Genomic DNA, 115343 nt, shown 5'->3' on the forward strand with positions numbered 1-115343 from the left:
GAGGTGACCGTTGCAACCGGACAATTCTGTCTCGCCTTTCATTGTGTTGATCGATGACGATGAGCATTCCGCGCATCTGCTGACCCGCATGCTCGTCGCCCATGGCGCGCCTTCTATCCGCCATTTCGCCGACGCCGGGGCAGGTGAAGCCGCATTGGCGACGATCCTGGCGAATCCGCAGGGTGCCTGGCCGGGTCTCGTCGTCGTCGACCTCAAGGCCCATAGCGGTGCCAATGCCGAATTTGCGGCACGCAATCAGGTGGCTCTGCACCAGAAGGGCATTCCTCTGGTCATCATGACGGCACCGACGGACAGCGGCGGGCGGCGCATCTTGCATGATGCCGGCGCGGCGGCAGTATTTTTCCGGCAGGCCGAACTCGACGCCTATCGGCGCGAAGCGGCCGCCATAGTCAGTTTCTGGGCCCGCAGTCAGAGCCTGGATGCGATTGGCATGTAGCTCCTGCGTCCACAGGTTGCATGTCTTCGGCGGAAAGAGTAGCCGCGGCCCAGCTTTGGCTGGCCGCATTCCCAGGCGTCTCTTTCCGCCATCTCACAGGATCGGCGGCCTGCACCACCGTCGATCCAGCAGCGCGGGATAAATTCAAAGCCCGCGCAGGGAAACGGATGCGACACCTCCCGGTCGCGTCCGTACGGGGGGAGAAGTCTATTGCCGGTCGCCTGTGTCCCTCGGGCGGCAGGGCGCTTATCAGGACTTCTCCCCGCGACCCGTCGCCGTTGCCGGGTCCGGCTTGCCGCCCACGACGCGGTGCGCCACCACCCTGAGGGCCGCCAGAACCAGAATGGCGAACAGCGCCACCATGCCGGCAATGATGTAATAACCAAGAGCCGTCGCCACGCCCACGGCGCCGGCCAGCCACATGCCCGCGCCCGTAGTCAGCCCCTGCACATTGCGCCCGCTGCGAAAAATCGCACCCGCGCCCAGAAAGGCGATCCCGGCCGTCACGGCCTCGACCGCGCGGATCGGGTCCGCCTTCGGGCCTTCCGGCCCCGCCTCGATAGTGTGAAAGATTTCAAAGGTCAGGATGGTGAACAGAGCCGCTGCCACCGAGACCAGGATATGGGTGCGCAATCCCGCTTCGGCCGTATTGATTTCACGCTCGAAGCCGATCATCGCTCCGAAAATCGCCGCTATCAGCAGCCGCAGGGCGATGATGTGCTGGGGCAGATATGTATCCACCAGCCCGAAAGAATTGCCGACATCCATGGGAACACCCGAAAGCGTGACGCTGTTCTCACAACACCGCCGATGCCCACAGGTTCCCTGAGCCGTCTCCCGCAAGCCGTTCCTATTCGGCCACGCGGATTTGCAGCTTCACGTCGCCGGGACGCGCCTCGGCCGCGCGCTCAAAGGCCTTGATCGCGTCTTCGAAGGGAAAGGTTTCTGAAATCAGCGGCTTGAGATCGACCTTGCCCGAGGCGATCAGCGCGATGGCGCGATCATATTGGTGAGCATAGCGGAACACATTCTCGATCCGCACTTCCTTGACCGAGGCTCCGGCGATATCCACGGCCACCGGCTCAACCGGCAAGCCCACCACCACTATGCAGCCGCCCGGCCTCGGCAGATCCATGATGCCCTGCCAGGCCCGGGGCGATCCGGAACATTCGAACACCAGATCGGCGCCCCAGCCATCGGTCAGTCCGGCAACCGCTTCGGCGAGGTTCTGCTCGCTTATATTGACGGTGGTGATGCCCGCATATCGGGCCGCGATGTCGAGCTTGGGCTGGGCCAGATCGGCCAGGATCACCCTTGCGCAACCGCCGGCCAAAGCTGCCAGCGCCACCATGGTGCCGATGGGCCCGGCGCCGAGCACGACGGCGGTATCACCCGGCTGGATACGCGCCTTGCTCGCCGCCTGCATACCCACGGCGAATGGCTCCACCATTGCGCCTTCAGCAAAACTAACATGATCGGGCAATCTGAAAGTATAATTGGCATTGTGCACCACTTCGGGCGTCAACACCCCATGCACCGGCGGCGTCGCCCAGAAGGTCACGCCCGGATCAATATTATACATGCCCAGCCGGCTGGCGCGTGAATTCGGATCGGGGACGCCCGGCTCCATGCAGACCCGGTCGCCCACGGCCAGATGGGTCACGCCCTCTCCCACTTCCACTACCGTTCCAGCGGCCTCATGCCCCAGCACCATGGGCTCACGCACCACGAAGGGGCCAATCCGTCCATGGGTATAATAATGCACGTCCGACCCGCAAATTCCGACGGTGTGGATGGCAATGCGCACCATGCCCGGCCCGACCGCCAGCGGCAGGTCTATATCGCGCAGGGCCAGTTCATGCTGGCGCTCAAGCACCAGCGCTCGCATCTTTGCCATCTCATCCTCCGCGAAAGCACAATGAGCATTAGCGCATGAACTGGGCAAATGCCATATCGATACATCAAGGCGGCGAAGATTTCGGCGCTTATGTTCGCCGGCAGGCGATCAGCCCGGCGCGTGCTGCATCACCGAAAAAACCGCGAAGATGACGGCGAAAGCAATGACGATCGCCACCAGCGAAATGGTCAATACCCGCAAGTTCATCCGGCGCGGACTGGCCTGGCGGACATCGGTCGTGCTCCTGTTCGGATCATAGATTTCCATTTGATACACTCCAAGCAAAGACCATAGGCGAACGCCTGCCACAGGTGCCGGTTCCCTGCGGCGCGCTCACGGGGGGCTTGACGCCGCCCCAACGCCGATCAAGGCTCCGGCATGACCAAGCACGAACCCGCCACCTCCCCCGAATTGCTCACACGCATGATCATGGCCGGCCGGAGCAAGACTCCCGCCGACCTCGTGATCCGCGACATCGGCCTGCTCGACGTCATCACCGGCGCGGTGACCATCACCGACATCGCCATCGTCGCCGACCGCATCGTGGGCATTCACGGCCGCTATGACGGCCAAACCATTGTCGATGGCACCGGCCGCTTCGCCGTCCCCGGCTTCATCGATACCCATCTCCACATCGAATCCTCGCTGGTCACCCCGCTCGAATTCGATCGCTGCGTGCTGCCCCACGGCGTCACCACCGTGCTCTGCGATCCGCACGAGATCGCCAATGTGCTGGGCGCGGAAGGCATTCGCTATTTTCTCGACAGCGCCAGCCGCACCATCATGGATGTGCGCGTCAATCTCTCCTCCTGCGTTCCCGCCACCCCGTTCGAAACCGCCGGCGCCCAGCTCGAAATCGACGACCTGCTGCCGTTCCGCGACCATCCCAAAGTGGTCGGCCTCGCTGAAATGATGAATTTCCCCGGCGTGCTCAGTGCCGATCCGGGCATCATCGCCAAGCTCGTCGCCTTTCAGGATAGCCATATCGATGGTCATGCGCCGCTTCTGCGCGGCATGGCGCTCAACGGCTATCTTGCCGCCGGCATCCGCACCGACCACGAGGCCACCAGCGCCGCCGAGGCACGCGAGAAACTCGCCAAGGGCATGGCCATCCTCATTCGCGAAGGCTCGGTGTCCAAGGACTTGAACGCCCTCGCCGAAATCCTCGACGAAAACACGTCCAGCTTCGTCGCCCTGTGCACTGATGACCGCAATCCGCTCGACATCGCCGAGGAAGGGCATCTGGATTCATCCATTCGCCGTCTCATCGCCATGGGCCGGCCGCTGCATCATGTCTATCGCGCCGCCAGTCATTCCGCCGCCCGGATTTTCGGGCTGCGCGACCGTGGCCTTCTCGCCCCCGGCTGGCGCGCCGACATAGCCATTCTCGATAGTCTTGAAGATTGCCGCGTCTCGGACGTCATCGCCGCCGGCCGTCTGGTCACGCCCGCACTGTTCGACACGCGCCAGGATATCCCCCCGGTCGGCCTCGCCTCCATGAAGGCCAAGCCGGTTGAGGCCGCCTCTTTCATCACCGAACCGAAGCCGGGGCAGAACCGTGTTCCCGTCATCGGAGTAAAACCCGGCCTCATCCTCACCTTCCGCGAGGAAGCGACGCTCGCCGGCACCGAAAAGGGCCTGCAACCCGATCTCGACCTCGATGTCATCAAGGTCGCGGTCATCGAGCGTCATGGCAAGAACGGCAATATCGGGCGCGCCTTCGTCACCGGCTTTGGCCTCAAGCGCGGCGCCATCGCCTCATCGGTCGGTCACGACAGCCACAATATCACCGTGGTGGGCGCCGATGACCTAGACATGGCGGTCGCAGTCAATCGGTTGATCGAACTGGGCGGCGGCTTCGCCGTCGCCGAAGGGGGCAAGGTCACGGCCGAGCTGGCGCTGCCCATTGCCGGGCTCATGAGCCTCAACAGCTTCGAACAGGTCGCCCAAGATCTGCACGATCTGCGTGACGCCGCCAAGGCGCTTGGCTGCGTCCTGCCCGAACCATTCCTGCAAGTCGCCTTCCTCGCCCTACCGGTCATCCCTCATCTCAAGATGACCGACAGGGGCCTGTTCGACGTCGATAAGTTCGATTTTGTGGCCTGAACCATGAGCCTGACATCGCTCTATCTTGCCTGGGTCGAGGATTTGCCGCCCCGCCTCAATGGCGTGCGCAAAAGGCGCGGCATCGCTCTGGCCATGGACGATGGTGTGGTGCTCAAGACCGACCATTACGCCCCCGACACGCCGGGCGCTCATCCCACCATTCTCATGCGCCTGCCCTATGGGCGGCGGGGTTTCAGCCCCATCGCCGAAGCCTATGCCGAGCGCGGCTTTCACGTCATCGTCCAGGCCTGCCGGGGCACCGAGCGCTCTGGCGGCACTTTCGATCCCTTCACCAATGAACGCGCCGACGGGCTACGGACGCTGGAATGGATCAAGGCCCAGCCCTGGTATGACGGACGGATCGGGCTGACCGGCCCCTCCTATCTCGGCTATGCCCAATGGGCGATCAGCGACGCCCTGCCCCCCATCGCCGCCATGGCCACCAAGGTCACCACCTCAAATTTTCGTCCCGTGGTCTTTCCCTCCGGGGCCTTCCATCTCGGTCTCTGGCTGGGATGGGTGCAGGTCATCGAAGGCCTGCGCAACAGACCGCTGGCCACCGCCGCGCGCATGTTTTCCGGCGACATCGAACGCCGCACCGAAAAGGCCGCCGCCACTTTGCCGCTGCTCGAAGCCGACAAGGCGGTCGTCGGTCACAAGATTCCGTTCTGGCGCCATTGGTTCGCCAATGCCATCGGCAATGATGCGTTCTGGACCGATCTCGACCATTCCCACCGCCTCACCGAACTTACGCCCCCGGTGCATTTCATTTCCGGCTGGTATGATTTCATGCTCGATCCTCTGCTGGCCGATTACCAGCACCTGGTCGAGCTGGGCCACCGCCCCTATCTCACCATCGGCACCTGGTTTCACGTCGCCGAAGAACTCCAGCGCGACAATCTGCGCGAGACGCTGAGCTGGATGCGCGCCAGGCTCCTCGGCGACCAATCCGGTCTGCGCCAGAACCCGGTCCGCATCCACATTTCGGGGTGTGACGAATGGCATGAATTCGACCGCTACCCGCCCGGCCCGGCCCAGCCTTCACTCTGGCATATCGGGCCGGCCGGCGAACTGGCCAATACCGGTGCCAGAGGCACGGGCATTGCCCGCTATCGCTACGATCCGGCCGACCCCACGCCCAGCCTGGGCGGAGCCATCTTTGCCTTTACTGGCGCGGGAGCGGTGGACAATGCCAGCCTCGAAGCTCGTCCCGACGTACTGGCCTATACCGGCCCGGTGCTCACCGCACCTCTGACGCTGATCGGCCAATGCCAGGTCCATGTTCACGCCCGCGCGGCGCTGCCTCATGCCGATTTCTTCGTGCGGCTCAACCAGGTCGGCCCGAACGGGGTTTCCACCAATATCTGCGACGGATTTATCCGGGTCACGCCGGAAACGGCCCGCGAGTCGGACGGGTCGTGGCGGCTGACAATCCCCCTCCACGCCACCGCCCATTGCTTCCGCCCCGGCTACCGCCTGCGTCTGTTGATCGCCTCCGGCGCCCATCCGCGCTATGCGCGCAATCTGGGCACGGGCGAGCCGATCAACACCGCGACAAGCATGCTTGCCAACGACATCGAAATCTTTCACGCCGGCACGGCGATCACCCTGCCGACCTATATATTGGATTGAAAAACTCACCCAGGCCCGCGCGTCACTCTCGGGTTCGACCCGAAAGTGACGATGATGCGATAGGCTTTAAGCCAGCTACTTCTTGTCCCGCGCCTTGACCTTGCGCCGTGCCGCATGCAGCAGCGGCTCGGTATAGCCGCTTGGCTGATCGGCGCCATGCAATGCCAGATCGAGCGCCGCCTGGAAGGCCACGGACTGGAAGTTCTCGCTCATCGGCCGATAGATCGGGTCGCCGGCATTCTGCTGGTCGACAATAGCGGCCATGCGCTCGAAAACGGATGTCACCTCATCGCGGCTGACCAGGCCATGACGCAGCCAATTGGCAACGGCCTGGCTGGAAATCCGGCAGGTGGCGCGGTCTTCCATCAATCCGACATTGTTGATGTCGGGCACCTTGGAACAGCCGACGCCCTGCTGCACCCAGCGCACCACATAGCCAAGAATACCCTGCGCATTATTCTCAAGCTCGCGGATGATCTCTTCGCGGTTGAGCGAATAAGGCACTTGCACCGGCATCGAGAAGAGATCCGCCAGCGGCGGCAAGGATTGATTGTGCCGGCGTTTTTGCGCTTCGAACACATCGACCTGATGATAATGCAGCGCATGCAGGATCGCCGCCGTCGGCGAGGGCACCCAGGCGGTATTGGCGCCGGCATTGGGATGGCCGATCTTGGCGTCCATCATCGCCGCCATATCGTCGGGTCTTGCCCACATGCCCTTGCCGATCTGCGCCTTGCCGGAGAACCCGGTTTCGAGCCCGATCAGCACATTGCGATCCTCGTAGGAGGCGATCCACTTCTCCGCCTTGATCTCGTCCTTGCGCAGCACCGCGCCGGCTTCCATCGAGGTGTGGATTTCGTCGCCGGTCCGGTCGAGAAAGCCGGTATTGATGAAGAACACCCGGGCGCGCGCTTCATAGATGGCGGCCTTGAGGTTGGCCGAGGTCCGGCGCTCCTCGTCCATGATGCCGATCTTGATCGAATTTGGCTTGAGGCCGAGGAATTTCTCCACCGACGCGAAGATCGCGCAGGCAAAGGCTACTTCCTCGGGTCCGTGCATCTTGGGCTTGACCACATAGATCGCGCCATTGCGGGCATTGCCGCCCTTGTCGTGCAGGGCACAGAGCGCAGTGATGGCCGCATCCATCAGCCCCTCGCCCACCGGCTTGCCATCGAGCAGCACGGCGTCACTAATCATCAGATGCCCGACATTGCGCACCAGCAAGAGCGAGCGGCCCCTCAGCACCAATTCCTTGCCGGTGACGTCCTTGTAGACGCGATCGGCCTTGAGCTTGCGGGTGATCTGCTTGCCGCCCTTTTCGAACGTGTCTTCGAGCACGCCATTCATCAGGCCCAGCCAGTTGCGATAGACTCCAACCTTGTCCTCGGCATCCACGGCCGCGACCGAATCCTCGCAATCCTGGATGGTGGTCATCGCCGCCTCGACGATCACGTCGCTGAGACCTGCCTGGTGTGCCGAGCCGATCAGCGTATCAGGAGCGATCACCAGAACCACATGCAGGCCATTGTGCCGAAGCACGATTTCCCCGGCCTTTTCCGTGCCGCCATAGCCGACAAAGGCGTCGGGATCGCGCAGGCCGGTTCGGCCGATTTCGGTATCGACCACCAGAATGCGCGTCTCGCCATCCTTGATGATGTGATAGCCGCTCGCGTCCTTGTGGCTCCCACCGGCCAGCGGGAATGTCGCATCGAGAAAGTCGGCGGCCTTGGCCACCACCGCCGCGCCGCGCGCCGCGTTGTAATCCTTGCCCGGCGCCAGATCGCCGTCGCGGCTGATCGCATCGGTGCCGTAAAGCGCGTCATAGAGCGAGCCCCAGCGCGCATTGGCGGCATTGAGCGCATAGCGGGCATTGGAAACCGGCACCACCAATTGCGGCCCGCAAATGCTGGCAATTTCGGGGTCCAGCCCCTCGGTCTCGATGCTGAAATCACCCGGCTCATCGACGAGATAGCCGATATCGCGCAGGAATTTCTCATAGCCGGCCGGATCATTGGCCACCGGGCCGTGCTGGCGATGCCAGTCGTCGATCTGGCCCTGCAAGTCGTCGCGCCGAGCCAGAAGCCGCGCATTGGTCGGCACATGTTCGGCCAGCATGGCCGCAAAGCCGTCCCAGAACTGCTCCGCCGACACCGAGGTGCCGGGCAACGCCTCTTTCTCTACGAAATCCACCAGAAGCGGGTGCACGGAAAGGCCGGATTTCGTCAGATAGGTGCTCATACCAGATGTCCTTGGGCAAACAGCTCGGCGACAGCTTTAGGCCATAGAAGCGGGGCTCACAAGTCGGCTAGGGCCGACTTCGTCCTGACGCCGGCCACATAGACTTCCGCCACCGCGCGGTCGTCTCCCAATGTCTGGAGCAGGAACAATTCCTCCGCCAGCGTTTCGACATTGCCCATCCGCATACGCATGGTCGGCGTGGCCCGCGCGTCGAGCACAACCAGGTCCGCCGCGCGTCCCGGCGCGATGGAGCCGATTGTTTCAGCCAGTCCCAGCGCCTCGGCATTGCCGCACGTGGCCATGTGGAACGAGGCGAAGGGGTTGAGCCGCTGCCCGCGCAATTGCAGCACCTTGTAGCCTTCGTCTAGCGTGCGCAGCATGGAGACGCTGGTGCCCCCGCCAATATCGGTGGCAACACCGATCCGCACGCCTTGCTTGACCAGCCGCTCGCGGTCGAACAGGCCCGAGCCGAGGAACAGGTTCGAAGTGGGGCAGAACACCGCCACCGCACCCGTTTCGGCCAGGACGCCGGTTTCGCGGGTGTTGAGATGGATGCAATGGCCCAGCAGCGTCTTGCGGCCCAAAAGGCCATAATCCTCATAGATCCCGGTATAGTCCTGACTGTCGGGATAAAGCTCCATGGAATAGGCAATCTCGGCGTCGTTCTCGCTGAGATGGGTCTGCACGTAGCATTCGGGATGCTCGGCCACCAGCGCCTGTGCCGCCGCCATCTGTTCGGGCGTCGAGGTGATGGCGAAGCGCGGCGAGATCGCATAGAGCGCCCGCCCCCGCCCATGCCAGCGCGCGATCAGCGCCTTGGTGTCGTCATAGCCCGATTGCGCCGTGTCGCAGAGCGCTTCGGGGGCATTGCGATCCATCATCACCTTGCCGCCGACCATCAGCATGTTGCGCCGCTGCGCCTCGGCAAAAAAGGCGTCCACCGACCGCGGATGGCTGGAACAATAGGCCACGGCGCTCGTCGTCCCGTGCCGGATCAGCGCATCGTAAAAATCCGAAGCCACCGCTTCGGCATGGCCCTGGCGGGAGAATTTCTGCTCCTCGATAAACGTATAGGTATTGAGCCATTCGAGCAGTGATCCCGCATAGGCCGCCATCATCTGGCTCTGCACATAGTGCAGATGCAGGTCGATGAAGCCAGGCAGGATCAGGTTGGGTCGATGATCGATGATCTCGGCGCCGGCGACATCGGCTTCGGCGAAATCCTCTACCGCGACGACGAGGCCATCCTCGATGCACACCGCCCCGTCCTCGAGATAGAGGTAGCTCTCCGCGTCATCCAGCGCCTGTGGCGTGCGATGAAAGCTCAGCACCCGTCCCCGCAGAATAGTCCGGGTCACGAGCCTGAACCTTCGCGGAACCATTCCACCAGCAGCGCCCGTTCCGCAGGCGTCATCTCCGAGACATTGCCCGGCGGCATGGCATGGCTCCAGCCCGCTTGAATCACCACCTCACGCGCCCGGTTGGCGATGGCCACGTCATTGTCGAGAATGACGTTCTTGGGCGGCTGATAGAGCCCTTCCCAGGCTGGCTCCGCCGTGTGGCACATGGCGCAGCGGGTCTGCACCGCCAGGCTTGCAGCGGCGAAATGCTCGGTCGCCATGAACCGCTCGCCGCTCGCCGTCGCCAAGGTTTCGCTGTCGGCGCCCGGCAGTCTGGGCGCGGTGGACAGCCAGGCGATCACCAGCATCAGAATCACGGCCACGGCCCAGGTCCAGTGCGGATTGCCCTTTCGGGCGTGGCGGGTGTTGAAATAATGCCGGATGACGACGCCGACGAGGAAGATCAGCGAGGCGATGATCCAGTTCCACTGGGTCGCGAAGGCCAGCGGATAATGGCTGGACAGCATGAAGAAGATCACCGGCAGGGTTAGATAATTATTGTGCAGGCTTCGCTGCTTGGCGATCTTGCCATATTTCGCGTCCGGCACGCGCCCGGCCTTGAGATCGGCGACGACGATCCTCTGGTTGGGAATGATGATCATCGCCACATTGGCGGTCATGATGGTCGCGGTGAACGAACCCATATGCAGCAGTGCGGCGCGGCCGGTGAAAACCTGCGTATAGCCCCAGCTCATCGCCACCAGAATGGCGAACAGCACCAGCATCAGCCCGGTCGTGGACTGCCCGATCGGCGATTTGCACAGGGTATCATAGAGCAGCCAGCCCAGAACGATCGAGCCCGCCGACAGAAGGATTGCCACCCAGTTCGGCACATCGAACACATTGCGGTCGACGAGATAAAGATCGGCGCCCACGTAATAGAGCAGTGCCAGCAGCATCGCGCCGCTGAGCCAGGTCGCGTAGCTTTCCCATTTGAACCAGGTCAGGTGCTCGGGCAGGAATTCGGGCGCCACGAGATATTTCTGGATGTGATAGAAACCACCGCCATGCACCTGCCATTCCTCGCCATGAGCAAGCGGCGGCAGGCTGGGCGTCTGGCGCAGGCCGAGATCGAGCGCGATGAAATAGAAAGACGAGCCGATCCAGGCGATGGCGGTCACCACATGCAGCCAGCGCACGGCAAACATCGCCCATTCATAAAAGATTGCGTAATCGGGCATCGTCTTCTCCCCCCAGCCACTGAGCCCTTCGTCGTCCCGTGGGAGAGGAAGGATCGCGCGCAGCGCGAGACGGGTGAGCAATTCCACCCGTTGAACGGCCCGAATTCCCTACCCCGCCTTCGGGCATCCTTTCCCGCAAGCGGTGAAGGTCGCCGCCTCAGCCCTGGCGGCACAATCGGAAAGGGCTGGCGATTGCTCGCCAGCCCCTGAAGTTGATCGCTTAGCTGTTCACGCCGGCGACGAACCAATCCATGGCCCACAGGCCCGCATCGTCGATGATCTCGCCCGCTGCCGCGCGTTCAGTGCCGGCATTGTCGATGATCGGACCGCTGAACGGGTTGACCGTCCCGTCGATGATGCCGTTCTTGACGGCTTCGGCGGCGGCCACGACATCGGCCGGGATCTTCTCGTTATACTTGCCAATGACCACTTCGCCGGCGGCGATGCCGGGCCAGCTGTCATCGGAGACCCAGGTACCGGCCTGCACGTCCTTGACCACCTGGATGTAGTGGGGAGCCCAGACGTCGATGATGGCGCTGAGATGCGACTTGGGCGCAAAGGCGCTCATGTCGGCACCCTGGCCGAAACCGCCGACAATGCCGCGCTCCTCGGCAACCTGCAGGGCTGCAGGGCCGTCCGAGTGCTGGGCGATGATGTCGGCGCCCTGATCGATAAGGGCACGGGTAGCGTCCGATTCCTTGGCCGGATCGTGCCAGCTCGACAGCCACACGACATTGACCTTGATATCGGGATTGACCTTCTGGGCCGCCAGCGTGAAGGCATTGATGCCCATCACCACTTCGGGGATCGGGAAGGTACCGATATAGCCGATGGTGTTGGTCTTGGAGAGATGCCCGGCCAGCGTACCCATGACGGCGCGACCTTCATGGAAGCGCGCATTATAGGTGCCCACATTGTCCGAACGCTGGTAGCCGGTGGCGTGCTCGAACACGACATCGGGGAACTCGCGCGCAACCTTGATCACATAGTCGCCGAAGCCGAAGCTGGTGGCGAAGATGATCTTGTTGCCCTGCTGGGCCAGTTCGCGCAGCACGCGCTCGCAGTCCGGGCCTTCGGCGACGCTTTCCACGAAAGTGATTTCGACCTGGTCGCCGAACTCGGCCTTGATCGCTTCCGCGCCGACCCAGTGACCATAAGTCCAGCCATTGTCGTCCTTGGGACCGACATTGACGAAGCCGATCTTGAGCGGGCCATCCTGGCCGAAGGCCATGGAACCGAGCAGCGGCAGGGTGAGGCCCGCTGCGCCGATGCGGAGGACATTACGCCGGGTAATCAATGTCATTGGGTTTCTCCTTGAATGACGGTTTCTTGTTATACTTACTGGCTGGGTAGGAAAGGCTTGCCGAGGCATGCGGGCGCCGCCGAATTGCCCGAACGGCGCAGCGAGATGAGGACCAGGACCATGATCGTCGCCAGATAGGGCAAGGCCGCCCAGAACTCGGACGGGAAAAATCCCATATTGCCCGAAGCCTTGGTGTAGAGCTCGATGGTCATGACCAGTCCAAACAGATAGGCGCCTGCCAGCAGGCGGAATGGCCGCCAGGCGGCGAAGACAACTAGCGCCAGCGCGATCCAGCCGCGTCCGGCCGTCAGCCGCTCGGCCCATTGCGGGGTCAGCAACAGCGGAAAGCAACTGCCGGCAATGCCCGCCATGGCGCCGCCGAACGCTACCGCCGCATAGCGCACGCCAATCACCGAATAGCCGATGGAATGGGCGGAAAAATCGTTCTCGCCCACCGCCCGCAGGATGAGGCCGGCCCGTGTCCTGTTGAGAAAGAACCACACCGCGACGACCAGGATCAGCGAGAAATAAACCAGCGGACTATGCCCGAAGACCAGCCGCCAGATCGGATGGAGCGCCAGTTCGGCAGGGAAGACAGAGCGGAACAATTCGATCGGCCGGCCGGTATAGCCCTGCCCGAACAGGGCCGAAAACCCGGTGCCAAAAATGGTCAGCGCCAGCCCGGTTGCCACCTGATTGGCCGACAGGGTCAGGGTCAGGAAAGCGAAGATCATCGAGGCCGCGGCGCTCGCAAAGGCGGCGCAGGCAATGGCGAGCCAGGGATTGCCGCTCGTATAGGTGACGGCGAAGGCCACGACCGCCCCGATCAGCATCATGCCCTCGACGCCCAGGTTCAACACCCCGCTCTTTTCGACGACCAGTTCGCCCAGCGCCGCGATCAGGATCGGCGTCGATGCGCCGATCAGGGTGAAGATGATAGGGATCAGCAGGTCCATATTCATCGGGCCACCTCCATCTCACGGCGCACCATACGGACGCGATAGCGCACCAGAATATCGCTGGCCAGCAGGAAAAACAGCATCATTGCCTGGAAAATGCCGACCGCCGCCACCGGCAGTCCGATCGTGGTCTGCGCCACCTCCCCGCCCACCACGCTGATGGCGAGGGCGAGGCCGGCAAGGATGATGCCCACCGGATGCAGGCGCCCCAAAAAGGCGACGATAATTGCGGTAAAGCCATAATTGGTCGGGAACGAAGGCACCATGCGCCCGAACGGCCCGGCCGCTTCCAGCACCCCGGCCAGTCCGGCCAGCGCCCCGCTGGTCAACAGCGCGATCCAGATGGTCCGGTTGACCGAGAAGCCGCCATAGCGCGCAGCATGGGGGGCTGTGCCCACCACCTTGATCTGATAGCCCAACACCGAGCGGCTCATGAAGAACCAGGCGGCGAGCGCCACGATTATGGCAATCGGCACCCCCAGATGCACGATGGTGCCCGGAACCACCCTGGGCAGCATCTGGTCGGCGGTGAACATGCGGGTCTGCGGGAAGCCAAAGCCCATCGGGTCTTTCCACGGCCCGATGACCAGGTAATTCAGCAGATGGATGGCCACATAGGTCAGCATCAGGCTGGTGAGGATTTCATTGACCTGCAGCCTGGTCTTGAGAAAGGCCGGCAGCAACGCCCAGGCCATGCCCCCGACCATGCCCGCCGCGATCATCAGCGGCAAGATCCATGGCCCGCTCATGTCGCGTGTCATGAGCGCAATCCCGGTGGCGGCCAGGCCGCCCAGCACATATTGCCCTTCGGCCCCGATATTCCACACATTGGCGCGATAGCCGATGGAAAGTCCGACGGCGATGATGATCAACGGCGCCGACTTGACCGCGAGATCCTGCCATTTCAGCGGATTGAGCAGCGGCGTCAGGAAGATTTCCCGCACCGCGCCAATGCCGTTATAGCCGATCAGCGAGAAGACGATGGCGCCCACCAGCGCCGTGACCAGCACGGCGGCGATGGGGGTCATATAGAGCATGGCCCTGGAGGGTTCGAGGCGCTTTTCCAGACGCAATTGCATCATGCCGCCTCCGTCCCGCCATGTACGCCGCCCATCAGCAAACCGATCTCCTCCACGCTGAAATCCTTCACTGGCCGCGCCTCGCTCAGCCTGCCCATATTGATGACGGCCAGCGTGTCGGTCAGCGAGCGCAATTCGTCGAGATCCTGGCTGATGACCACGATGGCCGATCCGGCCGTCGCCAGATCGATCAGCGCCTGATGGATCGCCGCCGCCGCACCGGCATCGACGCCCCAGGTCGGCTGGCTGACAACCAGCACGCTGGGCTTTTGCAGGATTTCCCGGCCCATGATGTACTTTTGCAGATTGCCGCCCGACAGCGAGCCCGCTGTGGAGGCCGGCCCCAGCGCCTTCACCGCGAAATTGGCAATGACCTGCCCGGTATAGGTCTTGGCGGCGCCGGAATTGATCAGCCCCATCATCACCATGCCCAGCCGGTCGCGCGCCGTCAGCACGGAATTGTCCGAAAGGGTGAAATCGCCCACCGCCGCATGACCGTTGCGCTCTTCCGGCACGGCACAGAGGCCATGCCGCCGCCGCTCGGTCGTGCTCATCGTGCCGATGTCGAGCCCGTCGATTTTGATCACGTCGCGCTCGTGGCCGTGGACCTCGCCCGACAGCGCATCGAGCAGCGCGTTCTGTCCATTGCCCGCCACCCCGGCTATGCCCAGGATTTCCCCCGCATGCACCGTGAAGCTGACATGATCAATGGGAACGTCGAAATGGCCGATCTTTGACGTTGACAATCCGTTAACCACAAGCTTCGGAGCGCCAAAGCTGCGAGCGCCATCCTTGACGATGTCCTTGAGCCCGGTGCCGATCATTTTCTCGGCCATGGAGCGGCTGGTCTCCGCCTTGGGATCACAAATATCCACCAGCTTACCGCCGCGCAGGATCGTGGCCGTGTCGCACAAGGCTTTGATTTCATGAAGCTTATGCGAGATGTAAAGGATCGAGCACCCTTCCGCCGCCAATTGGCGCAGGACGGTGAATAGCTGCTCCACTTCCTGCGGCGTCAGCACCGAAGTGGGTTCGTCCATGATCAGCAATTGCGGATTGAGCAGCAAAGCCCGAACGATTTCAATGCGTTGACGTTCGCCCACCGACAACGTCGCCACGGTTCGATACGGGTCCAGCGCCAGCCCATAGGTCGCCATGACCTCGCGGATGCGCGCTTCCAGTTCCCGCGGCGGGATTTTGGCGTCCATGCCCAATGCGATGTTTTCGAGCACCGTCATGGCCTCGAACAGCGAAAAATGCTGGAATACCATGCCGATACCCAGCCGGCGCGCCGCCTTGGGATTGGCGATGACCACGGGCTGTCCATTCCAGCGGATTTCGCCGGCATCGGGCTGCATGATCCCATAGATCATCTTCACCAGCGTCGATTTGCCGGCGCCATTCTCGCCCAGAAGCGCATGGATTTCGCCCGGCCTGACTGCGAACGACACATTGTCGTTGGCCAGAACCCCTGGAAATTGCTTGGTAATTCCGCTCAGTTCGAGCCTGCTGGGTATATCAGAACCCACTCGCCACCCCCACTTGTCTGGGGGTGCGCGCGTGCCCGGCAGATGCGCCCCCTTCCCCGATTCGAACCATAATCTCGGCAGCGGCCAATGCCGCAATCACCGATGGACGTTTATCCCCAAGCCCTTGCGCCCCGATGGGCAAGATCAGCTGTTCAAGCTGGGCGGCATCGCCGCCCTGTTGCACGAACCAGCTGGAAAATTTCGCGCGCTTGGTCTTCGAGCCCACCATGCCGACATAGGTAGCGTCCTGCCGCGCCAGGGCTTCATTGGCGATCAGGAAGTCCAACGCGTGGTCATGGGTGACGATCACGAAGGCACTGCCATTGGGCGCTGACCGCACCACGGCCTCGGGCAAAGCCACCAGGCGATGGGCAATATCGGGCGCCAGCAGCGCGATTTCCTCCCGCCGCGTGTCGATCACCTCGACCCGCACCGGCAATAGCGCAAGAATCTGGGCCAGCACACGCCCCACATGGCCGGCGCCGAAAACATAGACGTGGGGCATGCTCTGGTCTTCCGCCGCCACACGTCTCGTCAGCGCCTGCCGCAGCGTCTCATCCACGAAGTGCAGCGACACCGCGACCCTGCCACCGCAGCATTGGCCGATTTCCGGGCCCAGCGGCACATCCATCGCCGCCTCCGCCCGCCCTTCGGCAATCAGCCGGCGCGCATGGTCGATGACCATATATTCGAGCGCCCCGCCGCCGATCGTGCCGAAAATGGCCGTCGGGCCCACCAGCATGAACGTGCCCTGCTCACGCGGAGAAGAGCCCCGCACCGCAGTCAGCTCGCACGCAATCGCGTTGGGATTGGCGACGAAAAAACTGTCCAGGGCTGCGGATTGGGTCATCTACAGCGCCCGCGCCTCCCGCTTCATCCGCTCCACCCCCATCAGCACCCGCTCGGGCGTAACCGGGGTGTCCAATTGCGGAGCGACACGGTAGTCGGCCACGCTGGCCACCGCCATGCCCAGCGCCTCGACGACGCTCATTGCCAGCATGAAGGGCGGTTCGCCAACCGCCTTGGAGCGGCCTATTGTCGGCTCGCGATTAACCGACCATTCCGCCAGTTCGACGTTGAAAACCGGGGGAATGTCTGAGGCCAGCGGAATTTTATAGGTGGAAGGCGCATGGGTGCGAAGCTGCCCCTTGCCGTCCCAGACCAGTTCTTCCGTGGTCAGCCAGCCCATGCCCTGAATGAAGCCGCCTTCCACCTGGCCGATATCGATGGCCGGGTTCAGCGATTTGCCCACATCGTGCAGAATATCGACGCGATCGACGCTATATTCGCCGGTCAGTGTGTCGATGCTCACTTCGCTGACCGAAGCGCCATAGGCGAAATAATAGAACGGATGGCCGCGCCCGGTGGCCCGGTCCCAGTGGATTTTCGGCGTCTTGTAGAACCCCGCCGCCGAAAGCTGCACGCGGTTGAGATAGGCAGAAGCGCAAAGCTCGGCAAACGGCACGAATTTGCGCCCGACCTGCATGCCGCCCTGCACCCATTGGCAATCCGCCGCATCCGCCTCGTAGAGCTTCGCGGCGTGGCTCTCCAGCCGGCGCTTGATCTGCTCGCAGGCATCCCAGGCGGCCATGCCGTTGAGATCGGACCCCGACGAGGCCGCCGTGGCCGAGGTGTTGGGCACCTTGCCGGTCGAAGTAGCCATGATCTTGACCGTATCGAGGTTGACCCCGAAGGCGTCGGCCACCACCTGCGCCACTTTGATATAGAGCCCCTGCCCCATTTCGGTGCCGCCATGGGACAGATGGATCGAGCCATCCTTATAGACATGCACCAGAGCGCCAGCCTGATTGTACCAGGTGGCGGTGAATGAAATGCCGAACTTGACCGGGGTCAGCGCGATGCCTTTTCGGATCACGGCACTGGTCTTGTTGAAATCGAGGATGGCCCTGCGGCGGGCCTGGTAATCGGAGGACGCTTCCAGCTCGTCCACCACGCGGTCGATGATATTGTCCTCCACCCTCTGGTGGTAGGGCGTCACATTATCCGTGTCCTTGCCGTAGAAATTGGCCCTGCGGATATCCAGCGGGTCCTTGCCCAGCGCATAGGCGATGTCCTCGATCCAGCGCTCCGCCCCCATCATCCCCTGCGGGCCGCCAAAGCCGCGAAAGGCGGTGTTGGAGACGGTATTGGTATAGAGCGGCTCGGAGCGCGCCCGCACTGCCGGATAAAAATAGGCATTGTCGCAATGGAACAGCGCCCTGTCGCTGACCGGCCCGGACAGATCGGATGAAAAGCCTGCTCTCGTGGCAAAAACCGCATCCACCGCCAGGATCTTGCCGCTCTCATCATAGCCGACATCGTAATCAACGACGAAATCGTGCCGCTTGCCCGTCGCCTGCATGTCGTCGTCGCGGTCGGGGCGGATCTTGCAGGCCCGGTTCCATTTCTTGGCCGCAACAGCGGCCACCGCCGCGAACAGATTCCCCTGGGTTTCCTTGCCGCCGAAGCCGCCGCCCATGCGGCGCACATTGACAGTCACCGCATTGTGGCGAATGCCCAAGACCTGCGCCACCATCAATTGCACTTCGCTCGGATGCTGGGTCGAGGAATAGACAGTGACGTCTTCGTCTTCCCCCGGCACGGCCATGGCGATCTGGCCTTCGAGATAGAAATGGTCCTGCCCGCCAATGCTGATGGCGCCCTTGGCGCGGCGCGGCGCACCGGCGAGCCCGGCCTCTACGTCGCCGCGTTCCAGTTTCAGCGGCTCCGTCACCAATTGCCCGCCCGCCGCCTGCGCCGACCGAACATCGGGAATCCAGTCGAGATCGCGATAGTCGATCCTGGCCAATTGCGCTGCCCGTCGCGCCGCATCGCGCGTTTCGGCGATTACCGCAAAGACCGGCTGGCCCCAGAACTGCACCTTTCCTATGGCAAAGATCGGTTCGTCGTGTTTGTGGCTGGGCGACACGTCATTCTCGCCCGGAATATCGTCGGCCAGCAGCACCCCGATGACGCCCGGCGCCGCCTTCACCGCCGAAAAATCCATCGACACGATCTCGGCATGCGCCTTGGTGGAAAGACCGAGATAGGCATGCATGGTGCCGACCGGCTCGATCATGTCGTCGATATATTCGGCCGTACCGGTCACATGTTTGGGGCCGCTGTCATGCCGGCTATTGGTGTGCAATACGGCAAGACTGATCTGGGCTTCATGCTTGTTCATCACGCCACCTCCCGCTTCAGCCGCTGGCCCTGCCCCTGCGTTTCAAGGAAAAACCGCCGGAGCAGATTCTGTGCGGCCAAAAGCCTGTATTCCGCCGAGGCGCGCATATCCGACAGCGGCTGATAATCTTCGCCAAAGGCGGCGATGGCGGCGTCGATATTATCCTCGGTCCAGGGCTTGCCGATCAGTGCCGTTTCTACAGCCTTGGCGCGCTTCGGCGTCGCCGCCATGCCGCCAAAGGCGATGCGCGCCGCCTCGACCATTCCGTCGGCCCCAAGCTTCACGCGGAAAGCGCCGCACAGGGCCGAAATATCCTCGTCCCGCCGCTTGGACACCTTGTAGGTGGCGAAATGCTCGCCTGCCGGGAGCCGCGGCAGCGTCACGCTTTCGACAAACTCGCCGGGCTGCCGGTCCTGCTTGCCATAAGCGATAAAATAATCCTCGAGGGCGATTTCGCGCCGCTCGCCGCCCCGTCGCAGCGTCAGCCTCGCGCCAAGGGCGATAAAGGGCGGCGGCGTGTCGCCGATGGGCGAGCCATTGGCGATATTACCGCCGATCGTGCCCATATTACGAACCTGTTCACCGGCAAAACGGTTCCACAAATCCTTGAGCTGCGGGAACGCGCCGGTGACCTCTGGCAGCGCCTCCGAATAGGTGACGCCCGCGCCGATCCGCACCGCGCCGTCATCCGCAGCGACATGCTTCAAGTCCTGCAAATGCCCGATGAAAATCGCCGGACCGATGCGCCGCATGAATTTGGTGACCCACAGGCCCACATCAGTAGAGCCGGCAACGATCCGCGCCTCAGGCCGCGTCGCATAAATCTCGGCGAAGTCATCGAGGCTCGCCGGAATGATGATCTGGGCCTCGCCCGCGCCGATCTCGACGCGGCGTCCATCTTGGATGGCCCTGATCTTCTCCTTGACGGCAATGCGCTCGGCCCAGAGCGGGTCACCCTGCGGCTGCCCGTAATTGGAAATGGCCTGCCCTGCGCGAATGATCGGCGCATAGCCGGTGCAACGGCAGAGATTACCCTGCAAGGCCTTTTCGATCGCCGGGCGCGACGGATTGGGATCGCGCATCCACAGCCCGTAAAGGCTCATCACGAAGCCGGGTGTGCAGAAGCCGCATTGCGATCCGTGATGATCCACCATGGCCTGCTGCACCGGATGGAGCACGCCATTCTCGCCGCGCAGATGTTCGATGGTCACCACATGGGTGCCGTGCAGACTGCCCATGAACCGGATACAGGCCGTAACCGAATCATAGATGATCTCGTCGCCCAGGAGCTTGCCCACCAACACGGTGCAGGCCCCGCAATCGCCCTCGGCGCAACCTTCCTTGGAGCCGCGCAAGCGGCGCTCCAGCCGCAGCCAGTCGAGAAGGGTTAGGTCGGGCGCCACATCGGTGAGAGTGATTTCCTCCCCGTTGAGCAGAAAGCGGATGGCATTGACGATCTCGACCATGATCAGCTCCCCCGATACGTCGAATAGGCGAAGGGGCTGACCAGCAGCGGCACATGATAATGCCGATCTTCGGCGATGATGAACCGGATCGGCACCACATCGAGGAACGGCGTTTCGATCTCGACGCCGAGCCGCTCGAAATATTGCCCGACATGAAAGCGGATTTCGTATTCGCCGTGCTGGAATTCTTCCTCCAGCAGCGGCTGGTCCACGCGGCCGTCGCCATTGGTATAGCTGTCGAGCAGATGATGGGTGTGATCGCCATGCACGAAATGCAGCTCCAGCCGCATGCCGCGCGCCGGTTTGCCATGCATCGTGTCAAGCACGTGCGTCGTCAGGCGCCCGCCTGCCATCTTGCTGCTCCCTTTTCGTTCCCCTTGAGAACAAGACTACCGCAACAGCGCCATTGCGCAATGCAGATTTTTTACCAGATGGTCCACTTTTGTGCATCTTGTGCGCCGACGTGTCCCGGATACACTTGCACCGATACCGTCCCGAGAGGCAATGAGATGAACCGCTACCCCCGCGATATGCACGGCTATGGCCCAACTCCGCCTCATGCGAACTGGCCCGGCGGCGCCCACGTGGCGGTGCAATTCGTGCTGAATTACGAGGAAGGCGGCGAAAACAATATCCTGCATGGCGATGGCGCTTCCGAGGCCTTCCTCGTGGACGTGCTCGGTGCCCAGCCCTGGCCCGGCCAGCGCCATGCCAATGTCGAATCCATGTATGAATATGGCGCCCGCGCCGGGTTCTGGCGGCTCCATCGCCTCTTCACCCAGGCCGGTCTGCCGGTCACGGTCTATGGCGTTGCCACCGCCCTGATGCGCGCGCCCGCGCAGGTTGCCGCCATGCAGGAGGCGGGCTGGGAAATTGCCAGCCACGGCCTCAAATGGGTGCAGCACAAGGATATGCCCGCCGCCGAAGAAAGCGCCCAGATTGCTGAGGCGGTGCACCTGCATGCCATCGCCACCGGCGCCCGCCCCCGGGGCTGGTACACAGGCCGCTCCAGCCTCAACACCGTCGATCTGGTCGCCGACCATGGCGGCTTCGCCTATATCTCGGACACCTATGACGACGACCTGCCCTATTGGCGGCTCATCGGTGGCCGGCCCCAGCTCATCATCCCCTATTCGCTTTCCACCAATGACATGCGCTTCGTCACCGCGCCCGGCTTCGACAATGGCGAGGAATATTTCACCTTCCTCAAGGACAGCTTCGATTGCCTATACGCCGAGGGTCAGGCCGGCGCGCCCAAGATGATGTCCATCGGCCTGCATTGCCGGCTCGTCGGCCAGCCCGGCCGTTATCTGGGGCTGAAGAAGTTCATCGACTATATCGGCTCTTTCGATCGGGTCTGGGTGCCGACCCGCCTCGCCATTGCGGAGCATTGGGCCAGCGAACACCCCTATGTCGCGCCCGAAGTGATCCCGAGCCAATTGGGCCTTGAGGACTTCGTGGCCCGCTACGGCTCGATCTTCGAACACTCCCCCTGGATCGCCGAACGCGCCTGGGAAGCCGAAATGGGACCTGCCCATGACAATGCCATCGGCCTCCATTTCGCCCTGCGCAGCCAGTTCCGCATGGCCAGCGACGCCGAGCGCCTCGCCGTTCTGCGCGCCCATCCAGATCTTGCCGGCAAGCTCGCCGCCGCCCGGCGCCTCACCGTCGAATCCACCGCCGAACAGGCGTCCGCCGGGCTCGACGCACTGACCGACGAAGAGCGCAATAAGTTCACCGCCCTCAACAATGCCTATGTCGAAAAGTTCGGCTTCCCCTTCATCATCGCCGTGCGCGATCACACCAAGGCGTCGATCCTCGACAATTTCGAGCGACGCCTGGCCAATTCGGCGCAGGAGGAATTCGCGACGGCCTGCGCACAGGTCGAGCGCATCGCGCTGCTCAGGCTGAAGGCAATCCTGCCCTAGCCACGATCGGGGGCGGCTTGGCCCGGCGGTCTGGTTTCGAGCGTTTCCAGCCTGAACAGCAGTGAGAAAAATGCTAGCCAGGGCAGGTTATGCCGCATCCAGACGGCCGATGGCAGGTCTATTTTCCAGAACGCATTACTCATGCTGAGCACTGTGCGCGCCAAAGCTGAATATTCGGTAACCCTAACGAAAGCCTACTTGCAGCAGCCGTCCCGCCGCCTGATTCCATAGCCGAACGGGAAAATGCGACGGAGGTGCCACGGCGCGCAATCTGCGTTATCAAGTGAGACAAGACTGGCCCATTCCGAGACCGACATGGCTTCCACCTACGCTTCCCCGCCCGCCGGCCTGCCCGGACAGATGGCCCTGCACACAAGCCGGGCCGTGTTCACCGAGGCCTATGCGCTCATCCCTTCCGGCGTTATGCGCGACATCGTCACGTCCGGCCTGCCCCATTGGCGCGACAGCCGCGCCTGGATCATCGCCCGCCCCATGTCCGGCTTTGCCGAGACCTTTTCACAATATATCGTGGAAGTCCTTCCCGGCGGCGGCAGCGAACGGCCCGAGCCGAATGTGGAAGCTGAAGGTGTCCTTTTCGTCGTTGAAGGCCAGACGACCCTGACCATCGAGGGCAAGACCCATCTGCTCAAGGAGGGAGGCTATGCCTTCCTGCCGCCGGGCAGCAACTGGAGCCTGGTCAACAAGTCCACTGCTCCAGTGCGCTTCCACTGGATACGCAAACGCTATGAGCAAGTGGACGGCATTGCTCTGCCGGAAGCATTCGTTTCCAGCGACAAGGACGAACCCATCCGCTGGATGCCGGATACCCGCGACACCTGGGGCACCACCCGCTTCGTCGATCCCGCCGACCTACGCCATGACATGCACGTCAATATCGTCACCCTCGAACCGGGCGCCGTCATTCCCTTCGAGGAAACCCATGTCATGGAACACGGGCTCTATGTGCTGGAGGGCAAGGCGGTCTATCGGCTCAACCGCGACTGGGTGGAGGTCGAGGCCGGCGATTTCATGTGGCTGCGCGCCTTCTGTCCCCAGGCCTGTTATGCCGGACCGGAGCGCTTCCGCTACCTGCTCTACAAGGACGTCAACCGCCATGCCAAGCTGCCGTTCTGAACCATGAGCGATCCAACCATCAAAATCGAGCCGCTGTCAGCGGAGGCCTTCGCAGCCTACGGCCAGGTCATCCAGACCGAGGGCGCGCAGCATTATCCGATCAATAATGGCATGACCGAGCGCTATCACGATCTGGCGCGGGTCGAACTGGGCGGGGTCCATGCACGCCCCCTGATCTCCATCTTTCGTGGCCAGCCCTATACATTGCCGCTGGACATCAAGCTGGTCGAGCGGCACCCGCTGGGCAGTCAGGCTTTCTACCCGCTCTCGGCCAATCCCTGGCTGGTGATCGTCGCCGAGGACGAGGCCGGTCGCCCGGTGCGCCTGCGCGCCTTCCGTCCGTCCCCGGGTCAGGGCGTCAACATCGCCATGAATACCTGGCATGGCGTGCTGACCCCGCTGGATCACAGCGGCGACTTTCTCGTCGTCGATCGTGGCGGCGAGGGCAACAATCTCGAAGAGCACCATTTTGAAACGCCTGTGCGCATCGCGCTCTGACCGTCGGCTCCTAACCCTGATTCTGCTCGCCGCTCGCAACCGTCTCATTCCTGCGGTAGTTTTGTTGCCATTGCAGGGAGGAAGCCATGTCGTTCCTTAGGCTGGTTGGGATCATCTTCGCGTGCCTTTTTGTGACCGCCCCGGCGCTGGCCCAAGGCATCACGCTATCGGGCACCGTGACCTATCGCGAACGCATCGCGCTGCCGCCAGACGCGCAATTGCGCATCTCGCTGGTCTCGCTGCCCGGCGGTGCGCCTGTTGCTGGCGCTTCAGCCGACATTCCAGCGAAAGGTCAGATTCCGCTGGCCTTTTCGCTCAATGTGCACCGCCAGCCAGCCGCTGGCGCCTATGGCCTCGTCGCCGAAATCCGCAGTGGGGAGAACCTGCTGTTCCGCAATGCCCAGCCCGTGCCGCTGCAACCGGATTTGACCCATCGGGTCGAGATAATGGTCCAGAAGATGCCCCGATCACCCACGCCAGTGCCGCCGCCTTTGCCTGCCCTCACCGACATTGTCTGGAACGTCACCAGTATTGGCGGCAGGCCCGCCATCGGCCCCCGCCCGCCCACGCTCTCCATCGCCGCCGATCTGCGGGCCAGCGGCCATGGCGGCTGCAATAATTATTTCGCCGAAACCAGTCTGTCCGAAACGGAGCTTACCTTCGGCCCCGCCGCCGCAACCCGCATGGCCTGCGAACCGGACCTCATGGCCCAGGAAAGCGCCTATTTCGCCGCGCTCGCCGCCGTCACCGGTTTCGAACTGGAGGGCAGGAGCCTGCGCCTGCTCGACGCCGCCGGCATTCCGCTGATCGGATTGGTGCGCAGCGCCGACTAAAATACTTCCAAGAAAAATGGATACCGGTTTTCCGGTTCGGACACGCGATAAAACAAACACTTGGATCATTTCAGCGTTTCTATTAAGCCCTGAAATGATCCAAGCGAAGCCAGCCCTATTCGCTGTCGACCATCACCGGCACATCGCTGCTGTCCGGAGCCTCCGTGAAGGACGCGGCAAAGGTCAGCACGCTGATCGACAGCACGAACAATGCGGTAAGCAAAAGCTGGGGCACGGCTTTCCTCCTGAAATCAGCACGTCTTCGCTGGCATCGGCCAGCCCTGCCTGACTTGGCTTTTCTCGTCTGAACGCCGCTGGAATAGGGCATTTACCTCTCGTTCATAAATCCCTCATCGCGCATGCCTGCCATGCCGCCCGAACCTTTTGGGGGCGCTTGCGTTGCTTTCATTGCCAATGATCGCAATTGAGGAAACCGCCATGCCCGACCCGATCGCTCATAGCGGCGCTGCTGTTCCGCTGCTCGCCATCTTCACCGATTTCGATGGCACGCTGGTCGAAATCGCCGAAACGCCTGACGCCGTCGACGTTCCGGCCGACCTGATGCAGCGCCTCGACCGGGCCCGGCAGGATTTCGACAATGCCTTTGCCGTCCTTACCGGGCGCGAAATCGCCGACATCGACCGCTATCTGTCGCCGCTGCAATTGCCGGTGGCTGGTACCCATGGCGCCCAGCGCCGCCGCGCCGACGGCACGCTCGAAGATGTGGACGCCGCCCTCTCGGCGGATGCTGAATCCATAGCCCGGGCGCTTCAGCCCTTGGCCATCGCCAATCCCGGCCTCCTGGTCGAAGCCAAGGACGGAGCCGTGGCTTTGCATTTCCGCCAGGCTCCCGAAATGGAGGATGCCGTGCAACTGGCCATGCAGGAAGCGCTGCTCGACTATCCCCGCTTCACCCTCATGCGCGGCAAGAAGGTGCTGGAGGCGCGCCCGGTCGGCATCGACAAGGGCGTGGCCCTGCGCGCCTTCATGCAGGAGGAGCCCTTTTCCGGGCGCACCCCGATATTTATCGGCGACGATCGCACCGATGAAGACGCTTTCCGCGCCGCGCAGGATCTGGGCGGCATCGGCATCAAGCTCGGTTCCGGCGAGACCTCCGCCCGCATGCGCATCGCCGACATCGCCTCGGTCCATGCCCTGTTGCAGGGCCTAGGCGACCTCGCCCATCGCCCGTCCGCCGAGGCGCAGCCGGAGGTGGTCATTCCCCACTGAACCCCCACCCGCTATTTAAACCATCAAGGAGCCGAAAACCCATGAGCCGCATCGTCATCGTATCCAATCGCACCCCCGGCAAGGGCCCCGCCGCCGGCGGGCTCGCCGTGGCCTTGCGCAAGGTGCTGGGCGAGCGCGAAGGCTTCTGGTTTGGCTGGTCGGGCAAGCTCGCCGAAGCCCCGCCACCGGAGGCGAGGATCGAACATATCGACGGCCTGAGCATCGCCCAGATCGATCTCACCCGCGACGATCACCATGCCTATTATGCCGGTTTTTCCAATTCCATCCTCTGGCCCAGCTTCCACCTCCGGCTCGATCTCGCCACCATTGAAGGCCATTGGTACGAGGGCTATCGCAGCGTGAACCGGCAATTTGCCCGTAGCCTTTTGCCCCTGCTGCGGCCCGACGACATCGTCTGGGTGCACGATTATCACCTCATCCCGCTGGCCGCCGAATTGCGTCACCTGGGCGCGCGCAACCGCATCGGCTTTTACCTCCACATCCCCTTCCCCACCGCCGATGCGCTCTATGCCATTCCCCATCATGAGGAATTGATGCGCGACCTCTCGCGCTACGACCTGATCGGCATGCAGGCCAAGCGCGACGTCGCCGCCTTCACCGAATTTGCCGAGCACCAGATGCCATCGACCTTTGGCGGCCATCGCAGCCGGATCATCGATTTCAGCCGTACCGAAGTGGATGCCTTCCCCATCGGCTCGGATCCCGACGCCTTTGCGCGGCTTGCCGTCAGTCCGGCCGGGACTAAGATGATCAACCGCATGAAGCGCTCATTGGGCGACCAGCGCCTGATCCTTGGTGTGGACCGCCTGGATTATTCCAAGGGCCTGCCACAGCGCGTCGAAGCCTATGAAAAATTGCTGGCCAACAATGCCCGCCTGCGCCGCTCGGTGCATCTGTTGCAGGTCGCACCGCCCTCGCGCGACGGCATCAAGGAATATCAGGAAACCAGCGACGCGCTCGACGCCATCTGCGGCCGGGTCATGGGCCATTTCGCCGAACCCGACTGGCAACCGCTCACCTATGTGAAGCGCGCCTATGGCCAGCCCAGCCTTGCCGGGCTTTATCGCCTCGCCCGTGTCGGACTGGTCACGCCCCTGCGCGACGGCATGAATCTGGTGGCCCATGAATATGTCGGCGCGCAGAACCCTGACGATCCAGGCGTCCTGGTGCTGTCGCGCTTTGCCGGAGCCGCCGAGATTTTCCCCGAGGCGCTATTGGTCAATCCCTTCGACACCGACGAAACCGCCGAGGCCCTGCGCCTCGCGCTCGACATGCCGCTGGAAGAACGCAAGCAGCGCTGGCAGGCCCTGATGCAGGCGGCCCGCCGTCACAATGTCGATGATTGGGCAATGGGCTTTCTCGACCGTCTCGCCCCCGGCGCCAACGCCAGGACGAGCACCACCCGCGACATCCTCTACCTGGCCTCGGTCGCCTGAGCGGCTGGAGCTGTTCGAGCCCTTCCTCGCGCTCCCACCCCATCGTCATTGCCCGGCATGCTCGTGCTTGACCCGAGCACCGCGCAATCCAGCTCACGCAATAGCCGCCTAATAAAAAAGGGCGACCCGAAGGCCGCCCCTGTTCATCAGGCGTTTGCCGAAGCGCGGCGCGCGCGGCCCGCATCTCGTGGCGCCTTGTTCGTGCGCGGCTTGCCGGCCCCGGGCCGTGCGCCCATGACCTTGCCGGTTTCGGAATCGCGCCGCACCGCCTTGACCGGGGCATTGGCGGCCGGACCTGCCTTGGTCCGCTCGCCGCCGGGGCGAGGCGTGTTGAACTTGCGCGGCTTGGCGGCCTTGGGGTTGCGCGCCGTGCGTGCGCCTGAGGGAGCCCCCGCCGCATTGCGCATCTGGCGCGGCTCGGGAGCCACTTCCACCAGGTTCACGTCGCCCGAGACCGGCAATGTGCGGCGGATCAGCCGCTCCACATCGCGCAGCTTGCTCTTTTCGGTGCCGTCACACAGCGTGATGGCAATGCCCGACGCGCCGTTTCGCCCGGTGCGGCCGATGCGGTGCACATAATTTTCGGGGTCGTCGGGCAGTTCGTAATTCACCACATGAGTGATGCCCTGCACGTCGATGCCGCGCGCCGCGATATCGGTGGCGACCAGGATGCGCACCGAACCGCTGGCAAAGCCCTTGAGCGCCGCCTGGCGGGCATTCTGGCTCTTATTGCCATGGATGGCGGCGGCTTCATGCCCGTCGATGACCAGGTTCTTGGCCACGCGGTCGGCGCCATGCTTGGTGCGCGAGAAGATGATGACGCGCTCCATGCCTTCCTTTTCGTCGGCGAGAAGCTCGTTGAGCACCCCGCGCTTGGCCTTGGAGCCGGACATGATCACCCGCTGATCGATCTTGACCACGGTGGAGCCCTGCGGCGCCGCCTCGACCTTGACCGGCTCTTTCAGCAGCGTCTTGGCCAGGTCTTCGACCTCGGCGGCCATGGTGGCGGAAAACAGCATGGTCTGGCGGCGCAGGCCGATGGCCTTGGCAATGGCGCGCACCGGGGCGATGAAGCCCATGTCCAGCATGCGGTCGGCCTCGTCCAGCACCAGCCAGCGCGTTTCATTGAGCCGGATCTTGTTATCGTCCAGCAGATCCTTGAGCCGCCCCGGCGTGGCCACGACCACGTCGACGCCCTTGGCGATCTTCTGCACCTGATGGTAGCGCGACACCCCGCCCAGCACGAGCACGGTATCCAGCTTCATCTTGGAGCCGGCGAATTTGCGGATATTTTCCTCGATCTGCACTGCCAGTTCCCGCGTCGGCGCCAGGATCAGGGCGCGCGTGGTCATCGGGCGCGGACGTCCAGTCAGGCCGAGAATACCGGCCAGGATCGGCAGGCCGAAAGCCGCCGTCTTGCCAGAGCCGGTCTGGGCAATGCCCATCATGTCCCGGCCTTCGAGCAGTTTCGGAATGGCCTGGGTCTGGATTTTCGTGGGCTCGGTGAAGCCGCCGGCAGTCAGGCTGTCGGTGATCAGGGTCGGCAGGCCGAGCGAAATAAAGTCGTTCAAATGTCTGTCTTTCATAGGCGCTCAAAAGCGCATGCGCCCGGCTGCAGAGCAGCGAGCGCGTCTTCAAATATGCAATCGGGCGATGGGATTATCGCGCGGGTGCTGGCTCAAACCCGGACCGCTTTCAGGTCTCCGGGCTGACTTCGCCGCTCACCGCATGAGTAAGAAGAGAAGTCCATCGACGGCCTTTTCCGCCGCGACGTAGGGCACATATGGGGGAGATGGCGGAAAAACGCAAGCGATGCGAGAACAGGGTGGCCATGCACGACGTTCAACACACCCGGCGTTGGCACTGGCAAGAGAGGACGTCAAATCCCCCCATACCAGTCATAGCCATTGTCCTCCCAATAGCCGCCCTTGCCGCGGCCGAAACCAGCCAGATCGTCCACCAGCTCGATCGTATGCAGATATTTCGGCTGCTTGTAGCCCAGTGCCCGCTCGATCCTGAGGCGGATTGGAGCGCCATTGCTCACCGGCAGGCTGGCATCGTTCAACCCATAGGCGAGGATCGATTGCGGGTGATAGGCGTCCACCAGGTCCGAACTGGTATAATAGAGAATATCGCCGCTCATCGTGCGCTGGATATTGTCGAAGCAATGATAGATGGCAAAACGCGCCCCCGGCTTCACTCCCGCCTGATCGAGCACCGGCCCGAGCGGCGTGCCGGTCCATTTGGCGATGCAACTCCAGCCCTCGACGCAATCATGCCTTGTGATCTGGGTGCGGCTGGGCATATTGCGCAATTCGGCCAGCGAAAAGCTCACTTCCCGCTCCACCATGCCCTTGATGGTGAGCCGATAGGGCTCGAAATTCATCTGCCGCAGGAACAGATATTCCGGCGTTGTCGGCTCGGTCGAACCATTGGGCCGCATGCCCTGGCGGATTTCGCTCTCCCCATATTCGCGCGCCAGCACCTGATCCCCGACCAGCGCCCTTTGCGCCGAATAGGTCAGCACATTGGCCTGTTCCATGACCTCGCGCACGGGATTGCCGCGCTGGGCGAGAAAATCGAACTGATCGCAGCCCGAAAGCACCAGTCCCGAACCCGCCGTCGCTGAGCCGAGCAGGAAACGCCGCCGATTGATGATCAGCCTTTTCATGATCGATCTCCCTCCTGGCGCGGCGTGGCGGGGCCGGTGCGATACCAGCCGGTGATCATCGAGCGCAATCCGTTGAGCGGCCCCGCCAGCAATACCATGACGATATGGATGATGAAGAACAGCACCAGCAGCACCATCACCGCGAAGTGGATACTGCGCGCCGTCTGCCGCCCGCCAAAAATATCGAGAAGCCAGGGCCAGGCCGCATCCATGCCCGGGCTCATGGTCAGCCCGGTCAGGACGATCAGCGGAAACAGCACGAAGAAGACGATGAAATAGCTCAGCTTCTGTAGTGGTGAATAGCGGCGGCCCCGATGCAGCCGGAACCGCGCATGGTCCAGCACGTCGCGCGGCAAACCGCTCAGATCGGCGCCCTTGGGCACGATGTCGCGTCGCAAATGCCCATTGATGAAACTGGCGAGAAACCAGACGAACAGCGCCCCGACGAAAATCCAGCCGAAGAAGAAATGCACCACCCGTCCGCTCGCCAGATCGCGGAAGGAGGGAATGGTCACCGCGCCGGGAAAGGCGGTGTAGCTCGGATTGGCTTCCGGCCCGCTCATTCCCAATAGACCGGTGGTGTCGAATGTCTGCCCGAAGACGATCGTGCGCCCACGCGGCCCGTCCGGCGTGTTCACAGCGCCGATCCGCAGCACGGCATTGTCATATTCGAACCCGCTCTCCTGCCCGATATAGAGCGCGGGATGGGCGTTGAAGATTTGCAGGCCGGAGAGCAAAAGGAAAAACAGGCAGATCGCCCAGACCCAATGGGTCAGGCGCGTCCATATCGACTGCCGATAGATCAGCGGCCCCTTGGCCACTGGCAGACTCGGCTTGGCGTCCTGGCTCATGATCGCGCCTCCCGGAAGCGATACGATGCCAAAACGCTTCCGGTTTCAATATTTCCTGCCGCGCGGCAGAAAATTCAGGCGCACCGGGGTCGAAACGGCGAGGCGCGTATCGGCCTATTCCTCGGCGCGCGCTGCCCAGTTCATGCCGCGACGCAGGATCGTGGCCATATTGGAATTGTCGAATTCCTTGGCCTGGTGGCCCAGGGTCATATGGAAGACACGGCCCTTGCCGTGGTGGCGTTTCCAGGCCACCGGCATCACCACGCCGTCGATCCAGGACGCATGCTCGCCGCTGAAAGTCGTCGTCGCCAGAACCTCGATGGAGGGGTCGACATGCATGTAATATTGCTCGGACGTATAGGGGAAGGACTTGATCCCGGCCATGATCGGGTCTTCAGGCTTGGCGACATCGACCTGGTAATCGATGATATTGCCCGGATGGGCCACCCATTGCCCGCCCACCATGAACTGATATTCGACCGAGTCGCGGAACGCATCGCTCATGCCGCCATGATGGCCGGCCAACCCCACGCCGCCCTCGACCGCCTTGGTGAGATTATCGACCTCTTCCTTGGCGATCTTGCTCATCGTATAGATGGGAATGATCAGCGACAGATCATGAATTGAGGGATCCGCAAAAGCGCTGGTTTCGGTGGCGGTGCGCACCGAATAGCCATCCTCGTGCAGCCAGCGCCGATAGATTGCCGCACATTCCTCCGGGTCGTGACCTTCCCAGCCGCCATAGACGATCAAAGCACTGCGCATCTGCTTCACCCCGCAAATCAAACGGCGCGGAGAATACCCGACTGAGCCGGTATTGAAAGCCCGTCAGATGCGAATGAAGCCCTCCAGCCGGTTCACAAAGTGCAGCCGCGTCTACAAATGGCGCCATAAACCCGCCTGACCGGACAAGGCGGCGAATTTGACCAACAGGTCCACTTTCCACTGTCACAATTAGCTGATTAACTCCTTGTCGACGTGAGGCATGCCGGTCTCCCGGCATTTGCGGCGTCGCACGCGATAGCAAAGGGAAAACAGGGATGAAGAAACTTCTGCTGGGCGCCACCGCGCTCACACTCTGCGCCGGCTTCTCCAGCGCGGCCTATGCTGAGTTCACGCTCAACATCCTGCATATCAACGATTTCCACTCACGGTTTGATCCGATCACCAACAGCGATTCCAATTGCGGCGCCGATCAGGACGCCGCCGGCGAATGCTTTGGCGGCATTGCGCGCCTCAAGACCATTATCGACGATACCCGCGCCACTCATGCCGATGGCAATTCGATCCTGCTGTCGGCAGGCGATAATTTCCAGGGCTCGCTCTATTACACCACCTATAAGTCCAAGGTCGTCTCCGACTTCTTCAACCAATTGGGTTTCGACGTGGTCGCCACCGGCAATCACGAATTCGACGACGGTCCCGAGGAATTCCTGAAATTCATCGAAGCCGCCGAATTTCCCATCATCGGCGGTAATTTCGATGTCAGCCGTGACGCCAATCTCGCCGGCAAGATCAAGGGCTCCATCGTCGTGGAAATCGGCGGTGAGAAGATCGGCATCATCGGCGCCACCGCCGAAGATACGCCGGAAATCGCCGAAGTGGGCGATGTCGAATTCCACGAAGTCACCCAATATGTGCGCGGCGCAGCCGAAGCGCTCGACGCCGCCGGGGTGAACAAGATCATCCTGCTCTCCCATATCGGCTATGGCGTCGATCTCGAAGTCGCCGCCTCCGTGCCGTTGATCGACGTCATCGTCGGCGGTCACAGCCATTCGCTGCTGGGCTCGATGGATGGCGCGGCGGGCCCCTACCCGACCATGGTCACCAATCCGGACGGCATCGAAGTGCCGGTGGTGCAGGCCAATCAATACGGCAAATATCTGGGTGACATCGCCATTACCTGGGACGATGACGGCAAGGTCGTCAGCGCCGAAGGCGCCCCCTACCTGATCGACGCCTCGGTCACCGGCAACGAGGACTTCAAGGCCCAGCTCGCCGATCTGGCCGGTCCCATCGAGGAACTGGCCGCCACCGTCATCGGCGCCTCCACGGCCCCGCTCGAAGGCAATCGCGAAGTCTGCCGGGTCAAGGAATGCTCGATGGGCAATCTGCTGGCCGACGCCATTCTCGACCGCACCGCCTCCCAGGGCGCCACCATCGCCTTCCAGAATGGCGGCGGCATCCGCGCCTCCATCGACGAGGGCGAGATCACCATGGGCGAAGTGCTGACCGTTCTGCCCTTCTCCAACACCCTGGCAACGGTATCGATCAGCGGCGCCGATGTCATCGAGGCTCTTGAAAACGGCGTCAGCGACATCGAGAACGGCGCTGGCCGCTTCGCTCAGGTCGCCGGCGTCAAATACAGCTACACCCTCGCCAATCCGGCGGGCGAACGGATCAGCGACGTGCTGGTCAAGGGCGATGGCGACAGCTGGGTGCCGATCGACGAGGAGGCCACCTATATCGTGGTCACCAATAATTTCGTCCGCGGCGGCGGCGACGGTTACGAAACCTTCGCCAATGGCGACAATCCCTACGATTTCGGCCCGCCGCTGGAACAAGTCGTGGCCGATTACATCGCCAGTCAGGGCGGCACCTACACCCCCTATACCGATGGCCGCATCACCATTCTCGAATAGGCGTGACGCCGTTTCCTATGAAAGGGGCGCCTCAGGGCGTCCCTTTTTTTTGCGAGTTGGCGCGTATCCGGCAAAAACAAGCAATTGCCGCAACTTCGACACGATTGAGGACCACTCGATCACCGTCTCGTGATGAGATTCCTCCCTCCCCTGACGAACAGAGTGCCACAATGAAGCCTTTCGCCATCGCCGCGACCCTTGCCGCCACCCTGACCCTTGCCGCTTGCGGCAATGCCCCCGAGCAGCCCGCCGAGACCACTGCCCCTGCCGCACAGACCGAAACTGCGCCCGCGCCGGCCCCCTCTGCCGATCCGGCGCCTTCCGAAACGCCTGCCGTAACCCTTGAAGTGCCGGCCAATACCATGGTGCCGGGCACCGACATGACCATCGAGCAAGCCGTTGAACAGGTGCAGCAGCAGGTCGAGGACGCCCAGCTGACCGATGCCGAAAAGCTCCAGGCTGTGGCCGACGCCCGCAAGGCCGCCGAAGACGCCGCCCGCCAGGCCGGTCTCAACAGCGATCAGGTCAAGCAGGCCGGCGACGCCGCCGAGCAGGCCGCCAAGACCATGTTCGGCATTCAGTAAGCGCCCAAAAGGCTCCTGCAATGAACAAGGCCCCGCCGTTTGCCGGCGGGGCCTTTCGTCATAGAGCGCTTCCAGGAATAGTGGATACGGGTTTTACGGTTCGGAAACGCGATAAAACAAACACTTAGATCATTTCAGCGTTCCTATTAAACGCAGAAATGAACTAGGCTTCCCCTCTCAGGCGCGGCGGGCCAATTGCCCCCAGATCAACAGGATGATCACCGCGCCCACGATCGAGGCCAGAAAACCGGCGCCATCGCCCGCATTGTACCAGCCGATCTGCTGCCCGAGCCAGCCGGCCAGAACCGAACCGACAATGCCCAGAACCGTGGTGAGGATGAAGCCGGAGGGCTTGTTGTCGCCCGGCGTGATCCACTTGGCGACAAGGCCGGCGAGAAAGCCGATGATGATGGCCCAAACGATAGACATGCTGACGCTCCACATTTCGTTGCGATGATTAAGTCCGCATCTCCGCAAACGGTTGCAGGCGCGATCACAAATTCCGCTTTCCGTCCGATTGTGAATGAACTGACCGCAACTCCTGCGCGCCGATCCCGTTGCTGAGCTCCGGGGGCAACACCAATGGAGTATGACCAATGAAAAAGATCCTGACCGCCCTTGCCGTGGCCGCCCTGCTCGGTTCCGGTTCGTTTGCCATGGCACAAGATGCCGGCGTGAGCGTCGAAACACCTGCCGTCGATGCTGCGGTTGGCGTTGATGCCAGCTATGACAGCCTGACCTCGGCCCTCTCGGGCAGCACCAGTGTCGACCTCGCCAAAGTGACCGAGCAATCCCAGGTCACGATCGTGCTCCTGTCCTCGCTGACCGGCGAGGCTGGTGCGTTCGACAAGGCCTTCGCCGCCAATGCCGAGGGCAATACCACTCTGCATGGCAATGTGTCTGGCAATGCCGCGATCAAGGCCAAGCTGGAAGCCGAAGGCCACACAGCCGACGATGTCGTCGCGGTCAAATCCAATGCCGATGGCTCGGTAATGGTCTATGTGGACGACCGCGGCTAAAGCATCGGCCCCAAAAGTGCCCACCGTTTTCGCACCATTCGACGCGCAAACGCTCTGAGCCAGCGCTCTGAACCTGCGGCGCGGCTTTCATCCCTGCCCCTGAAAGAAAAGCCCCGCATGCCGGGGCTTTTCTTCGTCGGTCCTACAGCGTTTCCAGGAGAAACGGATATCAGCTTTCCGGTTCGGAACACGCCAAAACAGATACTGAGATCATTTCAGCCTTTCGGCTGGACCATGAAATGATCAGAGGACCGAATGCTCGGTCCGGTCCCGCTCGGTGATCGTTCCCAGGTCCAGCACCTTCTGGATATTGGTGGCGTGGCGGAAGCTGGGCTCGAGATTTTTGCCCGACAGTACCGCCTCCACGAAGCGCTGGTAATTGGTCGGCACCGGGTCCACCGCCACTTCGCTCCAGGTGCTGGTTTCCACGTCCTCGCCCAGGCAGGTATAGAGCTTAGACCAATCGTGCCGGTGCTGCACTTCCACCGAGCCCAGATCCCCATAGACGCGCAGACGCAATTCATTGACATGCCCGGTGGCCCAGCGCGTGGCATGGATCACACCCAGCGCTCCGTTTTCGAGCTGCGCCGTCATGGCGAAGCTGTCATTGGCGTCGAGGTCATATTCGCCGATCCGGTTGCCGGGAGCCTTGTCGAAGGTTTCCAGCCGGCAGAACACCTTGGAGAAATCGCTGCCCGCGCCATAGGCGGCAAAATCGAGAATATGCACACCAATATCGCCCAGAACGCCATTGGAGCCGTGCTTCTTGCTCAGGCGCCACAGCCACTGGCTTTCGGTGCGCCAATCGCCCCAGGCTTTCGAGACCAGCCAGCTTTGCAGATAGCTGGCTTCGAAATGCTTGACTTTACCCAGCGCGCCCGACGTCACGATCTCGCGGGCCTTCTGCAATTGCGCGACATTGCGATAGGTGAGGTTGACCATGTTGACCAGGCCCAGCCGCTCTGCGGTCTCGGTCATTTCCATGGCCTTGGCGTGGTCGGTGGCCAGCGGCTTCTCGCAGAAGACGTGCTTGCCTGCGGCCAAGGCCGCCATGGTTGTCGGGTGATGGATAGAATCGGGGGTGACATTGGCCACCGCGTCGAACTCGCCCCAGGCCAGGGCCGCATCGAGCGAGCCGAAGCCGCGCTCAATGCCATGCACCTCGTTGAAGGCTTCCACGCGCGCCGGATCGACGTCAACGCCACCCGCCAGGGTCACGCCGTCGATGGCGGCAAAATGCCTTGCATGCTGATTGGCCATGCCGCCGGTTCCCAGAATGAGGATCCGCATCGTCTTCTTCCTTGGGCCGCAGCCCGCTTGCAACGTCCAACGGCCCATTCCTTCGAGGAAAATGAACCGCGTTCTCAACTATCGTCATCACCCGGCTGTTCGGGTGATCCACCTTTCTATGGCGCTCTCGGCCAGATGGATTGCCCGGACGAGCCGGGCAATGACGCTTGGCAGGGGGCAGCCTAAGCCTTCACTTCCCCGGCATGCATGTCGGCGGTCAGCTTGGGGCCGCGCTCCTCGATCTTTTCGATCGCCTCGCCCACCGGCGTATTCGGCGCCTTCATCAGATGCGCGTGGCGCGTCCCGTCATAGGCCCAGTTGACCGCATTGCGCAGCACCTGGCCGACATTGGCGTCGTGATAGGTCGGATAGGTTTCGTGTCCGGGACGGAAATAGAAGATATTGCCCGCGCCACGGCGATAGGTGAGGCCGCTTCGGAACACTTCGCCGCCCTGGAACCAGGACACGAACACCGTTTCCAGCGGCTCCGGCACACTGAAGGGCTCGCCGTACATTTCTTCGTATTCAAGCTCGAAATAGGGCGGCAGGCCCTTGGCGATGGGATGGCCGGGATTGACCACCCACAGCCGCTCGCGCTCGCCTGCCTCGCGCCAGTGCAGGTTGGCCGGCGAACCCATCAGGCCCTTGAACACCTTGGAATGGTGGCCCGAATGCAGCACGATCAGTCCCATGCCCTGCCAGACATGCTCCATCACGCGCTTGACCGCCGCGTCATCGACCTGGTCATGGGCGGCGTGGCCCCACCAGATCAGCACGTCGGTATTGCGGAGCGCTTCCTCGGTGCAGCCGTGCTCTGGCTCCTGCAAGGTCGTGGTCTTCACCGAAATATTCGGATCGGACGCCAGCAGCGAGGCGATCTGGTTGTGCATGCCTTTGGGATAATTTTCCGCGACTTGCTTGTTCTTCTGTTCGTGAACGTTTTCGCCCCAGACCAGGGTACGGATGGTCATGATAGTCTCCTAGTGCCATGCCGGCGGGGAGGCGCCGGAAATGTCCTGATTGTCTCTGATCGTCCCGTTCTCACGGGGATTGGATATTGGTCAACGGGATGTCGATACTCTGCACCGCCACCCCCACCTGCAATCGCCTAGCGGATCGGCTTGCCCGCGGCGTCGAACCGATGGATCTTGTCCTCCATCGGCGACACGCGCAGCACATCGCCGCTTTTGTGTTCGGCAGCGCCGTCCAGCCGCACCACCACGGGCTCTTCGGCGCCCATCTCCAGATAGACATAGCTGTCCGCACCCAGATTTTCAGTGTGGATCACGCTGCCTTCCCAGATGCCGTCCGGCTGGACGCTCATGTGCTCGCCGCGAATGCCCAGCGTCGTGCAGCCGAATTTCTCCGCCTTTTCGCCGGTGAGGAAATTCATCTTCGGCGAGCCGATGAACCCGGCGACGAAAATGCTGTCCGGCCGCTCATAAAGCTCCATCGGCGTGCCGACCTGCTCGACGATGCCGTCGCGCAGCACGCAGATGCGGTCGGCCAGCGTCATGGCCTCCACCTGGTCATGGGTCACATAGATCATCGTGACCTCCTGCATGCCCTCATGCAGCTTGGCGATCTCGATGCGCGTGGCGACGCGCAATGCCGCGTCGAGATTGGAAAGCGGTTCGTCGAACAGGAACACTTTCGGATCGCGGGTGATCGCCCGGCCGATGGCCACGCGCTGCCGCTGCCCGCCCGACAATTGCTTGGGCAGCCGGTCGAGATATTGCCGGATTTGCAGCATGTCGGCGGCCTTTTCGACCCGGCGCCGGATTTCATCCTTGTCGTGGCCTTTTTCCAGCGTCAGCCCGAACGCCATGTTCTCATAGACCGTCATATGCGGGTAAAGCGCATAAGACTGGAACACCATGGCGATGCCGCGCCGTGACGGCGCCAAGGCATTGACCCGCTGCCCATCGAACAGCATGTCGCCCGAAGTGATGTCCTCCAGCCCCGAGATCAGGCGCAGCAGCGTGGATTTCCCGCAGCCCGAAGGGCCGACGAAAACCATGAACTCGCCCTTCTTGATGGAGAGATCGACCCCCTTGATGACCTCGATCGCGCCGAAGGACTTGCGGACATTGCGCAGCTCTATGCTTGCCATTTTTCTTACCCTTTGACGCCGCCGGCGGTGAGGCCGGACACAATCTTGCGCTGGAAGATGAGCACCAGCACCACCAGCGGCACGGTGACCACCACCGATGCGGCCATGATGATGCCCCACGGAATTTCATATTGAGACCCGCCCGAGAGCAGCGCGATGGCCACCGGCACGGTGCGCGTCATGTTGGACGAGGTGAAAGTGAGCGCAAACAGGAATTCGTTCCAGGCTCCGATAAAGGCCAGCAATCCGGTGGTCACCAGCGCCGGCCACATCAGCGGCATGAACACCCGCGTGATGATCACCCAGGGCGTCGCCCCGTCGACAATCGCCGCTTCCTCGATCTCGACCGGCAATTCGCGCATGAACGTGGTCAGCACCCAGACGGTGAAGGGCAGCGTGAAGATCGTATAGGAGAAGATCAGCGCCCAGGGCGTATTGTAGATGCCCAGCATGCGGATCACCTCGAACAGCCCCGCCAGCACCGCGATCTGCGGGAACATGGAGACCGCAAGGATCGTCATCAGCAACAGGCCCCGTCCCGCAAAGCGCACTCGGGACAGTGCGAAGGCCGCCGTGACCGCCATGAACAGCGCCAGGAGCACCGTCACCGTCGCGACGAATACCGAGTTCAGCAGGTTCTGCACGAAGCTGCCCTGGGTGAACACCTGCACGTAATTGGCAAAACTGATATTAGTCGGCCAATAGGTGACGCGGAACAGATCGGTTCCGGATTTGAAGCTGGTCAGCACCGCGTAATAGAACGGGAATACCGACACCACGACTATGAACACGACCAGCGCATAGAACAGGACGGTCTTGGTGATTTTCCAGAGATCGAATGTCGCGCCCATTAGCGGTCTCCCCCGTCGAAGCGCACCTGGCCCAGCCAGATATAGAGAACGGTCATCAGCGCGATGATCAGGAACAACAGCGTCGACATCGCCGAGCCATAGGCGAAATTGTCAAAGTCGAAGAGGTTTTCCCGCGCCAGCACGCTCATGGTCTTGGTGGCGACGCTATTGGGCGTCAGCACATAGATCAGGTCGAAAATACGCAAGGCATCGAGCAGGCGGAAAATGATGGCCACCATCAGCGCCGGGCGCACCAGCGGCAGCGTGATCCTGAAAAATTGCTTGATCGGATGCACGCCGTCGATTTCGGCGGCCTCGTAGATATCCTTGGGGATCATCTGCAAGCCGGCCAGGATCAGCAGCGCCATGAACGGCGTGGTCTTCCAGATATCCACGATCAAAACCGCAGTCATCGCCGTGTCAGGGCTCGCCGTCCAGGCAATTTTCTGGCTGATCAGGCCCAGATTGATCATGATGTCGTTGATGATGCCGAACTGGTCGTTCAGCATCCAGCCCCACATGCGGGCCGACACGATGGTCGGAATGGCCCAGGGGATGAGAATGGCGGCGCGCACGATGCCGCGCCCCTTGAATTCGGCATTGAGAACCAGCGCCACCACCATGCCAAGCACGGCTTCGAGGCTGACTGAAATGACCGCAAAGCGCAGCGTGTTCCACACCGCATTCCACCAGGCCGGATCGACCAGCAGGCCCCGATAGCGCACCGCGCCTGTGCTTTCGAGCACCGTCCAGCGCAGGTAATTGCCGAAGCCGACGAATTCGGACCCGTAAAGATCGGTCAGCGACGCATCGGTGAATGAAAACCAGATGGATCGCAGCAATGGCCAGCCGGCCACCACCGCCAGCGCCGCCATCATCGGCAGAAGAAACCAGCGGGCTGCGGCCAGGCGCTGCTTCATCAGTTCGGAGCGCTCGGGCCGTCCCGGCCTCGCTGTCGCGCTCGACATGGCTTCTGTCGTCATTTTCTCCCCCTGCCGGGTCAGTCGGCGCCCCTGGCACCGGCCGCCGGATCATCCGGGCCAGAACCACAGGCTTGATCACAAACCCCTCCCGGCGCGAACCGGGAGGGGCTTTTGGGCGACTGGCGAGGACTTACCAGCCGCTGCCCTTGAGATCTTCGAGATCGGCTTCGAGCAGTTCGAGATTTTCGGCTGCCGAACCGTTGCCCGAAAGGGTGTTGTGGACCGCGCTCCAGAACATCGAGGAAACCTCGTTGTAATCGGTCTTGGTCGGAGCGGACGGACGCGGCACAGCGTTCTGGAAGATTTCCTTCCAATTGGCCATGAACGGCGAAGCGGCCAGCACATCGGCGTCATCATAGAGCGCCTCAATGGTCGGCAGGTTCGACTGCTGGATGGCACGCTCCTTCTGCACGTCGGCCGAAGCCAGGAACTTGGCCAGCTCGATAGCCGCTTCCGGATCTGGCGAATACTTGGAAACGGCAACGTTCCAGCCGCCCAGTGTTGCGGCAGAACGCGAACCTTCCGCGTCACCGGCGGGGAGCGGCGCCACGTCAAACTTGCCCTTCACGGCCGAGTCGTCGCCATTGCCCAGCGCATAGGCATAGGGCCAGTTGCGCATGAACACCGAATTGCCAAGCTGCCAGACACCGCGGCTTTCTTCTTCCTGATAGGCCAGGTTGCCTTCCGGCGAGATGGTGCCGATCCAGGTGGCGGCGCGATCGATCGCGGCGGCGGCATTCGCATTGTTGATCGAGATGGTGCCGTCCGCTTCCACGATCTGGCCACCGCCGTTGGACATCACCCATTCAAGGGCATTGCAGGTCAGGCCTTCATAGGCATTGCCCTGGAAGACGAAGCCCCACATGTCCTGGTTGCCCCCGGAACGCTCGCCATCCATGACTTCCTTGGCGGTGGCTTCGAGTTCTGCCCAGGTGGTCGGCACGGACTTGCCATACTTTTCCAGCAGATCCTTGCGATAGAACAGCGCCGGAGCGTCGGTAAAGGCCGGCAGCGCGACGAGCTTGCCGTCCACGGTCTGCGACTCGATGATGGAGGGAAAGTGCTGGCTGGCAATATCGGCAGCCGCTTCGGTCAGGTCGAGGAATTGATCGGCAAGCTGCGGCGCCCAGATCACGTCGGTCTGATAGACGTCGATATCGGTATTGCCGGCGGCGAGCCACAGGCGGTACTGGCCGAACTGGTCGGAGGTCGATGACGGCATGGGCACGACATTGACCGTGTGGCCGGTTTCCGCCTCGAAACGGTCCAGCTGGCTGCGCAGGAAGGCCAGCCCGGTCCCGGTATCGCCGGAAACGATGGAAAGCTCGGCGGCCTGCACAGCGCCGCCCACCAGGGTCACGCTCGCCAGCATTGAGACGAGCAGTTTCTTCAGTGTCATTTGGAAATCCTCCCGAAAGAATCGCATTCCGGAAGGGCACACCGATAGGGCCGCGCGCTGTCCTGCGCTTGGCCGATGCCCCCTCCCTAAAAGCGCCTGGCCGATCTGGATGTGCCGATCAATTTAAAGCGCTTTGAATGAAAAAGAACCAGAGAGCCCACACGCTGTCAAGCGGCACCTGTCTTGGATTTTAGGAATTTTTCGAACTATCATCAAAATACATATATAATTCAAGAGATTAGATAATATCGCGTTGTGAACATATTAACTTTTTCACGCCGCCGCATGATGTACGCACCTCAGAAAATTGCCGCGCCTTATCCCTCTTGTCATCCGATTTGAAATCGCTTTGAATAATCCTCGGAGGAGATGGCGGCTAGTGCTGTTCAAAGGACGCTGCCTGCCCTAATGGCAAGGAAACCCGGTTTTGTGCGGCCAGTTCTCTGGCGATACGCGCCGGAGCAATTCGCCATTCCGGGCCAGATTTCGCCATGAGACTGAAAGACCTCGCCGAGCATCTCGGCCTGTCGCAGACCACAGTGAGCCGCGCGCTCAACAATTATCCCGAGGTCAACGAGGTGACCCGCCGCCGCGTGGCCGAGGCCGCCGACAGTCTGGGCTATCGACCCAATGCCTCGGCGCTGCGTCTCGCCACCGGGCGGGCCGGCGCCATCGGCCTGGTTTTGCGCGGGGCCGACGAGCTTGGCCCCCATATGTCGGAATTCCTCTCCGGCTTCGGCTCCTATATGGCCAATCGCGAGATTGACGTCCTCGTCACCACCGTGGCCAGCCAGCAGGAGGAATTGGCGGCCTATCGGCGTCTCGCCGCCAGCCAGAAGGTCGATGCCGTGGTGCTGCATTCCCCGACCCTGCGCGACGAGCGGGCCGAATTGCTGCTCGATCTCAAGATGCCTTTCGTCCTGCATGGCCGCACCGATATCGGCCGCCCCCTCGCCTGGCTCGACATCGACAATACCGGCGCGCTCGAACGCGCCACCAGTCATCTGCTCGATCTCGGCCACAAGCGCATCGCCCTGTTCAACGGTCACAAGGGCCAGACCTTCTCCGAGCATCGCGAATTGGGCTATCTGGCCGCGCTCTCCTCGCGCGGCGTTGCTTTTGACCGCAAATTGATCGTCAATTCGGCCTTCACCGACGAAATTGCCTTCCGCATGGCCCAGTCCATGCTGGAATTGCGCGCCCGCCCCACCGCCTTCCTCGCCGGTTCGATGATGACGGCGCTGGGCATTTTCCGCGCCATTCGCCAGGCAGGGCTCGAGCTGGGCAGCGACATCTCCATGATCGCTCATGACGACGTCTTCCCCTATCTCAACGCCGACAACATGTATCCAACCATGTCCACGACGCGCTCCTCGATGCGTCATGCCGGCACCCGCATCGCCGAACTGGTCATTCAGGTGCTTAGCGGCAAGCCGGTGGGCGACGTGCACGAGCTCTGGCCGGTCGAACTGGTCCTGCGCCAAAGCTCGGGCCCGGCTCCGGGCTGATCAAGACATCCCCTCTTGCTGCAATAGCGCTTGCCGTACCCTTGGCGGGAGCGCTACCAAGACGAGGATCGGATCGAAGCCTGCGCCCCTCTTCCGGGACGGAACGGTGCGGCGAACTGGCCGCAGCCATGGAGCCTATTCATGACCTCTCCCTTCGTCACTTCCGCTTGGCTTGCTGAGCGCCTGTCCGATCCCAATATCGTGGTCGTGGACGGCTCCTGGCACATGCCCAATTCCGCCCGCAACGCCCAGGCCGAATATCTGGACGGGCACATTCCCGGCGCCGTCTTTTTCGACATCGACGCCATCGCCGACACCGATACCAACCTGCCCCATATGCTGCCATCGCCAGCCGATTTTGCCCGCGCGGTCGGCGCGCTCGGCATTTCCCAGGACATGACCATAGTGGTCTATGACGAGGTCGGCCTGTTCAGCGCGCCCCGCGTCTGGTGGACCTTCCGTGCCTTCGGCGCGCGCGACGTGCGCATTCTCGAAGGCGGCGGCCCGCAATGGCGCGCCGAGCGTCGCCCCATCGAAACCGGACTGGTCACGCGCCGCCCCGCTGAATTCCGTGCGCATCTCAACCCTGCGGCTGCCGCCGCGTTCGAAACCGTCGCCGCCCGCTCCCGCGATTCCGCCAGCCAGATCATCGATGCCCGCCCTGCGCCCCGCTTCCATGCCGAAGCGCCCGAGCCGCGCGCCGGCCTGCGCCCCGGCCATATCCCGGGCAGCCTCAATGTGCCCGTGAGCCTGCTGACCGAACACGGCATGCTGAAAAGTCCTGAAGCGCTGCGCAATCTCTTTGCCGAGCGCGGCGTCGATCTCGCCCGCCCCATCATCACCTCCTGCGGCTCCGGCATTACCGCGGTCACCCTGGCCCTGGCGCTCGAACAGGCGGGAGCCGAAAATGTCGCCGTCTATGACGGCTCCTGGGCCGAATGGGGCGCGCGTCCCGATGCCGAGGTGGAAAGCTGATCCCAAGGGCGCGAAAGCCCCGGCTTTCAGCAGGCAATGGAAAGGGTTCCGAATGCTCGACCACACCGGCATCGTCGTTACCGATCTGGCCAGGGCGCGCCGCTTTTATGACGCCATAGCCACGGCGCTCGAACTACAAACGGCCGATAACGGCCCAGAATCCTTCGTTTTCGGCAAAAGCGCCGAGGAGCGGATTCCCTATCTCTGGATCGGCGTCACGCGGCCATCCTATTGGGTGGATGGCTCCCGCGCCGGCCTCAACCAGATGCATGTCGCCTTTCAGGCGCGCAGCAAGGCGATGGTCGATACGTTTCACCTGGCCGCCATCGCAGGTGGCGGCACCGACAATGGCGCGCCGGGTCCACGGCCGGGCGCGGGCGATTATTACGGGGCTTTCGTGCTCGATCCCGACGGAAACAATATCGAGGCCTGCTGGCGGGGCGATGTTCCCAATTACCGCGAATAGGCCACCCAGCCGCGAAAACTCAACGCCGCATAAAACAGGCTGACATCCTCGAACCCCGCTTCCGCCAGCAGCGCCTCCTCCTCCTCGGGCGGCAGAATCGTTAGCTTGCTGCCCATGGCCCGCAGGGCATTGTCCAATTGCGCCCCGCTTGCCGTCACGCCTTCGGAATAGCCCGCATGGCGCGCGATCCATTGCGAACGCGCAGGCTCGTCCTGTGGAAAGCTGATATGCGCCAACAGGAGCGGCGCGCCGGGCCGCAGCCGCCGCCGCAATTGCCGCAGGGTTTCCAGCCGCTCGTCCCGGGGGATGAAGTGAAAGGTCAGAAGGCTCACCGCCCCGTCAAACGGGCCTTCGGGCGCAGCGTCGATATAGCCTTCATGCATTGCCATCCGCTCCGCCAGCGGCCCGACGATTTGCCTCGCCAGCGCCAGCATCTCCGCCGAAGGATCGATGCCATCGAAGCGCCAGCCTGCATGCGCCTCGGCCAGGGCCTTGAGCTCCAGCCCGCCGCCGGCCCCTAGCACCAGCACCCGCCCGTCCTCCGGCACCTGCTCGCCGAGCAGCATCGAGATCATGCGGTGCAGGCTCTCCAAGCCCGGCACCTGCCGCTTTGGCCGTTCTGCATATCCGTGCGCCGCCTGCGCATCGAAGAAATTCCTTGTCATTGCCAGCTCCCAGCCATGATGAAACCTACATACTTGCCCCAAAAAAGCGCCGTCAATCCGGGCTCGCGGCGGCCGCTCCCGCATTGGCCGGTAAATATCCTTGCGATACGGCGCACGATCCGAATAATCGCGCGCAAGGACAGGGGATGCTCATGGCGGCGCGACAGGACAATGGCACCACACGGCTCGACGATGCCGCGCGCGCCGGCTGGCTCTACTATGTCGCCGGCAATACCCAGGAGGAAATTGCCGCCAAAATGGGCATTTCCCGCCAATCGGCGCAGCGGCTGGTCTCGCTCTCGGTCAGCGAGGGCCTGATCAAGGTCCGGCTCGATCACCCCATCGGCCATTGCCTCGATCTGGCCGAACGGCTGCGCACCAGATTCGCGCTCGACCATTGCGAAATCGTGCCCTCCGATCCGAGCAATGCCTCCACCACGATCGGCATTGCCGAGGCCGGCGCCGCCGAAATCGAGCGCAGCCTGCGCCTGGTTGAGCCGCAGGTCATCGCCATCGGCACCGGGCGCACGCTCAAGGCGGCGGTCGAGCAGCTCCAGCCCATGGATTGCCCTCATCACAAGGTGGTTTCGCTCACCGGCAATATTTCTCCCGATGGTTCGGCCGCCTTCTACAACGTCATTTTCAACGTCGCCGACACGGTCAAGGCGCGCTCGTTTCCCATGCCGCTGCCGGTTTTTGCCTCCTCGGCCAGCGAGCGCGAAATGCTCCATTCGCAACCCATGATCCGCTCGACCCTGGCCTTGGCGGCCAGCGCCAATATCAGCTTTGTCGGCGTCAGCCATCTCGATCCCGACGCGCCGCTCCTGCTCGACGGCTTTCTCAGCGAGGCCGAGCAGAAGGCCCTGCAAAAGGCCGGGGCCGTGGGCGAGATCTGCGGCTGGTGCTTCGACGCCGAGGGCCGCATCCTCGAAACCAGCATCAACGAGCGCGTCGCCTCGGCCCCCATTCCCTCGCGCGAAACCGGCCGCGTCATCGTCATCGCCATGGGCAGCCGCAAGGCCGAAGCCATCCGCGCCGCTCTCAAGCGTCGCCTCGCCAATGGCCTGATCACCGACGAGCGCACCGCCGAACTGCTTTTGGCCTGAGCCGCTTTTATCGCCCCATCCGCCTTGCCGCCCCGGCTCCTGCGCGTGACCGCACGGGCCGCGCGCGCCGGCGCATCCAAAACCCTGAGCAATCGCCACGCCGATCGGCAATAGCGCGCCCGACTCACGCCCCCAATGCACAAAATTCCCTTCCATCCCGCTTGACTCTCTCAGTCCGTTAGTGAACATCTGCTCACCATCAAAGCAAATGCTCGCTTTGATCCTTGGGAGGATAATGATGAAACTGACACCCCTTTTCGTGGGCGCCACCATGCTTGCCCTGACCGCTTCGGCCTCGGCGCAGACGCTCACCATCGCCACCGTGAACAATGGCGACATGATCCGCATGCAGGGCCTGTCCAGCGCCTTCACCGACGAAACCGGCATCGGCCTCAACTGGGTTGTGCTCGAGGAAAACACCCTGCGCCAGAACGTCACCACCGACATCGCCACCAATGGCGGCCAATATGACATCATGACCATCGGCACCTATGAGGCGCCGATCTGGGCCAAGCAGAACTGGCTGAAGCCGCTCGACGGCCTCGCCGCCGACCCTGATTACGACATCGACGACCTCCTGCCCCCGATCCGCGGTGGCCTCTCGGTCGATGGCAAGCTCTATGCCGCACCCTTTTATGGCGAGAGCTCCTTCATCATGTATCGCACCGACCTGATGGAAAAAGCAGGGCTCTCCATGCCGGAAGCCCCCACCTGGGACTTTATCGGCGAGGCGGCCCGCGCCATGACTGACCGCGCCAATGACATCAACGGCATCTGCCTGCGCGGCAAGGCCGGCTGGGGCGAGAACATGGCCTTCCTCACCGCCATGTCCAATTCCTTCGGCGCGCGCTGGTTCGACGAAAACTGGATACCCCAGTTCGACCAGCCCGAATGGAAGGCCACGCTCGACACCTATCTGTCGCTGATGGCCGATGCCGGCCCTCCGGGCGCTTCCTCCAACGGCTTCAACGAAAACCTGACCCTGTTCCAGCAGGGCAAGTGCGGCATGTGGATCGACGCCACCGTCGCCGCCTCCTTCGTCACCAATCCCGCCGATTCCACCGTCGCCGACAAGGTCGGCTTCGCCCTCGCCCCCGACAATGGCCTGGGCAAGCGCGGCAATTGGCTCTGGGCCTGGTCGCTGGCCATTCCCGCATCTTCGCAGAATGCCGAGGCCGCCGAAGCCTTCATCAACTGGGCGACCAGCAAGGATTACCTGGCCCTGGTGGCCGAGAAGGATGGCTGGGCCAATGTGCCTCCGGGCACCCGCATCTCGCTCTATGAGAACCCCGAATACAAGGCCGCCGCGCCCTTCGCCGAGATGACGCTGGGCTCCATCTACGCCGCCGATCCCAACCACCCCTCGGTCAAGCCGGTGCCCTATGTGGGCGTGCAATTCGTGGCCATCCCCGAATTTGCCGGCACGGCCACCAATGTCGGTCAGCTGTTCTCGGCGGCTCTGGCCGGGCAAATGTCTGCTGACGACGCCCTGGCCCAGGCCCAGGACGCCGCCACCCGCGACATGACCCGCGCCGGTTACATCAAGTAACTTCGAGCCGCGCCGCACCTAAATTCGCTCCGGTGGAGCGAATTTAGGTGAGAAGGCCTTGAGCGCTATGCGCGAATGGCCCGACGACTGCCGCCCGGCCGGGTGCCCTTCAGCCGGCCGGGCGGAATTTCCGACGAATGCACGCATACCCACAACGCTGCCCTCGGGCCTGACCCGAGGGCCACTATCAACCCGGCAGGTGTGGCGACTGGTCCTCGGATCAAGTCCGAAGACAGCCCGGAGTTTTTGATCGGCCCTTTGGTCATCAGGAGATCACGCAAAAATGGCCACGAGACAAACCCGCCTCCTCGCCCGCACCATGATGGCCCCCGCCGTCATCGTGCTGCTGGTCTGGATGGCCGTGCCGCTGGTCATGACCCTGTGGTTCAGTTTCCAGAATTACAGCCTCATCAATCCGATGATGACGGGCTTTGCCGGCTGGGGAAATTATATCTACGTCATCGGCGATCCCAGCTTCACCCAGGCCCTGCTCAATACGCTTTTCCTGGTCGGCGGCGTGTTGCTGATCACCGTGGTCGGGGGCACGTTCCTGGCGCTGCTGCTCGATCAGCCCATCTGGGGCCAGGGCATATTGCGCATCCTCGTCATCTCGCCGTTTTTCGTCATGCCGCCCGTTGCGGCGCTGATCTGGAAGAACGGCTTCATGCATCCCGGCTATGGCATGCTCGGCCATCTGTGGAAGGCGTTCGGCCTCCAGCCGGTGGATTGGTTTTCGCAATATCCGCTATTTTCGGTCATCGTCATCGTCGCCTGGCAATGGCTGCCCTTTGCGACATTGATCCTGCTGACCGCCCTGCAATCGCTGTCCGAGGAACAGCGCGAGGCCGCCGAAATGGACGGCGCCAATGCGCTGAACCGCTTCCGCTACATCATCCTGCCGCACATGGCCCGGGCGATCACCATCGTCATTCTCATCCAGACCATTTTCCTGCTGGGCATCTTCGCCGAAATCCGCGTCACCACTGGCGGCGGCCCCGGCTATGCCTCGACCAATATCGCCTTCCTCGTCTTCCGCACCGGCATCTTGTCCAATGACATCGGCGCCGGTTCCGCCGGTGGCGTCGTCGCCGTCATCATCGCCAATATCGTCGCCATCTTCCTGATGCGCGCTGTGGGGAAGAACCTCGATGCGTAAGAGACAGTCCCTAGCTTCATCGAGCACCATTCCCTCCAATCTATCGTCACCACCGGGCTTGTCCCGGTGGTCCATGCGGCGCCCCGGCAAATGGATTGCCGGGACAAGCCCGGCAATGACGACGACTGATAAAACCGCTTTCGCGGGGGAGATCATCTAAAATGGCCCGCCGCGTCCCCACTTCCACCCGTATCGGCTTCACCGTCCTCGCCTGGGCCATCGCCCTGGCTTTGTTCTCGCCGATCCTGTGGACCATCCTCACCGCCTTCAAGACCGAAGCCGAGGCCATCGCCACTCCGCCCACTTTCCTGCCGCAAACCTTCACGCTGGAAAATTTCGGCGCCGTGCAGGATCGCTCCGACTATATCAAGCACGCGATCAATTCGATCATCGTCTCCTTCGGCTCCACCCTGCTCGGCCTTCTCATCGCCATTCCGGCGGCCTGGTCCATGGCCTTTGCGCCCAGCAAGCGGACCAAGGACATCCTGATGTGGATGCTCTCCACCAAGATGATGCCGGCCGTGGGCGTGCTGATCCCGATCTACCTGATTTTCCGCGACCTGCGCCTGCTCGACACGCTGCACGGCCTCACCATCATCATGACGCTGATCAACCTGCCGATCATCATCTGGATGCTCTATACCTATTTCAAGGAAATCCCGGTCGACATCCTCGAAGCCGCCCGCATGGACGGGGCCGAACTCTGGAACGAGATCGTCCACGTCCTCGTGCCCATGGCCGTGCCCGGCATCGCCTCGACCTTGCTGCTCAACGTCATCCTGGCCTGGAACGAGGCCTTCTGGACCATCACCCTGACCTCGGGCCGCGCCGGCACGCTCACCGCCTTCATTTCCTCCTTCTCCTCGCCCCAAGGCCTCTTCCTCGCCAAACTTTCCGCCGCTTCGCTGCTGGCCATCGCCCCCATCCTGCTGCTCGGCTGGTTCAGCCAGAAGCAACTCGTACGCGGCCTCACATTCGGAGCGGTGAAATGAGGGGCACCGGAACATCGGTTCTTTCTAGCCCCTCCCCCTTGAGGGGAGGGGTTGGGGTGGGGGTGCTACGGTCGCCACACATACCGAGCTCATGGCGAGCTCAACACCCCCACCCTCATTCCCTCCCCTCAGGGGGGAGGGAGGCGCTGGCCTCACTATCCGCGCGCAACCATTCGCCTTCGGAGGACTAAAACATGGGCTCCATCACCCTCGAACACGTCAACAAGTCCTTCGGTGAAGTCCAGGTCATCCCGGACATCTCCCTCGACATCAAGGACGGCGAATTCGTCGTTTTTGTCGGCCCCTCGGGCTGCGGCAAGTCCACCCTTTTGCGCCTCATCGCGGGGCTCGAAGACACCAGTTCAGGCCATATCCGGCTCGATGGAGAGGACGTCACCGACGCGCCTCCGGCCCGGCGGGGCCTCGCCATGGTGTTCCAGTCCTATGCGCTTTATCCGCATATGAGCGTGCGCGACAACATCGCCTTTCCGCTCAAGATGGCGCGACTCCCCCAGGCCGAAATCGACAAAAAAGTCGATTACGCGGCCCGCACTCTCAACCTCACATCCTATCTCGATCGTCGTCCGCGCGCCCTGTCCGGCGGCCAGCGCCAGCGCGTCGCCATTGGCCGGGCCATCGTGCGCGAACCCAAGGCGTTCCTGTTCGATGAGCCTTTGTCCAATCTCGACGCTGCCCTGCGCGTCAATATGCGGCTCGAAATCACCGAACTGCACCAGCAATTGAAGACCACCATGATCTATGTGACCCACGATCAGGTGGAAGCCATGACCATGGCCGATCGCATCGTGGTGCTCAATGCCGGCAATGTGGAGCAATTCGGCTCCCCGCTCGAACTCTACAACAAGCCCGCCAACCGCTTCGTCGCCGGTTTCATCGGCAGCCCGAAGATGAATTTCATCGATGGCGCGGAAGCAGCCAAGCACGATGCCCATGCCATCGGCGTGCGGCCCGAGCATTTCGCCCTCTCGACCACACAGGGCGCCGGGCAATGGCAGGGCAAGGTCAATGTCGCCGAACTGCTCGGAAGCGACACCTTTCTCCACGTCCAGTCCGATTTCGGCCTGCTCACCGTCCGCACCGATGGCGACCGCACCTTCACCCACGGCGAAACCATCTGGCTCACCCCCGATCCCAACCGCATCTACAAATTCGATGCAGCGGGCAAGGCGATCTGACCATGCACCACTCCCGCCCCTCCTTCGTCATCACCGGGCCTGTCCCGGTGATCCATTCCGCCGCAGGCTGGATTGCCCGGACAAGCCGGGCAATGACGACGAATGGAAAGATCTCGTTTCCCTCTCAATGTCATTTCCACGAAAGCGGGAACCTCCATTCCCCCTTCCACTGGGGTCAAGATTGAAATGACCACCAAACTCTCCCTCGCCGCCCTGCCCGCCATCGACAGCGCCGCCATTCCGAATTACAGCCGCGCCGGCCTCACGCCCGGCATAATCCATTTCGGCGTCGGCAATTTTCACCGCGCCCATCAGGCGGTCTATCTCGACGCCCTGTTCAACAAGGGCGAGGGCCATGACTGGGCCATTATCGGCGCCGGCACCCGCGCCTCGGACGCCGCCATGCGCGACGCCCTGGCCCGGCAGGACTGGCTGACCGCCGTCGTCGAACAGGAAGCCGACAGCAGCGCTGCCCGCATTACCGGCGTCATGGTCGATTATCTCGAACCCGGCGACAGCCAGGCCATCATCGCCGCCCTGATCGATCCCGCCATCCGCATCGTCTCGCTGACCATTACCGAGGGCGGCTATTACATCGATCCGGCATCGCAGAAATTCGATCCCGCCCATCCCGACATTGCCTGGGACGCCGCCCATTTCGATACGCCCAAAACCGCCTTTGGCCTCATCCTCGCAGCCCTAGCTAAACGCCGCGACGCGGGCATCGTCCCGTTCACCGTGATGAGCTGCGACAACATTCCCGGCAATGGCCACGTCACCGAAAACGCCGTGGCAGGGCTCGCCGCCCTGATCGATCCCGCCCTGGCCGACTGGGTCAAATCATCCGTCGCCTTTCCCAATGGCATGGTCGACCGCATCACCCCCGCCACCTCCGCGCGGGAGAAAAAGCTCCTCGCCGATCAATTCGGCATCGAGGATGAATGGCCGGTCTTCTGCGAGCAGTTCAGCCAATGGGTTCTGGAGGACAATTTTCCCGCTGGCCGCCCGGCGCTTGAAAAGGTCGGCGTGCAATTCGTCGCCGACGTTGCTCCCTACGAGCATATGAAAATCCGCATTCTCAATGGCGGCCACGCCACCATCGCCTATCCGGCCGGTCTGCTCGACATTCATTTCGTCCATGAGGCGATGAACCATCCCCTCGTCTCCGCCTTCCTCAAAAAAGTCGAGGCCGAGGAGATCATCCCCATCGTGCCGCCCGTGCCCGATACCGGCCTCGCTGCCTATTTCGCTCTCTGCGAAAAACGCTTCGCCAATCCCAAGATCGGCGACACGATCCGTCGTCTCGCGCTCGATGGTTCCAACCGCCAGCCCAAGTTCATCGTGCCCTCGGCCCTCGACCGCGCAAATGCTGACAGTCCGTTAACGGGACTGGCTTTGGTGTCGGCTTTCTGGTGCCGTTATTGCTATGGCGAGACGGAAAGCGGCACGAAAATCGAGCCAAATGACCCCAATTGGGGAAAGCTGCAGGCGCATGCCATCAAGGCCCGCGACAATTCCGCTGCCTGGCTGGAAATGGGCGACATCTATGGCGAACTCGCGGCCAGCGCCGCCTTCTCCTCTGCCTTTGCCAAGTGCCTGAACTTTATATGGAAAAACGGCACGATTGCGACACTGGAAGCCTATCTTGCCGACCGCCTCTAGAGCATCGTGCAGAAAGTGGAATCCGGTTTTCTGCAAAAAACGATGCGATTACAAAAAGCTAGAGCGGCACTCTGCGTTCGATAGAACGCCCGCCGCTCTAGCCCCTCCCGATAGGTTCGGCTAAGGTCCGCGCCGGACCGAACAAGAGAGGCCAGCGTGTCGCAAGACCTCCTGGTGGGAGTGGATGTCGGAACGGGCAGCGCCCGCGCCGGAGTTTTTACACGTGACGGTAAACTCCTGTCACGTCACGAAAATCCTATTGAAATGCGGCGCCGGGACGCCAATTTCGCTGAGCATGACAGCACCCAGATCTGGTCGGCGGTCTGCCAGGCCGTCCGTGGCGCCATGGCTTCGGCCGGAGCCGCGCCGGCGGACGTGGTCGGCATTGGTTTCGACGCCACCTGTTCCCTGGTCGTGCGCGATGCGGCAGGCGCGCCCGTCACTGTCTCGCTCGATGGAAATGATCGTTGGGATACAATAGTTTGGCTCGATCATCGCGCCCTCTCCGAAGCCGAGGAATGCACCCGAACCGGCCATGAAGTGCTCGATTATATCGGCGGCGTCATGTCCCCGGAAATGGAAGTGCCCAAGCTGATATGGCTCAAGCGCCACCTGCCGGAGAGCTGGTCCCGCGCCGGGATGATGTTCGACCTCGCCGATTTCCTGTCCTGGAAAGCCACCGGTTCGCTGGCCCGCTCGCAATGCACCCTGGCGACAAAATGGACCTATCTTCCGCACCAAGCCATTGGCTGGAAAGCCGATTTCCTGGCTCAGGTCGGTCTTGAAGACCTGCTCGAAAAGGCCGCTTTGCCCGAAAAAGCCTCGCCTGTCGGGTCCGATCTGGGGCCCTTGACTGCCGAAGCCGCCGCCCAGCTTGGCCTCGATATCAGGTGCCGCGTCGGGGCCGGCGTCGTCGACGCCTATGCTGGCGCACTGGCCGAGCTTGGGGCGCTTTCTGACACGCCGGAACAGCTCCACCGCCATTGCGCGCTCATTGCCGGAACCTCAAGCTGCGTCATGGCCATGTCGGCGGAAAATGCAGCAATCAGAGGCATTTGGGGGCCGCATCTCGGCACGATCCTCGACAATTTTTGGCAATTGGAAGGCGGACAATCCGCCTCCGGCGCGTTGCTCGACCATATCGTGCGCTGGCATGCCGCCGGCGGCGAGCCCAGCCCCGACCGCCACCGTGCGATTGTCGAACGGGTCCAGAAACTCCGCGCCATTGAAGGACTTTCCCTCGCGGACCGCCTGCATGTCCTGCCCGATTTTCACGGCAATCGCTCGCCGCTCGCCGATCCCAATGCCTTGGGCGTGATTTCCGGCCTGACGCTCGACAGCGATTTCGACAGCCTGTGCCGGCTCTACTGGCGCACTTGCGTCGGCATCGCGCTTGGCATCCGGCACATCATCGACGCCATGCGTCAGGCCAATTACACCGTCGACCATCTTCACATCATCGGCGGGCACACCAAAAACCCTTTGCTGATGGAGCTTTATGCCAACGCCATTGGCTGCACGGTCATCGAACCCAATACGCCCGACGCGACACTTCTGGGCATGGCCATGATCGCCGCCAATGCCGCCGGCCTTTATCCGAGCCTCGACCATGCCTGCCGCGCCATGCATCAGGGCGGCAAGCGTCATGCGCCCGATCCCGCGGCAAGGAGCCAGTTCGACCGCGATTACCGCATCTTCCTGACCATGCTGGCGCAACGCCAGGCAATCGACGCCATGGCTTAGGGCCACGTCGCCACCGGCGCTTCACTCATCGCCGGGCAAGCTTCACTCATCGTCCCCAGGGAACCAAATTTCCCCTTTCTCGTTTCTTCTCCCATGCGAGCCATTGGCCGCGCAGGAGACGAAGATGAACGAGTTTCAGATCAGAACCCTTGAAGATGCAGGTCGCTCCACCTCGGTGTGGGCATCGGACGGTTTCGATCACCAGCCCCGTTTTGCGGAGGTCGCCATGGCGCTGCTGCCGGCTGCACTCATCCTCGTGGCCGCCACAGCGCTGCTCGTGTCGCTGCTTTAGAGCAAGAGCCGCCCAGGCGGTTTGCTGCAATTACCGGAGGGTTACATGACGCTTGGCACCATTCTCATCATTATTCTCATTCTCCTGCTCATCGGCGCCCTGCCGAGCTGGGGATATTCACGCGGCTTCGGCTATTTCCCGTCTGGCATCCTGGGCGTGGTGCTGATCGTCGTGCTGATCCTTGTGCTTATGGGTCGCATCTAGCCCTTGCGTCGGCGCGGCATTCGCCTCGCCAAACAGATTTCCAACATCGCGGATTGGGCAAGTCGCCCCCCCGTTCAATCCGCTGTCAGCGTCCCGACAGGTGAAAGCCTGTCGGGACATGTCTTGAACTGAAAATGCAACCCGCCTTGAGCCCCATGCATTTTCATCCAGATTACCAAAAAGGAGCCTCCTATGGCGACCACGACCGATATGGCACCCAATCGTCGCAAAGCCGGCACTGCCGATGCCAGCAAGTCCCGCGAACAGGAACTGGAAGCGCAGGTTTCCCAGCTGCAGGACGATCTGAAATCGATTACCGAAACCCTGAGCAAGCTCACCGGCGAGAAGGTGGGTGAGGCCAAGGCCATCGCCAAGAGCGAACTCAAGCAGATCAAGCGCAAGGGCGAGGAAATGCTGAGCGATGCGCAGGATCAGGCCGAGCAGGTGGAAAAGCAGCTCAAGGACACGATCCGCGATAAACCACTGACCGCCGTCGCCACCGCCGCCGGCATTGGTTTTGTCCTTGCCCTTTTGACCCGGCATTGACCATGGGGCTGATCGCGCCTCTGGCGGCGTTGTTCGGCCTGGAACTGGAAAGCGTCGCAGCCCGAGCCCGGGCTGCCGCCGTCCTTTACGGATTGATGGCGCTCTTCCTCTTGGCCGCAGCCATATTTCTCACCATCGCGGGTTATCTGGCCTTGGCGGATTTGTTCAGCCCGATCATTGCCGCCCTGATCCTGGGCGGGGTATTTCTCCTCGTTGCCCTGGCGCTTTATCTCGGCACCCTGCTGGGCAAGGGGCACAAGAGACGCGATTTGGCCGAACGCCGGAAGTCCAGTGAATCCGCCGCATTTCTGACCACAGCGGCGCTGACTGCGCTGCCGGTCTTCCTCAAGTCGCCGCTGATCGTCAAGTTGGGTCTGCCCGCTGCCGCCATCACCGCGATTGCCCTGATCCGGGAAAATCGCGGCGACGACTGAGCGTTGCTCCCCGGTCAGGCGGCCTCTCCGCCTGGCCGAACCACTGCCAGGGCGCGCGGATGAATCTTGAGCGTCACGCTCGGTTCGAGCCGGATCAATTCCCCATCCACCACAGCATGATTGCCCCGCTTCTTCTTGGGAAATCGCAGCACCAGTTCGGGCACTTCCGCTTCGCTGACCAATGCATTGTCCCGCCAACGTCCGATAAAGACATCGAGGCCAAGCGCAAACAGGTCGCGGCTCGAAGTTCCGGCCGCCACATAGACGCCGAGCAGACCGCTATCGAGCCGCCCAGCCACCGGGATAGGCCCGTCTCCGAGTGGATTATTGGATACGGCAATGCCGGAAACGGTCTGTTTTCTGGCGCCGTCGGGGCTCACCATTTCCACCTCGAAGCGCGGCGGGTCGATGGCAGCGGCGATAATGGCCCTGAGATTGGCGAGCATTTTGCCCGCGCGGTCGCGATAGGTCATTTCATTGCGGATCTTCACCAGCCTGGCATGGATGCCCACCCCGAACTGATGCACGAAAGGCCGCCCATTGGCGGTGGCGATATCGATCGTCTCGATCGTTCCGCGCGCGATTGATGCCAGCGCCTGGTCGAGCTCAAGCGGCATGTCCAGGGCTCGCGCGAAAAGGTTCATCGTGCCCGCCGGCAGGACCGCCAGCGGCTTGCCGCTCCTATAGGCAGCGGCCGCCGCCGCGGAGATCGTGCCGTCGCCGCCGCCGGCCAGCATCACATCGACCTCCGGATCATTGGCGACTTCGTCCAGCGCCGCCTCCACCGCATCGGCGCCGACCTTGCGGCATACGAGGTGGTGGCCCTCCTCGGCAAACAGCGCCTCGGCCTGACGACAGAACGCATCGAGATCCATGGATCGGAGCGTTCCTCCATCCTTGTTCAAAATGGCAAGGAACCGCATGTCGTCACTCCAGCGCGTTTCAGGAAGGGCGCGCCGCCATCGGCAGCGTCAAATGGAACTGAATTTCCGATAATTCCCTATTGTGTGGCGGCAATGACCAGATTGCGGCGGCCATGGCTCAGATTAAGGGGCGTTTGCGTTCGCTCAGCCCCTCCCAGCCGGCGACCTTCATCAAGCCATCCAGGTCCAGCACCTCGCAGGCCCGGCCAAGCCAGCGCACGAGGCCAAGGCCGGCCAGCTTGCGCAGCGTCTTGTTGGTGTGAACAATCGAAAGGCCGAGTGTGTCGGCGACATGCTGCTGGGTCAGCGGGATTTCGATCCGCTCGCGCCTTATATTGAGCGCCAGAGACCGCTGATGTAGGAAGGACAATAGATAGGCGGCCCGCTCCAGCGCCGTGCGGCGCCCCAGGCTCAAGAGGTGATCGTCCAGCATCCGCTCCTGCTGCGCCGCCAGCCAGGTGACATCGAAGCCGAGGCCGGGATAGCCGCCGAACAATTCATCCAGCCGGTCCCGCTGAAATACGCACAGCACCAGCGGAGACAACGCCTCGACCGAATGCTCCATTTCGCCGATCACCGAACCCTGCAATCCGACCAGATCGCCGGGCAGGATATAATTGAGGATTTGCCGGCGTCCGTCCGCCAGCGTCTTGAACCGAAAGGCCCAGCCGGACAGGAGCGTATAAAGATGCGCGCTATGCGTGCCTTCCGAAAGGATCACCGCACCCTGTTCCGCCACCATCTCGCCGGTCTTGAAACTGGAGACGAAGCGCAATTCTTCAGGCATGAAATCTCGGAAAAGCTGCAGGGCGCGCAACGGACATTGCTCGCATGGCACACGCCGGCTGGCGGAGGGAAGAATGAGGCTCAAGACATAACCTGACGCTATTTTGTCCAACCCCAAACGCGCCGGCCCCAGTAGCGTTCCGCATGTCAAAGTTAAATGACAATTTCGCCGCTATGGGTGCAATGACGGCCTAATCGGCGAAAGGGCGCCCCTCATGCTGGCCGGAAAAACCGTTCTCGTCATCGAGACGGAAATGATCATCGCATTGAGCATCGAGACCGTCTTGCAGGGCCTCGGCGCAACAGACATCGTCCTGCTGAAAAGCCCCGATCACGGCCTCGGTGCAGACGGTTCATGGAGCGGCGTAGCTTTGATCGTCATCGAGATCGAGGCTGGCTGGCCCGATCGGCTCGAGCTTGTCATATCGGCGCGGGAGGCAGGAATACCCGTTATCGCGCTGACCGCCGACGGACAACTCGCCAGCAACATGGCCGGCCTGCCGAACATGCCAATCCTGGTAAAGCCGGTGCTTGACGACCAGCTGGCCGACGCGGTGCGCGCGCTGTTGGAGTGTTCCGAAAATCAGAACGAATGATTGCCAGACGTCACCTGGGCCGACACGGCATCGGGACCGTAATCAGCTTCGCCGCTGATCTGCAACAATTCGGTGAGCCGCGAGCGGGCGCGGCTGACGCGGCTTTTCATCGTGCCCACGGCGCATTCACAGATCGCCGCGGCTTCCTCATAGGAAAAGCCGGAGGCTCCAATCAGGATGATCGCCTCGCGCTGGTCGTCCGGCAGTTTGGACAGGGCTTGTTTGAAGTCTTCCAGGTCCATCGAGCCATATTGCGACGGGTGCACCGACAGCCGCTCGGTAAAGATGCCGTCGCTATCCTGCACTTCGCGGCCACGCTTGCGCATCTGGCTGTAAAATTCATTGCGCAAAATGGTGAAGAGCCAGGCCTTGATATTGGTGCCCATCTGAAAGCTCGACTGTTTGGCCCAGGCTTTCATCACCGTGTCCTGCACCAGATCGTCAGCCTTGTCGTGCTTGCCGGTCAGGGACACGGCAAAGGCCCGCAAGCTGGGTAAGGTTGCCAGCATTTCGCGCTTGAACGAAGTTCCTTCCGCGCTCATGCCATCACTCCCCGTCCTGTTTCACGGGTTCGGCGCTTTGCGCTCTCTCGGCATTGTCCAGTTTTTCCAGCAGGTCGAGCAATTGATGGGGCACCCCCTCCTCCTGCACCGCGCCATAAAGCGCACGCAGGCGCGAGCCGATATCCGAGTTCGGCCCGAGCCCACCATCATCCCGCCCTGGCTGCGTGCCCACGCGCTGCTGGCTTGCCCAATTTTGTTTTTTCATATTCCGTCTGACCGATCAGTCTTGCCATCCCTGAAGCTCCAAATGGCCCAGCTCCAAAAAAGTTCCACCCTCGCGGAACTTTTATCCGTTCTACTCGTTTGAAATCGCTGTGAGGTAAATCACAAGCGTCACCTGGGAGAATGCGTCTATGTCTTTGTCCACGCGGATTGCTCCGCACCTGCCATATCTGCGCCGGTTTTCACGAGCTGTCACGGGATCGCAGACTTCCGGCGATGCCTATGTGGCAGCCACGCTCGAAACCCTGATCGCCGATATCTCGCTTTTTCCCGACGCCTCCAGCGATCGTATCGCTCTGTACAAACTGTTCTCCGCCCTGTTTTCCAATTCTGCGGTGAATGTACCTCAGCCCGCTTCGAACTTCGTCTGGGAACAGCGCGCCGCTGCCAATCTGGCCAATCTGGCGCCGCGCCCGCGTCAGGCCTTCCTGCTCGTCGCCGTCGAAGGTTTTACCCATGAGCAGGCGGCCGAAATTCTCTCCGTCTCGGACGATGAATTCTCCGGATTGCTGGATCAGGCGTCGCACGAGATTTCTCGCCAGGTGGCGACTGAGATCATGATCATCGAGGATGAGCCGCTGATCGCCATGGACATCGAGCAGATGGTCCAGAGCCTCGGCCATAAGGTGGTGAGCATTGCCCGCACCCACAAGGAAGCCGTGTCTCTGTTCAATCAGACCCAGCCCCGCATGATCCTTGCCGACATCCAGCTTGCCGATGGCAGTTCCGGTATTGACGCGGTCAACGACATTCTCAACACCCATTCGGTGCCGGTCATCTTCATCACCGCCTTCCCCGAACGCCTCTTGACCGGGGAACGGCCGGAGCCGACTTTTCTCGTCACCAAGCCGTTCAATCCCGACATGGTCAAGGCGCTGATCAGCCAGGCCCTGTTCTTCGATGACGGATCGCGCGCAGCGGCCTAAATATCGGAAATTGCAGGGAAAAAGGTCGGCCATGAGCCGGCCTTTTTTCTTGGGCGAAGGAACCCCGACCTGCCCTGAACGTTTATCCGGCAGACAAATTCGCGGAGCTTCCCATGTTGTATTATGCACTCGTTTTTCTCGTGATCGCGCTGATCGCCGGCGTTCTGGGCTTCGGCGGCATTGCTGGTGCCTCGACCGGAATCGCGCAGATTTTGTTCTTCCTCTTCCTCGCCTTCCTCGTGATTTCGGTTGTTATCGGCCTGTTCCGCAGAACCTAGAACCAGACCGCCACAGAACCTAGAACCAGACCGCCGCGTCAAGACGTCCAGCGCCTAAGGCGAGGGGAACAGATCACCGATCTGCCCGGTCGCGAAATAGGCAAGCAAGCCGATCCATTCTCTGATCGCCGTCGTGGCGGTGTCCAGATTTTGGTTCGGATTTGCAAGGTCCAGCGCCAGTCCCTGCATGCCGGTGCTGCGATAATCGGTTGGCCAGGGCACCACATCCACGCCGGCGGCGCGATATAGCCCCACCGAGCGCGGCATGTGGAAGGCCGAGGTCACCAAAACGATTGCACCATCGGCATCGGCCAGCGCCGCCTTGGTAAAGGCGGCGTTCTCCGCCGTATTGCGCGAGTCTTGCTCCAGCACCAACCTGTCCTCGCTTATCCCGAACCCCACCATAAACCGGCGCACGGTCTCAGCCTCGCTTTCGGTGTCCCCGCTGAACAACCCGCCCCCGCCGCTCAGCACGATCCGCGCTTGTGGATAGCGTTGCGCCAGCCAGAGGGTCGTGGTCAGCCTGTCGCCGCCCTGGTTGAGTTCGGCAATCTGCCGGGCAGTGCTTGGTCGCGCCATGGTCGCCCCGCCCAGCATGACGATCGTGCCGACCTCCCCGGCCAGCGTCTCCGGGGCGGCGAACCGGTCCTCCAGCGGCTGGATCAGCACATAGCCAAAGCTGGTAAATCCGAGCAGTCCCTGCACCAATGCTGCCACCGCTATCAGCACGATGGCGCTTTTGCGCCGCTGCAAAAGCACCGACGCCAGTCCCGCCAGAATCAGCAGAAGCACCACGCTGATTGGCTGCATCAACAGCCAGAACGCCTTCGACGCGACAAAAAACATTAGGCAAACATCTCCAACCGTTTCGAACAGGCAGCTTTTTCGCTTGCTATCCCACGGGCTTGTGGCTTTTCTACCAGACGGTCAAGATTGCCAGCAGCACAATAAGGCAATCGCCGGTCAGGAAGGCCCCGTCCAGCGGGTCCAAGGTGAGCATGACGCAAACTGAACCCGCCGTCGCGGGAGCATCTCCTGTTGTCGAACTGCGCAATCTGCACAAGTCTTTCGGCAATCTGGACGTTCTCAAGGGCATTTCATTTACCGCGCGCGAAGGTCAGGTCGTTTCGCTCATCGGCTCGTCCGGCTCGGGCAAGTCAACGCTCTTGCGTTGCATCAACATGCTCGAAATTCCCGATGACGGCGATGTGCTGATCGATGGCGAGATCATCGCGCTCGACGGCAAGGGCGTCACGCGCCGGATCGGCGATGAGAACCAGATCCGCCGCATCCGCTCCGAACTCGGCATGGTGTTCCAGTCCTTCAATCTGTGGGCACACATGACCATTCTGGAAAATGTCATGGAAGCGCCCCTGATCGTGCAGAAGCGCCGGCGCGCAGAAGTCGAGGCGGAAGCGCGCGCCATGCTCGACAAGGTAGGGATTGGCGCCAAGGCCGACGCCTATCCGGCCCAATTGTCCGGCGGCCAGCAGCAGCGCGCCGCCATTGCCCGCGCCCTCTGCATCAATCCGCGCGTCATGCTGTTCGACGAGCCCACATCGGCGCTCGATCCCGAGCTGGAAGTGGAAGTGCTGCGCGTCATCAAGCTGCTCGCCGATGAAGGCCGCACCATGGTCCTCGTCACCCATGACATGGATTTCGCCCGCTCGGTCTCCGACCGGGTGATCTTCCTGCATCAGGGCCTGGTCGAGGAAGAAGGCAGTCCAGACGAGGTTTTCGGCGCCACCAAATCGGCGCGCCTCAGGCAATTCCTCAATGCCGCAAGCCATTCCTGACGCATTGGGAACCGACCCGGAAAACCGGGCGTAAATCACACTAAAAACCGAACGGAGAGACATTGATGAAAAAGATGATGCTGGCGGCCACGGCCGTTCTCGCCCTCGCCACTCCGGCTTTCGCGCAGCAAACTGTGCGCATCGCCACCGAGGGCGCCTATGCACCCTGGAACTTCCTCAACGATGCCGGCGAGCCTGCTGGTTTCGAGATCGATCTGGGCAACGCCATCTGCGAAACCGCCGGTCTGTCCTGCGAGTGGATCCTCAACGACTGGGATTCTATCATTCCCAACCTGCTCGCCGGCAATTACGACCTGATCATGGCCGGCATGTCGATCACCGAGGAACGCCTCGCCACCATCGATTTCACGCAGAATTATTTCCCGCCCGATCCGTCCAAATTCGTTGCCGCGCCCGGCACCAATCTCGATTTCTCGGCCTTGACCGGCGTGCGCATCGGCGTCCAGAGCGGCACGATCCAGGCCGCCTATGCCGAAGAAAATCTGGCTGACGGCAATACCATCGTCTCCTTCGCCACGGCGGACCAGAACATGGCCGATCTCATGGCCGGCAATCTCGACACTATCCTGGCCGACGGCTCCTATCTCGAACAGGTCGTGACCGCTGCCAACGGCGCCATCGAATTCGTCGGCGAAGACATTCTGGTCGGCGGCGGCGTCGGCGCGGGCCTGCGCAAGGACGAGGCCGATCTCAAGGCCAAGATCGACGATGCCATCACCGCCCTCAAGGCCGATGGGACCGTGGACAAGCTGATCGCCCAGTGGTTCGACGGCCAGGGCCCCTATTTCGCCGAATAATCCGGCTTCTTGATTCTCGCTCCTCCCGTTCGCGGGAGGGGCCACCCCATATGAGACAGCATGTTTGAAGACATCGCCTTCTGGGTCGGCTACCTCACCAATGGCAAGCACCTGACCTGGTATGCCAGCTTCCAGTTCACGATTTTCGCTGCCCTTTTGGGCGGTGCGCTGGCCGTCGTCTTCGGCCTCACTGGGGCCACGCTGAAAAATTCGCGCTTCCTGCCCTTCCGTCTGGCCGGCTCCTTCTATTCGGCCATCGTGCGCGGTGTGCCGGACGTGCTGTTCTTCCTGTTCTTCCCCCTTGCCTTCGAGCAGGCGGTGGAATGGTTCGTCGCCACCCAGGTCTGCACGGTGGAAACCATTGCCGCGCAATCCGCGCCCTGGCCACCCTGCCGGGAGGCCAACTGGTTCCTGGGCACCTGGGAATATCTGCTTCTGGCCAGCGTATCGCTCGGCCTCGTCTATGGCGCCTTCGCCACCAATGTCATTCACGGCGCCATGCGCTCGGTGCCCCATGGCCAGCTCGAAGCGGCGCGTGCCTATGGCATGAGCGCGAGGCAGGTGCTCTGGCGCGTCCATATCCGCCAGATGTGGGTCTATGCGCTGCCGGGCCTCTCCAATGTCTGGATGCTGATCATCAAGGCCACCTCGCTCTTGTCCCTGCTCCAGATCGCCGACATCGTACTCTGGGCCGACCGGCTCGGTGCGCCCAATTACCTGCCCACGGTGGGCCTCGTCCACGATGACTGGCGCTGGCGCTATTATCTCGTGCTCTTCGTCTTCTATATCCTCGTCACCTGGCTGTCCGAGCGCGCATTCGAAGCGATCATGCGCCGCGCCGGTCGCGGCATTCTGAGCGAGGCGAACGGCTGATGCAGGGACTTTTCGACGATCTTTCCATCATGGCTCCGGCGGTTCTCTATAATATCTATTTCGCCGCCGCCTCCATCCCCATCGGCTTCGTGCTGGCGGTGTTCCTGGCTCTGGGCAAGGCTTCATCCAATCCACTGATCAACAGGCTGTCGCGCGGCTATATCTATGCCTTTCGGGGCTCGCCGCTCTTCATCCAGTTCTTCATGTTCTATTCGCTCGCCCTTTCGCTCAATATGAGCCTGTGGCGGCCGCTGGGCATTTCCGGCTTCGTGCTGCATCCGTTGTTCATCGGCCCGCTGGTGCTGATCTTCAATACCGGTGCCTATACCGCCGAGATCTTCTACGGCGCCCTGCGCGCCGTGCCGCGCGGGGCTATCGAGGCAGCGCGCGCCTATGGCATGAGCCGCAGCCAGCAATTCCGCCGCATCGTCTGGCCCAGCCTCATCCGCCTCGCCTGGCCGGCCTATACCAATGAAGTGGTCTTCCTGTTCCACGCCACGGCCATCGTCTATTTCGCCCTGCCGGTGGTTGGAGCCCAGCGCGACCTCATGAGCACGGCCAAGAACCTGTTCGAGCGCGATTTCAACGCCTTCCTGCATTTCTCCGTGGCGGCGCTCTATTTCCTGCTCGTGTCGCTGGTGATCTTCTTTATTTTCGGCCTCATCTATCAGCGCCTCATGCGCCACCTGCCGGCCACGCCCGGCATGCGCTTCGCCCCCAAATGGTTCCGCTGAAGCGTTTCCACGCAAGGATATTGCCATGACGTTCCAACAGCATACGCTGACCCTGCCGGGCGACGCTCCCGGCCATTCGACGACGCTTTATTCCTATTCCATCGGCCCCGACACGGCGGACACCAAGGTTCACCTGCAGGCCGCGCTCCATGCCGACGAACAGCCGGGCACAATGGTGCTGCACCACCTCCTGCCCATGCTGCGCGACGCCGATGCGGCTGGCCGGCTCAAGGCCCGTTTCGTCGTCTTTCCATCGGTCAATCCGCTGGGACTCGCCACCCGGGTGCTGCGCCGCCATATCGGCCGCTACGATCTCGAGACCGGCATCAATTTCAATCGCCGCTGGCCCGATCTTTACCCGCAGATCGCCAAAACGCTGGCCGGAAATCTGACCGCTGACCCCAAGGCCAATATCGCCGCCATCCGCAAGGCAGTCGGCGACTGGCTCGACAGCCAGCAACCGGCGACCGCCGCGCAGAAATTGCGGCTCGCGGTGCTGAAATCAGCCCATGACGCCGACATCGTGCTGGACCTGCATTGCGACGATGAAAGCCTCATCCACATCTTCACCTCGCCCGAATTCCTGCCCGGCCTGCAAGCACTGGCCGACCGCATGGGCGCGGCGGCGACCCTCACCGCCGAGGACAGTGGCGGCGGCTCCTTCGATGAAGTGCTGCCCGGCCTATATCGCAAGGCGCAGCAGGCCAATCCGGGCTTTCCCATTCCCATGGGCGCTGAAACCGCCACGCTGGAATATCGCGGCCAGGCCGACACCCATGACCAGACGGGCATTGCCGACGCGCAGGGCCTGTTTGATTTCTTCGCCGATCGGGGCCTCATCGAGGCCAGCGCCGCCCCCGCCAGCCCGGCGCCGGGTCCAACGCCTTTCGAAGCCACTGAAGTCTTGCGCGCCAACCGTCCCGGCCTGCTCGCCTATCGCGTCAGCCTGGGCGATCGCGTCAAGAAGGGCGACATCGTCGCCGACCTGATCGCCATGGATGGCCCCGATGCCTTCCTCGCCCGCACCCCGATCTGCGCCGGCACCGACGGCTTCATCCTCTCCCGCGCCAGCGCCAAATATGCGGCAACGGGCTCCTCGGTCGCCAAGATCGTTGGCACCGACATCCTCCCTACTCGCGCCGGCGGCTATCTGCTGGAAGATTAGCCGCCCCTGCTTCGCCAAAATCCCCCATCCATCCACTCCTGCGCCTCCCTCCCCCCTGAGGGGAGGGAACGAGAATGGGGGTTCCGCAGCTTCCGCAAACACAAAGTCCATCGGGATGCGGATAGCCGCCTCCCCGACTTATCCCCTCTATCCCCCTCCCCCGAAACCTCAGGCACATTATCCGTACTCCTGCACAGGCTGCGCGGTCGCGACGAACAATCGGTGGGGGGGACCGGATGGAGAAGGGGTCGCCTTTCTTCCGTTCGCGCCTATGGACGGACCCCCGGTACTCTCCCCGGGGAACCATGTCGGGCCCTTCCGGCTGCACCGGATCGGCAGCTGCCACGTCGCCAGCAGGGCGAAGACGAAGCAGTCCCTCATGGATCGGAGCGGACGTATTTCCGCCGGACCCAGCGCGTTGAACGAGCCGCCGGTGCGTGGGGCGAGGTTTTCCTCAACCTATACCTTTGCCGGACCACCGGCACCGAGGCGAATTTCGCCCCACGCCGCAGCTTCGAGGCGGCGGCACACCAGCATACCCGGAGGCCCATGGCCGTCCGGCGCTTCTTCACGCACGGATGTCCTCAGCGCCCCGCCAGCCCCCAATGGGCATGTTCGAGTGCCGTCATCACCCCGCGCAATTCCGCCAGTCCCTTCATCCGCCCGATGGTCGGATAGCCCGGCTGCGAGCGCCGGCTCAGATCGTCCAGGATGTCCTGCCCATGATCGGGACGCATGGGGATTTGCCAATCCCGGCGGCCTTCGGCCTTGCGGCGGCGCTCCTCACCGATGATGGCGGCGATCACCGCCACCATGTCGGTATCGCCGGCCAGGTGCTCGGCCTCATAGAACGAGCCGGCAATGGCCTCGCTGTCCCGCTTCACATTGCGCAGGTGGAGGAAGTGAATTTTCGGCCCGAAGCGCGAAACGATCCCCGGGAGGTCATTGTCGGGCCGCGCCCCCAGCGAGCCGGTGCAGAAGGTCATGCCATTGGCCGGGCTATCGACGGCATCGAGGATATATTTGTAATCCGCCTCGGTGGACATGATGCGCGGCAGGCCCAACAGGGCAAAGGGCGGATCGTCGGGATGGCAGCAAAGACGCAGGCCCAGATTCTCGGCCACCGGCACCACCTCTTCGAGGAAATCGACAAAATGGGCGCGCAATTGCTCGCGGCTGATCGCACCATATTCGTCCAGATGCGCCTGCACATCGCCAAGGGTCATGGATTCGGTCGAACCCGGCAGGCCCATGGTCACATTGCGGGCCAGCTGCTTCTTGTCGTCCTCCTCCATCGCTTCGAACCGCCGTCCGGCCTCGTCGGCGATGGCATTGGTGAAATCCGCCGCGGCGCCGGGGCGCTGGAGAATGTGGATGTCAAAGGCGGCAAAGTCATTGATGTCGAACCGCATGCACGAGCCGCCATGGGCGACGCTCCAGCGCAGATCGGTCCGCGTCCAGTCGAGCACCGGCATGAAATTGTAGCAGATGGTCTCGATGCCGCTCTCCGCCAGATGCCGCATCGACACCTTGTAATTGGCGATATGCTCGCGCCAATCGCCCTTCTGCTTCTTGACGTCCTCGCTGACCGGCAGGCTTTCCACCACATCCCATGTCAGCCCCGAGGCCGAGCCGTCCTTGCGGGTGCCGATCTCCTGGTGACGCTTGGCGATCTCCTCCGGCGTCCACACCGCCCCATTGGGCACGTGATGCAGGGCGCTGACCACGCCGACGGCGCCCGCCTGGGTAATATCGTCAATGCTGGTGAGGTCGTTGGGGCCGAACCACCGCCACGTCTGTCGCACCTTAAAACTCCTACTGCTGAAAAAATGCCTTGGCCAATCCGGCCTTGGCGTTGAAATCACTCACTTGCGCATGTCCCGGTCATAGACGAATTTCGGCATCTCCCAGTGGAAGGCCAGCGCCATGACCCGCAGGGCAAAGCCGAGCGCGGCGGATGCGATGATCATCAGATCGATTGGCAGTCCCGCGCCCAGCCCGGCGAAATAGATGATCCCGGTGATCATCGAGACCGTCGCATAAAGCTCGCCCTGGAAGATCAGTGGAATATCGTTGCACAAAACATCGCGCAGGATGCCGCCAGCCGTCCCCGTGACCATGCCGGCCACGATGACGATGATGGGATGCACTCCCGCATCGATACCGATATTGCAGCCGATAACCGTGAAGACCACGAGGCCCAGCGCGTCGAGCAGCAGAAAGGGCCATTTCAGCCGGTCGATCAGCCGCGCCAGCGGAATGGTCAGCAGCGCCGCGCCGCAGACCAGGACCAGCACATAGGGATTCTCCACCCAATAGAGCGGATAATGATCGAGCAGAATGTCGCGGATCGTTCCGCCGCCAAGCGCCGTCACACAGGCAATGAGGCAAACCCCGAACCAATCGATATTCCTGCGTCCCGCCGCCAGCGCCGCGCTCATCGCCTCGGCGGTTATCGCGATATAAAAAGCAATGAGCAGCATGGTCGTCCTCAAACAATGATGCGCTCACATACCAGCCAATGCGCGGCTAAAGAAAGTCGGCACGGTGGGGCGTGAACACGTCCACCAGCCGCCCCTTCTCCAGCGCCACGACACCGTGGACGAGGCCGGAGGGAACGATGAAACTGCCGCCCTGCCCGACCACTTCGGTGACGCCATCGATGGTCACTTCGAACCGGCCCTCGGCCACATAGCTCACCTGGATATGCGGATGAGTATGGGGAGCGCCGATCGCACCCTGCTCGAAGCCGAACTCCACCTGCATCAATTCGGGCGTATGGATCAGCACCCGCCGCGTATTGCCCGGCCCCAATTCGGTCCAGGCACTGGCCTCGGCTTGGGCGAAAAATCTCTGTTCGGTCATGATCTACCTCGCAAGCCAGCCGCCATCGACCGGGATGACGGCGCCGTGCATGTAATTGGAAGCCGGTGCCAACAGGAACACCGCCGCGTCGCCGATATCGGAAGGAACGCCCCAGCGCCCCGCCGGAATGCGGCCCAGGATCGCTGCCGACCGATCGGGATCATTGCGCAGCGCCTCGGTATTGTTGGTCTCGATATAGCCGGGCGCGATGGCGTTCACATTGATGCCTCTCGCCGCCCATTCATTGGCCAATAGCCTGGTAATGCCCAGGACGCCGCTCTTGGACGCGGTATAGCTCGCCACCCGGATGCCGCCCTGGAAACTGAGCATGGACGCGATATTGACGATGCGTGCCTTCCGTCCCGCCGCCAGCGCCTTGCGGGCAAGCGATTGGCTGAGGAAGAACATGGTCTTGAGATTGATGTCCATCACCGCGTCCCAATCGTGTTCGGTGAAATCCACCGCATCGACCCGCTTGATGATCCCGGCATTGTTGACCAGGCCGTCAATGGGACCATATCGCTCCCAAGCGGCCTCGAACATGGCCTGCGCATCCCGGGTCGAAGCCAGGTCGGCGCGCATCTCGACAAAATCGGCACCATGATCCGCCATCAAGGCCGCCGTCTCGTCCATGCCGGACCGGCCGACGCCGATGACCTTGCCGGCAACGCGGCCGATGCTGAGGGCGATCCCCTGCCCGATGCCGGTATTGGCGCCGGTGACCATGATGGTCCTGCCGGCGAGGCCGAAGGCTGAAAAGTTCATCAGAGCAGCTCGTCCATGCCGACCTTCTCGACATCGGTGTAATCGACATTATCCCCGGCCATCGCCCATATGAAAGTATAGGCCCCCGTACCTGCCCCGGCATGGATCGACCAGGGCGGCGACAAGACGGCCTGCTCGTTGCGCACGATCAGGTGGCGGGTTTCGTCGGGTTCGCCCATCAGATGCATGACAAAGGCGTCCGGTTGCAGGTCGAAATAAAGATAGGCTTCCATGCGCCGGTCATGCACATGCGCCGGCATGGTGTTCCACACCGAGCCGGGAGCGAACTGGGTCAGCCCCACCACCAGCTGACAGGTCTTCACGCTGTCCGCGTTCACATATTGATAGATGGAGCGTTCGTTTGCCGTGGCGCCGGCACCCATATCGAGCCGCTTGGCGTTTTTCTGCTGCAAAAGCGTGGTCGGGTGGCTCGCATGCGCCGGGGCGCTGAGCAGGTAATATTTCGCCCCATCGCCGGCAAATCGGACCGTCTTCACACCCCTGCCGATATAGAGCATGTCGCGGACCCCAAGCGCGTGATCCACCCCATCGACGGTGATCGTACCGGCCTCCCCGATATTGACCGCGATCAGTTCGCGCCGGTCGAGAAAATTGGCGGTACCCGCCGGCTTGATCGTGTCCAGCGCCAGCGCGCTGCCATCGGGCACCGCGCCGCCGACTGCCATGCGATCGTAATGGCTATAGGTCCAGCGTACCTGGCCGGGGGCGAACAGATCGTCGATCAGGAAATTCTCCCGCAACTCACCCGTGCCCATGGCCGCCGCGCTGATCGGGTCGATGGCGAAGCGAATATCGAAGTCGGCGTTCATTTCTCAGATCCTGTCTGTTCTGGCATTCTCAGCCAGTCGGCTACGATAGCGATCCTGGCTGCGCGAAAGGTGATCGCGCATGGCCTCCCGCGCGCCATCGGCGTCGCGGGCGGAAATGGCGTCAAGGATAAGGCGGTGCTCTTCATGCAGCCCCACCTGGTATTCATAGGTCAGCACGCTGTCCGTGCCCCAGGGCGAGGCCACGTCGCAGGGAATAGTCCGGCTGCCCAGCGCTTCGAGCACCTCGATATAGAATGGATTGTTGGTTGCCTCGGCAATCGCCCGGTGAAACGAGAAGTCCGTCTTGCCGGTGGGAACATTCCGCTCGAGCAGGCGGCCGAACTCGTTCCATGCCTCGTGGATGGCGGCTTGCTGGCTGGCACTGCGCCGCTGCGCCGCCAGTGCGGCCGACTCGATCTCGATCCCCATGCGCACTTCAAGCACGTTGAGCGCGACCGAAATCTTGTTGGAGCGCATCCCGGCAATGGCGCTGAAGGCCGAGCTGGCCTGCGCCATGACGAAGACGCCTGCGCCCTGTCGCGGCTGCACCATGCCGTCCGCCGCCAGCGCCGCAATGGCTTCGCGCACCACGGTGCGGCTGACGCCAAAATGGCTGGACAGCTGGCTTTCGGTCGGCAGTTTGTCGCCCGGCCCCAATTCGCCGCCATTGATGCGCTTGCGCATTGCATCAATGACCATATCGGCGAGCTTGGGCTTTCGGGCTGGCGGCGGTGTGGCTTCCATCATTGACATGGCATTACCGGAACAGGCTCGGCAGCCACAGCGACAAGGCCGGAATGTAGGTGACCAGCCCCAGCACGATGAGACCGGCGGCATAGAAAGGCAATACGCTTTTCATCGCCGTCCAGATCGAGATCTTGCCCACCGCTGCCGCCACGAACTGCACCGGCCCGAGCGGCGGCGTATTGAGGCCGATACCCAGATTGAGGATCATGATGACGCCGAAATGCACCGGGTCGACGCCGAATTTCTGCACCATCGGCAAGAAGATCGGCGTGGTGATGATGATCAGCGGCCCCATATCCATGAACGTGCCAAGCACGAGCAGCATGACATTGATCAGCAGCAGCACCATGATCGGATCGGTGGTCAGCGTCGAAATCATGTCGGTCAGGATCGGCGCCACCCGAAGATAGGCCATGAGCCAGCCGAACGAGGCCGCCGCGCCGATGATGAACAGCACCATGGAGGTGGTGCGCACCGCCCCGAGCACCGAATGCACGAATTCGCTCCAGGTCAGCGACCGATAGACCAGCAGTGTCACCAGCAGCGCATAGATGACCGCGATGCAGGAGCTTTCCGTGGCTGTGAACACGCCCGACCGCACGCCGCCAAAGATGATGCCAATCAACATCAGGCCCGGAATGGACACGAGGAAATATTGAAACGCCTTGTAAAAGCCCGGAAATGGTTCGGTCGGATAGCCGCGCTTCACCGCTACGACATAGGCGGTGAGGCCCAGCGCCCCGGCCAGGAGCAGACCGGGGATGATCCCCGCCGTGAACAGGTCCGCGATCGAGATGCGGCCCCCGCCCGACAGCGAATAGATGATCATGTTGTGGCTGGGCGGTAAGAGCAGCGCGATCAGCGCCGCCATCGAGGTGACATTGACCGCGTAATCGGCGCCATAGCCACGCGCCTTCATCTGCGGGATCATGATGCCGCCGACCGCCGCCGCTTCGGCGACCGCAGAGCCGGAAATGCCGCCGAACAGGGTCGAGGCGGCGACGTTCACCTGGCCCAGCCCGCCGCGGACATGGCCGATCAACGCCCCGGCAAAGGAAATGATCCGCGCCGCGATACCGCCGCGCATCATCAGGTCGCCGGCAAAGATGAAGAAGGGAATGGCGAGGAGCGTAAACCCGGCAAGGCCCGAATTGAGCTGCTGGAACACCACGATGGCAGGGCGTCCGAGATAGACGATGGTCGCGAAGCTGGCAATTCCGAGGCAGAAGGCGATGGGCGTGCCCACCATCATCAGTGCAGTGAACACACCGAAGAGGATCCAATATTCCATGGCGATCAGGCCTCGGTCACGAGTTCAGCAGGAGGCTCGTCGACGGGCTCGCCGGCAAGGCGCAGCAAAATGCGCTCAAGGGCGTAAAGGCACATCAGAAAGCCGGAAATGACGATGGGAAGATAGGTCATGGTCTGCGGCAGGTGCAGAACCGGAATGCTCACGGTCCAGCCGCGAATAGCCAGCAGAGCGCCATAATAGACCATGCCGAACGCGAAGGCGAAAATAGCGAGGTCGCTGATCGTGCGCAGCGTGCCCTTGGCCGCCTTGGGCAGCACATAGATCAGCACGTCGAACCCCATGTGGAAATTCTCACGCACGCCGACCGCGGCGCCCAGAAAAATGAACCAGCTCATCAGCATGATCGCCGCGCCTTCGGTCCAGGACGGAGAAGCATTGACCACGAAGCGCATATAGACCTGAAAGGCCACGATCGCCGTCATCAGCACCAGTCCGACGCCAGCGAGCCACAGCGCGGCATTGGATGTGGCCCGCAGCACATTGCTGGCAGGCAGGAGCCATTGTCTCACGAGAAAATCCTCCGAAATGGGAGCCGGGCCGGCTTGCGTCGGCCCGGCATTCGATCAGCCTTCGGTGGCCTGGATGCGCGCGACCAGATCCTTCAAAGCCGGGTCGGTGACGTATTTCTCGTAGACCGGCTTCATCGCTTCGATGAACGGCGTCTTGTCCACAGTGTTGATCGTGGCACCGAGCGCTTCAACTGCGGCCTTGGACTCGATTTCCTTGGCAGCCCAGAGGTCACGCTGATAGCCCACCGATTCCTTGGCGGCTTCGCGCATCGCGGCCTGGACGTCGGCATCCAGCCCATCCCAGATGATCTTGGAAACGACCAGCACTTCGGGCACCATCAGGTGCTCGTCCAGCGAATAGAATTTGGCGACTTCGGCATGACCGGCAGTGTCATAGCTCGGATAATTGTTCTCGGCGCCGTCGATAACGCCGGTCTGGATGCCGGAATAGACTTCGCCATAAGGCATCGGGGTGGCATTGCCGCCCAGCGCGCCGACCATGTCGACGAAAATGTCGGACTGCATGACGCGGAACTTCATCCCGTCCATGTCAGCGGGCGTCGTGATCGGCTTGGAGCTGTTGTAGAACGAACGTGCGCCGCCATCGTAATAGGCCAGCGCCACCACATCCACGGCATCGAATGCCGCCAAGATTTCCTCGCCGATCGGACCATCGAGTACATTGTGGAAATGCTCGGCGGAACGGAAGATGTACGGCAATTGCGTCACGGTGGCTTCAGGAACCTGGGTGCCAAAGGCACCGATGGAAATTCGATTGAGATCGATCACCCCGAACTGGGTCTGCTCGATCGTGTCGGCCTCGCCTCCCAACTGGGCCGAGTGAAACACTTCCACCGAGTAGCGACCACCGGTCTTTTCGCTCAGCAATTCGCCGAACTTCTTGACGGCTTCGACTGTGGGATAGCCATCAGGATGAGTGTCGGACGAGCGCAGCACCGTCTGGGCGCTCGCGGCAGACATCATCAGGCTGGACGCAATGACGGCAGCAGCCGCCATTTTTGGCAGATGTAACATGAATTCCTCCCAATTTGCTTGTGGACCCGCCTATCCCCACGCAGCCGCAACGGCGGAACAAACCACCATCCCTTCCGGCCCCATTTGCACATGAACGGGTCGCCTGCAAACTGGTATGGAAGATGAAATCACAAGTCAACATACAATAGTTGTCAAGTTGTATGATGACTCCTGGAAGATGAGCATGCCGTCGGGGCGACGTACCGGCAAAGAAAAACCCCCGGACAGGCCGGGGGTTCAGGGTCTCGAATTCGGTGAGGATAGCGTGGCTAGATGTGGATCGCGCCGTCGCCCAGGGCCAGTGCCGCTTCGCGGATGGCTTCGGACAACGTGGGATGGGCATGGGTGGTGCGCGCCAGATCCTCGGCCGCACCGGAAAATTCCATCAAAGTCACCAATTCATGGATCATCTCACCGGCATTCTTGCCCACGATATGAGCGCCCAGCACGCGGTCGGTGCTGACATCGGCAAGAATTTTCACAAAACCCTGAGTAGCCAGCATCGCCTTGGCCCGGCCATTGGCGGTGAAGGGGAACTTGCCGATCTTGTAGTCGATCCCCTCGGCCTTGAGCTCGTCCTCGGTCTTGCCCACGGAAGCCACTTCGGGCGTGGTATAGACCACGGCGGGAATGGCGGCATAATTGACATGCCCCGCCTGCCCCGAAAGAATTTCGGCCACGGCGATGCCCTCGTCTTCGGCCTTGTGCGCCAGCATCGGGCCGACGATCACGTCGCCGATGGCATAGATGCCGTCCACCGAGCTCTTGTATTGGGCATCGACCCGTACGCGGCCGCGCTCATCCAGCGCCACCCCGGCAATGTCGAGGCCAAGCCCCTCGGTGAAGGGCTTGCGGCCAATGGCGACCAGCGCCACATCCGCCTCAAGGCTTTCCGCCTCGCCACCCTTGGCGGGCTCGACGCGCACCTGCAGCGAGCCGTTCTCCTGCTTGTCGATACCGGCAACCTTGCTCGACAGCTTAAATTCCATGCCCTGCTTTTGCAGCATGCGCTGGAACTGGCGGGCCACTTCGCTATCCATGCCCGGCAGAATACGGTCGAGATATTCGACCACGGTGACCTGGGCGCCAAGGCGCATCCACACCGAGCCCAGCTCCAGCCCGATGACGCCGGCGCCGATGACCACCAGCTTGTTCGGCACCTGCTCCAGCGTCAGCGCGCCGGTGGAAGTCACGATCTGTTTCTCGTCGATCACGATGCCCGGCAGATTGGCCGAGACCGACCCGGTGGCGATAACGATATTCTTGGTTGCGATCTCGGTCTGCGGGCCGCTCTGGGGCGTCACCAGAACCTTGCCGGCCGCGGGAATGGAACCGATGCCGCGGAATACGGTGATCTTGTTCTTCTTGAACAGGTAGTCCACGCCGCCGACATTGGACGCCACCGTCTCGGCCCGATGGTTCATCATCTGCTTGAGATTGAGCTGCGGCGCCGGAATGTCGATGCCCAGGGCCTTGAAGCCATGCCCGGCCTCTTCGAACACTTCGGAGGCGTGCAACAGCGCCTTGGAGGGGATGCAACCGATATTGAGGCAGGTGCCGCCCAGCGTCGCCCACTTCTCGACCACGGCCACTTTCATGCCCAATTGTGCCGCGCGGATCGCACAGACATAGCCGCCCGGGCCGGAACCGATGATGGTAAGGTCGAATTGGTCTGCCATTGTCTTGCCTCGAAGAGTGATCAGCGCTGCTGTGCCAAAGCGACACGAACAGCCAGCGCCAGAAATGTAATGCCGGTAACGCGATTAAACCACCGGCCCGCGCGGAAAAAGCCTTGCCGTACCGAAGCGGTCGTAAAGAAGACCGACACCAGTGCAAACCAGGCAAAAAGCATGAGGCTCATGCTGCCCACATAGATCACCTTGGCCTGCCCATCGGTGTGGGCAGACACCAGCGAGGTGAAAAGGGCGAGGAAGAACAGCACCGCCTTGGGATTGAGCAGATTGGTCAGGAAACCCAGAGCAAAGGCGGCCATGTCGCCCTTGCCCATCCCGGCCTGATCGGCCACGTCCGGCAGTCGCGGCGGCGGGCTGCGCAATGCCGAGACGGCCAGCCATACGAGATAGGCCGCGCCGGCCCATTTGAGAATATTGAACAGCAGCAGCGACTGACCGACGATCACGCCGACGCCAAGCAATGTGTAGGTGCCATGCACGAGGATTGAAGTGGCCACGCCGGCCGAGGTCATGATCGCGGCACGACGGTCCAGCACCACCGACTGGCGCAATACCATGGCGAAATCGGCGCCCGGAATGACGGCATTGATGCCGAAGGCCAGCATCAGACCCACAAATTCCAGCCAGGGAAATTCCATTGCCGCCACCGCGCATGAACAAGCAAAGCCAGCGATACACGACGCCGGTGCGCCGGGCAACGGACAGGGCCGTGTGATGCCCTGCCCATGCGGCAAGACCCTATGCTAGAACGCGACACCCACGAATATCAGCACCAGCCCGATCAACGACACCATCCAGAAGGCAGAACGCATCAGCGGAACGTCAATGAAATAGGCGGGCAGATAGGCCCCGCGCGCCCAGAACCAGATTTGGGTACCCCATTGGGTCAGCCCGTCGGAACGACCGGACAATTCCGTGGCCACGGCAAGGGCGATGAAGATGCCGTAGGTCTCAAGGAAGTTGCGCAGCGCCCGCTCGCCCCGTGCCGCCCACTTGTTCGGCGAGCGTTCATTGTCCCGCTGGCTTCCGGCGTAGCGCACGCCATAGTCGAGACGATAGGCGGTGGACTGCACAATGACATAGGCGAGAGCCAGCACCGCGCTCCAGATCAGCATAGTCAGTTCGATGGACATTTATTCTCCTTGGCTGGCGTCATGATAGAAGAACGAACGGCCAGCACAATCGGATCATTTGCAACCATCGAGCATGAAAGCGTCACCGGGAGAAACCGCATCGAACCATTCGTCATTGCGATATTGCGAATACCAGATGCTGGCGGCAAGGTCGGGCACGATAAGCTGTTCGGGCGCGTTCGATCCCGGCTCGCTGTCGAGAAAACGCACCTTTCCGTCGTAAAGACCATAAATAGGAGAATGCCGGTCTTCGTCCGGAAATGCGCAGATTTCGCTGGTTCCCGGACCGCAGACGCCGCTGATCGACCAGATCGGCGCGCCAAAGCCATTGGGCACATGCACCGCGCCATTCAGCGTAACGCCGGAATTGGGCATTTCCAGATAGAAGGCGGCGATCTGGTTAGCGGCGGCAATTTGCGGGACGCGCTGGAAGGTCAGATACCACGGCGCGTCGGGCTGCTTGTAGCGGGCATTATGCAGCGTGCATTCCTCCGCCAGGCCGGAGCCTCCGAGCAGCAATGTCAGAGAGAAAGCAAGCCACACCCGCATGATAACCTCCTGAATTCTCAGCAAGTATCCGCAATCGACACCCTGCTTCCACCCCGCTTCAGGGGGGTCAGGAGGCCGAAATTTCCTGCGCGCGTTTCAGGATTTCGGGGAGTTGTTTGTCGATGTCGAGCAGGCCGTTTTCGACCTGTTCCAGAAAGGTCCGGCAGAAAACTGTCTTGTCGCCGGCCTGGTTATAGGCACTCATGATCTGGCTGCCGCCATAGATTTCGGCGGCTTCCTGCTGACCTTCGGCACCGCCACCCAATCGGTTGATTACCCGGTCCGCCAGGTCCAAGTAACTGATATTCCTCAAGTACCAGTTCGCAGCGGCTTCTGTGTAGGCGCCGTCGAGGCCGGTATTTTCGTAGCAATGGGTGGTCATGGCTTCGACGATGGCCTTGGAGCCGTGAAAGGCCATCAATTCCCCGATCAGGGCGGCATCATCCTCGGCCTGTGCCGGCAGGATGGCGATGACAAAGGCGGCGGCGAAGACCAGTTTCCGTCGCAAAATATGTCCTCCGATCAGCGCCTTGTCGCAAAACGGCGCGTGTGCACCGCATAAAACCTCAATTCGCTAACAGACTGTTAGCATTCACAGGCTTGTCGACACACCATTCGGTGAGCCACGAAAAAGGGCCCGCCGAAGCGAGCCCTTCTAAGAACAAAATGTGGCTGAACCTAGAGGTCGAGCACCAGACGCTCGGGCGATTCCAGGCTCTCCTTGACGCGGACGAGGAAGGTCACCGCCTCCTTGCCGTCCACGATCCGGTGATCGTAGCTGAGCGCCAGATACATCATCGGGCGGATGACAATCTGACCGCCGACCACGACCGGACGCTCCTGAATCTTGTGCATGCCCAGAATGCCCGACTGGGGAGCATTGAGGATGGGCGTGGACATCAGCGAGCCATAGACGCCGCCATTGGAGATGGTGAAAGTGCCGCCCTGCATGTCGGCCATGGAGAGCGCGCCGTCGCGGGCCTTGCGACCGAGATTGCCGATCTCCTTCTCGATCTCGGCAATGCTCATCTGGTCGGCATTACGCACGACCGGAACGACCAGGCCCTTGTCAGTGCCGACGGCCACCCCGATATGGGCATATTGCTTGTAGATCAGGTCATCGCCGTCGATCTCCGCATTGACCGCGGGGATTTCCTTGAGAGCATGCACCACCGCCTTGGTGAAGAAGCCCATGAAGCCGAGCTTTACGCCATGCTTCTTCTCGAAGAGATCCTTGTACTGATTGCGCAGGTCCATCACCGGCTTCATGTCCACCTCGTTGAAGGTGGTGAGCATGGCGGCAGTGTTCTGCGCGTCCTTGAGGCGGCGGGCGATGGTCTGGCGCAGCCGGGTCATCCGGACCCGTTCCTCGCGCGATGCATCATCGGCAGCCACGGGAGCGCGCGGCGCAGCGGCGGGTGCCGGAGCGGCGGCAGGCTTCGCGGGGGCCGGAGCAGCCGCGGGTGCGGGCTTGGCCAGCGAGGCCAGCACGTCTTCCTTGAGCACCTGACCGGCCTTGCCCGAACCGGCAATGGACCCGGCTTCGAGATTGTTCTCGTTGATCAGCTTCTGGGCCGACGGCGCCGGAGCGCGATCGGTGGCGGTGACTGGCGCCGGAGCAGGCTCGGGCTTGATCACTTCGGGGCCAGCGGCATTATTGGCCGGCGTATCGCTTCTGGCCTCGGCCCTGGGAGCAGCGGCAGCGGCACCGGCGGCGATGGCGCCGAGCAGCGCACCGACATCCACGGTATCGCCGGGATTGGCGGCAATGGCTTCCAGAACGCCGGAGGCAGGGGCCGGCACCTCGATGGTCACCTTGTCGGTTTCCAGTTCCACCAAAGGCTCGTCGGCGGCGACCGCATCGCCCACCTTCTTGTACCATTGGCCGATCGTGGCCTCGGAGACGCTTTCGCCCAGGGTCGGAACCCGGATTTCTGTCGACATGAAATTTGTCCTTCTATTTCGGGCCAGAGCGCCTTCGTCCTAGGGACGAATTTGGCGCTCTTTATGTCTTGTCACAAGGCTTATGAGCCCAGGGCGTCGTCGAGGAAGGCCTGGAGCTGTTCCAGATGCACGCTCATGCGGCCGGTGGCCGGCGAAGCGGCGGCGGAACGGCCCGTATAGCGGACACGCTGATTGCCGCGACCCATCTGGTCGAACACCCATTCCACATAGGGCTGGATAAAGGCCCAGGCCCCCATATTGCGCGGCTCTTCCTGGCACCAGATCACTTCCGCATTGGGGAAGCGGTTCAACTCATCCAGCAGCGCCTTGGCCGGAAACGGATAGAGCTGCTCGATACGCAGCAGATAGACATCGTCGATGCCCTTCTTCTCGCGATCCTCGAGCAGGTCGTAATAGACCTTGCCCGTGCACAATACGACGCGACGGATCTTCTCGTCATTGACCAGCCGGATCGTGGTCTTGGGCAGGCCGGGCGCTTCCGCATCGTCCCAGAGCAGGCGATGGAAGACGCTGTCGGGGCCCAGTTCCACGAGGCCCGAAACGGCGCGCTTGTGACGCAAGAGGCTCTTGGGCGTCATCAGGATCAAGGGCTTGCGGAAGTCGCGCTTCAGCTGCCGGCGCAGGATATGGAAGTAATTGGCCGGCGTGGTGCAGTTGGCGACCTGCATATTGTCTTCGGCGCAAAGCTGGAGGAAGCGTTCGGGACGCGCGGAGGAATGCTCCGGCCCCTGCCCTTCATAGCCATGCGGCAAGAGCATCACGAGGCCCGACATGCGGAACCACTTGCGCTCACCCGAGGAGATGAACTGGTCGATGACCACCTGCGCCCCGTTGACGAAGTCGCCGAACTGGGCTTCCCACAGCGTCAGTGCCTTGGGCTCGGAAAGCGAATAACCATATTCGAAGCCGAGCACCGCCTCTTCCGACAGCATCGAATTGATGACTTCGTAGCGGCACTGATCGGGCGTCAGGTTGTTGAGCGGGGTATAGGTCTTGTTGTCGACCTGCTGATCGTTTAGCACCGAATGGCGCTGGCTGAAGGTGCCGCGCTCGCAATCCTGGCCGGAAAGGCGAACCGGGTGCCCTTCGGTCACCAGCGTGCCGAACGCCAGAGCCTCGGCAGTGGCCCAATCGATCCCCTCGCCGCTCTCGATGGCAGCCAGGCGATTGTCCATGAAGCGCTTCACCGTGCGGTGCACGTTGAAATCGGCGGGAACCTTGGTGAGCTGGGTGCCGATGGCGACGAGCTGGTCGAGCGCAACACCGGTGTCCCCCCGGCGCGGACCCTCGTCCTGAGCAGGCTTGAAGCTCTTCCACTGGCCATCGAGCCAGTCGGCCTTGTTCGGGCGGTAATCCTGACCGGCCTCGAACTCGGCTTCCAGCTTGGCCTTCCAGTCGGCCTTGCCCTGATCCACTTCGGCCTGCGACACCAGACCTTCGCCGATGAGCTTGTCCGAATACAGCTCCAACGTGGTCTTGTGCGACCGGATCTTGGAATACATCAGCGGCTGGGTGAAGCTGGGCTCGTCGCCTTCATTATGGCCGAAGCGGCGATAGCAGAACATGTCGATGACGACCGGCTTGCCGAACTTCTGGCGGAACTCGACGGCAACCTTGGCAGCGAAAACCACCGCTTCGGGATCGTCCCCGTTCACGTGGAAGACCGGCGCCTCGATCATCTTGGCCACATCGGTCGGATAGGGCGAGGAGCGGGAATAGATCGGGGACGTGGTGAAGCCGATCTGGTTGTTGATGACGAAGTGGATCGAACCGCCGGTGCGATGACCCTTGAGGCCCGAAAGCCCGAGGGATTCAGCAACGACACCCTGGCCGGCAAAGGCCGCATCGCCATGGATCAGCAGTGGCAGCACCATGGAACGATCCGGCTTGCCTTCGGCAAGATCGACCACCTTGCCTTCCGGCGAGATGTGCAGATCCTGCTTGGCGCGGGCCTTGCCCAGCACCACCGGATCAACGATTTCGAGATGGCTCGGATTGGCCGTCAGCGACAGGTGAACCCGGTTATTGTCGAACTCGCGGTCGGAGGAAGCGCCCAGATGGTACTTCACGTCGCCCGAACCCTCGACGTCGTCAGGATAGAAGGCGCCGCCCTTGAATTCGTGGAACAGGGCGCGATGCGGCTTGCCCAGAACCTGTGTCAGCACGTTCAGGCGCCCGCGATGGGCCATGCCGAGGACGATATCCTTGATCCCCAGCGCGCCGCCGCGCTTGATGATCTGCTCGAGCGCCGGAATGGTGGCTTCGCCCCCATCCAGGCCGAAGCGCTTGGTGCCGGTATATTTGACGTCGAGGAACTTCTCGAAGCCTTCAGCCTCGATAAGCTTGTTGAGGATTGCCTTCTTGCCCTCGGGGGTGAAGGTGATTTCCTTGTCCGGACCCTCGATGCGCTCCTGAATCCACTGCTTCTCCTCGGGGTCGGAGATATGCATGAATTCGATGCCGACCGTGCCGCAATAGGTACGCTTGAGAATGGCCAGCATCTCGGGGATGGTGGCGTATTCGAGCCCCAGCACGTTGTCGATGAAGATCTTGCGAGAATAATCCGCCGCGGTGAAACCGTAGCTCGAGGGATCAAGCTCAGGGGCCGGCTCGTCGGCCTTGAGATGCAGCGGGTCGAGCTCGGCATGCAGATGTCCGCGCATGCGATAGGCGCGGATCATCATGATGGCGCGGATGGAATCGCGGGTCGCTTGCAGCACTTCGCTGGCGCTCGGCGCCGGCTTGCCCTCGGCAACGGCCTTCTTCGCCGCGGCCTTCTCGGTCTTTACCGCGATCTCGGCCCAATTGCCGTCCAGCGCGGCGACCAGTTCGCCGCTTTCGGCGGGCGGCCAGTCCTTGCGGCCCCAGCTCGCGCCTTCGGCATTCTTCTCTGCCTCGGCCTGGCTGTCGTCCAGCCGGGAGAAGAAGCTCGACCAGGTCGCATCGACACTGGAAGGATCGCTTTTGAACTTGGAATAGAGTTGTTCGATGTAGTCGGCGTTCCCACCATAGAGGAACGAGGTCAGCAAGAACGTGTCGTTCTTTTCCTGTCGTGTCATCGCGTGTTCCGCAGGACCTCTCGCCCTGCATCCTTCTCAACGGATCGGCATTCGCCGATCGCATGCGGTCCCTGGTGTGATGCGGATACTGACCGCTTATCCTTAGTATCCTGTTAAGTGTAGCGACCCCTGAGCAGGGAGGCGGCTCAATTTGTATTTATCGCATCCGACCTAGTCCGGCCTAACACCGTTCTGTGTCCGCAACGCGACCGACCTTGGTCGTATTCGGCCCGGTATCCCATTCGCATCGTCATTGCCGGGCTTGTCCCGGCAATCCATTCCGTGGCGGCATGGACCACCGGGACAGGCCCGGTGATGACAGCTTACATATAGTGCTGGCCGGCCCTGATATAAGCTTCGGAGCGGCGCTTAACCCTTGAGGACTTCGGACAGCGTCACCCCGATACGGGCGGGCGAGGCCGAAACCTTGATACCAGCCGCTTCCATGGCGGCGATCTTTTCCTCGGCGCCGCCCTTGCCGCCCGAAATCACCGCGCCGGCATGGCCCATGGTGCGGCCCGGAGGGGCGGTGCGTCCGGCAATGAACCCGGCCATCGGCTTCTTGCGACCGCGCTTGGCTTCATCGATCAGGAACTGGGCAGCTTCTTCCTCGGCGGAACCGCCGATCTCGCCGATCATGATGATCGACTTGGTGGCTTCGTCCGCCAGGAACATTTCCAGCACGTCGATGAATTCGGTGCCCTTGACCGGGTCGCCGCCAATGCCCACCGCCGTGGTCTGGCCGAGGCCCTCATTGGTGGTCTGGAACACGGCTTCATAGGTCAGCGTACCGGAACGCGACACGATGCCCACCGAGCCCTTGGAGAAGATCGAGCCCGGCATGATGCCGATCTTGCATTCTTCGGGGGTCAGCACGCCGGGGCAGTTCGGCCCGATCAGGCGCGACTTCGATTTTTCGAGCCGGGCCTTGACACGGACCATGTCCATGACCGGCACGCCTTCGGTGATGCAGACGATGAGTTCGATTTCCGCATCGATGGCTTCCTCGATGGCAGCAGCGGCGCCAGCCGGCGGCACATAGATGACCGAGGCATTGGCTCCGGTCTTGTCCTTGCCCTCGGCAACCGAGGCGAAGACCGGCAGGCTGGCCGAGGCGTCGAGCGAGGAGGTCCAGGTTTCCCCGGCCTTCTTGGGATTGACCCCGCCCACCATCTGGGTGCCGAAATAATTGAGCGCCTGCTCGGTATGGAACGTGCCGGTCTTGCCGGTCAGGCCCTGCACGAGCACTTTGGTGTCTTTGTTGACGAGAATGGACATGTTGTTTCTCTTCCGTCTTGCGGCGCCAGGCGCCTTGTCTTGATGCCCCGAGGGGCGAAAATCTACTCGTCTTCCGCCGGGTTGAGCGTGAGCGTGCTGACCTGAACGACGAAGCCGAAATCGTCCCAATGCGCGAGCAGCAGACTGTCGCCACCAATCAGGCTCGCATAATGCCCGCCATCCTGGTTCAGCACGTCACCGTCATAGCGATCGAGCCCCATAATGGCATCGATCACGGCTGCGCCATTGCCCTTCGACTCGGCCACATTGATGCGGCAATAGCCAAAGGTGCGGCCAGGATAGGTTTCCACCAGCGAGAACAATTCACCCCAACCCAGGCCGGCCATTTCCAGGCTGGCCGAATAGGACTTGATGAACGGGCTCTCCCCCTCCTCGGCATAGACATCCCAGCCAGCGGCTCTCGCCGTTTCCAGGGCAGTCTCATCGCCACTCGCGACGGCCTCGCAGGTTTCCAGCGCCGACAGCGCCGAGGCAATCGGCGAAGTCTTGGTCTTGCCCTGGGCAAAGGCGGGCTGAGCCGCAAGGGCCAGGACTGCCAGAATGGCGAGGCCCGCGCGCACCGATCAGCCCCCGATCGCCTTGACGATCTTCTGGGCCGCGTCATCTAGGTCATCGGCGGAGATGACGTTGAGGCCCGACTGGTCGAGAATGGCCTTGCCTTCCTTGACCCGCGTGCCTTCGAGACGCACCACCAGCGGCACCTGCAGACCGACTTCCTTGACAGCGGCGATAACACCCTCGGCAATGATGTCGCAGCGCATGATGCCGCCGAAAATGTTGACCAGGATCCCCTTCACCGCCGGATCGGCCGTGATGATCTTGAACGCGGCCGTGACCTTTTCCTTGGAAGCGCCACCGCCCACGTCGAGGAAATTGGCCGGCTCGGCGCCATAGAGCTTGATGATGTCCATGGTGGCCATGGCCAGGCCCGCGCCATTGACCATGCAGCCGATATTGCCGTCCAGCGCCACATAGGCGAGGTCGTACTTGCTGGCTTCGATTTCCTTGGAATCTTCTTCGCTGAGATCGCGCAGCGGCTTGAGTTCCTCATGACGGAACGCCGCATTGTTGTCGAAGCTGACCTTGGCGTCGAGCACGCGCAGATGGCCGTCGGTCATGACGATCAGCGGATTCACTTCGAGCAGGCTCATGTCCTTTTCGGTGAACGCCTTGTAGAGGATCGGAAAGAGGCTCTTGCCGTCTTCGGCAGCGGCACCATCGAGCGCCAGCGCCGTATTGATGCTGGCGACGTCGTTCGCCGTCACGCCCGCAACCGGATCGATGGCCACGGTGATGATCTTTTCGGGCGTATGCTCGGCAACCGCTTCAATGTCCATGCCGCCTTCGGTGGAAACCACGAAGGACACCCGGCTCGTGGCGCGATCAACCAGCAGCGAGCAATAAAGCTCGCGGGCGATGTCGGCGCCGTCTTCGATATAGAGACGATTGACCTGCTTGCCATTGTCGCCGGTCTGCTTGGTCACCAGTGTATTGCCCAGCATTTCCTTGGCATTGGCGATGACGTCATCGACCGACTTGGCCAGCCGCACCCCGCCCTTGGCATCGGGACCGAGTTCCTTGAACTTGCCCTTGCCGCGACCGCCGGCATGGATCTGGCTCTTGACCACATAAAGCGGACCCGGCAGCGACTTCGCTGCGGCCTCAGCCTCGTCAGCCGAAAAAATGGCGACGCCGGCAGCGACGGGCGCGCCATATTCCTTGAGCAGCGCCTTGGCCTGGTGTTCGTGGATATTCATGCTTTTCCCCTTGAATGGGCAGACGATGATCCGGCATTTCTGGAGCCGGAAAGCCAAAAGCCGCCGGCTGGGCCAGCGGCTTCAGAACACGTTACGCCAGCTTGGGCGCAATCTTCTTACACGCCTCGATCAGCCCCTCGACGGCCGCGACCGATTTGTCGAACGCCTTTTGCTCGGAGGCGTTGAGCGCAATCTCGACCACCTTCTCGGCGCCGCCGGACCCGATGATCACCGGCACGCCGACATAGGTGCCCTTGACCCCGTATTCGCCGTCCAATTGCACGGCGCAGGGCAGGACGCGCTTCTTGTCCTTGAGATAGCTCTCGGCCATGGCGATGGCGGAAGCGGCGGGAGCGTAGAAAGCCGAACCGGTCTTGAGGAGGCCGACGATCTCGGCGCCGCCGTCACGGGTGCGCTGCACGATCTCTTCGAGCTTTTCCTTGCTCATCCAACCCATCTTGACGATGTCGGTGAGCGGAATACCGGCGACGGTGGAATAGCGGGTCAGCGGCACCATGGTATCGCCATGGCCGCCCAGCACGAAGGCATTGACGTCTTCGACCGAAACACCCAGCTCATCGGCGATGAAGTGAACGAAGCGGGAGGAATCCAGCACGCCAGCCATGCCGATCACCTTGTGGGCGGGCAGGCCGGAGAACTTCTGCAGCGCCCAGACCATGGCGTCGAGCGGATTGGTGATGCAGATGACCAGGGCGTCCTTGGCGTATTTGGCAATGCCGGCGCCAACCTGTTCCATCACCTTGAGGTTGATTTCCAGAAGGTCATCGCGGCTCATGCCGGGCTTGCGCGGCACGCCGGCGGTGACGATCACCACGTCAGCGCCTTCGATGTCCTTATATTCGGTCGTTCCCTTGAGGGAAACGTCGAAGCCCTGGGTCGGAGCGGACTGGGCGATGTCGAGCGCCTTGCCGGCACCCACGCCATCGACAACGTCGAACACCACGATGTCGCCGAGTTCCTTCTGTGCCGCCAGCAGGGCAAGCGTCCCGCCGATCTGTCCTGCACCGATAAGGGCAATCTTCTTGCGCGCCATAAGTCCTCATCCCAGACTGCGTTGAATTGGCGCACGTCTTAACCCTCGCGGCAAGACCCGGCAAGTGAACCCTTCGTATAAAGCCGGGATTGGCCCATGCTCATGGGCGATGGGGGTATGCCGGATTGGCAAAGGCGGGCGCAGTTTCCGTCCAGCGCGGCGACATGGATTGCCCGATCAAGCCGGGCAATGACGATGGAGGGAATATATTGCGCTAGTCTTGAGTTCCGGCGGATGCCCCATCCCTCAGCCCCTTGGCCAGATAGTCTTCCGACTGCATTTCGGTGAGCCGCGACAGCGTGCGCTGGAATTCGAAAGCGGTCTTGTCGTCGGCGCCCAATTGCTCCAGCGGCACGGCGAAACTCGCCGCCAGCTTCACGCCCCGGTCATAGAGCGAGTCGATGAGCAGGATAAAACGCTTGGCGGCGTCGGATCGGGTGCGATCCATCTGCGGGATATTGTCGATGACCAGCGAGTCGAACTGATGGGCGATGCGCACGAAGTCCCGGGTGCCCAGCGGCCTGTCGCAGAGATCGGCAAAACCGAACCGGGCCGCGCCCATGGCCATGAGCGGCACGGCGATCTGGCGACCGATGCTCTCAACCTGGCCCGGCTCCCCCCGCTCTCCCCCGGTAATGCGCAGCCACAGCCGATCCATGAGTGTCTGCACGTCCGGGCCGCTGCCAAAGGCATAGACCTGCTGGCCGGCGAATTTCAATCGGCGGTAATCCTGTTCCGAGGGCAGGTCAGCCACAACGGTCTTCTGCTTGAGCAGCGCGATGAAGGGCAGGAAAAGCTGGCGGTTGAGCCCATCCTTGTAGAGACCGTCCGGCGCGACATTGGACGTGGCGACCAGCGTAACGCCCCCGGCGAACAGCTTGCCGAACAGCCGGTCGAGCAGCATGGCATTGGTGATGTCGTGGACGTGGAATTCATCGAGGCACAAGAGGCGCAGGCCGGATTTGAGGATGGGCCGCGTCACCGCCTCGACCGGATCGGTGCTATCGGCATTGCCCCTTTCCGACTTGCGGAAGGCGGCGATGCCCCTATGCACCTCGTCCATGAATTCATGAAAATGCAGCCGCCGCTTCTGCTTGAACGGCACGGCGGCAAAGAACAGGTCCATGAGCATGGTCTTGCCGCGCCCCACCTCGCCATGGAGATAAAGTCCGCGCACGCTCTGCGGCTTTTCGAACATCCCGAAAAGCCGCTTGGGCTTGGCAACCACGAGGTCCGCCAGAACCCGGTCCAGTTCGCCCGCCGCGTCGTGCTGCGCCGGATCGGGCGTCAGCGCATGGCGGGCGACGAGATCGTCATAGGCGGCGAGGACGGGACCGGACGATGATTGCGAAAAACTGGATGACATCAAAACTACAATCGTCGCCCCGGGACTGATCCGAGGTACAACCTCCACTCCATCGTCATTGCCCGGCTTGTCCGGGCAATCCAATGCGCAGGCTTCACCCAATGGACCGCCCGGACAAGCCGGGCGGTGACGAAGGGAGGAAAGATTTCAGCGAGATCGGAAGGATCTCTAGCGCGACATCGACACGGCCTGGCCGCCGCCCATAGTGCCGATATAGCGACCAGCGGAAGGAGCGAGGAAGGCGGCGATATTGCCGTTATCATCATAGAGCTGAAGCTGGCTGCCCACCTGCTGCCAGCCGGTCACCGAAGCGATCTGCGGCACGGTGCAGCCCGGCGCGGAGGCGCGGTAATAATTGGTGCCGGTCTTGGCGGTCAGCGGCAGATTGAGCCGGCAGGTCTGGCCGGCGGCGACCACGTCCCATGCCCCTTCGGGGCCGACGGAAACGCCTGTGCTCAAAGGCTGACCGACAGTAACGATCGAGCCCGCGCCATTGCCGGCAACCTGCGTCGAGGTGGTCTGCCCACCCAGAACCGGCTGGCCGGACAGGCCCGGGGCCGGGGTGCCGCTGGCCCCGATCGGCGGCAGCGCGTTCTGCTGCACGCTGGACGACTGCACCGGCTGAAGCTGCTGTGGCTGGCCGATTACATTGAGATTACCAGTATTGGTCCGGCTGGTCGGCGAGCACGCCGCCACCAGAAGGGCAATTACTGCCAGGCCCGCAATGGACGAAGCGCCGCGCTTCCAATCCTGCATTGATCACTCCTGCCGCAAAGGCTTAATGCATTTTAACACTTGTGGCGGCTTATATCTCAAAGCAACCATCACGTTCAATCGCCCATCCCGCACTGTCCCCCATCTCACGCCATTGTGGCCGATTTTAAGTGCAAGCGGAAAATCACAGGACGTCCCGCGCCATATCCTTGAGCAATTCACCCGCCAGAAGCTCGGCATCTTCGGCCTCGTCCTCGGGCACTTCGAGGATAAACCCCTCGGCGCCGAAAAGGTTCGGCACGCCCGGAAGCCCACCCTCACGCGGCTCGAGCGGATGAAAGCCATGTGCCCGCAACGCCACCAGCAGAACACGGGCCTGCGACTGACCCTTCACCTGGGCGATCGGCTGAAATCTCATGGCATGCTCCACTGTTCTTGCCCGATCCTGACGGCAAGGCGGGGCGGAGACAAGCAAAACCTCGCCGATGACGGCCGGATATTGTCCAGGCCTGCGCGATGGTGCCGAACGGGTTTACCCCCACACGCCTTGCCAAGGCGGTTCTGAAATGATGCAGTCCCCCAGCCTCACCTCATGGTGATTTGCCCGCCGCCACGGCGCGGCAAACATAGGCAAGGTCAGGCTTTCCCGGAGCAGGCATGGGCGCCTATATCATTCGCCGCCTCTTGCTGATGATCCCGACCGTGTTCGGCATCATGGCAATCTCTTTCCTCATCACCCAGTTCGCGCCCGGGGGGCCGGTGGAACAGGCGCTCGCGTCCTTTTCCGGCGAACGCGGCGGCATCGAGGAGCGACTGACCGGCGGCGGTGGCGATTTCACCGCCCAGCAGACCCAGGGCAGCAATGGCCTTTATCGCGGCAGCCAGGGCCTGCCGCCCGAACTGGTGGCGCGGATCGAGAAACAATTCGGCTTCGACAAGCCGCCGCTCGAACGCTTCTTTTCGATGATCGGCAATTACCTGCGCTTCGATTTCGGGCAAAGCTATTATCGCGACATTTCGGTGATCGACCTGATCAAGGAGAAAATGCCGGTTTCGATCTCGCTCGGCCTGTGGATGACGCTGATTGCCTATGGCATCTCCATTCCGCTCGGCATCGCCAAGGCCATGCGCGACGGCTCGCGTTTCGATGTCTGGACCTCGACCATCATCATCATCGGCTATGCCGTGCCGGGATTCCTCATTGCCATCGCGCTGGTGGTCCTGTTCGCCGGCGGCTCCTTCTGGTCGATCTTTCCGCTGCGCGGGCTGACGTCGCCGGGATGGGAGCATTTCCCCCTCTGGCGGCAGGTGCTGGATTATTTCTGGCACCTTGTCCTGCCGATCATCGCCATGGGGCTGGGCGCCTTCGCTACCACCACGCTGCTCACCAAGAATTCCTTTCTCGATGAAATCGGCAAGCAATATGTGGTCACCGCCAGAGCCAAGGGACTGACGGAACGCCGGGTGCTGTATGGCCATGTCTTCCGCAATGCCATGATGCTGATCATTGCCGGCTTTCCGGGGGCGTTCATCGGCGTCTTCTTCGGCGGCTCGCTTCTGATCGAGACCATCTTCTCGCTGGACGGATTGGGCCTGCTCGGTTTCCAGTCCGTGGTCACCCGCGACTATCCGGTGGTCTTTGCCACCCTCTACATCTTTTCCCTGCTCGGCCTCGTCATCGGGCTGGTCTCCGACCTGGCCTATATGTGGGTCGATCCAAGGCTCGATTTTGAAAGCCGCGGCCTATGAGCGGGAAAGCCGGCCTCTCCCCGCTCAACCAGCGACGGCTGGCCAATTTCCGGGCCAATCGGCGCGGCTGGTGGAGTTTCTGGATTTTTCTCGTCCTGTTCGCGCTGACGCTGGGCGCGGAATTCCTTGCCAATGACCGGCCGATCCTGGCCCTCTACAAGGGCGAATTGCTCGTGCCCGCCCTTATCGACTATCCCGAGGCCAAATTCGGCGGATTCTTCGCCAGCACCAATTTTCGCGACCCCTTCATTGCCGATGAAATTCAGGCCAATGGCTGGATGATCTGGCCGCCCGTGCGCTTCTCCTATGGCACGGTGGATAGCTATGTGGCTTTTTCCGGCGCCAATCCGCCGAGCTGGATGCTGACCCGCGAGCAGATCTGCCAGCGCTATCCGCTGGGTGTGGACGATCCCGATTGTGTGCCCGGGAACTACCATTATCTGGGCACCGACGACCGCGGCCGCGACGTGCTCTCCCGGTTGATCTATGGCTTCCGCATCTCCATCCTGTTCGGGCTGGTGCTGACCATCGCCTCCTCTATCATCGGCGTCGCCGCCGGTGCGGCGCAGGGCTATTTCGGCGGCTGGCTTGATCTCATCGCCCAAAGGCTGATCGAAATCTGGACCTCGGTGCCGGCGCTCTATCTGCTGCTGATCATTTCCTCGGTGATCATGCCGAGCTTCTGGGTGCTGCTCGGCATATTGCTCTTGTTCTCCTGGGTAAGCCTCGTCGGCATCGTGCGGGCGGAATTCCTGCGCGCCCGCAATTTCGAATATGTCAACGCCGCAAGGGCGCTGGGGGTCTCCAACCGGGTGATCATGTGGCGGCACCTTCTGCCCAATGCCATGGTGGCGACGCTGACCTTCATGCCCTTCATTCTCTCGGGGTCGGTCGCAACCCTCACCTCGCTCGATTTCCTCGGCTTTGGCCTGCCGCCCGGTTCGCCCTCGCTGGGTGAATTGCTGGCGCAAGGCAAGAACAATTTGCAGGCGCCCTGGCTGGGGCTCACCGGGTTTTTCACCATCGCCATCCTGATGACGCTGCTGGTCTTTGTCGGCGAAGCGGTGCGCGATGCCTTCGATCCGCGAAAGACTTTCCGATGAGCGCGCTCCTGTCTGTCCGCGACCTCAATGTCGGTTTCGGCAGCTTCGCCGCCACGAAAAATGTCGGATTCGACATCGCCCCGGGCGAAACCCTGGCGCTGGTGGGCGAAAGCGGCTCCGGCAAATCGGTGACGGCTCTCTCGGTGCTGAAACTCCTGCCGCCCGCCGCCAGCCTTGCCGGCTCCATCCGCTTTTCCGGCGCCGAACTGGTGGGTGCGTCCGATGCCGAGTTGCGCCAGGTGCGCGGCAATCGGGTCGGCATGATCTTTCAGGAGCCGATGTCCTCGCTCAATCCCGTGCACACGATCGGCCGGCAAGTGGCCGAAGTGGTGATGCTGCATCAGGGACTGCGGCAGAATGCGGCGCGGCGCCGGGTGCTCGAATTGCTCGATGCGGTGGGCCTGCCTGATCCGGCGAGCCGCCTCGACGACTATCCGCACCAATTGTCCGGTGGGCAGCGGCAGCGGGTGATGATCGCCATGGCTTTGGCCAATGATCCAAGACTGCTGATCGCCGACGAGCCGACCACGGCGCTCGACGTCACCGTGCAGGCGCAAATCCTCGCCCTGCTCAAGAGCCTGCAAAAACAGAATGGCATGGCCATGCTGTTCATCACCCACGACCTTGTCATCGTCCGGCGCATCGCCGACCGGGTCTGCGTGATGAAGGACGGGGAGATCGTCGAGACCGGTCCGGTGGAGACCATCTTCGCCGAGCCGCAACACGCTTATACCAGGCATTTGCTGGCGGCCGAGCCACGCGGCACACCGCTGGTTCCCGCTGCCGATGCCTCTCCCGTCATCGCGGCCAGCGACCTCAAAGTGTGGTTCCCAATCCGGCGCGGTCTGCTGCGCCGCACAATCGGGCATATCCGCGCCGTCGATGGGGTCGATCTCGCCATCGAGAAGGGCGAAACGCTCGGCGTGGTGGGCGAGAGCGGCTCGGGGAAATCCTCGCTCGGCTATGCCCTGCTCCGGCTTATCCCCTCGACGGGCCGGATCGTGCTGCTGGGTCAGGCCATCCACGAGCAATCCTGGCGGGCGCTGCGGCCAAGGCGCAAGCATATGCAGATCGTCTTCCAGGACCCGTTCGGCTCGCTCAGCCCCCGCATGTCGGTCAGCCAGATCGTGGAAGAGGGATTGCGGGTGCATATGCCGCGCCTCAGCGCCAAGGAACGCGAGGAAAAGGTCGCATCTACCCTCATCGAAGTCGGGCTCGATCCAGCCAATGCCAGCCGCTATCCGCACGAATTTTCCGGCGGCCAGCGCCAGCGCATCGCCATTGCCCGGGCGCTGGTGCTGGAACCGGATCTGATCGTTCTGGACGAGCCCACTTCGGCGCTCGACGTTTCCATCCAGGCGCAGGTGATCGACCTGTTGCGCGCCGTGCAGCAGAAGCGCGGCCTCTCCTATTTGTTTATCAGCCATGACCTCAAGGTCGTGCGCGCCATCGCCCACCGTCTCATCGTCATGCGCAATGGCAAGGTGGTCGAGGCGGGGCTTGCCAGCGACATCTTCGCCGCCCCGCAAGAGGACTATACGCGCCAGCTCATGGCCGCCGCTTTCGACATCGCCGCCCCGCCAGACGCCATTGCCGGCGGATTGCCGAGTACGGCGACATCAGACTAGATTTGACCCAAACCATGCAGCGGAGCCGCACAATGACGCTCTCAACCAAGCTCGCCATCCTCGCCCTAGCCGGCTTTTCGGCCCTTGCAATGCCCGTGCAGGCGCAAACGCCGACCGGGATCTGGGTCCACGCCGATTCCCTGACCGAGGCGCCGAAATATCCCGAAGGCTTCACCCATTTCGACTATGTGAACGCCAATGCCCCCAAGGGCGGCACCGTGCGCGTCGGCGCATCGGGCGGCTTCGACACCTTCAACCCGATCCTGCCGCAGGGCGAGGCGGCCAGCGGGCTTGGCCTTGTCTACGAAACGCTGATGACGACCTCGATGGACGAGGTCAACACCTCCTATGGCCTGCTGGCTTCCGCCATGAAGGTGGCCGACGATTATGGTTCGGTTACCTTCCGCGTGGACCCCAATGCGCGCTGGCATGATGGCGAGGCGGTCACAGCCGAGGACGTGGTCTGGTCGTTCAATATGGTGATCGAGATCAGCCCGATCTATGCGCAATATTACGCCAATATTGTCAGCGCCGAAGTGAGCGCACCGGGCGAAGTCACCTTCACCTTTGACCAGACGGGCAACCGTGAATTGCCCCATATTCTGGGGCAATTGCTGGTGCTGCCTCAGCATTGGTGGGAGGGAGCCGACAGTGCCGGCAAGGCGCGCAATATCAAGGCCTCCACCCTTGAAGCTCCCATGGGCTCAGGCCCCTACGCACTCGCCAGCTATGATGCCGGCCGCACCGTGACCTATAAGCGTGTAGAGGATTATTGGGGCAAGGATCACCCAACCCAGATCGGCACCAATAATTTCGACACCTATAGGGTCGAATATTTCCGCGATGAATCGGTGTGGTTCGAAGCCTTCAAGGCCGACCAGTTTGACTGGTGGAGCGAATATACCGCCCGCCGCTGGGCCACCGGCTTCGATTTTCCCGCCGTGGCCGATGGCCGCGTCATCCTCGAAACCTTCGACGAAGATTATAATGGCAGCGGCGCCATGACCGGCTTCATTCCTAACCAGCGCCGTGCCCTGTTCCAGGACGAAAAGGTGCGCGAGGCACTGAACTATGCCTTCGATTTCGAGGAACTGAATGCCACCGTCTTCTATGAGCAATATAAGCGCATCGACAGCTATTTTTATGGCCTGCCCTTTGCCTCATCCGGCCTGCCGGAAGGCGAGGAACTGGACGTGCTGGACAGCGTACGCGACCTGGTGCCGCCATCGGTGTTCACCGAGCCCTATACCAATCCCATCAATGGCGATCCGGCCAAGCTGCGCGCCAATCTGCGCACCGCCCTCAATCTGCTGAACGAGGCTGGCTACAGGCTCGACAGCAACAGGCTGGTGGACGAGAATGGTGAACAACTTGCCTTTGAAATCCTGATGTTCCAGGCAACGCTGGAGCCGATCGCCCAAAACCTCATTACCAATCTCGGCCAGATCGGCATCGCGGTAACGCTGCGCATGGTGGACACGCCGCAATATATCAACCGGCTCCGCAGCTTCGACTATGACATGATCTATTCGAGCTGGGCCCAATCCTTCTCGCCGGGCAATGAGCAGCGCTATTTCTTCGGCTCTTCATCAGTGGATCAGGAAGGATCGCGTAATTATGCCGGCATCGCCAATGCCGGCATCGATGCGCTGATTGACAAGCTGATCGTGGCCGATGATCGCGACACCCAGCTCGCCGTGGTCAAGGCGCTGGATCGTGTGCTGTTGCAGAACCACTACGTGGTGCCCGGCTACGCCCTGACCTATTCCCGCACCGCGCGCTGGGACCGCTTCAGCCGGCCCGACGCCTTGCCCGAGTTCAGCAACGGTTTCCCCACCATCTGGTGGTGGGACGCGGACAAGGCGGCCAGGTCCGGCGGCGCCAGCGCGGAGTAGGAGACGTGCCGGGGTCCGCAATCCCATTGAAAACAAGCGCCCGCTGACCCGCAGAACCCCACCCCGGCCCTCCCCTCAAGGGGGAGGGAGAGCAGGAGTCGAAAGTTTGGGGCGTCATTAACCGAGATGGTCCCGATCAGTAATCGCGCTCGTAGAAGACGCCGATGCTGGAATTGCCGTCCTGGCCCGCCGCGCCCTTGATGGTAAGATCGTCGGTGACGTCGAGATTGATAGTGACCTTGGACTGCCCGTTGGCACCGGCGGTGACGCCCAGATAGACATTGTCCTGGATGTAGGTGCCCGCCTGCACCCCGACATTCCCTTCCTTGTCGGTGACGATGTCGAGATCGGCAAGACCCGCAGCGCCACGCAGGCTGTCCACCAGTCCGCCGCCACCGCCCACCAGTTCGGCTGCCGCCGCCGCCAGCTGCGCCAATTGCAGCGGCGACAGTTCGCCCATCGAACGGTTGAAGATCAGCCGGCTCAAGACCTCATCCTGCGGCAGGCTGGGATTGGAACTGAAGGTGATGTCGGGATCGGAGGCACGGCCCGAAACGATGACGAAGACGGTGATGTCGTCGCCCTCGGTGCGAGCCACGAAATTGAGCTGCGGGTCGAGATCGCCGAGGAGGGTGACGGTACCGGTCTCGAAGGTGACGCGCTGGCCCAGAATGGCCAGCCGCCCGCGCGTCAGCGAGAAACCGCCCACAGGCTGGACCGCGCTTGCAGGGCCGGTGAGCCGCACCGAACCGCCCACTTCCGCATCGAGCCCACGGCCGCGAATGAAAATCTGGTTGGGCGCGTTGATATTGATGTCGAGCATGAGATCGGGGCCGCCGCCGGAGAGGCCGGTGCGTTCGTCGATGCGCGCGCGGTCCAGCGTGTGCTGCACCGGCGCCGGGGTGCGCCGATGCTCTACATCGATCAATTGCGCGCCGCCGCCGAGGCTTTCGGGCACGGTGATATTGGCCTGTTCCACCAACACATTGCCCGAGAGCAAGGGTGTGCCGGTGATATTGCCGGTGAGGGTCAGTCCACCCGACAGTGTTGCGACGAACAAGCTGCCATCGGTATAGCGCGCCGAATTGATGTTGAGCGCGAGATTGGCCGGCATGCCGCCGCTTAGCCCGATCGAGCCGGAGGCGGAAACCGAGCCGCCCGTGGACAATTCGGCCGAAAGGCTCTCGACATTGGCGCTATTGCCATCGAGCGCGATCCGGCCAGTGATATTGGCGAGCCGCAGATTGAGCTCGGGATCGACATAGCCGGCGCCGCTGGTCGAAATCGCGCCGGAAAATTGCGGATCGCTCAGCGCGCCGCCAATCTGGGCGTTGAAGCTCGCCGTGCCGGACAATTGCCCGCCCCGTTCGGCCACGAATTGGTTGGCCAGAGCCAGCGGGGCAGAGCCGTTGAGCGTCAGCGCCAGGCCGGGACCGGATAGCGGCGCGCGGCCGGAACCGGATAGTGATAGCCCGCCATTGCCGTTCACCGAGAGATTGTCGAGCACCACGATTTCGCCGCCATAGGAACCAGTGGCGGCGAGGCTGAGCGGCGCGATGCCGAAGGGGGCAATGGCGCTGGCGCCGATTCCGGAGGCACGGGCTTCGAACCGCACACGGGGATCGGAGGCTGCGCCCGAAACCGTTGCGCGGCCATTGACGGTGCCGGAGAGCCCGAGATCAGGCACAATTGCATTGGCGATATTGAGCGGCAGATCGGTGATATCGACCATTATGTCGAGCACATTGCCGGCGGTGCCGGTCGCGGCGATGCTGCCCGAGCCGACATTGAAGCGGAGGGCATCCAAAGCCACGCTGTCGCCGCGCACCGCCAGGGCCGTCGGGTTGGCGAGGTGGGCCGACAAGGCCCCCTGCACCAGATCGGCGCGCTCCAGCGCCAGCCGATAGCCGTCCTCCACCGGGCTCAGCGAACCGGCCATAGCGAGGTCGGTGCCGGTGGCCAGTGCGGCCCGGGCGTCGAAACGGGTCGTATCGCCGCTCTGGCCGGCTGTCGCATCGAGCCTGGTCACATCGACCCCGCCGGCGGCGATATTGCTGGCATTTGCCGTGCCATTGATCACCGGAACGCCGAAGAGATCGGCGATTCCAGCCGAAATCTCGGCGCGTCCGATGCTGATGTCGTTGACGCGCAGGCCGGAGACATTGGCATTGACGCCAGCGCCCTGTTTGCTGTCCTGCGGGGTAAATTCGATGGCCGCATTGACCGCGCCGGACGCATCGGCGAGCAGCAGGGCCGCTGCCAGCGACACATCGGGCGCCACCATGTCGAGCCGGCCCTCCAATAGGCCGCTATCGGCCATCCGGGTCAGCGCGCCGGACAAGCGGGTTCCGGCGATGTCAAAGCCGATGCCGGACAAAGCCTGCCGCGTCGCGTCGGTCCTGATATGGGTGGCAAGGCTGGCGCGGTGACCGTCGAGCATCGCCGAGCCGGTGAAGTCGCCTTCGATTTCACCGTCGAGGAGATTGGCGGCAATGCCGATTTCGGCGTCGCGCAGGCGATAATTGCCGAGCTGGCCGACCGGAACATTGCCATTGAGCAAGAGGGTGAGCGGCGCATCGGCGGCATTGGAACGCGCCGAACCGCGCAGGGTCAGCGCGCCGCTGGCCTCCTCGGAAATCAGTCCCAGATCGCTGAGATCGAGGGCGATGTCGAAATCAGCGACATCGCTGGCAAAGCGCCCATCGGCGTTGAAGCGAACCTGATCATTGGCAATGGCGAAGTCATTGGCGGCGATGCCGGCATCGGTCCGCGCCAATTGGCCCGACAGCGTCACATCGCCTTCGAGCAGGGCATCGGCAATTGCGTCATCAACGCGCAAATCCTTGCCCATGCCGTCAAAGGTCAGATCGAAACCGCCGCTCAGCGGCATGAGGCGGCCCTCGGCGGCAAGGCTGAGCCCGCCGCTCAAAGTGCGTCCGGCCAGGGCGGAGAACGGCGCGATGGAGCCGGCCTCGATCTCGATGCGGCCGTCGAAATCGGTTCCGTCGATCACGCCCGACATTGCGGCGACCAGCGCCTCGCCCACAATGCGGAACTGGGCGAGCCTGATCGGCTCACCACCATTCCAGAGCCCGGCAATGCCGAGACCGACACTTTTGCCCAGCGCCGCTTCCACCGCCGGATCGGCATCTATGCCCGACAAGGCGCCATCGCCGTTGAACGTGACCATGCGGCTGGCGGGGTCATCCAGATTGCGGGCGACCCCGCCCAGCGTCAGGGCGAACGTATCGGCGGCAAAGCCATCGGTTTCAAAGCGCTCGATATCGATGCCAGCCTGCCAGGCGTCATCAGCGCCGGTGCCGAACTGCACGGAAAAATCCGCCACCCCGACGCGGGTTGCATTGCCCGCGACGGGCAGGGTCACCATGGTGCCGGCGCTGTCGGCGATACGTGCTGCCACTTCGAGCCGTGACAGGAAATTGTCCGGCGTGGTCGCGGCGCTGGCGGACAGATCGAGCTGGCCGCCGCCCAGGGTCAGTCCGGAAATCTCGAACCCACCGCCATCGCGCAGCAGCGCCTTAGCCCGCAGCCGCGTCTCGGGCCCGAAGAAGGGGCGATAGGGCTCGGCGATCAGGGTGGAAAGCGGCCCGCCCAGATCGACATCGATGGCAAAGCCCTCACCGCTCTGCGCGATGCGGGCGGTTCCCGCCAGCGCTTCGCGATCATCGGCCAATAGGCGCATTTGCGCCTCGAGATCGGCCAGGGCCCCCTCGCCATCCAGCGTCAGGGTCATGGCAGGGCGGTTCTCGATATTGAGCAGATTGGCGATGACGCCATTTTGCGGCTCGACCAGCGACAGGCCGAGATCGATGGAATTGCCCTCGCGCTTATAGGCGATATTGAGGTCGAGATTGCCCCCCGGTCCGTCCAGACGCTCGATATCGAGCACGGCATCGAGATTGCCGCCCTCTAGCGTCATCGACCCGGCAAGTGAGACCTGCGAAGCCAAGCCGAACACGTCCTCGCCGAAGCGCACGTTGGGGACGGCAAGCTCACCCAATTGGATGGCCACGGGAAATTCGGGAATTTCCAGCGTCCCCGTCTCGGGGGAGGGCAGGTCCACCGCGCCTTCGACCGGGATGGCATTGCGGATATAGTCGATGGAATCGGCGCGCAGGGTCCGCACGTCCAGCCTGCCGGTGAACAGGGCGGCCTGATTCCAGTTGAGACTGGAATTGTTGACGCGCAACCAGACCCCTTCGGCGTCCGAAATGGTGATTTCGCGGATCGCCACGTCGGAGCCCAGAATGCCCTCGATATTGGAGAGGCGGATCTGGCGCTCGGGCGTCGAAAGCTGGCCTTCGACGAAACTGGTCAGCCAGTCCTTCTGCTCCTCATTGTTCATATCCTGGGCGACGAGCGCCATTGGAACAGCGGCGGAGGCCAGCAGCAGGGCCGAGACGAGAAGCGTCTTGCGGGAGGGACGTAACATCAGAAAGCCTGCCCGATACCGGCATAGATGGCGTAGTCGGGATCGCTGGCGCGCTTGTTGAGCGGCACCGCAAGGTCGAGCCGCAGCGGACCGAGCCCGGTATAGTAGCGGACGCCCAGACCCGCGCCGAGCCGCATATCCTCGATGCCGGGGAAAGTGTCGGCGGCGACATAGCCGCCATCGAGGAAGCCGACGACGCCAATGGTCTCGGTCACCTTGGCGCGGGCCTCGAGCGAGGCTTCGAGCAGATAGCGCCCGCCGGTGATCTTGCCGGTGCCGTCATCGACGCCGATGGACTTGAACCCATAGCCGCGCACCGAGCCGCCACCGCCGGCAAAGAACAGCTTGTCCGGCGGAATTTCGTTGAGCGCCGGGCCGACCAATGCTCCGGCCTTGACGCGGCCCGCCAGCACGAAGGGATCGTCCTCACCGAAGCCGAAATAGGTCCGCGCCTCCGCTTCGATGCGCAGGCCGGTATTGCCATAGATGAAATCGTAATAGGGCTCGACATTGGCGGCGGTGTACCAGCCCTCGGTCGGATCGACCGCGGAATCCCGGCCATCGAAAATGACGCCCGCATAGACGCCCGCCGTGGCAAAATCGCGGGTGCCAAAACTGTCGTCAAAGCGGGCGCGCTTGAAATTGGCTCCGCCCTGAAGGGTGATTTCGTCGGAGAAGAACCAGGAGAGACCCAGCCGGCCCGCGGCCGAAGTTTCGGTATAGGTGGGATAGATGGTCCGCTCCGCCGAAACTGCCGCGATCAGGTCGACGTCGGGATGATAAAAGCCCGGCTTGGTGAAGGTGCCGCCAGCGAAATAGTCGAATTGGGCAGTATCGATCGGAAAGGCAATGCTGGAAATGCGCGCGTCGAGCCGCAGGCGCTCGGCCTGACCGAAGAGGTTGCGCCAGAGATGGTAGCCTTCGAGACCCAACCCATCGATGGTAGAAAATGTGGCACCCATGCCGAAGCGGCGGCCCGGCAATTCCTCGACAATGAGGTCGTAAGGCAAAAGCCCGTCGGAGCCGATGGCGTCGCCCGCTTCTAGCCGGGCGGAGCGGAACACTTCCAGCCGGTCTAGGCGCTTCTGGGCGCGCTGCACATCGTCAGGGTCATATTCCTGGCCGACGGCAAGGCCCGTCTGCTGCGCGACGAATTCGGGATTCATCTCACTCGTCCCGCTCACCGCGATCGGCCCGAAGGCGGCCCGGCGACCAGGATTGACCGTGATGGTGGCATCGACACTATTGGTCGCATGGTCGGCCACGACGTCGCGCCCCACGATCTCGGCCTTGGCATAACCAAGCTGCCGCCAGGCTTCGAGCGCCAATTGCTCTGCCCGCAGGATGACCGCGGAGCGCGCCACCTCTCCCGCCCCGAACCCGCGCATCACCGGCAAGTCCACCTGATCCTGGGGATCGTCGGTGGGCGGAGCCTGATTGACGATATTGACATTGGCGAAACGGAACAGCGGACCCGCCGACACGGCGATGGTCACCTCGACCGGATTGGGCAATTTGGCATCTGGCGGCAGCTTGGCCGCCTCTACCCCGCCGATACGGATGCTGACCGCGCCGCCATAATGGCCTTCGCCATAAAGCGCGGCGAGCAGGCGCCGATAATCGCCGCGCGCCTTGGCGATCAGCCCCGCCGCGCCGGATGCGGGTTCATCCTGGTCAGCCAGCAAAGCCGAGGCATTGCGCAACGCTGCTTCCACCGCACCGCCTTCGCTCGAGGTGAAGGTAACGACATAAGGATGCGGATCGACGATCACCGACTCGGCGTCGATGTCTGACTGGTCTTCGAAGAACTTGATGCCGAAGAGTTCAAAGGCAAACACAGGCAGGCCCGGCACGGCGGACAAAGCCATGGCCAGGCACAAGGCGCCAAAACTCGATACAAGACGCGCGCTTCGCAGTGTTCTATCCGCCCTTTTACTCTGCAACCAAACCGGGCAAGTGAAGAAGATTGCCCATTGAGCGGAAAGATTCCGTTAAGCCTTTGACGGTTCCGCCAGCATTCGCCCTTTTGGCGACAATTTCGTGGCGAGTTTAGGACGAGCGGCCCCCAAGGACCAGCATAAGCGACATATGTGATCCACATTGAAACGTCCGGCGTGGCCGATGGGCAACGCTATTCCCGCGCCAGGGCCTCGACCGGATCGAGCCGCGCTGCCGAGCGGGCCGGCATGAAGCCGAACACAACCCCGATCAGGCTGGCCGAGAGAATGGCGACCATGATCGATTCCGGCGAATAGGCGAGCCGCGCTCCGGCCACGATGGCCGTCAGCCCATATCCAAGGCCGAAGCTCAACGCCACGCCCGCCGCGCCGCCGGCAAAGCAGACCAGCACCGCCTCAATGAGGAACTGCCGCATGATGTCGCTGCGCCGCGCGCCCACGGCCATACGGATGCCGATTTCCTTGGTGCGCTCGCTGACCGAGACCAGCATGATGTTCATGACGCCGATGCCGCCCACGACCAGCGAGATGATGGCAATGGTCGAGATCAGCAGCGCCAGGGTGGCGGAGGTGGATTGGATGGTTTCGCGGATCGTATCGGTATTTTGCAGGAAGAAATCCTGCGTGCCGCCATGCAATTGTAGCATCAACGCGGTGATCTGCGCCTCCGCCTCGCTGGTGTCATAGGCATCATCAATCCGCACCGTGATCTGGCTGAGATAGGAGACCCCCAAAATCCGGCTCATCGCGGAGGTATAGGGCAGATAGATATTAGCGCTATTGCCGCCCGGGCCGAAGCCGCTGCTGGTGGCGACCACGCCGATCACCCGCACCGGCACATTGCCCAGCATGATCACTTCGCCGATCGGGTTCTGTCCGCCGGTGAAGATGGCATTGACCGCATTCTGGTCGATGACCGCCTCCTGCGCCAGATCGGCAATGCTCTCCTCGGTGAAACCGGAACCGGACGTGAAGGTGCGGCCATTGACCTGAAAATAGTCCACCCCGACGCCGGTAATCGAGGCGTTGGAGGCCGTATTGCGGTAACGCGCCGTCGCATTGGCCGAAACCTGCGGGGTGACGCTATCGGCATAGGGCTCGTTGGCGAGAGCCTCGGCATCACCGGGCTTGAGCGTGCGCACGCGCCCCGAGCGCATGTCGCCGAAACCGGAGCCGGGATAGATATTGATCGTATTGGTGCCGATGGACGAGATATTTTCCAGCACCGTCTGCTGGCTGCCCTGCCCCAGGGCCACCACCGACACCACCGAGGCGATCCCGATGATGATGCCGAGCATGGTGAGGAAGGTGCGCAGTTTGTGCGCCCCCATGGCGCGCAGGGCCATGGTGAAGGCTTCCGCCGTCCGGTCGAGCCCGCGCCGCCAGGATGCCGCTTTCCGGGCCAGGACGGGCGCGGCGATGGCCCGCGCGGTTTCGGTATTCTTGCGGTCGGCGATGATCTCGCCATCGGAAATTTCGATGACGCGCTCGGCCTGCGCCGCGATCTGCGGATCATGGGTCACGAGAACGATGGTGTGACCGTCGCCATGCAATTCGCGCAGCAAAGCCATCAATTCCTTGCCCGAACGGGAATCGAGCGCCCCGGTCGGCTCGTCGGCGAGAATGACCTCGCCGCCATTCATCAAGGCCCGGGCCACGCTGACGCGCTGCTGCTGTCCGCCCGAGAGCGCATTGGGGCGATGATCGAGCCGGTCCCCGAGGCCCAGCCGCGTCAATAGCGCGATGGCGCGTTCGCGCCGCTGCGAGGGTACCACACCGGCATAGACGGCGGGCACTTCGACGTTTTCCACCGCATCGAGATCGGGCAGCAATTGATAGCGCTGGAAGATGAAGCCGAAATGCTCGCGCCGCAGCGCGGCCAGTTCATCGGCGTCGAGCTTGCCAACATCCCGACCGGAAAACGTGTAGCTTCCCGCGCTGGCCCGGTCGAGGCAGCCCAGAATGTTCATCAGGGTGGACTTGCCTGACCCCGACTGGCCCATGATGGCGACCATCTCGCCGCGATGAATATCGAGATTGACGCCCTTGAGGATGTCAACGCTCTCACCGCCGCTCTGGAACCGCCGCACCAATGCGCGAATGGAGATGATCGGAACGTCCATGGCTCTTACCGCATACCGCCGAAGCCACCCGGCCCACCAAGGCCCATGCCGCCCGGCCGGCCGCCGCTGGAACCGCCGGGCAATTGGGCGCCGGTGCTGTTGACGATCAAGTCGCCCTCGTTGAGGCCGGATTTGATCTCGGCGGAAATATTGTTGTTGAGGCCGATTTCCACACGCGCCGGACGGGTCTCCTCACTCTCCCGGTCATAGACCATGACCATGGCGGCGCCATCCGGTCCGCGGCGCGACACCAGGGTGGCCGGCAGAGTGAGCGCATCGCGCACTTCATCGAGCACGATTGTCACCGACGCGGTCATGGAAATGCGCAGCTTGTGGCCGGGATTGGGAACGTCGAACAGGCCATTGTAATAGACTGCACTCCCCGAGGCCGCGCCGTCACTGGCGATCGAGGTCGGCGCCGGTTCCACCTCGCGCAATGTCGCCTCGATCTGGTTGTCCGGCTCGCCCAGAATGGTGAAGTAGACCCGCTGTCCCGGCGCGACCTTGACGACATCGGCCTCCGAGATTTCGGCGCGGATCACCATGGTGTCGAGATTGGCGATCTTGGCGACCGTGGGTGTCGCCGAATTGGCGTTGATCGTCTGCCCCTCATCGACCAGAAGGGCGACGATGACGCCGTCATTGGGCGCGACGATCTGCGTGCGCGAGAGGTTGAGCTGGGCCGATTCCACCGTCAATTCGGCCTGGGCGATCTGCGCATCGAGCTGGTCGATCTGCGCCTGCGCCTGTTCCACCGCCAATTGCGCCGCCTCCAGATCGGTCTGGGACACGAGGCTATTGGCGCTCAATTGCTGCTGGCGCGCGAGGCTCGACTGCACCTTGGCCAGATTGGCCTCCTGATTGCGTTTCTGCGCTGCAATGCCCGCCAGCGCCGCCTCGGCGGATTTGACGGCGTTTTCCTGATTGAGGCTGTCTATGTCGACCAAAAGGTCGCCGCGCGCGACCGTATCGCCCAAGGCCACATGCACCGCCTTGATGGTGCCGGACACTTCGGCGCCGACGCTGACCAGGGAACTCGCTTCCAGCACGCCCGAGGCAAGAACGCTGGTTTCGATGTCGCCACGGCTGACGCTGACGGTATTGGGGGCCGTCCTCGCCTGGGTCTGGCCATAGAGATACCACCAGCCGAAGCCGGCGGCGGCGCCCAGAACAACGAGAATCAGCAGGATTTTGGCAAAAAGCTTCACGCGCCACCTCGGACCGAATTTACCGGCAAGGTTAGCCAAGCTCGCCCCGCGATGCACCTTAGCTATCGTTAGGACGGATTAAACTTTGGAAAGGTTGACGCTTGGGCCGGGCCGGTTCACCCTGAAACAACCCTCGCAGGCATTCTTTTCAGGACAGGTCATGTATCCGCTGCTCGATCCCAGCCGCTTCGTCGTCTTCATCACCGGAGCCACTTCCGGCTTCGGCGCCGCCGCCGCGCGCCGCTATGTCGCCGCCGGCGGCAAGGTGGTGGCGACCGGTCGCCGCGAGGATCGGCTGATGGCCCTGCGCGACGAATTGGGCCATGACAAATGCCATATCATGGCGCTGGACGTGCGTGACCGCGCGGCACTGGAAGCGGCCATCGCTGCCATTCCCGCCCCCTTCGACGCCATCAATATCGTCCTCGCCAATGCCGGGCTGGCGCTTGGCCTGCAACCGGCGGCCGAGGCCGATCTCGACGACTGGCAGACCATGATCGACACCAATATTTCGGGCCTCGTCTATACGGTGCGCCTGCTGTTGCCGGGCCTGATCGCACGAGGCGGCGGGCATGTGGTGACCTTGGGTTCGGTGGCGGGCGAATTCGCCTATCCGGGCGGCTCGGTCTATGCCGCCTCGAAAGCCTTCGTGAAGCATTTCGCCCTCGCCATCCGCTCCGACCTGCAGGGCAAGAATGTGCGCGTCACCGACATCGAGCCCGGCCTGACCGAAACCGAATTCTCGGTAATCCGCTTCAAGGGCGACGAAGCCAAAGCGGGCAATGTCTATGCCGGGACCAAAGCGATGAATGCCGAAGACATCGCCGAGTCCATCTTCTGGGCCACCTCGCTTCCCGAACACGTCAACATCAACAAGATCCAGCTGATGGCGACCACGCAGGCCATAGGCCCCTTCGATATTTACCGGGACAAATAAACCCTAAATTAACCAGCCCATTGCGGCCCAGGGGCAATTGCCGTTTTACTTCGGCATGTTCCGTTTTGCGCCACGCCCGCTGATCATGGTTGCCGTCATCGCCGCCTTTGCGGCGATCTCCGGCGTCATGACGCTATGGCTGGCATCCACCACGCCCTGGCTGGGCGTGCCCCTGGTCGCCCCGGATGGATATGTGGTGACCGGGTCGGCCACGCCCGGCATAAAAGCAGGAACCAGAATCGAAGCGATCGGCATTCCCGGCGCCCCCCTTCTTCCGCTTGCCGGCATCGACCTGCTCACCGAACCCGACAGCCTCCCGACCTATGCCGAGATCCGGCAATTCTATGCCCGTCAGGACCGATTGTTCGACTTGCTGGGCAAGCCGGTCCTTGCCTTGCAATTGATGGGGAGCGACGGACAGCCGCGTTCCGTAGAAATCACACCGCAATCCCGCCCGCTCTGGTCGCTGCCGGTCAGCTTCTGGATCCAGTTCGTCACCGGCATTGTCAGCGTATTGATCTCGGGCTGGGTCTGGGCGCTGCGGCCCCGGCAACTGGCACCGACGCTGTTCGCCATTTCAGGACTGGGAGTGCTGTCGGTCACCCTGACCTCGGCTTTCTACGCGCATCGGGGTCTCGCCCTGCCGGCCGACGCCTATGCGCTGCTGCTGCCGATCAACCATCTGGGCATTTTCCTGTTCGGTGGCTCGCTGATCGGGCTGTTCCTCGTCTATCCGCGACAATTGGTCAAAAAGCGCTGGCTCTGGCTGATCCCGGCAATGTTGACGCCTTATCTGGTGCTGGACATTCTCCATGCCGGACCCGAGGCCGAATTCTATTATTACGTGGTTCTCGGCATCACCGTGGGCATTCTCGGCCTGATCGCGGCGCAATACCTGGCCACGCGGGGCTCGCCGGATGAACGGGCCGTATTGGGCTGGCTGGGCCTCTCCGTGGCCTTCTCCTTATGCATCTTCGCCTTTCTGTCCCTCGCTCCGGACCTGCTTGGGCTCAACAGCCCCCTCGCCCAGCACTATGCCGCCGGCGCAATAGTCGTCATCTATATCGGCATCGCGCTGGGCCTGCGCCGTTATCGCCTGTTCGAACTGGGCGAATGGGCCTATCGCCTGCTCTACTACGCCATCGGCGCGTTTCTGCTGCTGGCGCTGGACGCCGCCCTCGTCGCCGGGCTCAATCTCGACCTCGCGCCAGCCCTGGCGATCTCGCTGCTGCTGGTCGGACTGATCTATCTGCCGCTGCGCGACTGGCTGTGGCGACGCCTGTTCGCCCGCAACCAGATTCAGCAGCATGAATTGTTTTCCGAGGCCATGGACGTGGCCTTTGCGCCCAGCCGCACCGAAAGCGCTGCGCGCTGGCGCCATTTGCTGGCGCGGCTATTCGACCCCCTGGAAACACTCGAAAGCGACGTGAACATCGGCGCGCCTTCCATCGCGGAGGACGGGATAGTGCTGGAATTGCCGCCCGTTGCCGGCGCGCCGGCCCTACGGCTGCGCCATCCTTTCGGCGGCACCGGCCTGTTCCAGCCCGCTCATCTGGCGCTGGCCGCCAATCTCGTGGCCCTGACCGAACGCGCCGAGGAAAGCCGACAGGCCTATATGCGCGGCGTGGGCGAAGAACGCCGCCGCATGGCGCGCGACCTGCATGACGATGTCGGCGCGCGGCTTTTGACCGGGTTGCACACCGCCGACGAGCGCACCCGGCCCATTCTGCAGGCCGCCCTGGGCGACATTCGCGCCATCGTCTCCGGCCTTGCCGGTGAAGAAGCCGCGCTGGACCGGGTTCTCGCCCAGATGCGCCACGAAGCGGCGCGCCGGCTGGAAGCGGCGGGCATCGCCTTCGAATGTCCCCTGCCCGATGCCGATCTGCCCGCCATTCGCCTGGATTACCGTGTGCACAAGGCCATGACCTCGGCGGTGCGGGAAATCGTCTCCAATGTCATACGCCATGCTGAAGCGAACCGACTGAGTGTGACCGCCGAACTGGCCGGGGACCGGCTGGCGCTCACCTTCGAAGATGACGGCAAGGGCATGCCCGCCACGACGCTCAATGGCGACAGCACCGGCTATGGCCTTAAAAACCTGCAACAGCGCATGGCCGATCTCGGCGGCGCCATCGCCATCGACGGCGGATTGGGCACGACGATCCGGCTGGACCTGCCCCTGACGCTGCACCCGCGCCCCCCGGAAGAGGGGGTGAAGTCGGCGGCAACGGCGCTAAATTCCGCCCTATGAGCGCTTCACCCGGACCCGATACGCCCCGTCTCTGCCTGCTGATCGAAGACCAGCCGGCGACGCGTGACTGGATGCTGGGCGTGCTGGACAGCGCCTTTCCCAATATCGAGGTGGCAACGGCGGGCTCGCTTAAGGCCGCCCAAATCTGGCTCGACCAGCACGGTGACGAACTCTGGCTGGCTATCATCGATCTCGGCCTGCCGGACGGCTCCGGCATCCACATCGTGCGGCGCTTGCAGGCCGACCATCCCGGCGCAATGCCGATTGTCGCCACCATCTACGACGACGACGCCCATCTGTTCGAGGCCATCGCGGCCGGCGCCCGCGGCTATGTGCTCAAGGACGAGGAAGCCGAATTGCTGGTGTCCTATCTCCAGCGCATTGAGCGCGGCGAGCCGCCTTTGTCACCGTCCATCGCCCTGCGGATGCTCAGCCATTTCCGCGCGCCACAGAACATGCCCGACGACGACGCCGGGCTCAGTCCCCGCGAAACCGAGGTTCTGGCGCTGCTGGCCAAGGGACTCACCGTCGCCGAGACGGCCCGCCGGCTGGCGCTGCAACCGCAGACGGTCGCCTCCTATGTCAAGGTGATCTACCAAAAGCTCTGCATTTCGAGCCGCGCCGAGGCGACGCGCGAAGCGATCCGGCGTGGCCTGGCCTGAACGCGACGACGAGGCCTATCAGCCCCGCCTGCTTCTCCTCATGACGCCTTGAGCGGGTGAAAACTGCCGCTGCGGCTGGAACTCGCGCGCCAATCCCGCTATTGGCTTGGGACAAATCGAGGAGAAAATCCCATGATCATCGAGCCCAAAATCCGTGGCTTCATCTGCACCACCGCCCATCCGACCGGCTGCGCCACCAATGTGCAGCGCCAGATCGACCATGTGACGATCAAGGGCGCAATCCCCTCGGACCGCAAGCGCGTCCTGGTGCTGGGCTGCTCGACCGGCTATGGCCTCGCCTCGCGCATCGTCACCACGTTCGGCAGCGGCGCCGACACGATCGGGGTCTCTTTCGAACGCGAGCCGGGCGAAACCAAGCCCGCTTCCGCCGGCTGGTACAATAACCGCGCCTTCGAGAACCGCGCCCGCGCCGCCGGCCGCAAGGCTGCCACCATCGAGGGCGACGCCTTTTCCGACGCGGTCAAGGCCGAAACCATCGAGGCCATCAAGGCCAATCTTGGCCAGGTAGACCTGATCGTCTATTCGCTGGCCTCCCCGGTCCGCACCGATCCCAAGGACGGCGTGACCTATCGCTCGGTGATCAAGCCCTATGGTGGCCCGGTCACCTCAAAGACGCTCAATACTGGCACGGGCGAAGTTTCCGAGATCAGCGTCGAGCCGGCCAGCGAGGAAGAAGCCGCCGCCACCGTCAAGGTCATGGGCGGCGAGGATTGGGAACTCTGGATCGCCGCGCTCGCCGAGGCGGGCGTACTGGCCGACAATTTCCTCTCGCTCAATTATACCTATCTCGGGTCCGAACTGACCTGGCCAATCTACCACAAGGGTACATTGGGCAAGGCCAAGGCCGACCTCGACCGCGCCGCCGCCGCCATCCGTACCGTCCATGGCGCCCATGCTGCTCATGTCGTGGCGCTCAAGGCCGTGGTCACCCAGGCCAGTTCCGCCATCCCGGTCGTGCCACTCTATGGCACGCTGCTGATCAAGGTGGAGGACGAAATGGGGCTCGGCGAAGGCCCGATCCAGCAGATCGACCGGCTGTTCCGCGACAAGCTGCAAGGCGACCCCGCACTGGATGAAGAAAGCCGCATCCGCGTCGACGATTGGGAATTGTCTCCCGCCATGCAGGCGGAATTGGCCAAGCGCTGGGGCGCCCTCACCACCGAGACCCTGTCCGACCTCGCCGACCTGCCCAAATATCGCGAGGAATTCCTGAAGCTGTTCGGCTTTGCCGTGGGCGGCGTCGACTACAGCAAGGATGTAGACCCCCGCGTGGTGGACTAAGACTTTTCGCCAGAGCCACGGAAGCAGTCCCGCGCGAGCGGGAATCCCTGTTTGGGTCGACCTTCATTTGCTCCCCCCTCCTTCGTCATTGCCGGGCCTGTCCCGGCAATCCATCTCGCGGCGGCATGGACCGCCCGGACAATGACGATGGAGGGCAGATTTCCCCAGGTCTATTGGTCGGCAGAAGTAGCGGGTGGGTATTCGTGCTCCCCGCCCTGCCAGTCGCGGATTGCAAAACAGCCGTCGCTGCCGGCGATATTGGCGGCGGCGATATTGGCCTTGCCATAGCCCCCGGGAATGTCGAGCACATAGGTGGGCTGGCATAGTCCGGAAATCCGACCGCGCAGCGCCGCGACCAACGCCTGCCCCTCCTCGATGCCGACCCGGAAATGCCCGGTGCCCGGCGCCAGGTCGGGATGGTGCAGATAATAGGGGCGAATGCGGTTTTCAACGAAGCCGCGCATCAGAGCGGCCAGCGTTTCCACATCATCATTGACGCCCCTGAGCAGCACGGACTGGCTGATCAGGACGATGCCGCCAGCGACCAACAGATCGAAACCGCGCCGGGCCGCTGCCGTCAATTCGCGCGGATGATTGGCGTGTACCGCCAGATAGGTGGTCTTGCCGCTGGCAAGCAGCGCTCCGAGCATGGCCGCGTCGATCCGCTCCGGTTCCACCACAGGCACGCGGGTATGGAAGCGCACAACTTTGACATGGGCGATGCCGGCCAGTTTCTCCATGATCGCCCGCAGCCGCCTGGGCGAGAGCACCAAGGGGTCACCGCCGGTAAGAATCACTTCCCAGATTTGCTCATGGGCGGCGATATAGGAGATCGCGGCATCGAGTTCCGCCGGCGTCAGCGTACCCAATCCTTGCGGCCCGACCATTTCGCGGCGGAAACAGAACCGGCAATAGACCGGGCAGACATGCACCGCCTTGAGCAGCACCCGGTCGGGATAGCGATGCACGATCCCTTCCACCGGCGAATGGGCAAGATCGCCAATGGGATCGGCGCGTTCCTCGGGCGTCGTGACGAGTTCGGCGGAGGTGGGCACGAATTGGCGCGCCATCGGATCGTCGGGATCGGTCGGATCGATGAGGTCGAGCATGGCCGGCGTGATGGCGATGGCGTATTTTTCGGCGACGGCCTGGATGTCTGCACCATTATCCAGCAGCCCGGCCTCGACCAATCCCGCGACGCTTTTGATGGGGAGGCGGGAGCTCATTCGGCCACCGGCGCCCAGAGCACCGCCTCGATCCTTTGCGCGCCGGTGGCCAGCATCACCAGCCGGTCGAAGCCCAATGCCACCCCGCTCGCCTCCGGCATGAAATCGAGCGCGGCGAGAAAATCTTCGTCCAGTGGATAGCGCTCGCCATAAAGCCGGTGCTTTTCGGCCATCTCCGCCTCGAACCGGCGGCGCTGTTCCACGGGATCGGTCAATTCGCCGAAGCCATTGGCCAGTTCGACCCCGCAGGCGTAGATCTCGAACCGCTCCGAGACGCGCCGATCGCCCGGCACAGGCCGCGCCAGCGCCGCTTCGCAGGCCGGGTAGCGGTCGAGCACCGTGACCTGCCCATTGCCAAGTTGCGGCTCGACCTTTTCGACGAGGATTTGGGTGAAGAGATAGGACCAGGCTCGGTCGTCGGGCACGGCCAGGCCCACCCGTTCCATCTGCGCCGCCAACGCCTCGCCATCGGGAACGCCGTCATCGTCCATACTGGCCAGAAGGTCGATCCCGGCATGAAGGCTGAACGCTTCAGCGACGCTGATCCGCTCCGCCAAAGCCCGTGGATCGCAGGTTCGATCGCGGAACTGGAACCGGCCGATCCCGGTCACGTCCGCCGCCAGCCGGATCAGCGCCAGACTATCCTCGATGATCGTTTCATAGGGGGCATTGGCGCGGTAGAACTCGAGCATGGTGAATTCGGGGTGATGCAGGGCGCTGCGCTCACGATTGCGCCAGACATGCTGAAGGCTGGCGATCCGCGTCTCCCCTGCCGCCAGCAGCTTCTTCATGGTGAATTCGGGCGAGGTATGAAGGTACATGGCCTGCCCCAGCCCGTCATTGCCGATCATGTTCGTGCCGAAGGCATGCAGATGCGTCTCGTTGCCGGGGGAGCGTTGCAGGCCCGGCGGGTCAACCACGAGGAAGTCCCGCTCGGCCAGCCAATTGCGCGTGGCGGCATCGAGGCGCGCGCGCGCCAACAATGCCGGCCGCCGGTCGGCATGGCGTTCGGGATGCCAAAAGGGCGTTGTGGTAAAAGCCGTCATTGTCGGTTTATTGCCGTCCGGTCTGGCGAAATGGCGCGGAATAGTTTATCGGGCGCTCGACAGTACATATAGCGGCGCTCGCAGAGCTCAGGCTCTAAACCGCGCCCGCGACACGAACAAGGAAGAAATATGGTCAAAGTCATCGCCTCGTCGCTGCGCAAAGGCCATGTGGTCGAACAGGACAACAATCTGCATGTGGTCCTTACCGCTGAAAACGTGCATCCCGGCAAAGGCAATTCGGTAACCAACGTCACCATGCGCCGCATTTCCGATGGCGTGAAGGTGATCGGCCGCTGGCGCACCGTGGAAATGGTCGAAAAGGCCGATGTCGATGATCGCGAATACGATTATCTCTATTCGGACGGCGAAGGCCACCACTTCATGGAGCCGGCCACCTATGAGCAGATCACCGTCGGCGACGACGTGGTTGGCGACCAGAAGGCCTATCTGACCGATGGCATGAAAGTGCACCTGATGACCCATGAGGGCATCGCGCTCTCCATGGAACTGCCGCAGCGCCTGACCTTCGAGATCGTCGAGACCGAGCCGGTGGTCAAGGGCCAGACGGCCTCCTCTTCCTACAAGCCTGCCGTGCTCAACAATGGCCTGCGCGTCATGGTCCCGCCCCATATCGACGCCGGCACGCGCATCGTCATCCTGACCGAAGACAATTCCTACGTCGAGCGCGCCAAGGACTGACGGCCGACTGCGCTCGCAGGGCCGGGCCTATCCACAAACGCCATATGAAAACGGGCCCCGATGGGCCCGTATTTCATTGCCTTTTGGCTGGCTCAAGCGGCCTTGAGATTGACCGAGCTTTTCGCCAGGCTCGACAGTTTGGCGTCGGTCGCTTCTTCTTCCTTGAGGGTTTGCAGGAACAGGTTCATCGCGTCCTTGTGGCCCAACTGCTTGGCCCAGGTCGCCAAAGTGCCGTAGCGGGCCATTTCGTAGTGCTCCACCGCCTGCGCCGACGAAACGAGACCGGCATCGAGCGCGGACGTGCCCTTGAACTCGTCCATGATCTCCTTGCCTTCCTCGATGATGCCCAAAATAGCGTCGCAGGTCTTGCCGCGCGGCGCCTTGCCGAGCATTTCGAACACCTGCTCAAGCCGTTCCACATGCACTTCGGTCTCGTTGCGGTGCTGCTCGAATCCCGCCTTCAATTCAGCCGATTGGGCGGCCTTGGCCATTTTCGGCAAGGCTTTGAGGATTTGCCGCTCGGCGTAATAGATGTCTTTGAGTGTATCGAGGAACAGATCGTCCAATTGCCTGTCAGCCATTCTTTCATTTCCATTGCGGACGTCGTGATGACGCTGGTCGAGCAACGGCAGGGCGCGGCGCGAAGTTCCTCCTGCCCCGATCACTTCCTCGGTCAGAAAAATCTGGAGCTAAGCCAGGCCATCTGTTCGCGCTCCTGAAAGACCTGCCCGCCTTCGTGATTGTTGAACTCATATTCCATGAGTATCTTTTCCGCTCCACCAAAGGCCCTGAACGCGGCAAAGACGGTCGAGGGCGGACAGATGTCGTCCATCAGGGCCGCCGAGAACAGCGCGGCTGCCTTGCTCTGGCGTGCAAAGTTGACGCCGTCGAAATAGCGCAGGGTCTCGAAGACCGCCGCACTCTTGTCTCGGTGCTGAGCCAGGAACCGCACGATTTCGAGATAGGGGTCGCGCCCGGCAATGCGGACTGCACGAGGAAAATCGCAGAGAAAGGGCACGTCCGGCATCACCGCCTTGACGCGGGCATCGAGGCCCGCGACCGCCAGCGCAATGCCGCCGCCCTGGCTGGCACCGCACACGGCGATGCGTTCGGGATCGACTGCATCAAGAGCCGCCAGCGCATCGATGGCCAATACCGCGTCGGTGAAGACGCGGCGGTAATAATAGTCGTTCTTGTCGAGCACGCCCTTGGTCATCATCCCAGGGATCTGGCTGGTCGATCCAACCGGATCGGGCGTCGCCCCGGTGCTCCAGCTCGAGCCCTGTCCGCGCGTATCCATGCGGAAATAGGCGAAGCCCGACGCCGCCCAATGCAAAAGCTCGTGCGGGAAGCCGCGACCACCGCCATAGCCCACATATTGCACCAGAAGCGGCAGGCGGCCTTCCCGGTTCCGGGGCAGGACCAGCCAGCCCTTGACGGGATGGCCGCCAAAGCCGGGAAATGTGACGTCGAACACCTCGACCAGCTTGAGCGTGGTTTCCGCCGGAACGATGGACACACTGCCGCCCATCCCGCGCGCCTCGGCCAATGTCGCCTCCCAGAAGGCGGCAAAGTCGGCGGGCATGGTGACGGCGCTCTCATAGGCGTCGATGGCGGGATGAACGAGGTCGGGAAAGGGCACGACAAGGCTCCGGCAATGGGAATTTCAGTAAAGGCAATCTGCTGCCACCCAGACCGGATTTCCAGCCGGGTGACAAACTTGCCCACCGCTCATTCCACCGCAGCCCCGTGCGCGCTGCCGGGGTCTGTTCTATGGCCGCCGCACGATTGAGCGAAAATGCTCGAGCACGTTCGGTCCATCGACGCCGACACAGATGGTCTGGCCGGGCCGTCCCTCCCAGGCCGAATGCACGCCGCCGCGTTCTTCGGGCCAAAATGCCGTCTGGCCCACAGCCAGGCCATCGCGCACCACCGCGATCGCCCCGCGCCGGACCGTGAACCATTCGGGGTGAAGTGCATAAGTGACGGCAAGCAGGTCATGCCCGACCACGCCGGACAACCCCATGACCTGTTGATAGAATCGGGCGTAATGACCGCACATCTGGCGGAGCAGGTCGCCGTTTTCTCCGGCTTCGTCGGCCAGCAGCGCCAAATAGTCATTGTCGAGAATGATGTCGTGGGTGACGTCGAGCCCCACCACGGTCACCGGCCAGGCAGCGGCGAAAATCTCGTCTGCCGCCACCGGATCGCCGTGGATATTGGCTTCGGCCAGCGGGGTGATATTGCCGCCTCGCCCCTCATAGCCAAAGGCGCCGCCCATGATGATCACCGCCTTGGTGAGCCCGGCAATGTCGGGCGCCTGCCGCAGGGCCAACGCCAGATTGGTCATGCGGCCCACCGC

General features: G+C 62.5%; 106 protein-coding genes (1 of these 106 only partly in view). 43 read left to right on the forward strand and 63 right to left on the reverse strand.

The features are described 5' to 3' along the window. Positions 1 to 10: 10 nt before the first annotated feature. A complete protein-coding gene (locus tag H0482_RS05110) occupies positions 11 to 457 on the forward strand; it encodes a response regulator transcription factor (RefSeq protein WP_193728912.1) in 447 nt (148 codons plus the stop codon). Between the two features lie 249 nt (positions 458 to 706). On the opposite strand, the gene H0482_RS05115 is transcribed toward H0482_RS05110, so the two are convergent. The 3 genes from H0482_RS05115 to H0482_RS05125 form a co-directional block, all read right to left on the reverse strand. Beyond that, on the reverse strand, positions 707 to 1225 hold the full coding sequence (locus tag H0482_RS05115; RefSeq protein WP_193728913.1) for an MgtC/SapB family protein: 519 nt from the start codon (positions 1223 to 1225) through the stop codon (positions 707 to 709). 82 nt (positions 1226 to 1307) lie between these two features. Beyond that, positions 1308 to 2354, reverse strand: a complete 1047-nt coding sequence (locus tag H0482_RS05120) for an NAD(P)-dependent alcohol dehydrogenase (RefSeq protein WP_193728914.1) — start codon at positions 2352 to 2354, stop codon at positions 1308 to 1310. 108 nt (positions 2355 to 2462) lie between these two features. Further along, on the reverse strand, positions 2463 to 2621 hold the full coding sequence (locus H0482_RS05125) for a hypothetical protein (RefSeq protein ID WP_193728915.1): 159 nt from the start codon (positions 2619 to 2621) through the stop codon (positions 2463 to 2465). 111 nt (positions 2622 to 2732) lie between these two features. Between H0482_RS05125 and ade the strand changes: the two genes are divergently transcribed. Then, positions 2733 to 4460 carry an adenine deaminase gene (ade, locus tag H0482_RS05130; RefSeq protein WP_193728916.1) on the forward strand — a complete coding sequence of 576 codons (1728 nt, stop codon included), beginning with the start codon at positions 2733 to 2735 and terminating at the stop codon, positions 4458 to 4460. A 3-nt stretch (positions 4461 to 4463) separates the two neighbouring features. Then, positions 4464 to 6092 (forward strand): CocE/NonD family hydrolase, encoded by a 1629-nt coding sequence (locus H0482_RS05135; RefSeq protein ID WP_193728917.1) that lies wholly within the window; start codon positions 4464 to 4466, stop codon positions 6090 to 6092. A 75-nt stretch (positions 6093 to 6167) separates the two neighbouring features. Here the strand turns inward: H0482_RS05135 and H0482_RS05140 are convergent, their stop codons facing one another. From H0482_RS05140 to uraH, 11 genes are all read right to left on the reverse strand, one after another. After that, positions 6168 to 8330: a malate synthase G gene (locus tag H0482_RS05140; protein WP_193728918.1), complete on the reverse strand. Its 2163-nt coding sequence runs from the start codon at positions 8328 to 8330 to the stop codon at positions 6168 to 6170. A gap of 56 nt (positions 8331 to 8386) precedes the next feature. Further along, positions 8387 to 9688 carry a guanine deaminase gene (guaD, locus tag H0482_RS05145; RefSeq protein ID WP_193728919.1) on the reverse strand — a complete coding sequence of 434 codons (1302 nt, stop codon included), beginning with the start codon at positions 9686 to 9688 and terminating at the stop codon, positions 8387 to 8389. Next, the gene (locus H0482_RS05150; protein WP_193728920.1) at positions 9685 to 10911 is read right to left on the reverse strand and encodes a urate hydroxylase PuuD; all 1227 of its coding nucleotides are present in this window, start codon (positions 10909 to 10911) and stop codon (positions 9685 to 9687) included. The genes guaD and H0482_RS05150 overlap by 4 nt, the downstream gene beginning before the upstream one ends. A gap of 220 nt (positions 10912 to 11131) precedes the next feature. Further along, positions 11132 to 12214 (reverse strand): BMP family ABC transporter substrate-binding protein, encoded by a 1083-nt coding sequence (locus H0482_RS05155; RefSeq protein WP_193728921.1) that lies wholly within the window; start codon positions 12212 to 12214, stop codon positions 11132 to 11134. A 35-nt stretch (positions 12215 to 12249) separates the two neighbouring features. Beyond that, positions 12250 to 13170 (reverse strand): ABC transporter permease, encoded by a 921-nt coding sequence (locus H0482_RS05160; RefSeq protein ID WP_193729098.1) that lies wholly within the window; start codon positions 13168 to 13170, stop codon positions 12250 to 12252. A gap of 2 nt (positions 13171 to 13172) precedes the next feature. Then, the gene (locus H0482_RS05165; protein ID WP_193728922.1) at positions 13173 to 14255 is read right to left on the reverse strand and encodes an ABC transporter permease; all 1083 of its coding nucleotides are present in this window, start codon (positions 14253 to 14255) and stop codon (positions 13173 to 13175) included. Next, complete coding sequence (locus H0482_RS05170; protein ID WP_330998200.1) at positions 14252 to 15781, reverse strand: ABC transporter ATP-binding protein; 1530 nt, start codon at positions 15779 to 15781, stop codon at positions 14252 to 14254. The genes H0482_RS05165 and H0482_RS05170 overlap by 4 nt, the downstream gene beginning before the upstream one ends. After that, a complete protein-coding gene (gene xdhC, locus H0482_RS05175) occupies positions 15771 to 16631 on the reverse strand; it encodes a xanthine dehydrogenase accessory protein XdhC (RefSeq protein WP_193728923.1) in 861 nt (286 codons plus the stop codon). The genes H0482_RS05170 and xdhC overlap by 11 nt, the downstream gene beginning before the upstream one ends. Next, complete coding sequence (gene xdhB / locus H0482_RS05180; RefSeq protein ID WP_193728924.1) at positions 16632 to 18965, reverse strand: xanthine dehydrogenase molybdopterin binding subunit; 2334 nt, start codon at positions 18963 to 18965, stop codon at positions 16632 to 16634. It abuts the gene before it with no gap. Next, complete coding sequence (xdhA, locus tag H0482_RS05185; RefSeq protein WP_193728925.1) at positions 18965 to 20431, reverse strand: xanthine dehydrogenase small subunit; 1467 nt, start codon at positions 20429 to 20431, stop codon at positions 18965 to 18967. Before xdhA ends, xdhB begins: the two co-directional genes overlap by 1 nt. 2 nt (positions 20432 to 20433) lie before the next feature. Then, entirely contained in the window at positions 20434 to 20784 is a 351-nt protein-coding gene (gene uraH / locus H0482_RS05190) for a hydroxyisourate hydrolase (RefSeq protein ID WP_193728926.1), read from the reverse strand. 156 nt (positions 20785 to 20940) lie between these two features. On the opposite strand from uraH, the gene puuE reads away from it, so the two are divergent. The 6 genes from puuE to H0482_RS05220 all read left to right on the forward strand — a co-directional run bounded on the left by puuE (position 20941) and on the right by H0482_RS05220 (position 27511). Then, a complete protein-coding gene (puuE, locus tag H0482_RS05195; protein ID WP_193728927.1) occupies positions 20941 to 22359 on the forward strand; it encodes an allantoinase PuuE in 1419 nt (472 codons plus the stop codon). Between the two features lie 315 nt (positions 22360 to 22674). Next, entirely contained in the window at positions 22675 to 23493 is an 819-nt protein-coding gene (locus tag H0482_RS05200) for a bifunctional allantoicase/(S)-ureidoglycine aminohydrolase (protein WP_193728928.1), read from the forward strand. Positions 23494 to 23496: 3 nt separating this feature from the next. Beyond that, positions 23497 to 23991 carry an ureidoglycolate lyase gene (locus tag H0482_RS05205; RefSeq protein ID WP_193728929.1) on the forward strand — a complete coding sequence of 165 codons (495 nt, stop codon included), beginning with the start codon at positions 23497 to 23499 and terminating at the stop codon, positions 23989 to 23991. 86 nt (positions 23992 to 24077) lie between these two features. Further along, positions 24078 to 24824 (forward strand): META domain-containing protein, encoded by a 747-nt coding sequence (locus H0482_RS05210; RefSeq protein WP_193728930.1) that lies wholly within the window; start codon positions 24078 to 24080, stop codon positions 24822 to 24824. Between the two features lie 438 nt (positions 24825 to 25262). Next, positions 25263 to 26054 carry a trehalose-phosphatase gene (otsB, locus tag H0482_RS05215; RefSeq protein WP_193728931.1) on the forward strand — a complete coding sequence of 264 codons (792 nt, stop codon included), beginning with the start codon at positions 25263 to 25265 and terminating at the stop codon, positions 26052 to 26054. Positions 26055 to 26095: 41 nt separating this feature from the next. After that, entirely contained in the window at positions 26096 to 27511 is a 1416-nt protein-coding gene (locus H0482_RS05220) for an alpha,alpha-trehalose-phosphate synthase (UDP-forming) (RefSeq protein ID WP_193728932.1), read from the forward strand. 146 nt (positions 27512 to 27657) lie between these two features. On the opposite strand, the gene H0482_RS05225 is transcribed toward H0482_RS05220, so the two are convergent. The 4 genes from H0482_RS05225 to H0482_RS05240 form a co-directional block, all read right to left on the reverse strand. Next, a complete protein-coding gene (locus tag H0482_RS05225; protein WP_193728933.1) occupies positions 27658 to 29097 on the reverse strand; it encodes a DEAD/DEAH box helicase in 1440 nt (479 codons plus the stop codon). A 293-nt stretch (positions 29098 to 29390) separates the two neighbouring features. Then, positions 29391 to 30182: a molybdopterin-dependent oxidoreductase gene (locus tag H0482_RS05230; RefSeq protein ID WP_193728934.1), complete on the reverse strand. Its 792-nt coding sequence runs from the start codon at positions 30180 to 30182 to the stop codon at positions 29391 to 29393. Then, complete coding sequence (locus H0482_RS05235) at positions 30179 to 31033, reverse strand: cytochrome b/b6 domain-containing protein (protein ID WP_193728935.1); 855 nt, start codon at positions 31031 to 31033, stop codon at positions 30179 to 30181. The genes H0482_RS05230 and H0482_RS05235 overlap by 4 nt, the downstream gene beginning before the upstream one ends. A gap of 114 nt (positions 31034 to 31147) precedes the next feature. Next, on the reverse strand, positions 31148 to 31798 hold the full coding sequence (locus tag H0482_RS05240) for a ThuA domain-containing protein (protein WP_193728936.1): 651 nt from the start codon (positions 31796 to 31798) through the stop codon (positions 31148 to 31150). Positions 31799 to 32073: 275 nt separating this feature from the next. Between H0482_RS05240 and H0482_RS05245 the strand changes: the two genes are divergently transcribed. Beyond that, positions 32074 to 33675, forward strand: a complete 1602-nt coding sequence (locus H0482_RS05245) for a bifunctional metallophosphatase/5'-nucleotidase (protein WP_193728937.1) — start codon at positions 32074 to 32076, stop codon at positions 33673 to 33675. Positions 33676 to 33845: 170 nt separating this feature from the next. Beyond that, positions 33846 to 34259, forward strand: a complete 414-nt coding sequence (locus H0482_RS05250; protein ID WP_193728938.1) for a hypothetical protein — start codon at positions 33846 to 33848, stop codon at positions 34257 to 34259. Positions 34260 to 34436: 177 nt separating this feature from the next. On the opposite strand, the gene H0482_RS05255 is transcribed toward H0482_RS05250, so the two are convergent. Continuing rightward, positions 34437 to 34688, reverse strand: coding sequence for a GlsB/YeaQ/YmgE family stress response membrane protein (locus H0482_RS05255; protein WP_193728939.1), 252 nt, complete (start codon positions 34686 to 34688; stop codon positions 34437 to 34439). 167 nt (positions 34689 to 34855) lie between these two features. Between H0482_RS05255 and H0482_RS05260 the strand changes: the two genes are divergently transcribed. After that, entirely contained in the window at positions 34856 to 35278 is a 423-nt protein-coding gene (locus tag H0482_RS05260; protein ID WP_193728940.1) for a hypothetical protein, read from the forward strand. Between the two features lie 243 nt (positions 35279 to 35521). Here H0482_RS05260 and H0482_RS05265 read toward each other — a convergent pair whose 3' ends face one another. From H0482_RS05265 to H0482_RS05290, 6 genes are all read right to left on the reverse strand, one after another. Further along, positions 35522 to 36568 (reverse strand): Gfo/Idh/MocA family protein, encoded by a 1047-nt coding sequence (locus H0482_RS05265; protein ID WP_193728941.1) that lies wholly within the window; start codon positions 36566 to 36568, stop codon positions 35522 to 35524. Between the two features lie 182 nt (positions 36569 to 36750). After that, the gene (locus H0482_RS05270; protein WP_193728942.1) at positions 36751 to 37539 is read right to left on the reverse strand and encodes a ThuA domain-containing protein; all 789 of its coding nucleotides are present in this window, start codon (positions 37537 to 37539) and stop codon (positions 36751 to 36753) included. A gap of 137 nt (positions 37540 to 37676) precedes the next feature. Beyond that, complete coding sequence (locus H0482_RS05275) at positions 37677 to 38681, reverse strand: ABC transporter ATP-binding protein (RefSeq protein ID WP_193728943.1); 1005 nt, start codon at positions 38679 to 38681, stop codon at positions 37677 to 37679. A 5-nt stretch (positions 38682 to 38686) separates the two neighbouring features. Next, positions 38687 to 39532: a carbohydrate ABC transporter permease gene (locus tag H0482_RS05280; protein ID WP_193728944.1), complete on the reverse strand. Its 846-nt coding sequence runs from the start codon at positions 39530 to 39532 to the stop codon at positions 38687 to 38689. Next, entirely contained in the window at positions 39532 to 40515 is a 984-nt protein-coding gene (locus tag H0482_RS05285; protein WP_230989435.1) for a carbohydrate ABC transporter permease, read from the reverse strand. Before H0482_RS05285 ends, H0482_RS05280 begins: the two co-directional genes overlap by 1 nt. A gap of 130 nt (positions 40516 to 40645) precedes the next feature. Continuing rightward, entirely contained in the window at positions 40646 to 41914 is a 1269-nt protein-coding gene (locus H0482_RS05290) for an ABC transporter substrate-binding protein (protein WP_193728945.1), read from the reverse strand. A 491-nt stretch (positions 41915 to 42405) separates the two neighbouring features. Between H0482_RS05290 and H0482_RS05295 the strand changes: the two genes are divergently transcribed. From H0482_RS05295 to H0482_RS05305, 3 genes are all read left to right on the forward strand, one after another. Then, positions 42406 to 43422, forward strand: a complete 1017-nt coding sequence (locus H0482_RS05295) for a LacI family DNA-binding transcriptional regulator (protein ID WP_193728946.1) — start codon at positions 42406 to 42408, stop codon at positions 43420 to 43422. A gap of 141 nt (positions 43423 to 43563) precedes the next feature. Next, positions 43564 to 44397 (forward strand): 3-mercaptopyruvate sulfurtransferase, encoded by an 834-nt coding sequence (gene sseA / locus H0482_RS05300; RefSeq protein ID WP_193728947.1) that lies wholly within the window; start codon positions 43564 to 43566, stop codon positions 44395 to 44397. A 52-nt stretch (positions 44398 to 44449) separates the two neighbouring features. Next, positions 44450 to 44863, forward strand: a complete 414-nt coding sequence (locus H0482_RS05305; RefSeq protein WP_193728948.1) for a VOC family protein — start codon at positions 44450 to 44452, stop codon at positions 44861 to 44863. Here H0482_RS05305 and H0482_RS05310 read toward each other — a convergent pair. Then, positions 44851 to 45528: a class I SAM-dependent methyltransferase gene (locus tag H0482_RS05310; protein ID WP_193728949.1), complete on the reverse strand. Its 678-nt coding sequence runs from the start codon at positions 45526 to 45528 to the stop codon at positions 44851 to 44853. The genes H0482_RS05305 and H0482_RS05310 overlap by 13 nt on opposite strands. A gap of 152 nt (positions 45529 to 45680) precedes the next feature. Between H0482_RS05310 and H0482_RS05315 the strand changes: the two genes are divergently transcribed. The 11 genes from H0482_RS05315 (at position 45681) to H0482_RS05365 (ending at position 56408) form a co-directional block, all read left to right on the forward strand. Then, positions 45681 to 46634 (forward strand): sugar-binding transcriptional regulator, encoded by a 954-nt coding sequence (locus tag H0482_RS05315; RefSeq protein ID WP_193728950.1) that lies wholly within the window; start codon positions 45681 to 45683, stop codon positions 46632 to 46634. Between the two features lie 238 nt (positions 46635 to 46872). Beyond that, the gene (locus tag H0482_RS05320) at positions 46873 to 48183 is read left to right on the forward strand and encodes an ABC transporter substrate-binding protein (RefSeq protein ID WP_193728951.1); all 1311 of its coding nucleotides are present in this window, start codon (positions 46873 to 46875) and stop codon (positions 48181 to 48183) included. Between the two features lie 283 nt (positions 48184 to 48466). Further along, positions 48467 to 49339, forward strand: a complete 873-nt coding sequence (locus tag H0482_RS05325) for a carbohydrate ABC transporter permease (RefSeq protein WP_193728952.1) — start codon at positions 48467 to 48469, stop codon at positions 49337 to 49339. Between the two features lie 161 nt (positions 49340 to 49500). Continuing rightward, on the forward strand, positions 49501 to 50331 hold the full coding sequence (locus H0482_RS05330; RefSeq protein ID WP_193728953.1) for a carbohydrate ABC transporter permease: 831 nt from the start codon (positions 49501 to 49503) through the stop codon (positions 50329 to 50331). A gap of 194 nt (positions 50332 to 50525) precedes the next feature. Further along, positions 50526 to 51527 carry an ABC transporter ATP-binding protein gene (locus H0482_RS05335; protein WP_193728954.1) on the forward strand — a complete coding sequence of 334 codons (1002 nt, stop codon included), beginning with the start codon at positions 50526 to 50528 and terminating at the stop codon, positions 51525 to 51527. A 186-nt stretch (positions 51528 to 51713) separates the two neighbouring features. After that, entirely contained in the window at positions 51714 to 53189 is a 1476-nt protein-coding gene (locus H0482_RS05340; protein WP_193728955.1) for a mannitol dehydrogenase family protein, read from the forward strand. A gap of 156 nt (positions 53190 to 53345) precedes the next feature. Next, entirely contained in the window at positions 53346 to 54932 is a 1587-nt protein-coding gene (locus tag H0482_RS05345; RefSeq protein WP_193728956.1) for an FGGY-family carbohydrate kinase, read from the forward strand. A gap of 124 nt (positions 54933 to 55056) precedes the next feature. Beyond that, entirely contained in the window at positions 55057 to 55224 is a 168-nt protein-coding gene (locus H0482_RS05350) for a hypothetical protein (RefSeq protein ID WP_193728957.1), read from the forward strand. Positions 55225 to 55269: 45 nt separating this feature from the next. Further along, positions 55270 to 55428, forward strand: coding sequence for a DUF3309 family protein (locus tag H0482_RS05355; RefSeq protein WP_193728958.1), 159 nt, complete (start codon positions 55270 to 55272; stop codon positions 55426 to 55428). A 192-nt stretch (positions 55429 to 55620) separates the two neighbouring features. Then, positions 55621 to 55974, forward strand: a complete 354-nt coding sequence (locus H0482_RS05360; protein WP_230989436.1) for a DUF883 family protein — start codon at positions 55621 to 55623, stop codon at positions 55972 to 55974. Then, the gene (locus tag H0482_RS05365; RefSeq protein WP_193728959.1) at positions 55971 to 56408 is read left to right on the forward strand and encodes a hypothetical protein; all 438 of its coding nucleotides are present in this window, start codon (positions 55971 to 55973) and stop codon (positions 56406 to 56408) included. Before H0482_RS05360 ends, H0482_RS05365 begins: the two co-directional genes overlap by 4 nt. A 14-nt stretch (positions 56409 to 56422) precedes the next feature. On the opposite strand, the gene H0482_RS05370 is transcribed toward H0482_RS05365, so the two are convergent. Continuing rightward, a complete protein-coding gene (locus tag H0482_RS05370) occupies positions 56423 to 57331 on the reverse strand; it encodes a diacylglycerol/lipid kinase family protein (RefSeq protein ID WP_193728960.1) in 909 nt (302 codons plus the stop codon). 118 nt (positions 57332 to 57449) lie between these two features. Further along, a complete protein-coding gene (locus H0482_RS05375) occupies positions 57450 to 58202 on the reverse strand; it encodes a Crp/Fnr family transcriptional regulator (RefSeq protein ID WP_230989437.1) in 753 nt (250 codons plus the stop codon). A 130-nt stretch (positions 58203 to 58332) separates the two neighbouring features. On the opposite strand from H0482_RS05375, the gene H0482_RS05380 reads away from it, so the two are divergent. Further along, on the forward strand, positions 58333 to 58713 hold the full coding sequence (locus tag H0482_RS05380; RefSeq protein WP_193728962.1) for a response regulator: 381 nt from the start codon (positions 58333 to 58335) through the stop codon (positions 58711 to 58713). On the opposite strand, the gene H0482_RS05385 is transcribed toward H0482_RS05380, so the two are convergent. Both H0482_RS05385 and H0482_RS05390 read right to left on the reverse strand, forming a co-directional pair. Then, positions 58701 to 59255 carry an RNA polymerase sigma factor gene (locus H0482_RS05385; protein WP_193728963.1) on the reverse strand — a complete coding sequence of 185 codons (555 nt, stop codon included), beginning with the start codon at positions 59253 to 59255 and terminating at the stop codon, positions 58701 to 58703. The genes H0482_RS05380 and H0482_RS05385 overlap by 13 nt on opposite strands. 4 nt (positions 59256 to 59259) lie before the next feature. Further along, positions 59260 to 59481, reverse strand: a complete 222-nt coding sequence (locus H0482_RS05390; protein ID WP_193728964.1) for a NepR family anti-sigma factor — start codon at positions 59479 to 59481, stop codon at positions 59260 to 59262. Positions 59482 to 59629: 148 nt separating this feature from the next. Between H0482_RS05390 and H0482_RS05395 the strand changes: the two genes are divergently transcribed. After that, positions 59630 to 60424 (forward strand): response regulator, encoded by a 795-nt coding sequence (locus tag H0482_RS05395; RefSeq protein WP_193728965.1) that lies wholly within the window; start codon positions 59630 to 59632, stop codon positions 60422 to 60424. A gap of 113 nt (positions 60425 to 60537) precedes the next feature. Next, the gene (locus tag H0482_RS05400; RefSeq protein ID WP_193728966.1) at positions 60538 to 60702 is read left to right on the forward strand and encodes a DUF1328 domain-containing protein; all 165 of its coding nucleotides are present in this window, start codon (positions 60538 to 60540) and stop codon (positions 60700 to 60702) included. A gap of 54 nt (positions 60703 to 60756) precedes the next feature. On the opposite strand, the gene H0482_RS05405 is transcribed toward H0482_RS05400, so the two are convergent. Next, positions 60757 to 61548, reverse strand: coding sequence for a YdcF family protein (locus H0482_RS05405; protein ID WP_193728967.1), 792 nt, complete (start codon positions 61546 to 61548; stop codon positions 60757 to 60759). A gap of 152 nt (positions 61549 to 61700) precedes the next feature. Between H0482_RS05405 and H0482_RS05410 the strand changes: the two genes are divergently transcribed. The 5 genes from H0482_RS05410 to H0482_RS05430 all read left to right on the forward strand — a co-directional run bounded on the left by H0482_RS05410 (position 61701) and on the right by H0482_RS05430 (position 66088). Next, the gene (locus tag H0482_RS05410; protein ID WP_193728968.1) at positions 61701 to 62498 is read left to right on the forward strand and encodes an ABC transporter ATP-binding protein; all 798 of its coding nucleotides are present in this window, start codon (positions 61701 to 61703) and stop codon (positions 62496 to 62498) included. Positions 62499 to 62563: 65 nt separating this feature from the next. After that, a complete protein-coding gene (locus H0482_RS05415) occupies positions 62564 to 63316 on the forward strand; it encodes a transporter substrate-binding domain-containing protein (protein ID WP_193728969.1) in 753 nt (250 codons plus the stop codon). 60 nt (positions 63317 to 63376) lie between these two features. After that, on the forward strand, positions 63377 to 64189 hold the full coding sequence (locus H0482_RS05420; RefSeq protein ID WP_193728970.1) for an ABC transporter permease subunit: 813 nt from the start codon (positions 63377 to 63379) through the stop codon (positions 64187 to 64189). Next, positions 64189 to 64923, forward strand: a complete 735-nt coding sequence (locus H0482_RS05425; RefSeq protein WP_193728971.1) for an ABC transporter permease — start codon at positions 64189 to 64191, stop codon at positions 64921 to 64923. The genes H0482_RS05420 and H0482_RS05425 overlap by 1 nt, the downstream gene beginning before the upstream one ends. Positions 64924 to 64948: 25 nt before the next feature. Further along, positions 64949 to 66088: a succinylglutamate desuccinylase/aspartoacylase family protein gene (locus tag H0482_RS05430; protein WP_193728972.1), complete on the forward strand. Its 1140-nt coding sequence runs from the start codon at positions 64949 to 64951 to the stop codon at positions 66086 to 66088. 584 nt (positions 66089 to 66672) lie between these two features. On the opposite strand, the gene uxuA is transcribed toward H0482_RS05430, so the two are convergent. From uxuA to H0482_RS05545, 23 genes are all read right to left on the reverse strand, one after another. After that, positions 66673 to 67893, reverse strand: a complete 1221-nt coding sequence (gene uxuA, locus H0482_RS05435; RefSeq protein ID WP_193728973.1) for a mannonate dehydratase — start codon at positions 67891 to 67893, stop codon at positions 66673 to 66675. A gap of 60 nt (positions 67894 to 67953) precedes the next feature. Then, positions 67954 to 68571 (reverse strand): trimeric intracellular cation channel family protein, encoded by a 618-nt coding sequence (locus tag H0482_RS05440; RefSeq protein WP_193728974.1) that lies wholly within the window; start codon positions 68569 to 68571, stop codon positions 67954 to 67956. A gap of 46 nt (positions 68572 to 68617) precedes the next feature. Next, complete coding sequence (locus tag H0482_RS05445) at positions 68618 to 68953, reverse strand: cupin domain-containing protein (RefSeq protein WP_193728975.1); 336 nt, start codon at positions 68951 to 68953, stop codon at positions 68618 to 68620. A 3-nt stretch (positions 68954 to 68956) separates the two neighbouring features. Then, entirely contained in the window at positions 68957 to 69718 is a 762-nt protein-coding gene (kduD, locus tag H0482_RS05450) for a 2-dehydro-3-deoxy-D-gluconate 5-dehydrogenase KduD (RefSeq protein WP_407925689.1), read from the reverse strand. Further along, positions 69718 to 70548 carry a 5-dehydro-4-deoxy-D-glucuronate isomerase gene (gene kduI / locus H0482_RS05455; RefSeq protein WP_193728976.1) on the reverse strand — a complete coding sequence of 277 codons (831 nt, stop codon included), beginning with the start codon at positions 70546 to 70548 and terminating at the stop codon, positions 69718 to 69720. The genes kduD and kduI overlap by 1 nt, the downstream gene beginning before the upstream one ends. A 3-nt stretch (positions 70549 to 70551) precedes the next feature. Continuing rightward, positions 70552 to 71247 carry a FadR/GntR family transcriptional regulator gene (locus H0482_RS05460; protein WP_230989438.1) on the reverse strand — a complete coding sequence of 232 codons (696 nt, stop codon included), beginning with the start codon at positions 71245 to 71247 and terminating at the stop codon, positions 70552 to 70554. A gap of 58 nt (positions 71248 to 71305) precedes the next feature. Then, positions 71306 to 72586, reverse strand: coding sequence for a TRAP transporter large permease (locus H0482_RS05465; RefSeq protein WP_193728977.1), 1281 nt, complete (start codon positions 72584 to 72586; stop codon positions 71306 to 71308). A 5-nt stretch (positions 72587 to 72591) separates the two neighbouring features. Continuing rightward, positions 72592 to 73116, reverse strand: a complete 525-nt coding sequence (locus H0482_RS05470) for a TRAP transporter small permease (protein ID WP_330998202.1) — start codon at positions 73114 to 73116, stop codon at positions 72592 to 72594. A 54-nt stretch (positions 73117 to 73170) separates the two neighbouring features. Further along, a complete protein-coding gene (locus H0482_RS05475; RefSeq protein ID WP_193728978.1) occupies positions 73171 to 74151 on the reverse strand; it encodes a TRAP transporter substrate-binding protein in 981 nt (326 codons plus the stop codon). A 269-nt stretch (positions 74152 to 74420) separates the two neighbouring features. Then, the gene (lpdA, locus tag H0482_RS05480) at positions 74421 to 75830 is read right to left on the reverse strand and encodes a dihydrolipoyl dehydrogenase (RefSeq protein WP_193728979.1); all 1410 of its coding nucleotides are present in this window, start codon (positions 75828 to 75830) and stop codon (positions 74421 to 74423) included. Positions 75831 to 75850: 20 nt separating this feature from the next. Further along, positions 75851 to 76483 (reverse strand): LysE family translocator, encoded by a 633-nt coding sequence (locus tag H0482_RS05485; RefSeq protein ID WP_193728980.1) that lies wholly within the window; start codon positions 76481 to 76483, stop codon positions 75851 to 75853. A 105-nt stretch (positions 76484 to 76588) separates the two neighbouring features. Continuing rightward, positions 76589 to 76978: an MAPEG family protein gene (locus tag H0482_RS05490; protein ID WP_193728981.1), complete on the reverse strand. Its 390-nt coding sequence runs from the start codon at positions 76976 to 76978 to the stop codon at positions 76589 to 76591. Positions 76979 to 77032: 54 nt separating this feature from the next. Beyond that, complete coding sequence (locus H0482_RS05495) at positions 77033 to 77527, reverse strand: hypothetical protein (RefSeq protein WP_193728982.1); 495 nt, start codon at positions 77525 to 77527, stop codon at positions 77033 to 77035. Between the two features lie 67 nt (positions 77528 to 77594). Then, positions 77595 to 78035 (reverse strand): hypothetical protein, encoded by a 441-nt coding sequence (locus H0482_RS05500; RefSeq protein ID WP_193728983.1) that lies wholly within the window; start codon positions 78033 to 78035, stop codon positions 77595 to 77597. A 170-nt stretch (positions 78036 to 78205) separates the two neighbouring features. After that, a complete protein-coding gene (gene odhB / locus H0482_RS05505) occupies positions 78206 to 79471 on the reverse strand; it encodes a 2-oxoglutarate dehydrogenase complex dihydrolipoyllysine-residue succinyltransferase (RefSeq protein WP_193728984.1) in 1266 nt (421 codons plus the stop codon). A gap of 80 nt (positions 79472 to 79551) precedes the next feature. Next, positions 79552 to 82551, reverse strand: a complete 3000-nt coding sequence (locus H0482_RS05510) for a 2-oxoglutarate dehydrogenase E1 component (RefSeq protein ID WP_193728985.1) — start codon at positions 82549 to 82551, stop codon at positions 79552 to 79554. Positions 82552 to 82920: 369 nt separating this feature from the next. After that, positions 82921 to 83829, reverse strand: a complete 909-nt coding sequence (gene sucD, locus H0482_RS05515) for a succinate--CoA ligase subunit alpha (RefSeq protein WP_193728986.1) — start codon at positions 83827 to 83829, stop codon at positions 82921 to 82923. Between the two features lie 62 nt (positions 83830 to 83891). Next, the gene (locus H0482_RS05520) at positions 83892 to 84410 is read right to left on the reverse strand and encodes a hypothetical protein (protein ID WP_193728987.1); all 519 of its coding nucleotides are present in this window, start codon (positions 84408 to 84410) and stop codon (positions 83892 to 83894) included. Between the two features lie 3 nt (positions 84411 to 84413). Further along, the gene (gene sucC / locus H0482_RS05525; protein WP_193728988.1) at positions 84414 to 85607 is read right to left on the reverse strand and encodes an ADP-forming succinate--CoA ligase subunit beta; all 1194 of its coding nucleotides are present in this window, start codon (positions 85605 to 85607) and stop codon (positions 84414 to 84416) included. A gap of 91 nt (positions 85608 to 85698) precedes the next feature. Continuing rightward, on the reverse strand, positions 85699 to 86661 hold the full coding sequence (gene mdh / locus H0482_RS05530; RefSeq protein WP_193728989.1) for a malate dehydrogenase: 963 nt from the start codon (positions 86659 to 86661) through the stop codon (positions 85699 to 85701). Positions 86662 to 86875: 214 nt separating this feature from the next. Beyond that, positions 86876 to 88027 (reverse strand): cell division protein ZapE, encoded by a 1152-nt coding sequence (zapE, locus tag H0482_RS05535; protein WP_193728990.1) that lies wholly within the window; start codon positions 88025 to 88027, stop codon positions 86876 to 86878. Positions 88028 to 88195: 168 nt separating this feature from the next. Next, positions 88196 to 88783: an AprI/Inh family metalloprotease inhibitor gene (locus tag H0482_RS05540; protein ID WP_193728991.1), complete on the reverse strand. Its 588-nt coding sequence runs from the start codon at positions 88781 to 88783 to the stop codon at positions 88196 to 88198. 142 nt (positions 88784 to 88925) lie between these two features. Continuing rightward, positions 88926 to 89159 (reverse strand): hypothetical protein, encoded by a 234-nt coding sequence (locus H0482_RS05545; protein WP_193728992.1) that lies wholly within the window; start codon positions 89157 to 89159, stop codon positions 88926 to 88928. 239 nt (positions 89160 to 89398) lie between these two features. On the opposite strand from H0482_RS05545, the gene H0482_RS05550 reads away from it, so the two are divergent. Genes H0482_RS05550 through H0482_RS05565 form a run of 4 tightly spaced genes read left to right on the forward strand, consistent with a single transcriptional unit; the run spans position 89399 to position 95116 of the window. Beyond that, positions 89399 to 90490, forward strand: coding sequence for a microcin C ABC transporter permease YejB (locus H0482_RS05550; RefSeq protein WP_193728993.1), 1092 nt, complete (start codon positions 89399 to 89401; stop codon positions 90488 to 90490). After that, positions 90487 to 91593 carry an ABC transporter permease gene (locus tag H0482_RS05555; RefSeq protein WP_193728994.1) on the forward strand — a complete coding sequence of 369 codons (1107 nt, stop codon included), beginning with the start codon at positions 90487 to 90489 and terminating at the stop codon, positions 91591 to 91593. The genes H0482_RS05550 and H0482_RS05555 overlap by 4 nt, the downstream gene beginning before the upstream one ends. Next, positions 91590 to 93221: an ABC transporter ATP-binding protein gene (locus tag H0482_RS05560; RefSeq protein WP_193728995.1), complete on the forward strand. Its 1632-nt coding sequence runs from the start codon at positions 91590 to 91592 to the stop codon at positions 93219 to 93221. Before H0482_RS05555 ends, H0482_RS05560 begins: the two co-directional genes overlap by 4 nt. 32 nt (positions 93222 to 93253) lie before the next feature. After that, positions 93254 to 95116, forward strand: a complete 1863-nt coding sequence (locus H0482_RS05565; protein WP_193728996.1) for an extracellular solute-binding protein — start codon at positions 93254 to 93256, stop codon at positions 95114 to 95116. 136 nt (positions 95117 to 95252) lie between these two features. Here the strand turns inward: H0482_RS05565 and H0482_RS05570 are convergent, their stop codons facing one another. From H0482_RS05570 to H0482_RS05585, 4 genes are all read right to left on the reverse strand, one after another. Beyond that, the gene (locus tag H0482_RS05570; protein ID WP_193728997.1) at positions 95253 to 99569 is read right to left on the reverse strand and encodes a translocation/assembly module TamB domain-containing protein; all 4317 of its coding nucleotides are present in this window, start codon (positions 99567 to 99569) and stop codon (positions 95253 to 95255) included. Further along, complete coding sequence (locus tag H0482_RS05575) at positions 99569 to 101437, reverse strand: autotransporter assembly complex protein TamA (RefSeq protein ID WP_193728998.1); 1869 nt, start codon at positions 101435 to 101437, stop codon at positions 99569 to 99571. The genes H0482_RS05570 and H0482_RS05575 overlap by 1 nt, the downstream gene beginning before the upstream one ends. Positions 101438 to 101700: 263 nt before the next feature. Then, a complete protein-coding gene (locus tag H0482_RS05580; protein ID WP_193728999.1) occupies positions 101701 to 103650 on the reverse strand; it encodes a MacB family efflux pump subunit in 1950 nt (649 codons plus the stop codon). Between the two features lie 5 nt (positions 103651 to 103655). Beyond that, positions 103656 to 104858, reverse strand: coding sequence for an efflux RND transporter periplasmic adaptor subunit (locus tag H0482_RS05585; protein WP_193729000.1), 1203 nt, complete (start codon positions 104856 to 104858; stop codon positions 103656 to 103658). A gap of 160 nt (positions 104859 to 105018) precedes the next feature. Here H0482_RS05585 and H0482_RS05590 point away from each other — a divergent pair, with 160 nt between their 5' ends. From H0482_RS05590 to fabV, 4 genes are all read left to right on the forward strand, one after another. Continuing rightward, positions 105019 to 105795: an SDR family NAD(P)-dependent oxidoreductase gene (locus tag H0482_RS05590; protein WP_193729001.1), complete on the forward strand. Its 777-nt coding sequence runs from the start codon at positions 105019 to 105021 to the stop codon at positions 105793 to 105795. Positions 105796 to 105832: 37 nt separating this feature from the next. Further along, positions 105833 to 108046, forward strand: coding sequence for a sensor histidine kinase (locus H0482_RS05595; protein ID WP_193729002.1), 2214 nt, complete (start codon positions 105833 to 105835; stop codon positions 108044 to 108046). Continuing rightward, positions 108043 to 108708, forward strand: coding sequence for a LuxR C-terminal-related transcriptional regulator (locus H0482_RS05600; protein WP_193729003.1), 666 nt, complete (start codon positions 108043 to 108045; stop codon positions 108706 to 108708). Before H0482_RS05595 ends, H0482_RS05600 begins: the two co-directional genes overlap by 4 nt. 132 nt (positions 108709 to 108840) lie before the next feature. Continuing rightward, positions 108841 to 110010, forward strand: a complete 1170-nt coding sequence (gene fabV / locus H0482_RS05605; protein ID WP_193729004.1) for an enoyl-ACP reductase FabV — start codon at positions 108841 to 108843, stop codon at positions 110008 to 110010. A 170-nt stretch (positions 110011 to 110180) separates the two neighbouring features. On the opposite strand, the gene H0482_RS05610 is transcribed toward fabV, so the two are convergent. Beyond that, positions 110181 to 111236 (reverse strand): lysine-2,3-aminomutase-like protein, encoded by a 1056-nt coding sequence (locus H0482_RS05610; RefSeq protein ID WP_193729005.1) that lies wholly within the window; start codon positions 111234 to 111236, stop codon positions 110181 to 110183. After that, on the reverse strand, positions 111233 to 112282 hold the full coding sequence (gene epmA, locus H0482_RS05615; RefSeq protein ID WP_193729006.1) for an EF-P lysine aminoacylase EpmA: 1050 nt from the start codon (positions 112280 to 112282) through the stop codon (positions 111233 to 111235). The genes H0482_RS05610 and epmA overlap by 4 nt, the downstream gene beginning before the upstream one ends. Before the next feature lie 129 nt (positions 112283 to 112411). On the opposite strand from epmA, the gene efp reads away from it, so the two are divergent. Beyond that, entirely contained in the window at positions 112412 to 112981 is a 570-nt protein-coding gene (gene efp, locus H0482_RS05620) for an elongation factor P (protein ID WP_193729007.1), read from the forward strand. A 92-nt stretch (positions 112982 to 113073) separates the two neighbouring features. Here efp and H0482_RS05625 read toward each other — a convergent pair whose 3' ends face one another. The 3 genes from H0482_RS05625 to H0482_RS05635 form a co-directional block, all read right to left on the reverse strand. Further along, entirely contained in the window at positions 113074 to 113562 is a 489-nt protein-coding gene (locus H0482_RS05625) for a YciE/YciF ferroxidase family protein (RefSeq protein ID WP_193729008.1), read from the reverse strand. A gap of 92 nt (positions 113563 to 113654) precedes the next feature. Beyond that, positions 113655 to 114623 carry an acetylxylan esterase gene (locus tag H0482_RS05630; RefSeq protein ID WP_193729009.1) on the reverse strand — a complete coding sequence of 323 codons (969 nt, stop codon included), beginning with the start codon at positions 114621 to 114623 and terminating at the stop codon, positions 113655 to 113657. A 129-nt stretch (positions 114624 to 114752) separates the two neighbouring features. Continuing rightward, a protein-coding gene (locus H0482_RS05635; protein ID WP_193729010.1) for a nucleoside hydrolase crosses the window boundary here: on the reverse strand, positions 114753 to 115343 show its 3' portion. It continues 363 nt past the right edge of the window; the window shows 591 of its 954 coding nt (coding positions 364–954); its start codon lies beyond the right edge, outside the window; its stop codon occupies positions 114753 to 114755.

Origin of the sequence: Devosia faecipullorum (assembly GCF_015158295.1) — a bacterium.
GTDB lineage: Bacteria > Pseudomonadota > Alphaproteobacteria > Rhizobiales > Devosiaceae > Devosia > Devosia faecipullorum.

Excerpts from the sequence above, each read along its gene's own strand:
- sseA (WP_193728947.1), top strand. The coding sequence starts at position 43,564 with ATGACCTCTCCCTTCGTCACTTCCGCTTGGCTTGCTGAGCGCCTGTCC.
- kduI (WP_193728976.1), bottom strand. The coding sequence starts at position 70,548 with ATGAACGCCGACTTCGATATTCGCTTCGCCATCGACCCGATCAGCGCG.
- lpdA (WP_193728979.1), bottom strand. The coding sequence starts at position 75,830 with ATGGCAGACCAATTCGACCTTACCATCATCGGTTCCGGCCCGGGCGGC.
- H0482_RS05465 (WP_193728977.1), bottom strand. The coding sequence starts at position 72,586 with ATGGAATATTGGATCCTCTTCGGTGTGTTCACTGCACTGATGATGGTG.
- H0482_RS05115 (WP_193728913.1), bottom strand. The coding sequence starts at position 1,225 with ATGGATGTCGGCAATTCTTTCGGGCTGGTGGATACATATCTGCCCCAG.
- H0482_RS05540 (WP_193728991.1), bottom strand. The coding sequence starts at position 88,783 with ATGCAGGATTGGAAGCGCGGCGCTTCGTCCATTGCGGGCCTGGCAGTA.
- H0482_RS05610 (WP_193729005.1), bottom strand. The coding sequence starts at position 111,236 with ATGAGCTCCCGCCTCCCCATCAAAAGCGTCGCGGGATTGGTCGAGGCC.
- H0482_RS05385 (WP_193728963.1), bottom strand. The coding sequence starts at position 59,255 with ATGAGCGCGGAAGGAACTTCGTTCAAGCGCGAAATGCTGGCAACCTTA.
- H0482_RS05475 (WP_193728978.1), bottom strand. The coding sequence starts at position 74,151 with ATGTTACATCTGCCAAAAATGGCGGCTGCTGCCGTCATTGCGTCCAGC.
- H0482_RS05280 (WP_193728944.1), bottom strand. The coding sequence starts at position 39,532 with ATGGGCGCGACATTCGATCTCTGGAAAATCACCAAGACCGTCCTGTTC.
- H0482_RS05220 (WP_193728932.1), top strand. The coding sequence starts at position 26,096 with ATGAGCCGCATCGTCATCGTATCCAATCGCACCCCCGGCAAGGGCCCC.
- H0482_RS05310 (WP_193728949.1), bottom strand. The coding sequence starts at position 45,528 with ATGACAAGGAATTTCTTCGATGCGCAGGCGGCGCACGGATATGCAGAA.
- H0482_RS05205 (WP_193728929.1), top strand. The coding sequence starts at position 23,497 with ATGAGCGATCCAACCATCAAAATCGAGCCGCTGTCAGCGGAGGCCTTC.
- H0482_RS05460 (WP_230989438.1), bottom strand. The coding sequence starts at position 71,247 with ATGGTCATTGATGCAATGCGCAAGCGCATCAATGGCGGCGAATTGGGG.
- H0482_RS05270 (WP_193728942.1), bottom strand. The coding sequence starts at position 37,539 with ATGACCATCCGTACCCTGGTCTGGGGCGAAAACGTTCACGAACAGAAG.
- H0482_RS05350 (WP_193728957.1), top strand. The coding sequence starts at position 55,057 with ATGAACGAGTTTCAGATCAGAACCCTTGAAGATGCAGGTCGCTCCACC.
- H0482_RS05210 (WP_193728930.1), top strand. The coding sequence starts at position 24,078 with ATGTCGTTCCTTAGGCTGGTTGGGATCATCTTCGCGTGCCTTTTTGTG.
- sucD (WP_193728986.1), bottom strand. The coding sequence starts at position 83,829 with ATGTCCATTCTCGTCAACAAAGACACCAAAGTGCTCGTGCAGGGCCTG.
- H0482_RS05565 (WP_193728996.1), top strand. The coding sequence starts at position 93,254 with ATGACGCTCTCAACCAAGCTCGCCATCCTCGCCCTAGCCGGCTTTTCG.
- H0482_RS05600 (WP_193729003.1), top strand. The coding sequence starts at position 108,043 with ATGAGCGCTTCACCCGGACCCGATACGCCCCGTCTCTGCCTGCTGATC.
- H0482_RS05225 (WP_193728933.1), bottom strand. The coding sequence starts at position 29,097 with ATGAAAGACAGACATTTGAACGACTTTATTTCGCTCGGCCTGCCGACC.
- odhB (WP_193728984.1), bottom strand. The coding sequence starts at position 79,471 with ATGTCGACAGAAATCCGGGTTCCGACCCTGGGCGAAAGCGTCTCCGAG.
- H0482_RS05140 (WP_193728918.1), bottom strand. The coding sequence starts at position 8,330 with ATGAGCACCTATCTGACGAAATCCGGCCTTTCCGTGCACCCGCTTCTG.
- efp (WP_193729007.1), top strand. The coding sequence starts at position 112,412 with ATGGTCAAAGTCATCGCCTCGTCGCTGCGCAAAGGCCATGTGGTCGAA.
- sucC (WP_193728988.1), bottom strand. The coding sequence starts at position 85,607 with ATGAATATCCACGAACACCAGGCCAAGGCGCTGCTCAAGGAATATGGC.
- H0482_RS05255 (WP_193728939.1), bottom strand. The coding sequence starts at position 34,688 with ATGTCTATCGTTTGGGCCATCATCATCGGCTTTCTCGCCGGCCTTGTC.
- xdhB (WP_193728924.1), bottom strand. The coding sequence starts at position 18,965 with ATGAACAAGCATGAAGCCCAGATCAGTCTTGCCGTATTGCACACCAAT.
- zapE (WP_193728990.1), bottom strand. The coding sequence starts at position 88,027 with ATGTCATCCAGTTTTTCGCAATCATCGTCCGGTCCCGTCCTCGCCGCC.
- H0482_RS05360 (WP_230989436.1), top strand. The coding sequence starts at position 55,621 with ATGGCGACCACGACCGATATGGCACCCAATCGTCGCAAAGCCGGCACT.
- H0482_RS05510 (WP_193728985.1), bottom strand. The coding sequence starts at position 82,551 with ATGACACGACAGGAAAAGAACGACACGTTCTTGCTGACCTCGTTCCTC.
- H0482_RS05335 (WP_193728954.1), top strand. The coding sequence starts at position 50,526 with ATGGGCTCCATCACCCTCGAACACGTCAACAAGTCCTTCGGTGAAGTC.
- H0482_RS05320 (WP_193728951.1), top strand. The coding sequence starts at position 46,873 with ATGAAACTGACACCCCTTTTCGTGGGCGCCACCATGCTTGCCCTGACC.
- H0482_RS05120 (WP_193728914.1), bottom strand. The coding sequence starts at position 2,354 with ATGGCAAAGATGCGAGCGCTGGTGCTTGAGCGCCAGCATGAACTGGCC.
- H0482_RS05395 (WP_193728965.1), top strand. The coding sequence starts at position 59,630 with ATGTCTTTGTCCACGCGGATTGCTCCGCACCTGCCATATCTGCGCCGG.
- H0482_RS05200 (WP_193728928.1), top strand. The coding sequence starts at position 22,675 with ATGGCTTCCACCTACGCTTCCCCGCCCGCCGGCCTGCCCGGACAGATG.
- H0482_RS05495 (WP_193728982.1), bottom strand. The coding sequence starts at position 77,527 with ATGCGGGTGTGGCTTGCTTTCTCTCTGACATTGCTGCTCGGAGGCTCC.
- H0482_RS05390 (WP_193728964.1), bottom strand. The coding sequence starts at position 59,481 with ATGAAAAAACAAAATTGGGCAAGCCAGCAGCGCGTGGGCACGCAGCCA.
- uraH (WP_193728926.1), bottom strand. The coding sequence starts at position 20,784 with ATGGCAGGCGGGCGCCTGACGACGCACGTGCTTGACACGATGCATGGC.
- H0482_RS05295 (WP_193728946.1), top strand. The coding sequence starts at position 42,406 with ATGAGACTGAAAGACCTCGCCGAGCATCTCGGCCTGTCGCAGACCACA.
- H0482_RS05580 (WP_193728999.1), bottom strand. The coding sequence starts at position 103,650 with ATGGACGTTCCGATCATCTCCATTCGCGCATTGGTGCGGCGGTTCCAG.
- H0482_RS05590 (WP_193729001.1), top strand. The coding sequence starts at position 105,019 with ATGTATCCGCTGCTCGATCCCAGCCGCTTCGTCGTCTTCATCACCGGA.
- H0482_RS05420 (WP_193728970.1), top strand. The coding sequence starts at position 63,377 with ATGTTTGAAGACATCGCCTTCTGGGTCGGCTACCTCACCAATGGCAAG.
- H0482_RS05160 (WP_193729098.1), bottom strand. The coding sequence starts at position 13,170 with ATGGACCTGCTGATCCCTATCATCTTCACCCTGATCGGCGCATCGACG.
- H0482_RS05415 (WP_193728969.1), top strand. The coding sequence starts at position 62,564 with ATGAAAAAGATGATGCTGGCGGCCACGGCCGTTCTCGCCCTCGCCACT.
- H0482_RS05125 (WP_193728915.1), bottom strand. The coding sequence starts at position 2,621 with ATGGAAATCTATGATCCGAACAGGAGCACGACCGATGTCCGCCAGGCC.
- H0482_RS05355 (WP_193728958.1), top strand. The coding sequence starts at position 55,270 with ATGACGCTTGGCACCATTCTCATCATTATTCTCATTCTCCTGCTCATC.
- H0482_RS05555 (WP_193728994.1), top strand. The coding sequence starts at position 90,487 with ATGAGCGGGAAAGCCGGCCTCTCCCCGCTCAACCAGCGACGGCTGGCC.
- H0482_RS05330 (WP_193728953.1), top strand. The coding sequence starts at position 49,501 with ATGGCCCGCCGCGTCCCCACTTCCACCCGTATCGGCTTCACCGTCCTC.
- xdhA (WP_193728925.1), bottom strand. The coding sequence starts at position 20,431 with ATGGTCGAGATCGTCAATGCCATCCGCTTTCTGCTCAACGGGGAGGAA.
- H0482_RS05150 (WP_193728920.1), bottom strand. The coding sequence starts at position 10,911 with ATGCCCGATTACGCAATCTTTTATGAATGGGCGATGTTTGCCGTGCGC.
- H0482_RS05490 (WP_193728981.1), bottom strand. The coding sequence starts at position 76,978 with ATGTCCATCGAACTGACTATGCTGATCTGGAGCGCGGTGCTGGCTCTC.
- H0482_RS05155 (WP_193728921.1), bottom strand. The coding sequence starts at position 12,214 with ATGACATTGATTACCCGGCGTAATGTCCTCCGCATCGGCGCAGCGGGC.
- H0482_RS05440 (WP_193728974.1), bottom strand. The coding sequence starts at position 68,571 with ATGCTGCTCATTGCTTTTTATATCGCGATAACCGCCGAGGCGATGAGC.
- H0482_RS05625 (WP_193729008.1), bottom strand. The coding sequence starts at position 113,562 with ATGGCTGACAGGCAATTGGACGATCTGTTCCTCGATACACTCAAAGAC.
- H0482_RS05235 (WP_193728935.1), bottom strand. The coding sequence starts at position 31,033 with ATGAGCCAGGACGCCAAGCCGAGTCTGCCAGTGGCCAAGGGGCCGCTG.
- H0482_RS05135 (WP_193728917.1), top strand. The coding sequence starts at position 4,464 with ATGAGCCTGACATCGCTCTATCTTGCCTGGGTCGAGGATTTGCCGCCC.
- H0482_RS05370 (WP_193728960.1), bottom strand. The coding sequence starts at position 57,331 with ATGCGGTTCCTTGCCATTTTGAACAAGGATGGAGGAACGCTCCGATCC.
- H0482_RS05290 (WP_193728945.1), bottom strand. The coding sequence starts at position 41,914 with ATGACACTGAAGAAACTGCTCGTCTCAATGCTGGCGAGCGTGACCCTG.
- H0482_RS05250 (WP_193728938.1), top strand. The coding sequence starts at position 33,846 with ATGAAGCCTTTCGCCATCGCCGCGACCCTTGCCGCCACCCTGACCCTT.
- H0482_RS05315 (WP_193728950.1), top strand. The coding sequence starts at position 45,681 with ATGGCGGCGCGACAGGACAATGGCACCACACGGCTCGACGATGCCGCG.
- ade (WP_193728916.1), top strand. The coding sequence starts at position 2,733 with ATGACCAAGCACGAACCCGCCACCTCCCCCGAATTGCTCACACGCATG.
- puuE (WP_193728927.1), top strand. The coding sequence starts at position 20,941 with ATGAACCGCTACCCCCGCGATATGCACGGCTATGGCCCAACTCCGCCT.
- H0482_RS05245 (WP_193728937.1), top strand. The coding sequence starts at position 32,074 with ATGAAGAAACTTCTGCTGGGCGCCACCGCGCTCACACTCTGCGCCGGC.
- H0482_RS05410 (WP_193728968.1), top strand. The coding sequence starts at position 61,701 with ATGACGCAAACTGAACCCGCCGTCGCGGGAGCATCTCCTGTTGTCGAA.
- H0482_RS05230 (WP_193728934.1), bottom strand. The coding sequence starts at position 30,182 with ATGAAAAGGCTGATCATCAATCGGCGGCGTTTCCTGCTCGGCTCAGCG.
- H0482_RS05285 (WP_230989435.1), bottom strand. The coding sequence starts at position 40,515 with ATGACGACAGAAGCCATGTCGAGCGCGACAGCGAGGCCGGGACGGCCC.
- H0482_RS05445 (WP_193728975.1), bottom strand. The coding sequence starts at position 68,953 with ATGACCGAACAGAGATTTTTCGCCCAAGCCGAGGCCAGTGCCTGGACC.
- H0482_RS05165 (WP_193728922.1), bottom strand. The coding sequence starts at position 14,255 with ATGATGCAATTGCGTCTGGAAAAGCGCCTCGAACCCTCCAGGGCCATG.
- H0482_RS05430 (WP_193728972.1), top strand. The coding sequence starts at position 64,949 with ATGACGTTCCAACAGCATACGCTGACCCTGCCGGGCGACGCTCCCGGC.
- epmA (WP_193729006.1), bottom strand. The coding sequence starts at position 112,282 with ATGACGGCTTTTACCACAACGCCCTTTTGGCATCCCGAACGCCATGCC.
- H0482_RS05240 (WP_193728936.1), bottom strand. The coding sequence starts at position 31,798 with ATGCGCAGTGCTTTGATCGTCTATGGCGGCTGGGAAGGTCACGACCCG.
- H0482_RS05545 (WP_193728992.1), bottom strand. The coding sequence starts at position 89,159 with ATGAGATTTCAGCCGATCGCCCAGGTGAAGGGTCAGTCGCAGGCCCGT.
- otsB (WP_193728931.1), top strand. The coding sequence starts at position 25,263 with ATGCCCGACCCGATCGCTCATAGCGGCGCTGCTGTTCCGCTGCTCGCC.
- xdhC (WP_193728923.1), bottom strand. The coding sequence starts at position 16,631 with ATGACCCAATCCGCAGCCCTGGACAGTTTTTTCGTCGCCAATCCCAAC.
- H0482_RS05425 (WP_193728971.1), top strand. The coding sequence starts at position 64,189 with ATGCAGGGACTTTTCGACGATCTTTCCATCATGGCTCCGGCGGTTCTC.
- H0482_RS05260 (WP_193728940.1), top strand. The coding sequence starts at position 34,856 with ATGAAAAAGATCCTGACCGCCCTTGCCGTGGCCGCCCTGCTCGGTTCC.
- H0482_RS05485 (WP_193728980.1), bottom strand. The coding sequence starts at position 76,483 with ATGGAATTTCCCTGGCTGGAATTTGTGGGTCTGATGCTGGCCTTCGGC.
- H0482_RS05575 (WP_193728998.1), bottom strand. The coding sequence starts at position 101,437 with ATGGCTTTGTCCGCCGTGCCGGGCCTGCCTGTGTTTGCCTTTGAACTC.
- H0482_RS05380 (WP_193728962.1), top strand. The coding sequence starts at position 58,333 with ATGCTGGCCGGAAAAACCGTTCTCGTCATCGAGACGGAAATGATCATC.
- H0482_RS05305 (WP_193728948.1), top strand. The coding sequence starts at position 44,450 with ATGCTCGACCACACCGGCATCGTCGTTACCGATCTGGCCAGGGCGCGC.
- H0482_RS05550 (WP_193728993.1), top strand. The coding sequence starts at position 89,399 with ATGGGCGCCTATATCATTCGCCGCCTCTTGCTGATGATCCCGACCGTG.
- H0482_RS05325 (WP_193728952.1), top strand. The coding sequence starts at position 48,467 with ATGGCCACGAGACAAACCCGCCTCCTCGCCCGCACCATGATGGCCCCC.
- H0482_RS05265 (WP_193728941.1), bottom strand. The coding sequence starts at position 36,568 with ATGCGGATCCTCATTCTGGGAACCGGCGGCATGGCCAATCAGCATGCA.
- H0482_RS05560 (WP_193728995.1), top strand. The coding sequence starts at position 91,590 with ATGAGCGCGCTCCTGTCTGTCCGCGACCTCAATGTCGGTTTCGGCAGC.
- H0482_RS05400 (WP_193728966.1), top strand. The coding sequence starts at position 60,538 with ATGTTGTATTATGCACTCGTTTTTCTCGTGATCGCGCTGATCGCCGGC.
- fabV (WP_193729004.1), top strand. The coding sequence starts at position 108,841 with ATGATCATCGAGCCCAAAATCCGTGGCTTCATCTGCACCACCGCCCAT.
- H0482_RS05275 (WP_193728943.1), bottom strand. The coding sequence starts at position 38,681 with ATGGCAAGCATAGAGCTGCGCAATGTCCGCAAGTCCTTCGGCGCGATC.
- H0482_RS05570 (WP_193728997.1), bottom strand. The coding sequence starts at position 99,569 with ATGTTACGTCCCTCCCGCAAGACGCTTCTCGTCTCGGCCCTGCTGCTG.
- H0482_RS05340 (WP_193728955.1), top strand. The coding sequence starts at position 51,714 with ATGACCACCAAACTCTCCCTCGCCGCCCTGCCCGCCATCGACAGCGCC.
- H0482_RS05405 (WP_193728967.1), bottom strand. The coding sequence starts at position 61,548 with ATGTTTTTTGTCGCGTCGAAGGCGTTCTGGCTGTTGATGCAGCCAATC.
- kduD (WP_407925689.1), bottom strand. The coding sequence starts at position 69,718 with ATGAACTTTTCAGCCTTCGGCCTCGCCGGCAGGACCATCATGGTCACC.
- mdh (WP_193728989.1), bottom strand. The coding sequence starts at position 86,661 with ATGGCGCGCAAGAAGATTGCCCTTATCGGTGCAGGACAGATCGGCGGG.